101 protein-coding genes and 1 tRNA gene (1 of these 102 cut by a window edge) are annotated in these 115343 nt (G+C 27.9%); 51 read left to right on the top strand and 51 right to left on the bottom strand.

All coding sequences use genetic code 11. The features are described 5' to 3' along the window. A protein-coding gene (locus tag R4I97_RS03895; RefSeq protein WP_335783781.1) for a TolC family protein crosses the window boundary here: on the bottom strand, positions 1 to 484 show its 5' portion. Its footprint begins 875 nt before the window's first position; the window shows 484 of its 1359 coding nt (coding positions 1-484); its start codon is at positions 482 to 484; the stop codon falls past the left edge of the window. Between the two features lie 454 nt (positions 485 to 938). On the opposite strand from R4I97_RS03895, the gene R4I97_RS03900 reads away from it, so the two are divergent. The 4 genes from R4I97_RS03900 to R4I97_RS03915 all read left to right on the top strand — a co-directional run bounded on the left by R4I97_RS03900 (position 939) and on the right by R4I97_RS03915 (position 3529). Further along, entirely contained in the window at positions 939 to 1457 is a 519-nt protein-coding gene (locus R4I97_RS03900) for a PepSY-like domain-containing protein (RefSeq protein ID WP_335783782.1), read from the top strand. 40 nt (positions 1458 to 1497) lie between these two features. Then, positions 1498 to 1749, top strand: coding sequence for a PepSY-like domain-containing protein (locus tag R4I97_RS03905; protein ID WP_335783783.1), 252 nt, complete (start codon positions 1498 to 1500; stop codon positions 1747 to 1749). Between the two features lie 29 nt (positions 1750 to 1778). Next, positions 1779 to 2030, top strand: coding sequence for a PepSY-like domain-containing protein (locus R4I97_RS03910; RefSeq protein WP_297285686.1), 252 nt, complete (start codon positions 1779 to 1781; stop codon positions 2028 to 2030). 188 nt (positions 2031 to 2218) lie between these two features. Next, positions 2219 to 3529 carry an NCS2 family permease gene (locus R4I97_RS03915; protein WP_335783784.1) on the top strand — a complete coding sequence of 437 codons (1311 nt, stop codon included), beginning with the start codon at positions 2219 to 2221 and terminating at the stop codon, positions 3527 to 3529. Positions 3530 to 3961: 432 nt separating this feature from the next. On the opposite strand, the gene R4I97_RS03920 is transcribed toward R4I97_RS03915, so the two are convergent. From R4I97_RS03920 to R4I97_RS03945, 6 genes are all read right to left on the bottom strand, one after another. Further along, on the bottom strand, positions 3962 to 4924 hold the full coding sequence (locus R4I97_RS03920; protein ID WP_335783785.1) for an acetylxylan esterase: 963 nt from the start codon (positions 4922 to 4924) through the stop codon (positions 3962 to 3964). Between the two features lie 15 nt (positions 4925 to 4939). Then, positions 4940 to 5734 (bottom strand): hypothetical protein, encoded by a 795-nt coding sequence (locus R4I97_RS03925; RefSeq protein WP_335783786.1) that lies wholly within the window; start codon positions 5732 to 5734, stop codon positions 4940 to 4942. Positions 5735 to 5814: 80 nt separating this feature from the next. Continuing rightward, positions 5815 to 7593 carry a beta-galactosidase family protein gene (locus R4I97_RS03930; protein ID WP_335783787.1) on the bottom strand — a complete coding sequence of 593 codons (1779 nt, stop codon included), beginning with the start codon at positions 7591 to 7593 and terminating at the stop codon, positions 5815 to 5817. Between the two features lie 35 nt (positions 7594 to 7628). Beyond that, positions 7629 to 8057 carry a hypothetical protein gene (locus R4I97_RS03935; RefSeq protein ID WP_335783788.1) on the bottom strand — a complete coding sequence of 143 codons (429 nt, stop codon included), beginning with the start codon at positions 8055 to 8057 and terminating at the stop codon, positions 7629 to 7631. A 463-nt stretch (positions 8058 to 8520) separates the two neighbouring features. Further along, a complete protein-coding gene (gene map, locus R4I97_RS03940; RefSeq protein ID WP_335783789.1) occupies positions 8521 to 9312 on the bottom strand; it encodes a type I methionyl aminopeptidase in 792 nt (263 codons plus the stop codon). A gap of 22 nt (positions 9313 to 9334) precedes the next feature. Then, complete coding sequence (locus R4I97_RS03945) at positions 9335 to 9772, bottom strand: polymer-forming cytoskeletal protein (RefSeq protein ID WP_335783790.1); 438 nt, start codon at positions 9770 to 9772, stop codon at positions 9335 to 9337. A 294-nt stretch (positions 9773 to 10066) separates the two neighbouring features. On the opposite strand from R4I97_RS03945, the gene R4I97_RS03950 reads away from it, so the two are divergent. The 16 genes from R4I97_RS03950 to R4I97_RS04025 all read left to right on the top strand — a co-directional run bounded on the left by R4I97_RS03950 (position 10067) and on the right by R4I97_RS04025 (position 32853). Further along, on the top strand, positions 10067 to 11902 hold the full coding sequence (locus R4I97_RS03950; RefSeq protein ID WP_335783791.1) for an MATE family efflux transporter: 1836 nt from the start codon (positions 10067 to 10069) through the stop codon (positions 11900 to 11902). Beyond that, positions 11895 to 12608 (top strand): 2-C-methyl-D-erythritol 4-phosphate cytidylyltransferase, encoded by a 714-nt coding sequence (gene ispD / locus R4I97_RS03955; RefSeq protein ID WP_335783792.1) that lies wholly within the window; start codon positions 11895 to 11897, stop codon positions 12606 to 12608. The genes R4I97_RS03950 and ispD overlap by 8 nt, the downstream gene beginning before the upstream one ends. Positions 12609 to 12749: 141 nt before the next feature. Continuing rightward, positions 12750 to 17195: a hypothetical protein gene (locus tag R4I97_RS03960; RefSeq protein WP_335783793.1), complete on the top strand. Its 4446-nt coding sequence runs from the start codon at positions 12750 to 12752 to the stop codon at positions 17193 to 17195. Continuing rightward, positions 17195 to 19813, top strand: a complete 2619-nt coding sequence (bamA, locus tag R4I97_RS03965; RefSeq protein WP_420535682.1) for an outer membrane protein assembly factor BamA — start codon at positions 17195 to 17197, stop codon at positions 19811 to 19813. The genes R4I97_RS03960 and bamA overlap by 1 nt, the downstream gene beginning before the upstream one ends. A 91-nt stretch (positions 19814 to 19904) precedes the next feature. Beyond that, positions 19905 to 20330 (top strand): OmpH family outer membrane protein, encoded by a 426-nt coding sequence (locus R4I97_RS03970; protein ID WP_335783794.1) that lies wholly within the window; start codon positions 19905 to 19907, stop codon positions 20328 to 20330. A 361-nt stretch (positions 20331 to 20691) separates the two neighbouring features. Continuing rightward, entirely contained in the window at positions 20692 to 21750 is a 1059-nt protein-coding gene (locus R4I97_RS03975; protein ID WP_335783795.1) for a pseudouridine synthase, read from the top strand. Between the two features lie 222 nt (positions 21751 to 21972). Next, positions 21973 to 23064 (top strand): leucine-rich repeat domain-containing protein, encoded by a 1092-nt coding sequence (locus R4I97_RS03980; RefSeq protein ID WP_335783796.1) that lies wholly within the window; start codon positions 21973 to 21975, stop codon positions 23062 to 23064. Between the two features lie 164 nt (positions 23065 to 23228). Continuing rightward, positions 23229 to 24920: a phospho-sugar mutase gene (locus R4I97_RS03985; RefSeq protein WP_335783797.1), complete on the top strand. Its 1692-nt coding sequence runs from the start codon at positions 23229 to 23231 to the stop codon at positions 24918 to 24920. Between the two features lie 213 nt (positions 24921 to 25133). After that, entirely contained in the window at positions 25134 to 25850 is a 717-nt protein-coding gene (locus R4I97_RS03990) for a DUF4241 domain-containing protein (protein WP_335783798.1), read from the top strand. A gap of 67 nt (positions 25851 to 25917) precedes the next feature. Then, on the top strand, positions 25918 to 27435 hold the full coding sequence (locus R4I97_RS03995; RefSeq protein WP_335783799.1) for a DUF5312 family protein: 1518 nt from the start codon (positions 25918 to 25920) through the stop codon (positions 27433 to 27435). A gap of 26 nt (positions 27436 to 27461) precedes the next feature. Then, a complete protein-coding gene (locus R4I97_RS04000) occupies positions 27462 to 28454 on the top strand; it encodes a lysylphosphatidylglycerol synthase transmembrane domain-containing protein (RefSeq protein WP_335783800.1) in 993 nt (330 codons plus the stop codon). Positions 28455 to 28841: 387 nt separating this feature from the next. Further along, positions 28842 to 29168 (top strand): hypothetical protein, encoded by a 327-nt coding sequence (locus tag R4I97_RS04005; protein ID WP_335783801.1) that lies wholly within the window; start codon positions 28842 to 28844, stop codon positions 29166 to 29168. 188 nt (positions 29169 to 29356) lie between these two features. Next, entirely contained in the window at positions 29357 to 30526 is a 1170-nt protein-coding gene (locus tag R4I97_RS04010; protein WP_335783802.1) for an iron-containing alcohol dehydrogenase, read from the top strand. 217 nt (positions 30527 to 30743) lie between these two features. Next, positions 30744 to 31127 (top strand): DNA primase, encoded by a 384-nt coding sequence (locus tag R4I97_RS04015; protein ID WP_335783803.1) that lies wholly within the window; start codon positions 30744 to 30746, stop codon positions 31125 to 31127. A 63-nt stretch (positions 31128 to 31190) separates the two neighbouring features. Beyond that, positions 31191 to 31676 carry a hypothetical protein gene (locus tag R4I97_RS04020; protein WP_335783804.1) on the top strand — a complete coding sequence of 162 codons (486 nt, stop codon included), beginning with the start codon at positions 31191 to 31193 and terminating at the stop codon, positions 31674 to 31676. Then, positions 31669 to 32853, top strand: coding sequence for a bifunctional ornithine acetyltransferase/N-acetylglutamate synthase (locus tag R4I97_RS04025; RefSeq protein WP_335783805.1), 1185 nt, complete (start codon positions 31669 to 31671; stop codon positions 32851 to 32853). The genes R4I97_RS04020 and R4I97_RS04025 overlap by 8 nt, the downstream gene beginning before the upstream one ends. On the opposite strand, the gene R4I97_RS04030 is transcribed toward R4I97_RS04025, so the two are convergent. From R4I97_RS04030 to R4I97_RS04050, 5 genes are all read right to left on the bottom strand, one after another. Continuing rightward, positions 32850 to 35189 carry a transglycosylase domain-containing protein gene (locus R4I97_RS04030; protein WP_335783806.1) on the bottom strand — a complete coding sequence of 780 codons (2340 nt, stop codon included), beginning with the start codon at positions 35187 to 35189 and terminating at the stop codon, positions 32850 to 32852. The two genes, R4I97_RS04025 and R4I97_RS04030, sit on opposite strands and share 4 nt — an antisense overlap. A 205-nt stretch (positions 35190 to 35394) precedes the next feature. Then, positions 35395 to 35865 (bottom strand): PTS sugar transporter subunit IIA, encoded by a 471-nt coding sequence (locus R4I97_RS04035; RefSeq protein ID WP_335783807.1) that lies wholly within the window; start codon positions 35863 to 35865, stop codon positions 35395 to 35397. A 20-nt stretch (positions 35866 to 35885) separates the two neighbouring features. Beyond that, on the bottom strand, positions 35886 to 36833 hold the full coding sequence (locus tag R4I97_RS04040) for a transketolase family protein (RefSeq protein WP_335783808.1): 948 nt from the start codon (positions 36831 to 36833) through the stop codon (positions 35886 to 35888). A gap of 21 nt (positions 36834 to 36854) precedes the next feature. After that, positions 36855 to 37661: a transketolase gene (locus R4I97_RS04045; RefSeq protein WP_335783809.1), complete on the bottom strand. Its 807-nt coding sequence runs from the start codon at positions 37659 to 37661 to the stop codon at positions 36855 to 36857. Positions 37662 to 37850: 189 nt separating this feature from the next. After that, positions 37851 to 39485: a Na+/H+ antiporter NhaC family protein gene (locus R4I97_RS04050; RefSeq protein WP_335783810.1), complete on the bottom strand. Its 1635-nt coding sequence runs from the start codon at positions 39483 to 39485 to the stop codon at positions 37851 to 37853. 327 nt (positions 39486 to 39812) lie between these two features. Between R4I97_RS04050 and R4I97_RS04055 the strand changes: the two genes are divergently transcribed. Continuing rightward, on the top strand, positions 39813 to 41099 hold the full coding sequence (locus tag R4I97_RS04055; RefSeq protein WP_335783811.1) for a hypothetical protein: 1287 nt from the start codon (positions 39813 to 39815) through the stop codon (positions 41097 to 41099). A 74-nt stretch (positions 41100 to 41173) separates the two neighbouring features. Here the strand turns inward: R4I97_RS04055 and R4I97_RS04060 are convergent, their stop codons facing one another. From R4I97_RS04060 to R4I97_RS04070, 3 genes are all read right to left on the bottom strand, one after another. Continuing rightward, positions 41174 to 42703: an aryl-sulfate sulfotransferase gene (locus R4I97_RS04060; RefSeq protein WP_335783812.1), complete on the bottom strand. Its 1530-nt coding sequence runs from the start codon at positions 42701 to 42703 to the stop codon at positions 41174 to 41176. A 414-nt stretch (positions 42704 to 43117) separates the two neighbouring features. After that, positions 43118 to 44101: an AAA family ATPase gene (locus R4I97_RS04065; protein ID WP_147732040.1), complete on the bottom strand. Its 984-nt coding sequence runs from the start codon at positions 44099 to 44101 to the stop codon at positions 43118 to 43120. 11 nt (positions 44102 to 44112) lie between these two features. After that, the gene (locus tag R4I97_RS04070; RefSeq protein ID WP_335783813.1) at positions 44113 to 44610 is read right to left on the bottom strand and encodes a BatD family protein; all 498 of its coding nucleotides are present in this window, start codon (positions 44608 to 44610) and stop codon (positions 44113 to 44115) included. A 124-nt stretch (positions 44611 to 44734) separates the two neighbouring features. Between R4I97_RS04070 and fsa the strand changes: the two genes are divergently transcribed. Together fsa and R4I97_RS04080 are read left to right on the top strand one after the other, a co-directional pair. After that, complete coding sequence (gene fsa / locus R4I97_RS04075; protein ID WP_335783814.1) at positions 44735 to 45388, top strand: fructose-6-phosphate aldolase; 654 nt, start codon at positions 44735 to 44737, stop codon at positions 45386 to 45388. Between the two features lie 67 nt (positions 45389 to 45455). Further along, positions 45456 to 45869 (top strand): hypothetical protein, encoded by a 414-nt coding sequence (locus tag R4I97_RS04080; RefSeq protein ID WP_335783815.1) that lies wholly within the window; start codon positions 45456 to 45458, stop codon positions 45867 to 45869. Between the two features lie 245 nt (positions 45870 to 46114). On the opposite strand, the gene rsmG is transcribed toward R4I97_RS04080, so the two are convergent. The 3 genes from rsmG to R4I97_RS04095 are packed head-to-tail and all read right to left on the bottom strand — an operon-like array spanning position 46115 to position 49430. Next, the gene (rsmG, locus tag R4I97_RS04085) at positions 46115 to 46744 is read right to left on the bottom strand and encodes a 16S rRNA (guanine(527)-N(7))-methyltransferase RsmG (protein ID WP_335783816.1); all 630 of its coding nucleotides are present in this window, start codon (positions 46742 to 46744) and stop codon (positions 46115 to 46117) included. Between the two features lies 1 nt (position 46745). Further along, positions 46746 to 47468, bottom strand: coding sequence for a hypothetical protein (locus R4I97_RS04090; RefSeq protein ID WP_335783817.1), 723 nt, complete (start codon positions 47466 to 47468; stop codon positions 46746 to 46748). 27 nt (positions 47469 to 47495) lie between these two features. Then, entirely contained in the window at positions 47496 to 49430 is a 1935-nt protein-coding gene (locus R4I97_RS04095) for a hypothetical protein (RefSeq protein ID WP_335783818.1), read from the bottom strand. A 217-nt stretch (positions 49431 to 49647) separates the two neighbouring features. Here R4I97_RS04095 and R4I97_RS04100 point away from each other — a divergent pair, with 217 nt between their 5' ends. Both R4I97_RS04100 and R4I97_RS04105 read left to right on the top strand, forming a co-directional pair. Next, positions 49648 to 51222, top strand: a complete 1575-nt coding sequence (locus R4I97_RS04100; protein ID WP_335783819.1) for an AAA family ATPase — start codon at positions 49648 to 49650, stop codon at positions 51220 to 51222. Continuing rightward, positions 51206 to 52603: a VWA domain-containing protein gene (locus tag R4I97_RS04105; RefSeq protein WP_335783820.1), complete on the top strand. Its 1398-nt coding sequence runs from the start codon at positions 51206 to 51208 to the stop codon at positions 52601 to 52603. Before R4I97_RS04100 ends, R4I97_RS04105 begins: the two co-directional genes overlap by 17 nt. A 189-nt stretch (positions 52604 to 52792) precedes the next feature. Here the strand turns inward: R4I97_RS04105 and R4I97_RS04110 are convergent, their stop codons facing one another. Then, a complete protein-coding gene (locus R4I97_RS04110) occupies positions 52793 to 54382 on the bottom strand; it encodes an arginine--tRNA ligase (RefSeq protein WP_335783821.1) in 1590 nt (529 codons plus the stop codon). 315 nt (positions 54383 to 54697) lie between these two features. On the opposite strand from R4I97_RS04110, the gene R4I97_RS04115 reads away from it, so the two are divergent. The 5 genes from R4I97_RS04115 to R4I97_RS04135 all read left to right on the top strand — a co-directional run bounded on the left by R4I97_RS04115 (position 54698) and on the right by R4I97_RS04135 (position 58416). After that, complete coding sequence (locus R4I97_RS04115; protein ID WP_335783822.1) at positions 54698 to 55105, top strand: nitrous oxide-stimulated promoter family protein; 408 nt, start codon at positions 54698 to 54700, stop codon at positions 55103 to 55105. Then, on the top strand, positions 55102 to 55464 hold the full coding sequence (locus R4I97_RS04120) for a YbaN family protein (protein WP_335783823.1): 363 nt from the start codon (positions 55102 to 55104) through the stop codon (positions 55462 to 55464). Before R4I97_RS04115 ends, R4I97_RS04120 begins: the two co-directional genes overlap by 4 nt. Positions 55465 to 55535: 71 nt before the next feature. Next, positions 55536 to 56135 carry a hypothetical protein gene (locus tag R4I97_RS04125; RefSeq protein WP_335783824.1) on the top strand — a complete coding sequence of 200 codons (600 nt, stop codon included), beginning with the start codon at positions 55536 to 55538 and terminating at the stop codon, positions 56133 to 56135. A 216-nt stretch (positions 56136 to 56351) separates the two neighbouring features. Then, positions 56352 to 57587, top strand: coding sequence for a hypothetical protein (locus R4I97_RS04130; protein WP_335783825.1), 1236 nt, complete (start codon positions 56352 to 56354; stop codon positions 57585 to 57587). 58 nt (positions 57588 to 57645) lie between these two features. Then, complete coding sequence (locus tag R4I97_RS04135; RefSeq protein WP_335783826.1) at positions 57646 to 58416, top strand: hypothetical protein; 771 nt, start codon at positions 57646 to 57648, stop codon at positions 58414 to 58416. On the opposite strand, the gene R4I97_RS04140 is transcribed toward R4I97_RS04135, so the two are convergent. Next, positions 58413 to 59324: a DUF4340 domain-containing protein gene (locus R4I97_RS04140; protein ID WP_335783827.1), complete on the bottom strand. Its 912-nt coding sequence runs from the start codon at positions 59322 to 59324 to the stop codon at positions 58413 to 58415. The two genes, R4I97_RS04135 and R4I97_RS04140, sit on opposite strands and share 4 nt — an antisense overlap. Positions 59325 to 59513: 189 nt before the next feature. On the opposite strand from R4I97_RS04140, the gene purH reads away from it, so the two are divergent. Then, complete coding sequence (purH, locus tag R4I97_RS04145) at positions 59514 to 61043, top strand: bifunctional phosphoribosylaminoimidazolecarboxamide formyltransferase/IMP cyclohydrolase (RefSeq protein ID WP_335783828.1); 1530 nt, start codon at positions 59514 to 59516, stop codon at positions 61041 to 61043. Between the two features lie 113 nt (positions 61044 to 61156). Next, a complete protein-coding gene (ahpC, locus tag R4I97_RS04150) occupies positions 61157 to 61720 on the top strand; it encodes an alkyl hydroperoxide reductase subunit C (RefSeq protein WP_295295880.1) in 564 nt (187 codons plus the stop codon). 76 nt (positions 61721 to 61796) lie between these two features. On the opposite strand, the gene fabD is transcribed toward ahpC, so the two are convergent. The 6 genes from fabD to R4I97_RS04180 all read right to left on the bottom strand — a co-directional run bounded on the left by fabD (position 61797) and on the right by R4I97_RS04180 (position 66789). After that, positions 61797 to 62705 (bottom strand): ACP S-malonyltransferase, encoded by a 909-nt coding sequence (gene fabD / locus R4I97_RS04155; RefSeq protein WP_335783829.1) that lies wholly within the window; start codon positions 62703 to 62705, stop codon positions 61797 to 61799. A 342-nt stretch (positions 62706 to 63047) separates the two neighbouring features. After that, the gene (locus R4I97_RS04160) at positions 63048 to 63776 is read right to left on the bottom strand and encodes an amino acid ABC transporter ATP-binding protein (protein ID WP_335765369.1); all 729 of its coding nucleotides are present in this window, start codon (positions 63774 to 63776) and stop codon (positions 63048 to 63050) included. Beyond that, the gene (locus R4I97_RS04165) at positions 63769 to 64482 is read right to left on the bottom strand and encodes an amino acid ABC transporter permease (RefSeq protein ID WP_335783830.1); all 714 of its coding nucleotides are present in this window, start codon (positions 64480 to 64482) and stop codon (positions 63769 to 63771) included. The genes R4I97_RS04160 and R4I97_RS04165 overlap by 8 nt, the downstream gene beginning before the upstream one ends. A 41-nt stretch (positions 64483 to 64523) precedes the next feature. Beyond that, positions 64524 to 65258: a basic amino acid ABC transporter substrate-binding protein gene (locus R4I97_RS04170; RefSeq protein ID WP_335783831.1), complete on the bottom strand. Its 735-nt coding sequence runs from the start codon at positions 65256 to 65258 to the stop codon at positions 64524 to 64526. Positions 65259 to 65284: 26 nt separating this feature from the next. Continuing rightward, the gene (locus tag R4I97_RS04175) at positions 65285 to 66022 is read right to left on the bottom strand and encodes a basic amino acid ABC transporter substrate-binding protein (protein ID WP_335783832.1); all 738 of its coding nucleotides are present in this window, start codon (positions 66020 to 66022) and stop codon (positions 65285 to 65287) included. A 227-nt stretch (positions 66023 to 66249) separates the two neighbouring features. Next, the gene (locus tag R4I97_RS04180) at positions 66250 to 66789 is read right to left on the bottom strand and encodes a hypothetical protein (RefSeq protein WP_335783833.1); all 540 of its coding nucleotides are present in this window, start codon (positions 66787 to 66789) and stop codon (positions 66250 to 66252) included. Between the two features lie 188 nt (positions 66790 to 66977). On the opposite strand from R4I97_RS04180, the gene R4I97_RS04185 reads away from it, so the two are divergent. Further along, a complete protein-coding gene (locus R4I97_RS04185) occupies positions 66978 to 67472 on the top strand; it encodes a hypothetical protein (protein WP_335783834.1) in 495 nt (164 codons plus the stop codon). A gap of 123 nt (positions 67473 to 67595) precedes the next feature. Here R4I97_RS04185 and R4I97_RS04190 read toward each other — a convergent pair whose 3' ends face one another. Together R4I97_RS04190 and R4I97_RS04195 are read right to left on the bottom strand one after the other, a co-directional pair. Continuing rightward, on the bottom strand, positions 67596 to 68972 hold the full coding sequence (locus R4I97_RS04190) for an MFS transporter (protein ID WP_335783835.1): 1377 nt from the start codon (positions 68970 to 68972) through the stop codon (positions 67596 to 67598). 44 nt (positions 68973 to 69016) lie between these two features. Next, positions 69017 to 70672, bottom strand: coding sequence for an alpha-glucosidase (locus R4I97_RS04195; protein WP_335783836.1), 1656 nt, complete (start codon positions 70670 to 70672; stop codon positions 69017 to 69019). Positions 70673 to 71026: 354 nt separating this feature from the next. Between R4I97_RS04195 and R4I97_RS04200 the strand changes: the two genes are divergently transcribed. Continuing rightward, the gene (locus R4I97_RS04200; protein ID WP_335783837.1) at positions 71027 to 72550 is read left to right on the top strand and encodes a YifB family Mg chelatase-like AAA ATPase; all 1524 of its coding nucleotides are present in this window, start codon (positions 71027 to 71029) and stop codon (positions 72548 to 72550) included. A 154-nt stretch (positions 72551 to 72704) separates the two neighbouring features. Here the strand turns inward: R4I97_RS04200 and R4I97_RS04205 are convergent, their stop codons facing one another. The 8 genes from R4I97_RS04205 to R4I97_RS04240 all read right to left on the bottom strand — a co-directional run bounded on the left by R4I97_RS04205 (position 72705) and on the right by R4I97_RS04240 (position 78702). Then, the gene (locus R4I97_RS04205; protein WP_335783838.1) at positions 72705 to 73277 is read right to left on the bottom strand and encodes a hypothetical protein; all 573 of its coding nucleotides are present in this window, start codon (positions 73275 to 73277) and stop codon (positions 72705 to 72707) included. A gap of 128 nt (positions 73278 to 73405) precedes the next feature. After that, positions 73406 to 73900 (bottom strand): bacteriohemerythrin, encoded by a 495-nt coding sequence (locus tag R4I97_RS04210; protein ID WP_335783839.1) that lies wholly within the window; start codon positions 73898 to 73900, stop codon positions 73406 to 73408. 24 nt (positions 73901 to 73924) lie between these two features. After that, positions 73925 to 75286, bottom strand: a complete 1362-nt coding sequence (gene hslU / locus R4I97_RS04215; RefSeq protein ID WP_335783840.1) for an ATP-dependent protease ATPase subunit HslU — start codon at positions 75284 to 75286, stop codon at positions 73925 to 73927. 3 nt (positions 75287 to 75289) lie between these two features. Further along, positions 75290 to 75820, bottom strand: a complete 531-nt coding sequence (hslV, locus tag R4I97_RS04220; RefSeq protein WP_295297391.1) for an ATP-dependent protease subunit HslV — start codon at positions 75818 to 75820, stop codon at positions 75290 to 75292. Between the two features lie 362 nt (positions 75821 to 76182). Next, entirely contained in the window at positions 76183 to 76692 is a 510-nt protein-coding gene (gene rimM, locus R4I97_RS04225; protein WP_335783841.1) for a ribosome maturation factor RimM, read from the bottom strand. Further along, positions 76689 to 76931 carry a KH domain-containing protein gene (locus R4I97_RS04230; RefSeq protein WP_014489041.1) on the bottom strand — a complete coding sequence of 81 codons (243 nt, stop codon included), beginning with the start codon at positions 76929 to 76931 and terminating at the stop codon, positions 76689 to 76691. Before R4I97_RS04230 ends, rimM begins: the two co-directional genes overlap by 4 nt. A 27-nt stretch (positions 76932 to 76958) precedes the next feature. Further along, entirely contained in the window at positions 76959 to 77324 is a 366-nt protein-coding gene (gene rpsP / locus R4I97_RS04235; RefSeq protein ID WP_335783842.1) for a 30S ribosomal protein S16, read from the bottom strand. Between the two features lie 22 nt (positions 77325 to 77346). After that, positions 77347 to 78702, bottom strand: coding sequence for a signal recognition particle protein (locus R4I97_RS04240; protein ID WP_335783843.1), 1356 nt, complete (start codon positions 78700 to 78702; stop codon positions 77347 to 77349). A gap of 230 nt (positions 78703 to 78932) precedes the next feature. Between R4I97_RS04240 and R4I97_RS04245 the strand changes: the two genes are divergently transcribed. From R4I97_RS04245 to R4I97_RS04255, 3 genes are all read left to right on the top strand, one after another. Continuing rightward, positions 78933 to 79412 carry a hypothetical protein gene (locus R4I97_RS04245; RefSeq protein WP_335783844.1) on the top strand — a complete coding sequence of 160 codons (480 nt, stop codon included), beginning with the start codon at positions 78933 to 78935 and terminating at the stop codon, positions 79410 to 79412. Between the two features lie 270 nt (positions 79413 to 79682). Next, positions 79683 to 81239: a hypothetical protein gene (locus tag R4I97_RS04250; RefSeq protein ID WP_335783845.1), complete on the top strand. Its 1557-nt coding sequence runs from the start codon at positions 79683 to 79685 to the stop codon at positions 81237 to 81239. Positions 81240 to 81250: 11 nt separating this feature from the next. Then, entirely contained in the window at positions 81251 to 82807 is a 1557-nt protein-coding gene (locus tag R4I97_RS04255; RefSeq protein WP_335783846.1) for an NAD-dependent epimerase/dehydratase family protein, read from the top strand. On the opposite strand, the gene R4I97_RS04260 is transcribed toward R4I97_RS04255, so the two are convergent. Further along, entirely contained in the window at positions 82804 to 83424 is a 621-nt protein-coding gene (locus R4I97_RS04260) for a hypothetical protein (RefSeq protein WP_335783847.1), read from the bottom strand. The two genes, R4I97_RS04255 and R4I97_RS04260, sit on opposite strands and share 4 nt — an antisense overlap. 202 nt (positions 83425 to 83626) lie before the next feature. Between R4I97_RS04260 and R4I97_RS04265 the strand changes: the two genes are divergently transcribed. The 3 genes from R4I97_RS04265 to rseP all read left to right on the top strand — a co-directional run bounded on the left by R4I97_RS04265 (position 83627) and on the right by rseP (position 86821). Next, entirely contained in the window at positions 83627 to 84649 is a 1023-nt protein-coding gene (locus R4I97_RS04265) for a diguanylate cyclase domain-containing protein (protein ID WP_335783848.1), read from the top strand. 23 nt (positions 84650 to 84672) lie between these two features. Continuing rightward, entirely contained in the window at positions 84673 to 85263 is a 591-nt protein-coding gene (locus R4I97_RS04270; protein WP_335783849.1) for an L-threonylcarbamoyladenylate synthase, read from the top strand. Between the two features lie 181 nt (positions 85264 to 85444). Continuing rightward, the gene (rseP, locus tag R4I97_RS04275; protein ID WP_335783850.1) at positions 85445 to 86821 is read left to right on the top strand and encodes an RIP metalloprotease RseP; all 1377 of its coding nucleotides are present in this window, start codon (positions 85445 to 85447) and stop codon (positions 86819 to 86821) included. Between the two features lie 429 nt (positions 86822 to 87250). Here the strand turns inward: rseP and R4I97_RS04280 are convergent, their stop codons facing one another. From R4I97_RS04280 to R4I97_RS04290, 3 genes are all read right to left on the bottom strand, one after another. Next, complete coding sequence (locus tag R4I97_RS04280) at positions 87251 to 88573, bottom strand: PTS sugar transporter subunit IIC (protein WP_335783851.1); 1323 nt, start codon at positions 88571 to 88573, stop codon at positions 87251 to 87253. Between the two features lie 18 nt (positions 88574 to 88591). Further along, entirely contained in the window at positions 88592 to 89923 is a 1332-nt protein-coding gene (locus R4I97_RS04285) for a PTS sugar transporter subunit IIC (protein WP_335783852.1), read from the bottom strand. A 104-nt stretch (positions 89924 to 90027) separates the two neighbouring features. Next, positions 90028 to 91371, bottom strand: a complete 1344-nt coding sequence (locus R4I97_RS04290; RefSeq protein WP_335783853.1) for a PTS sugar transporter subunit IIC — start codon at positions 91369 to 91371, stop codon at positions 90028 to 90030. Positions 91372 to 91571: 200 nt separating this feature from the next. Here R4I97_RS04290 and R4I97_RS04295 point away from each other — a divergent pair, with 200 nt between their 5' ends. Beyond that, a complete protein-coding gene (locus R4I97_RS04295; RefSeq protein ID WP_335783854.1) occupies positions 91572 to 92999 on the top strand; it encodes a 6-phospho-beta-glucosidase in 1428 nt (475 codons plus the stop codon). A gap of 108 nt (positions 93000 to 93107) precedes the next feature. On the opposite strand, the gene R4I97_RS04300 is transcribed toward R4I97_RS04295, so the two are convergent. Beyond that, positions 93108 to 94394 (bottom strand): dicarboxylate/amino acid:cation symporter, encoded by a 1287-nt coding sequence (locus R4I97_RS04300; RefSeq protein ID WP_335783855.1) that lies wholly within the window; start codon positions 94392 to 94394, stop codon positions 93108 to 93110. A 238-nt stretch (positions 94395 to 94632) separates the two neighbouring features. Between R4I97_RS04300 and R4I97_RS04305 the strand changes: the two genes are divergently transcribed. Continuing rightward, positions 94633 to 95526 (top strand): LysR family transcriptional regulator, encoded by an 894-nt coding sequence (locus R4I97_RS04305; RefSeq protein ID WP_335783856.1) that lies wholly within the window; start codon positions 94633 to 94635, stop codon positions 95524 to 95526. 519 nt (positions 95527 to 96045) lie between these two features. Here R4I97_RS04305 and R4I97_RS04310 read toward each other — a convergent pair. After that, the gene (locus tag R4I97_RS04310) at positions 96046 to 97137 is read right to left on the bottom strand and encodes an alpha/beta hydrolase (RefSeq protein ID WP_335783857.1); all 1092 of its coding nucleotides are present in this window, start codon (positions 97135 to 97137) and stop codon (positions 96046 to 96048) included. 23 nt (positions 97138 to 97160) lie between these two features. Then, on the bottom strand, positions 97161 to 97727 hold the full coding sequence (locus R4I97_RS04315) for a DapH/DapD/GlmU-related protein (RefSeq protein WP_335783858.1): 567 nt from the start codon (positions 97725 to 97727) through the stop codon (positions 97161 to 97163). 229 nt (positions 97728 to 97956) lie between these two features. Here R4I97_RS04315 and R4I97_RS04320 point away from each other — a divergent pair, with 229 nt between their 5' ends. From R4I97_RS04320 to R4I97_RS04335, 4 genes are all read left to right on the top strand, one after another. Further along, positions 97957 to 99312 carry a PhoH family protein gene (locus tag R4I97_RS04320; RefSeq protein WP_335783859.1) on the top strand — a complete coding sequence of 452 codons (1356 nt, stop codon included), beginning with the start codon at positions 97957 to 97959 and terminating at the stop codon, positions 99310 to 99312. 723 nt (positions 99313 to 100035) lie between these two features. Next, complete coding sequence (locus tag R4I97_RS04325; RefSeq protein WP_335783860.1) at positions 100036 to 100455, top strand: nucleotidyltransferase substrate binding protein; 420 nt, start codon at positions 100036 to 100038, stop codon at positions 100453 to 100455. Then, positions 100455 to 100748 (top strand): nucleotidyltransferase domain-containing protein, encoded by a 294-nt coding sequence (locus tag R4I97_RS04330; RefSeq protein ID WP_335783861.1) that lies wholly within the window; start codon positions 100455 to 100457, stop codon positions 100746 to 100748. Before R4I97_RS04325 ends, R4I97_RS04330 begins: the two co-directional genes overlap by 1 nt. A 56-nt stretch (positions 100749 to 100804) precedes the next feature. Beyond that, a complete protein-coding gene (locus R4I97_RS04335) occupies positions 100805 to 101044 on the top strand; it encodes a hypothetical protein (protein ID WP_335783862.1) in 240 nt (79 codons plus the stop codon). A gap of 456 nt (positions 101045 to 101500) precedes the next feature. Here R4I97_RS04335 and aroD read toward each other — a convergent pair whose 3' ends face one another. From aroD to R4I97_RS04350, 3 genes are read right to left on the bottom strand one after another with little or no spacing between them, the layout of a single operon-like run. Continuing rightward, positions 101501 to 102232 (bottom strand): type I 3-dehydroquinate dehydratase, encoded by a 732-nt coding sequence (aroD, locus tag R4I97_RS04340; RefSeq protein WP_335783863.1) that lies wholly within the window; start codon positions 102230 to 102232, stop codon positions 101501 to 101503. A 19-nt stretch (positions 102233 to 102251) separates the two neighbouring features. Then, entirely contained in the window at positions 102252 to 103103 is an 852-nt protein-coding gene (gene aroE / locus R4I97_RS04345) for a shikimate dehydrogenase (RefSeq protein WP_335783864.1), read from the bottom strand. Between the two features lie 7 nt (positions 103104 to 103110). Beyond that, positions 103111 to 104571, bottom strand: coding sequence for a nucleoside-diphosphate sugar epimerase/dehydratase (locus tag R4I97_RS04350; RefSeq protein WP_335783865.1), 1461 nt, complete (start codon positions 104569 to 104571; stop codon positions 103111 to 103113). Between the two features lie 284 nt (positions 104572 to 104855). Here R4I97_RS04350 and R4I97_RS04355 point away from each other — a divergent pair, with 284 nt between their 5' ends. Both R4I97_RS04355 and R4I97_RS04360 read left to right on the top strand, forming a co-directional pair. Then, positions 104856 to 105470, top strand: a complete 615-nt coding sequence (locus R4I97_RS04355) for an HAD family phosphatase (protein WP_335783866.1) — start codon at positions 104856 to 104858, stop codon at positions 105468 to 105470. Further along, positions 105457 to 107226, top strand: coding sequence for a HAMP domain-containing sensor histidine kinase (locus R4I97_RS04360; protein WP_335783867.1), 1770 nt, complete (start codon positions 105457 to 105459; stop codon positions 107224 to 107226). The genes R4I97_RS04355 and R4I97_RS04360 overlap by 14 nt, the downstream gene beginning before the upstream one ends. On the opposite strand, the gene R4I97_RS04365 is transcribed toward R4I97_RS04360, so the two are convergent. Together R4I97_RS04365 and R4I97_RS04370 are read right to left on the bottom strand one after the other, a co-directional pair. Then, positions 107223 to 107588, bottom strand: a complete 366-nt coding sequence (locus tag R4I97_RS04365) for a response regulator (protein ID WP_335783868.1) — start codon at positions 107586 to 107588, stop codon at positions 107223 to 107225. The two genes, R4I97_RS04360 and R4I97_RS04365, sit on opposite strands and share 4 nt — an antisense overlap. Positions 107589 to 107617: 29 nt before the next feature. Next, positions 107618 to 107701: transfer RNA gene (locus R4I97_RS04370), tRNA-Leu, on the bottom strand. 227 nt (positions 107702 to 107928) lie between these two features. Between R4I97_RS04370 and R4I97_RS04375 the strand changes: the two genes are divergently transcribed. Both R4I97_RS04375 and R4I97_RS04380 read left to right on the top strand, forming a co-directional pair. Beyond that, entirely contained in the window at positions 107929 to 109416 is a 1488-nt protein-coding gene (locus tag R4I97_RS04375; protein ID WP_335783869.1) for a sodium-dependent transporter, read from the top strand. Between the two features lie 16 nt (positions 109417 to 109432). Beyond that, complete coding sequence (locus R4I97_RS04380; RefSeq protein ID WP_014932180.1) at positions 109433 to 109528, top strand: MetS family NSS transporter small subunit; 96 nt, start codon at positions 109433 to 109435, stop codon at positions 109526 to 109528. A 68-nt stretch (positions 109529 to 109596) separates the two neighbouring features. Here R4I97_RS04380 and R4I97_RS04385 read toward each other — a convergent pair whose 3' ends face one another. The 3 genes from R4I97_RS04385 to R4I97_RS04395 all read right to left on the bottom strand — a co-directional run bounded on the left by R4I97_RS04385 (position 109597) and on the right by R4I97_RS04395 (position 113359). Beyond that, positions 109597 to 112113 (bottom strand): tetratricopeptide repeat protein, encoded by a 2517-nt coding sequence (locus R4I97_RS04385; protein ID WP_335783870.1) that lies wholly within the window; start codon positions 112111 to 112113, stop codon positions 109597 to 109599. A 41-nt stretch (positions 112114 to 112154) separates the two neighbouring features. After that, on the bottom strand, positions 112155 to 112529 hold the full coding sequence (locus R4I97_RS04390) for an ATP-binding protein (protein ID WP_335783871.1): 375 nt from the start codon (positions 112527 to 112529) through the stop codon (positions 112155 to 112157). A gap of 95 nt (positions 112530 to 112624) precedes the next feature. Further along, positions 112625 to 113359, bottom strand: a complete 735-nt coding sequence (locus tag R4I97_RS04395) for a serine/threonine protein phosphatase (RefSeq protein ID WP_335783872.1) — start codon at positions 113357 to 113359, stop codon at positions 112625 to 112627. Positions 113360 to 113592: 233 nt separating this feature from the next. Between R4I97_RS04395 and R4I97_RS04400 the strand changes: the two genes are divergently transcribed. Then, positions 113593 to 115182: a glycoside hydrolase family 57 protein gene (locus R4I97_RS04400; RefSeq protein ID WP_335783873.1), complete on the top strand. Its 1590-nt coding sequence runs from the start codon at positions 113593 to 113595 to the stop codon at positions 115180 to 115182. Positions 115183 to 115343: the final 161 nt, after the last annotated feature.

The following is a 115343-nucleotide window of genomic DNA, read 5'->3' on the forward strand; positions in this document are numbered from 1 at the left end:
TTTCTTGCGCTACAAATGTATTGTAAAAATTTAATTGCGTGTTTATTGCTACATTTTTTCTCTCGTCGAAATATGTTTCTTTCATCATTCGCAAGTTTATTTCTCTTGCTTTATCAGTATTCCAGTTTCTAAATCCTGTGAAGAGTGTTTTTGATAATGTTGCTTGTGCACTCCAAGTATCTGCACTTGAGTATATACCTGTGTTAAAATTGCTGTATTGGTATTCTTTTGGCTCTGATAAATTAAGTCCGCCGCTAACTGTTAATGAAGGTAAAAATAAATCAGAAAATGAAGCATCTTTTTGAGTTTGAGCTATTCGTACATCATATTCTGCTTGCTTTAATGTTTTATCATTTTCAACGGCTAAATCTAATGCCTGTTCTAAATTTATGCTTATCTTAGAGTTTGTAGAGTTTTCATTACTCTGTGAATATAAAGAAATATTGAATAGTATAATCAATATAAAAACAAAACTATTTTTCACAATACCGCTCCTAAGAAAGTCTACATCGTAAATTTAATAAAAATTTATTTTTTTACTAATAAATTATAAACTTCAAATAAAAAATATCAAGTTCTAATTTTACAATATATTTAATTAGACGAATAAATAATTAAAAAAGTTCCCATAGTTTAACGTTTATAATGCTTAATTAAATTTATAATTATATAGGTATATAAAAAATAATTATTTATATATTTATACAAAGATGGTAAATAATTTTTACTTTTTTGCTATAAAAAATATTAATTTGATATCTAATTTTACCTTAAATTTACAAATAATTATTGTTTTTTGATAAAATCATAGTAAAACAGCAAAAAAACTGCAAAATATATATATTTTTTGTAAAAAAATAGTAAAAAAATTTGACAAAACTCTTGGCTTATACTATAATTATAATTGTAAAGATAATTTACTTAGTAAGGAGATAAAAATGAAAAAGTTATTAAAAGTTATTTTTATTATATCAATCTTTTCAAGTTTGCTATTAGCACAAAATAATAATTCAGCAGATACTAATACACTAAATCAAAATGATACTGCAATTTATAATCCCTATATGCAAACACCAGACAGTAATGTTCAATATGGATATGGAGTGCCATTATCATCTTTGCCTAAAAACACTCAAGATTTTATAGCTAAACATTTCAAAAATGTAGAAGTAAGCTATATAGAGAGAGATTGGGAGGATATAGAAGTATATTTAGCTAATGGAACACAGATTGACTTTTTCCCTAATGGTGAATGGAAAGAAGTAAAAAGTTATGGAAATATGCCTACTACAATATTGCCTGCTAATGTTTTAGCTACTGTTAATAAAACTTATCCTCAGGCTGCTATTATAAAAATAGAAAAGCAATTCACTATATATGAAGTTAAATTAAACAATATGATGGAGCTTTATATAGATAGTAACGGCAGTCTATTAGGACAGCAATTTGATGATTGATGATTAAATATATAAAAAATAAAATAAAAAGGAGTAAATAATGAAAAAAATAATTTGTTTATTAATAGCTTTAAGTATAATAGGTTCTTCAGCTTTGTTTGCTGATTGGTATGTACCTCTTAATCAAGTTCCTCAGGCAGTATTAGCTACAGCAAGAGCAACTTATCCTCAGGCAGAAATTTGGGCAGTAGAGATGGAGCATTACAATGTTTATAAAGTAAAAATGAATAATATGATGGAACTTTATATTGACAAAGGTGGTAATTTATTAGGTCAAGAGTTTGACGATTAATATTAAAAAATTAAAATAAAGGAGTAAATATGAAAAAAATAATTTGTTTATTAATAGCTTTAAGTATAATAGGTTCTTCAGCTTTATTTGCTGATTGGTATGTACCTCTTAATCAAGTTCCTCAGGCAGTATTGGCAACAGCAAGAGCAACTTATCCTCAAGCAGAGATTTGGGCAGTAGAAATGGAAAATTATAATGTTTATAAAGTAAAAATGAATAATATGATGGAACTTTATATTGACAAAGCAGGTAATTTGTTAGGTCAGGAATTTGATGACTGATAAAAAAGATATATAGATAAAAAACAATAGATAAAAAATAGTTATTCCTTATTATTGGAGAAGAGGCTTGAAAATATTTTTAGGTCTCTTCTTTTTATTTGCATAATATTATTAAAATATTCTATTGCAATAATAACTAAAAATATATATATTGTTTCTTTATCATAAAATTATTATAAGGATTATTTATGGAAAAGTTTTTTAGATTAAAGGAAAACGGTACTAATGTAAAAAGCGAAATCATAGCTGGTATTACTACATTTATGACTATGGCTTATATATTGGCTGTAAACCCTAGTGTGCTTAGTGCCACTGGTATGGATAAGGGGGCTGTATTTACAGCTACAGTAGTATCTTCTATAGTTGCTACTTTAATTATGGGACTCTTGGCTAATTTACCTTTTGCTTTGGCTCCGGGTATGGGGCTTAATGCTTTTTTTGCTTATACTGTTGTACTTGGTATGGGCTATAGCTGGCAAACTGCTTTAACTGCTGTTTTTATAGAAGGTATTATATTTTTAGTTTTAACTATTTTCAATGTAAGAGAAGCTATTGTAAACAGTATACCTCTTAATATGAAAAGAGCTATTTCTGTTGGTATAGGTTTATTTATTGCATTTATTGGTCTTCAAAACTCTAAAATTATAATCAATAATGATGCAACATTAATTTCATTAGGAGATATTACTTCAGGCTCTCCATTACTTGCTATAATAGGTTTATTAATAACATCTTTACTTCTTGCATACAATGTAAAAGGAGCTATATTAATTGGTATATTATTAACAACATTAATAGGAATACCTATGGGAATTACTCAGCTTTCACCTTATGCAAGTTTTGCTCCTCCTTCTTTAGAGCCTGTAGCTTTTAAATTGGACTTTGCTAATATTTTTCACCCTAATATGTTTATAGTATTATTTACTTTTCTTTTTGTAGATATGTTTGATACAGTTGGCACATTGGTGGGTGTTTGTACTAAGGCTAATATGCTTACTAAAGGCGGAGAAGTTCCTCGCTGTAAACAGGCTTTGTTTGCAGATGCTGTTGGAACTATATTTGGTGCTTGTATGGGTACTTCTACTGTTACTACTTATGTTGAGAGTGCTTCTGGTGTTGCTGAGGGCGGAAAGACTGGGCTTACTGCTGTTGTAGTTGCTATATTGTTTACTATATCATTGTTCCTATCACATATATTCTTATCAATCCCTAGTGCTGCCACTGCTCCTGCTCTTATAATAGTTGGTTTGTTTATGATGACTCCTATATTAGAAATTAACCTTACAGATTATACAGAAGCTATACCTTCTTTTGTTTGTATTATATTTATGCCTTTCGCTTATAGTATTGCTGAGGGTATCACTTTTGGTATATTGGCTTTCACTTTATTAAAATTATTAACAGGAAGAACAAAAGAGATTACATTATTTACTTGGATATTGTCTGCTCTTTTATTAATAAAGATTTTAATGCCTGTTATTTCTAAGATGTTATCATAAAATATATTATTAATTTAAATAAAAAGCCTTGAATTAATTTTCAGGGCTTTTATTTTTTAACGGATTAATAAATGAATTTTTATCAACTTTTTCCCGCCTTACGCGGTGCGGACTTCGTCAAAGTTGCAAAAAGTGCAAGTGTTTTAGTTTTATAAATGTCATATATTTATATATAAGGAATATGTATTAAATATATAATGTAATACCTAAATCTGAGCTAAAAAATGCAGCCTTTTTGGTTCTTTGTGGCGACAAAAGAACTGGGGGTGCGTACCCTAAGGGCACGCTTCGCAGGGGGCTAGCCCCCGATAACAATAAAAAAATAAAAACTAAATTTTGACAAACTTAAAAATTTTCATCTTAATTATAAATAATATATTTGTAAAATAAAAACTGATAAAAGTTATTTGTTTTTAGTATATTTTAAAAATATTATAATCTGCTCAAAAAATCTAACTTCTTTTCTGTATGATAATTATCTCCTCCATCATGACCATTAAAAGTATAAACTTCAATAGATTTATCTCCAGCATAATTATTGTATGCGGCAAATACTGTAGAAGGAGGCACTATTATATCCATAAGCCCTACAGAAAACAATGCTTTTGCTTTAGCTCTTTTAGCAAAAAATACTCCGTCAAAATATGAAAGCGTATTAAAAACAATATCTTCTTTATCTCTATTTGTTTTGCAGTATCTTGCTATTTCATTATATGGTAAAGTATCTGTAATTGTAGAAGCTCTTTTATAATCGCATAAAAAAGGAACATCTGCCATCATAGCTTCTATTTTTATATTTGAAAGCTCACTCAAAGCACAAGCAGCTAATGCTATCCCTCCGCCTTGGCTGCCTCCATTTATAACAATTTTGTCTGTTAGTGTATGTTCTTTGGACGCTTCTATGGCTTTTAGAGCATCTATAAAAACTCTTCTATAATAATAGTCATTTTTATCTAATATGCCCTTTGTGAGAAAACCATCAGCATGCACGCCATAACCTTCAGGGTCAATTGTTGAAGCTCCATTTCCAGACTCAGCTCCTTGTCCTCTTGTCTCCATTACAAATACACTATAGCCTGCAGATGGAAAAACTATATGATTAATAGGCAAATCTTTTCCAGTACCATAACCTAAATAATGAACTATACAAGTTAACTTGCTGCTGTTTTTTGGTGCTATATACCAGCCGTTTATAGTATGCTTTTTGTAACCTAAAAAACTTACTTCATAAACATCAAAAAATTTTAAATGCGTTTGTATTAAATTATATTTTGCTTCCGGTTTATGATTATTTTCTTTTATAGTGCTAAGCCAAAAACTATCAAAATCGCTTGGTTCTTCAGAGCTTCCTTTATATTTATAAAGTTCATCTATAGATAAATCAAAAAAAGCCATTATTATTTCCTATTTTTAATATATTTTTTTAGGTATTTTCACATTTTTAAGCTGTTCTAATCTGTTTATAATAATTTTTTCAACTTCAAAATTGGAAGGCTCTTCATTTTCAAAACTATATCCGCTTGCAAGCATAAGAGTCTCTTTCTCTTGTACATAATTACGCATCTTTCTATAAATTATAGATATTCTAAATAAAGATAATTTTTGTCTGTAGCCATTTAAATATGATTGTCTATAATAATCAATTGCTGAAGTTCTTCTGTTTCTTGCATCATAATGCTCTGCTAATTTAAAATAGATTCTTCCCTTTTCCACTTTATTATAGCTTCTTTCAGCCATATTAATAATTTCTTGTTCTGTTTGGGCATAATTAGTTTGGTCTATAAGCTTTTCATATATATCAAGCAAATTAAAATAAGCATCATATTTATATGAAGGTATAGTTAAGTTATTTGCATATTGTATTGATTTTTTATATTCTTCTACGGCCAAACGGTATGTAGCAATTCCTCCTTGTTCTGCAGGGCTTCCAGCTTCACTTTCATATATAACACCCAAAAAATAATGAGCATCAGCATTCTCTGGATAATATAATAGAGTTTTATTCATAACAAATAAAGCATAAGAAGTATTGCCTTCATTTATAGCTCTTTTAGCCTCTCCTATATAAACCCAAGCAGGCTGTAATTTTCCGTTAAAAGAAGACATAAAAAAGTTAGTATCTATTCTTAAACTTGTAGTAGCTGTATTTGTTTGAGAATATAAAGATAAACAAAAAAATAAAAATATAAATACAAAATGTTTCATAGATATTTCACTGCAAATAATAGTTTTATAAATTAAAATTCTTATTATTTAATATCGGTATAATAAATTTTTACCTTATATTATTTTTTTACTTCTTTATAAGTAGGTTTATCTTTAAGTGCTAAGCTATCAGATAATATATTTTCTGTTTCAAATACTATAATTTCATTTAAACCAGTTTTTAAAAGAGGAGCAGGTATATATAAATAACATGCAGGTCCTTCACTCCAATACCTTCCTAAATTAAACCCATTTATAAATGCTACGCCTTTTCCAAGTTTAGAACAATCAAGGAAAGTATCGGCTGCTTCTTTAACCTCAAATTCATAACGGTAGAATGAAGGAGTATTTTCTATCCATTCAGAGCTGAAATCTACATCTTTTATATTATCAAGTGGTAATGCATATTGCTCCCATCCTGTTTCAAAATGTATATCAGCCATAACTCCTATACGAATGCCCTTAACTTGACTGCATTCCTGAAGTTTATAACCGTAATTAACACGTCCTACATTTTCAACCAATAATTCTAATATGTTATCTCCATTATTAAAATGCATTTCAATAGGCTCTATAAGCTCATCTTGATATTTTACGCCTTTATATTCGCCATTCAAATAAAAATGAACTCTGTCTGAAGCACCTACTGCTCGCACATTTATATTATTATCAAAGCCTTTTACTGTAGTTCTATAGAGCATATAACCATATCCGCTTCCTGCTTTTTCCATAGTGATAGGGGCATCGCTTTTCTGACATTTTGATATTTTATCTATAACTGAAAATAATGAGGTTTTATCTTTAAGTTTTGCCTCTCCAAAATCTGCTCTCTTATGGTCTCTTGGCTCAAAAGTTTTTATTTCAGGAAATAATTCATTAATAAGTTTTTGAAGTTTATAAAATTTTTCTGTAGGCTCGCCCCATTCTGTAAGAACAGCATCATAATCATAAGATGTAATTTGAGGGAAATCAGTATAACCTGTTACAGAAGTACCATTATAAAAGCCAAAATTTGTTCCGCCTATAAACATATATAAATTTATACTGCCTCTTTTTAAAATCTCTTTTACTTCCATTATAAAATCATCAGCATCTCTTTTTATTATAGGTTCTTTCCATAAATTAAACCAACCGTCCCAAAACTCCATACACATTAATGGATTTTTTATACCTTTTCTTTCAAAGAATTTTTCTGTTGCATCAAAACTTTCTTTAGCCTGAGAACCAAAATTAACAGTAGCTAATATTCCATCATCTGCCAATGTTCCAGCTTCTAAAACAGCATCCCAAGCACCATCTGATGTAAATAAAGGCACTTCTGCACCATGTTTTTGCATAAGATTTTTTAAAGCTCTAAGATAGCCTTTATCATTACCAAATGAACCATACTCATTTTCAATCTGCATCATAATTACAGGACCGTTTCTTGTAATTTGTAAATCTGCAATCTGCTTAAATAATTCTTTATAGTAAGCATCAACTTTACTTAAAAATAATTCTGTATTAGTACGAACTTTTATATTATCATATCTTAAAAGCCATGCAGGAAGTCCTCCAAATTCCCACTCAGCACATATATAAGGAGTAGGTCTTAATATGACCAATAAATCCATTTTCTGAGCAAGCTTAATAAAAGCTGCTATATCCTTATTTCCAGAAAAGTCAAAAACTCCTTCATCTATTTCGTGTATATTCCAAGGTATATATGTTTCAACAGTATTAAATCCAGCCGCCTTTAAATTATATAAACAATCTTCCCAATATTCTTTTACAAATCTAAAATAATGAATAGCACCAGATAAAATCTTTACAGGTTTTCCATCTAATATGAATTCTTCTTTAACTTCAAAAATGCTCATTTTAATACTCCTCTTTTAATTTTTGTATATATAATTTATTTATTATCACTTGTATTAGAATCTAAATCCATACATAATATTGCTTCTTTTCCTGCCTTCATAATCTCATGTATTTCATCTAAATTATTTACATCAATGTCTTTAAATAAGGCATCTATAATAATAGCAAGATTCATACCTGAAATAACTTTAACTCTGCTTTTTAAATTATGTTTTTGCAAAATACCCTCAATTTGATTATAAGGAGCACCTCCATTAAGATCAGCAAATATAATGCCTTTTTTGTTTTCGTCTGAAAGCCAATTGGTTATACATTCTTCTAAATTTTTAGAAAATATATCTATTCCATCTTCTTCTGTAAGTTCTAATATTTTAAGCTCTTGAGACTCTTCTCCAATTATCATCTTCATTGCAGATTTCATGCCTGAAGCAATGCCTTTGTGAGAAACTAATAATATTTCCATAATAATTATTACTCCTTTATTATGAATTTTAAAGCAAATATTGATTTTAAATGATTAAAAATAATTTTATTTGAAAGTACTTGAAAACTTACAATGCGGACTAATAAAAAATAATATTTTAATTTTAACAAATTAATCATTTTTTCTATCAATTTAATGATAACATAAAGTACAAAAATGGCAAGATATTTACAAAAAATGTTATGAAAATTAAATTAAAACAAGATTAAAATATAATTATTAAATATAATTATTAAATATTTATATATTTCTATATAATATAAAAGTATTATATAAATGAACTATTTAAAAAAATATTTATTTACGTTTTTTAATAAATATTATTTATATGATATAAGTTATTTTTTTTGGGATATTTTTTTAAATACATATTTACACCGCATAAAAAATATAGTTTATGCGATATAAAATATTTTTTAATATATTTTATTATTTTGTAAATTTAAGAAAAATATTTTTTTACTATTTCATCATCTTCCAAGGCAGTAAGTATCTCTACTCCATCTTCTTTAACAGCAACAGTATGTTCATAATGAGCAGATAAAGAACCGTCTCTTGTAACAACAGTCCAATCATCATCTTCAATATATATAGCATGATGTCCCATATTAACCATAGGTTCTATTGCTATTACCATATTAGTTTTAAGTACAGGACCAAAACCTTTTTTACCTCTGTTAGGCACAGCAGGCTCTTCATGCAAATTAGCCCCAACCCCATGACCGTTAAACTCTCTCACTAAAGAATACCCTGCATCTTCTGCAGTTTTTTGTATGGCATAAGAAACATCTCCCAAATGAACACCGTCTCTTATTTGTTTTATTCCATTAAAAAACGATTCCATAGTTGTATCTACAAGTCTTGAAGCCTCTTCAGATACATTTCCGACCTTAAAAGTAAATGCTCTGTCTGAATGATATCCTTTATAATAAACACCTATATCAAGACCTATTATATCGCCGTCTTTTAATATTCTTTTTTTACTTGGTATTCCATGTATTATTTCTTCATTTATAGAAGCACATATTGAAGCAGGAAAAGGCGGATTGCCGTAACCCTTAAAAGAAGGCTTTGCATTTTGCTTTCTTATATAATCATACACAAACTTATCAAGCTCTTTTGTAGATATGCCAGGCTCAACAAGTTTAGAAACTTCTTTAAATACATTTGCTAATATATGTCCGCTTTCACGCATCAAATTTATTTCTGATTGTGTTTTTATTTTAATAGCCATTTTTAATGCTTTCCTTTATTTATCAATTTGATTGATTCTCTGTATTATTTGGATTCTCAAAAGTATTTTCTGCCTCAACCTTATCACTAAAAGAATCTTCTACTATCTTTGTAATATTCTTTTTCTGTCCGCCTGTAATAGTCATTTCTCCCTGTATAACAGCACCCTCTCCGACATCTATCTTAGGAGCTTCTATATTTCCTAAAACTCTTCCTGTTTCTATTAATACTACTTCATTTGAAGCTGATATATTGCCTATTAAAGTACCAGCTATTGTTATGCTGTCTGTAATAATAGTGCTTGTCTTTACCTTGCCGTTAGTACCTATTATTAAATGCCCGTCTATTTTTAAGTCTCCTTCAAATTTGCCGTCTATTTGAAATGAGCCTTTTACTATATAAGTTCCTTTGAAATATGAACCTTCCCCTATTATACTATTAATCATCTCTCTTTTTGACATAATAATCACACTCCAAATTTATACTTCATTTTGATTTTATAAGTATAAAACTAAAATGTCAAGTTTATAGATTTTCAATAACTTATATATTTTAACCATTATTTAATAAAATAATTTTTTATATATAATTAAATTATGAAAACCAAAGTTTTATCAATACGATAATTTTATGTGAATACAAAAAAATATAAATTATAAAAAATAATTAATTAAAAATATCTTTAAAAGTTTTTTATTATTGTTATAATATTCTGAAGTGATTCAAATTATTATACAGCAATTAGAAGGAAATATATGGTCAATTTTTTTAAAAGCCAGTCTACAGAGGCAAGAAGAGATTTAATACTTCATGGTTCTATAACAAATACGTTAATAATGCTTTCTATTCCAACTCTTATGATGGGTTTGGTGCAATCAATGATGCCTCTTATGGATGGGCTTTTTTTGAATAATGTTACAGGTACAATTATAGCGAGCAGTGTAAACTTTTCAGAGCCTATTATTAATATGATGACTGCTTTATCGCAAGGTTTGGGTGTTGCCGCTATGGCGATAGTTGGGCAATATAATGGTATCGGAGACTTTAAAAATGCTAAAAGAATTTCAACACAGATAGTTGTTGCCGGTGTATTATTTGGTATAGCCATGGGGCCGACTTTATATGTTGTAAGCATACTTGTTTCTATGAATTTACAGCCGGGTGTTAAAGAGAATGTTTTTCAATATTTATCATTATATAGTTTTGTTATGCCTATGACTTTCATGGCTGCTATATATAATGGTCTTAAAAATGCAAGCGGTAAACCAGAGGCTACTTTTATAAGAATGGTTTTACTCCTTATATTAAAAATTATATTTAATTTTATTTATGTTTATTTCTTGCATCTTAAAATTGTTGGAAGTGTATTATCTTCTTTTTCCACTTATGCTATAGTTAGCGTTTGGATGTATTATGATTTATTTATAAAAGAAAGCGATGACAAATTAAGTCTTAAAGATTTCAAGTTTGATTTTTCTATATTAAAGGAACTTATGATTATAGGGGTTCCTTCTATGCTTACTACTTTTCTAAGCAATTTAGGTTTTTTCCTAATAAATAGCGAAGTAGAAAAATATGGGCCTGCTATATTAAATGGGCAGGGTATAGCTAACAATATAACAGCTGTTTGTTATAATTTGCCTGCTGCTTTCGGTTCTGCAGTTACAACTATGGTAAGTATGAACATTGGGGCTAAATACGCTGATAAGGCTAGAAAGTCTTGCTACATGGGTATATTGATGAGCGCTATTACAGCTATTTTACTTATGGTTATTATAATACCATTGTCTCCGCATATTACTATACTTTTTACAAGGGAAGTAGAGGATTTATATGTGGCTAATAGGTCTTTGCCTATATATGCTTTATCGGTTTTGGGTTTTGGTGTTACTATGGTTGTGCAGGGTGCTTTGATTGGGCTTGGAAGAACGAGGATACCGCTTCTAATCAGCATACTTAGAATATGGCTTCTTAGATATATTTTTATTTTAATTACTTCAAGGTATATTCAATACTGGGCAGTATTTTGGGGTAACTTATTCTCTAACACAATGTCTGGTGTTATAGCCCTTGCTATTTTATCAAGAGTGCCTTGGGTATCTGTTATTAATATGCAGACGCAAAATATATTCATGCTTAGAGCAAAATTATTTGTAGATGAACTTGGTGCAAAGTTTTTCCCTAAAAATATTGGAAAAAGAAAAGATTATTCATTAAAATTGAAGAATAAAATTAAAAATATTACGGACCCTATCAAATTATCAAAGTTTGAAAAAAGAGAAGAAGAAAAATTAAAAAGAATGGAAGAGCGTGAAGAGAGAATAAGAGAGAGAGAAGAAAAGAGGGCAAAAGAGGTTGCTGAGTGGAAAAGGCAGATTGAAGAGATAAAACAAAATAGAGAGAAAATGAATGAGGAACATAGAAGATATAATGAGGATAGAAAAAAAGAAAAAGAAGCTAAAAGACAGCAAATATCAGAAAATGTGAGATTAAGAAGAGAGGCAAGGCATAAACTTAGAGAAGAGAGAAAAATTGAAAAAGAAAAACAAATTGAAGAGAGAAAAAATTTAAAGAATAAGAAAAATGAATAATTATAATACTTTAATTTTACTTATAGCAGGACAATCAAAAAGATTTGGCGGAAAAATAAAAAAGCAATTTATTAAAGTTGATAATAAGCCTATATTCATACATACTTTAATTAATGTTTTAAAGTTTAAATTTGATAATATTGTTTTAGTAAGTTCAAAATATGAGATAAATAATATAAAAAAGTATATAGAAAAAGAAGATGCTATAAAAGATAATATTAAAAAAATTATGCATTATATAGAAGGCGGAAGCGAGAGGGTTTATTCTGTTTATAATGCTATTAAATATTTAAATGAAAATAATATAAAAACTGATTATGTGTTTATTCATGATGGAGTAAGACCATTAGTAACAAAAAAAGAAATATTAAGCCTTTATAATTATGTATTAAAAAATGATGCTGCTATACTTGCTTCTAAAGTAACAGATACTATAAAAAAAGTTGATGATAATAAAAATATTAAAGAGACAATAGATAGAACATATTTATATAGAGCTGCTACTCCTCAGGCATTCAATTTTAATAAATACTTGGAAGCTATCAGTAAATATATGAATGCTAAAAATAAAAAATTAGCAACAGATGATGCGGAAATATATAGTAAATATTCAGGGAAAGTTGGTATTATAGAATGCTCTTCAAATAATATAAAAATAACAAATAAAGAAGATTTATCTATTTTTAAAAAACTAAAAGGCATATAATTTTGTATATTTAATATATATATGCTTTTTGTATTGTAATAAGATATATTTTAATAAGTATATATCCGAAAATTTTATATAACAATTTTTATTGAAATAGGTTATTATATTAGTTGCTTATAGGCTTATGGAGGTATATGAGTGCGTAGTAAAAAGCACTCACGTTTTAAACTTTATTTAGCTACTACCTTGATAGCTTTCTTAATACCTAGTTTGTTTAGCATTTCTTTTGTATTTTCAAATAAACAGAAGTATTTAGATAATATTATATCTTATGTAAATAAAGTATCTCCTATTAATATTTATATAGAGGATATAAGCTTATCATTTAGGTTAGAAATTATTCTTGATAATGTAAAACTTTATTCTAAAGGTAATGATAAGGAATTTCTTAGTATGGAAAGAGCTCTTTTGAGTTTTAACCCACTAAGGCTTTTTATAAAGAAAGATATATTTTATATGCTTAGTGATGTTGATGTTACTAAGGGTGATTTTTATCCTGAGTTTTTGGATACATCTATTTTTCAGTCGAATAGTAATGCAGATACAGATTACAAAGAGATTATAAAAAATATAACAGATATATTATTAGATAAAAGTATTCTTGTAAGAGATTTTAATACAAAAATAGAAGATAAGGATGGAAATATATCTCAGGTTTCTATAACATCTCTTAATGGAAACTTTAGGTCATACAAATATTTTCTTACTTATAATTTAAATCTTCCGGACGAGACTATATTAAATTTTTCTACAGAAGTTAATCCTGATTTATCTTTTTTAACATGTATAATAAGTGCTAAAGACAGCGAAAGAGATTTATTTAAATACGATATAAATGCTACAAATAATAATGATTTTTTAGAATTAAATTTAAAAAATACAGAAAAAGATGATCTATTAAATATTAATTATAACTATAATAATAAAAAACTTAATTTCAAACTTTTAGATGCCAATATAGATAAAAATACAGTTTATAAGTTTGTGAGCATAGCATTAGATACCCCTATAATATACAATGCTATAAAGCCTAATGATGATAACATAAAAATGATTAGTAATGCTATTGACCGTTTTGATTATGTGAATATTAATGCTTATGGTAATTATGAGATTGATAAAGACATATATATAGATTTTGATATTAGAGCAAAAGACGAATTATTTAATTTATATGCTGATGCAAAAATTACTAATAATAATTTAATATTATCTAATGTTAATATCAATGCTTTAGACGGCAATATAGTATTGAGCGGCATAGTTCCTTTGAATGATCCTGTTTCCAGTGTATTGAGTTTGAATGTTAATGACTTATCTGCTGGTGCTAATAGGCTATCTGCTGCTTTATCATTAAAACCTATAAAAGTTAATGATGAAGAGTTGTCTTCCAGTTTTATAATATCAGAATTGTCTTATGAAAATGCCTTAAAATATCCATTAACATGGGTTGTAAGGTACATGAAAAAAGAAAAATATATAAAAATGAATTTAAGCGGAAATAAATATATAGACCCTTTTAATGTTGATATATCATTAGATAATACTAAAGCTGTATTGGTAGAGGCTGATGGTATTATACCGCAAGAATTATTTGTTGTATTTTTGGGCGGCAATCCTATTGATAATTTATCTTCTCTAAATGTTAAATATAGTTTAAGCAATGCTTCGTATACAGATGGAAAGGGAAATGTTCATGTATTAAATGTGTCTTCTAGAAAGATTTATACAGAGGAATATTTAATTAGAGTAGGGGCTTTAGCTTACAGTAATAAAATAGAGATTAACGATATATTTTATAGGCTTTCAGAAGGCGGCGGTATTAATGCTAATGCTGTTATAGAATACGATAAGAATTTCAACATAAAAGCTAATGGAAGCGTAAAGACACCTATTGGTGATTATAATTTAAATGGCTTCACACTTACAGCTACTAATGGAAGCAGGATATTATATGCTTCTACAGAGCATTCGGAAATAGTTGCTAATGGCTTTATTGCAACCAATGGAGATTTTGAATTAAATATAGCAACACCTAATGAATTAAAAGTTAATGATATATCTTTTAATGCAGATGTATCTATAGACAATTACAGAAATAAGCCAATATATTTATATGGGGACATTAAATTTAATAAAAACATATCCCCTATTGTTGCATTAAATACTCAATTTGAACTTTCTAATACAAGCATAGTATTTACAAACATAGTAGTTGATTATGGCGACAATAGAGTGTTTGGCGAGGGTGTACTTTCTTCTTCTGATGGGGTTAATAAGTTTACGGCTTTACTTAAAGACCCTAATAATAATGGAATGATAGCTTTAGATACATCTATTAACCAAAATAATTTATTTGGAAATCTTACTATATCCGATTTGCCTTTTAACCTTGATATGGCTGGCGGAATGTATGGCATAATTACTGCTAATGCAACTGTAATAGGGCTTCTCAATGACCCTGTTATATATTTAGACAAGTTTAATATAAAAGATTTTGAAATTCTAGGAGACAGGTATGATGTTTCTTTAACAGGCTATTATAAAACAGATGAAGTAGAGATAAAAAATGTACTTATGAGCAAAACTGGTTCTATTGGTATTGTAAAGTCGAGAACATTTAAAAAAACAGGTGAGCAATTAAAAATACCTTATGCATATTTTTCAAAAGATTTGCATAATATGACTATAGAAGTTGATAAATTATTTTATTTGAGTACTTATTCCGGCACCATTGATTATAATATGCGCTCTTTAGCAGATGGAAGCAAAGAGTTTAGACTACAGACAACACCTATAACAATTAATAAAAGAAAGCTTCCTGAGTTTGGTACTATAATACGATATAATAATGATTATATTACATTTGAAAACAATAAAAGTCATGGTATATATGGAAGCATTTCTAATAAAGATGGAGTTAGTGCAACTTCGTTAAGATATGTTTATGATAATTATGATATTCTTAATATTGATGGTACTATAAAAGATACAGGTAAAGAGCAAGTAGATTTGCTTCTTACATCCGATAGGCTTAATGTTGAGATATTTGAGATATTTAATGTATTATTTACAGAGATACAGTCATCGCCTACTAATTTTATGGTTGATAATAAGCCTTATACTTTATATGCCAAGGTTCACGGACCTAAAGACGATATTGCAATTAATGGAAGATTTTTAGGTCATGGCAAGAAAGTAAAAATAGCATATTTCTCTGATATATTTGACAGTACAGTTGTAGATTTTAATTTTGACGGCAATATGTTTAATGTAAACAATCTTACATTTACTTATAAGGGTAAGAAAAATTTATCTATTACAGGGGAAGCCGAAATATTTAAAAATAATATAAATTATATGGCTTTTGATTTACTTTCATCAGACGAGCAATTAGGACTTTTAAATGGTTCATTAGACCTTAATATTGTAAAAATAAAGGGACCTTTACACGTAGATTTACAAGTTGGCGGAAATATAGCAGAGCCGAGAATAGGCGGAACATTAACTCTTATGAAAAGTGATGTTCAATTATCTATTAACCCTCAAAATACATATAAAGAGCATGTTTATGGTATGGCTAGTAAGATTTATTGGGATTTTGTTATAGAAGCTTGGCAGCAAGTTAGAGTTGCGCATAATTTGGTTGGCGATGTTTATCTTGAAGACGGCTCTAAAATGAGTGTATACAGCACATTGAGAGACGGATTAGAGTTAGAGGGTACTATTAATTTTGATAGGGGAAGCATTTATTATTTACAGAATGTATATCAAGTAGAAAATGGTACTTTAACATTCCCAGATGTTAATAGTTATGACCCTATAATAGAAGCAACTGCTTTCACATATAAAAAATATTATCCGGCAAATGTCAGTGTTTCTGCAGATTCTTTGGAATATCAAAATGCAGGTGAAAGCGTTACACTTTATATGGAAATGAATGCCCGAGTTTCTCAATTATTGACAGACAGCACAGGCGGCATATCTCCTGTAAGATTCTACACTATCCCTTCGCTTGGACAGTATCAGGTTAATCAATTAGCTGGAATACCTCAGGGTACTTTTGGTAATAGAGAAAATCAAGTTTATGCCGAAAATTTCAACAGTATAAACTCTGCTAACAATATGAATAATGCCCAACTACAGCAGCTTACTATGAATTATAGTGATTTGATATTGAGAAGTACGGTTTTAAGACCAGTAGAGCGTTGGGTAAGGCAGTTTTTGGGTATAGATTATATTAACTTAAGCCCTACGGTGGTGAATAACTTATTGTTTGTTACAAATAACAATAATCTTAGTGCTTCTTCTGTTTGGGATAATACGAGCGTAGGTATAGGTAAATATATTTCTAAATATCTATATTTGAAATATGATGTTACTTATAGAGTTAATGATGCTTCAAGGCCGAGCGAATTAGGAAGACCGGTTGATGCTTACTATTTTGACCATCAATTTGGCTTTGAAGTGTCTTTACTAAAAAATTATAGACTTGCAAATTTTGTATTTGAGTATAAAATAAACCCTTTCAATATAAAAGGAACAGGTCAAGACTTTAATATAGTTACACGGTGGAGATTTTAGTGAAATTTAGAATAAATCTTATTATTATTATTGTTATTACTCTTTTTGCTGCCTTTTTATTTTTGAAGGCGGCTGAAAGTGATTTTGAAAATTTACAAACTTCACAAAATATTGCAGTCTATGAAGGTCTTACTATTAAAGACATAATAGTTACAGGGGAAGTAAGGCTTAGCGAGGAGCAAGTAAAAAATAATTTCCCTATTAAAAAAGGAAGTAAATTTTCTAGAACAGAAGTTAATAATGCTATAAAAAGTCTATTTAACACAGAATCTTTCGACAGAGTTGCTATAGATGTTACAAGAGAAGATGACGGCATTATACTTAATATAGTAGTGGCAGAGAGATTTATTATTAAAGATATTATATATAACGGAAATAAGCGTTTAAGCAGAACAGCATTAAATGATGCCATAAAACCTATAATGCGTGTGGGAGACCCTTATATACCTCAGAAGTTAAATGATGCTGTTAATGCTATTATCACTAACTATCAAGATAAAGGATATTTAAAGGCTTATGTTGAGCCAAAGGTTACTGAAGATAAAGCAGCTTCTGATGTTGTAATAGAGATGAATATTGTAGAGGGTAATGAGGTTAAGGTATCGAGCATTCGTTTTCACGGAAACACCCACTTTTCTCCTAATGAATTAAAAAGACAGATGTCTACAAAGGAAAATGGTTTCTTATCTTTGGGTAAGTTTAATGAGTTTAAGTTTGAAGAGGATAAGTCTAAAATAGTAAAGTATTATGCTGATAGAGGTTATTACAAGGCTAAAGTAAATAATGTTCGATATACTTATCAATGGAGAGACCCTCAGGTAAAAAATGAGCAGGATTTGATTATAGATATTTACATCACAGAAGGTGATAAATACTATTTTGGAGATATTGGATTTAAGGGTAATTTTGTTATACCTTCAGATGTTATACAGGCGGATATAAAATCTAAGAAGGGCGCTTTGTATAATTATACTTATCACATGGCTGATTATCAGGGTATACAAAATAAATATTCTGAGAAGGGTTATATATTTAGACAAGTTATTCCTGTTATATCGGTTAATGAAGAAAACAAGATAGTTAATATAATGTATGATATAGTTGAAAACGATAAGGCGCATATAGAAAACATCACAATAGCAGGAAACACTAAAACTAAAGATTTTGTTATACAAAGATATATTGATATAAAACCTGGTGAGGTATTTAACTCTGCTAAAATACAGCGTGTACAAGAGAGATTATATAATACGCAATTCTTTGACAATATTAATATTAATGTAAAGCCTGGGTCTGCTGAAGGACTTATGGAGCTTGGTCTTAATGTTACTGATGGTAAGTCTGCTATGGTATCTGGAGGAGGCGGTTTTTCTACTGGTTCTGGATTTAAAGTTTTTGCTTCTATTAGAGAAAACAACTTTTTAGGAAGAGGCTTGCAATTAGGTTTAAGCGGTGAGTTTGGTCAGACTCAAAAGAGAATAGCAGTTAATTTTGCAGAGCCTTATTTGCTTAATTTGCCTATATATTTGGGATTTGATTTATCTTACTTTAATGAAAGTGTTAATACAGGATATCAAATAGGAAGTGACCAGTTTGGGCTTCCTAAATACTCTTATTATACAAGACATGGTTTTGAAGGTATTGCGAGGGTTGGTTATTATTTCTTTGACTATTACTCAACTTTCTTAACATTTGACACCATTGTACAGCAGTATCAGCAGTGGTATGATCAAGGTGCAACAGCTGAAACCCCAAATTATGTTTTGAATGATATTAAAAAATATTTAGTTCATAGAATAGACAAAAAAGACGGAAGTTTCCAAAGATGGCAAAGTGATTGGTTTACTACTTTTATAGTATCTTATTCACTTCTTAGAGACAGCAGAAATGATTATCTTAACCCTACAAGGGGAAGTTTCTTAAGAGGTACAGTGGATTTCTACTTTAACCATACACAATTAATGAGATTAAATGCTACAGGTTTCTTAGCTGTGCCTGCTACTAAATGGCTTTCATTTGCATTCTATGGTGAGATTGGTCAAATTATAGCCATTCCTGGACTTCCTATTCAGAATGATGCTGATGTGCTTTATTATCTTAACCCATTTGAAGATGTTAGAGGTTGGGATACTTCTAAATATACTATATTTAAATATAATAGAGGTTTAAGCACTTATGATTTGCCTAATGAAAATGGTCAAAAAGATTCTTGGAGTTATGGTAGAGCTAAAGTGAGGTTCTTTGCAGAGCTTCGTATACCTATTATACCAAAAACTTTAGGATTTGTTGGTTTTCTTGATGCAGGTCAGTTATGGCTTCCTTATTCTACAGGTCTTAATTCTTATGGAGATGCTTATGATTATCCTTCTCAGTTTATGGATATTAAGGATATATTTGACCCTTCACAGTATATGTATTCTGTAGGTTTTGGTTTGAGACTTACTATACCAATATTTAATATTAGATTCTATTTTGCTAAGAGGTTTGTTTACAATAAAGATGATGTTGGTTTTGGTAAAGGATTTCAGGATTTTGAGGGCGATACTTATTCTCCTCTTGGTAAGTGGCTTGGCAGAGGCTGGGGAATTGCATTTACAATGAACCACCCATTCTATTAAAATTATATATTGCTATTTTGCAGTTTTTATTATAATTTTTATTATATTTATAAATAATTTGTCAGTAAAATATAAAAGGAGAAAATAAATTATGAAAAAATATTATATTTTTGGCTTAATGTTTTTATCTTTTTTAGTTATATCTGTAATAAGTCCGAGAGTTTTTACACAATCATATAGGCTTACTAAGGTTGGTTATGTTGATTTAGATAGAGTTGTAAAAGAGGTTACGAAAGATGAAGTTTTTGTTGAGAATTTAAAATTAAAAATGGAAGAGCAAAATAATAGAGATTTAGCAGAAACTAATAATACAGAAATAAATACTAATCCGAGAGATAATTCTTTGAGAGGTCAAGTTAAAAGACAGGTTGCTTCATCACTTCTTGGTATAGTAAAAAAAGAAGGTTATACTTTAATACTTGAGAGAACTGAATATGCTATTCTTTATGCAGATAGGAATTTTGATATTACAGATGCTGTTATTAAGGATGTGAAAGAATCTGTTATGAAAAAATAATTATTAATAAATAGTATAATTCATTTAAAAATACATACTATTGACAAATAATAAAAAAGACTTTATATTAATAATACTCTGCTTGGTACGTGAAGCGATGACATTCTTGCACCAGTATAATTTAATGCTAAAGGGATCTGGATTGAAGCATCAATGATAGGCTCGCCATTATCGCGATATGGTATAGAGAAATCAAGGTCATGTTTCTGGGGAACCCACCTGACTATAAAGTTAGGTGCATTTATGTCGCATACGGCTATAGCGGAGCTTTTTTATATATTATGTGTTATAAATTATTAATTATATTCGCTATTATTAATCAAATAAAAAACCCAAATACATACAAAATTAGAGAGTAACAATGGATAATAAAACAAATAAAGAAAATACTAGACTTGTTAAAGTTATATTAGAATCTGGTTTTGCAAGCAGAAGAAATTGCGAGAAAGCTATAATGTCTGGAAGGGTGAGAGTAAACAATCAGGTGATATTAGACCCTGCTTATAGAGTTAAAGAAACAGACAGTGTTTCAATAGATAGAAATATTATAGAAAGACAAACTAAAAGGTATATGGCTTTATATAAGCCTTTGGGGGTTGTGAGCACTACTAAATATTTACCTGGCAGAAGGATAATTACAGAGTTTTTTAAGGGTATAAAAGAGAGGCTTTTTTATGCTGGAAGACTTGACTCTGAATCTCGGGGGATTATGATTATTACAAATGACGGTGAGTTTGCTAATATTATAACACACCCGTCTTATGAAATATTAAAAGTTTATGATGTTACAGTTAATGGAAAAATAGATTCTGAAGCTCTATTAAAAGCAAGCGGCGGCATTACAATAAAAAATGTTACATATTCCCCTTTTAAGTTTAAAATTCTCTCTAAAGGAAGAGTGCAAAGTAAGATTCGCCTTACTATAAACGAAGGTAAAAACAGAGAGATAAGAAAGATATTCGATTATTTGGGTTATAAGGTTATTGATTTGGAGAGAATATCTGTAGGGTGTGTGAGCAAATATGATGATGTATCTGGTACTTTAGAGGCTGGACATATTAGAGATTTAACAAAAAAAGAGATAGAGTTTTTCTTTAAGCAAAAAGATAAAAAGCTCAAAGAGATAGAGTCTTTATTTTCTAATAACACACTTGAAACAGATGAAGAGTTTAACGAAGAAGATTTTCTAAAAGATAGTGAAAAAGAAGTAAAAAAAGAAGAGAAAAAACAGCATGATAAATCTAAATGGGCTAAGGCTAAACCTAAGAAAAAAAGATTAGCGCCTAAAAAATCTACTATTAAAAAAATTAGTGCTAAAAAAATTGCTGCTTCTAAAGAAAAAAAATTAAAAACGGTAAAAAAATCTGTTAAAAAGTCATTAAAAAAGAATACAAAATCTTTAAATAAGAAAAGTAAATAATTAGCCCTATAATATTATTATAGGGCTATCACTTTATTAATATATTAAAATCATAGAAGTATATACATATTCTTAACGTTAATAATACACTATAGAACAAAAAAAATCAATAAAAATAATGTGTTTTTTATCTTATTTTTGTTATATTTTTTATAAAATATTTATATAAATTTGATTACTAATTTACATTTTATAGGTTTTATATATAAACGGGAGTTTTATATGTTAAAGAGGGCATTATTTTTATTTATAATATTTATTTTTATCATATCTTGCAGAAGAGCTGTAACGCGTCCTACTTTAGATTCATTGGGAACTCCGCCTACTGAACCTGATTTTCCTACCATAGATGAAAATACAGAAGGAGATTATATCGTAAAAGCAGATGATACTGAAGAGGAAATAGCAAATAAAATTCAAAAATATTATGAACAATATCAGCAATATGCAGTTATCTTGGAAGATACAGAAGAGAATATAAAGGCAAATGGTACTATAGAAAAAATTAATACAGTTATAAATAATGATATTTATTCTCAAGGCGTATCATTAAATTTACTTCTCACAGATATTACTGAAATAAAAGAAAATGCTTTTAAAGGTAACGTAAATTTGATATCAATAGAATTTCCTGATACTTTGACTACTATTGGTAATTATGCTTTTAATAATTGTAAGAATTTAATAAAAATTAATTTTCCTTCTGCATTAATAGATATAGGAAAAGGTGCATTTTTAAGTTGTAAAAGTTTAGAAGAAGTTAATTTGAAAGATACAAAAATAAATATATTATCTACTCAAATTTTTAGTGATTGTTCTAAATTAAGTGCAGTTACACTTCCTGATATATTATCAGGAATAGAAAATAGTGCTTTTGCTTATTGCTATTCTTTAAAAGAAATTAATTTTCCTGAATCATTAACAACGATAAATGTTTTTGCTTTTACCGGATGTAGTTTTGTAAAACTAGTATTTAATAATGGATTGACATCTATAAATTCTATGGCATTTTATAACTGTTCATCTTTGACTCAAATAAGTTTTCCTTCTACATTAACAAAGATTGATAGTTGGGCTTTTAGTGGTTGCGGTAATCTAAATGATATAGAATATAATGGTGATAATCCAAATATACAAGCTGTTAATATATTTAAATCTTATGCTGGTTCTACAGAAACTACACCAAAACAATTATATTTACCTAATGTAGAAGCGCCAAATGAATCTTCTCAAGACCCAAATCCTTGGGAAAATTTCTTAGATTATGATTGGGTTAATAAAATACAATATAAAACTAATATGCCTAATAATTAAAAAATATTTTGCTAAATAGGATAATAGAGAACTTATAATATTTATAGGTTCTCTTTTTTATATAAATAATATTAGACATTTTACTTGATTATATGGTTTTTATATAATATACTTTAAACATATAATATAAAAATTAGAAAAACAATTTAGAGGTGTAATAACTTATGGAAAAAAATGTACAAGATAGAATTAATTCTTGGCTTAACGGCTCTTATGATGAAGAGACAAAAAAAGAGATTAAGGCATTATTAGATTCTGGCAATGAAAAAGAATTAACAGATGCTTTTTATAGAGATTTAGAGTTTGGTACTGGCGGACTTAGAGGAATAATGGGTGTTGGTACTAACAGAATGAATAAATATACTGTTGGTGTTGCCACTCAGGGTTTAGCTAATTATATACTTAAACAAGGCGGAAGTAATTATAAAGTTGCTATAGGGTATGATTCAAGAAATAATTCTGATGTATTTTCTAAAGCTGCTGCTGAGATACTTTCTTCAAATGGTATAAGCGTTTATTTATACGATGATATTCACCCTATTTCACTTCTTTCTTATGCTGTTAGAAGTTTAGGCTGTATTGCTGGAATTGTTGTTACTGCAAGCCATAACCCTAAAGAATATAATGGCTATAAAGTTTATTGGACTGACGGTGCTCAAGTTATTCCTCCTCATGATAAAAATATAATAGAAGAAGTATTGAAAGTGAAGCCTGAAGAAGTAAAAATGGGAGATGCTTCAAAAGTTACACTTATAGGAAAAGATATTGAAGATAAATATATGAATGATTTAATGGGCTATTTAGTTAATCCTGATATCATAAAAAAACATCATGATATAAAGATAGTTTATACACCTATTCATGGTTCTGGTTATAAAATGGTTCCTATGGCTTTAAGAAAGGCAGGATTTACTAATTTAACAACTTTAGAAGGTGCTCAGCCTCCTAATGGAAACTTCCCTACTGTTGAATCACCTAACCCAGAAAACCCAGAAGCTTTACAAATCGCTGTTAATAAGGCTAAAGAGATTGGTGCTGAACTTGTTATGGGTACTGACCCTGACTGCGACAGAATGGGCTGTGCTTTGCTTACTAAAGACGGTTCTTATATGTATCTTACTGGTAATCAAATAGGCTCTATTATTTCTTATTATCTTATTACAAATAAAAAGAATGTTAAAGACCCTTATATAGTAAAAACTATAGTTACTACCGAACTTGCAAGAGCTATTGCTGATGCTAATAATGTTAAGCTTTATGATGTACTTACTGGTTTCAAATGGATTGCTGATATTATAGAAAGAACAAAAGACGGCACATATTTATTTGGTTTTGAAGAAAGTTTCGGATATTGTATTAACTCTAATGTACGCGATAAAGACGGTGTTAGTTCTTGTTTGATGCTTGCTGAAGTGCTTGCTTATTGTAAAGACAATAACATGACATTAGCTGATTATTTAGAGAGCATTTATGAAAAATATGGATACTTCTACGAAGAGACTATATCTATCACTAAAAAAGGTGCTGACGGTGCTAAGGCTATAGCTGATTTAATGACTTATTATAGAAACAATTTACCTAAAGAGATTTCTGGTGTTGAGGTTGTAAGCATAAGCGATTATGAGAAAAAAGAAGTTTACGACAATAGCGGCAAAAAAATAAATGACATTACTCTTCCAAAATCTAATGTGCTTCAATACATACTTTCTGATAAAACAAAAATTACTATTAGGCCTTCTGGTACTGAACCAAAAATAAAATTCTATTTTGAAGTTTGTGTAAAAGAAAGCAAAGATAAGAGACTCGCAGTTGCTAAAGAAAAAGTAGCTAATTTTAAAAAATTTATTAAAGAATAATATTTTACAATTAAATATGAAAGCCCTCATTAATTTTAAATGGGGGCTTTTTTATATTACGTTAAAAATATAATTCATATAGCTCTATTAGGTATATTATAATTAAATTTGTTGACTTTTTTACTTATTACTATAAAATAATATTGAACTATATTTTAATGTACCTACCAAATCCATTTATTTTATATAGGATTATTTTTTATAGAGGATAATATGCAAGTTTCTAAAGAGTGGCTTGAAAAATATTCTAAAATAAAATATATGCTAAAAGCACAAGATAATTTAGAAGAAGCATTTACAAAAAAAGAAATAAATAATTCAAAATTAGAAATTTTAGATTTAGGTGAAGTTAATATAGAAAGCGGAAAAATTATTGCATGTGATCCTTTAGCTTATTTAGATGAAGAATCTTTATCCTTTATACAAGAGGTTAAACCAAATAAATATAAAGTGTTTGCTGGTGTTTTAGAAGATGAGGAGAGATATGCAATCGTAAAGCTTCAAATATCTGACAAAATGCCTAAGTATTATGATTTGGCATTAACAGGGGTAGAAGAATTAGATGATGTAGAAGATGGAGATTTTTTTGGGTTTCCAGTTGATGCTGGTATGGCTTGTATATGCGATTATAATGCTCTTAATGATTTTATAAAATTTGAAAATAAATTAATAGAATCAAATGGAGATGATTATAATAGGTATGATGATTTATTTGCGAAGCTTTTAGAAGACAATGCTAAAAAATATCCTAAATATCAAAGTGAATATGGTGATTGGCTTAATTTTAACATACCAGATAGTAAATATAATATAGTTTTATTTCAAAGCGGATACGGTGATGGATTTTATCCTGCATATTTTGGCTTTGATGATAAAGACGAAATTTGTGCTTTATACATTATATTTATAGATTTATTTGCTGAGGATTAATGATTTTGTAAAATTTAAAACCTTATATAAATATTTTATTAAAAAAATATTGGGAGTATATAGAGTAATGAATGTTTTGGATTATATAAAATACAATTTTTTTAATATAAGAACTCCAAGCTTAGTTGAAAAGGTTCGTTTACAGGAATATGCTAATAGAATATCAGGAAGTAAATATCATTTTGTAGATTTGAAAACAGGTGCTTTAACAGATACGCTTGCTAAGTTTATTTTTGATATGTATAAGGTAATCGGTCCCTTATTGTATCCTTTAAAAGAAGAATTTATCATTAAAGATGGTAAACAATTTTCATACTATCTTATAGAAGTATCTTTTAATGAAGAGATGAAAAATCTATATCTCACGCTTAACAAGGAATATATGACAGAAAAACTTAATAGCGGAGAAAAAGTTAATAATGTATTTAATGATGTAAAAAATAATTTTAGTAAGTTTAAAAAATTTATTAGCAGCGATAATGGTCGGGAAATAAATTTGACATTTAATTTGCTTAAAGATTTTGCTGCTATATCAAATTTTGACTTCTTTTTATTTTTAAGAGCTTTTTGTCCTTCTTTTGTAGATGGAGCATATAATTCTAATCCTACGTTTAAAAGTACATCAAATATTCAGGTTGTAGACGATTTAATAAGATTAGATGAAGCTGTAAAGAGTATAGTAATAAGAAAAGAATTAGCAAGTGCTTTGAAAATTTTTCAAAAGTACAGCGGTATGCCGGAGATAGATGAAAATAATTTAAAATCATTCTTAGCAAGAGTGAAATATTTACAAACACCAAATTTATTAAGTGATATCATCATTTATCTATTAAAAGATTTTACATATAAGTCTCCTACAAACTCATCTAATGTGAATATTTTTGTGAACTATATTACAGACTGCACAAATAATTTGAAAAAAGATATGAATGAGATAGTATCTGAAATAAAATTTAATAAAATTACTACAATGAGAGAAAAGACTTTCAGCGGAATTGAAATAATGAAGATGAGCAATATTAATGATGATAAAAATGAACTTTTAGAAAAATATGAATGTAATACTTTTACTTGCGTAGAGCCGTTAGAGTATATAAAAACTTTTGTTGTAGAGATATTTGATATAAAATATAAGGCTCCTTTAAATGATATGTTTTTGGGTGTAGATTTCGCTAATAAAGAAAGAAATTCTATGGGACTTGATGCATTTTATACTTTAAATGATTCTAATACAGAGATTGTTAATTTTGATGCTCAATTAAGTCCTGAATCTGAAAATTTTAAAAGATTTAAAGGATGGACTATTACGAAAAATAAAGCCTTAACAAGCAGAGATTTAATTGAAGCTATGGTTAAAAAATTAGATGAAGAGGGAAATAAAATCATTATTAATGCTTATAATTCTGTATTAGATTTAACAAGCATAGTAAAAAATGTTATAGAAGACTATGATAACGGAACTAAAAATGAGATTCTTAATGCTAATAAAATACCTACTTTAGAAAGATTTAATTTAAAAATAGCAAAAGAAATGCTTGATGATTTTGAAAATTTTATATCCCTATTAAAAAACTTTGTAAGGTAATAGATATTATTTAGAGAGCAAGCATTATGTATAAAAAATATAAAACAGCTATTAATATTAGTATTGGTATAATCATAAGTATTATTTGTCTATATTTCGCTTTTAGAGGAATTGATATAAAGGGTTCTATTGAAGTAGTAAAAAATATTAATATAGCATACTTTATCATATCTTTAATACTTAGTGTAGCTATAATTGCATTGCGTGGTTTAAGGTGGGAATGTTTTATACCTTTAAATAAGCCTATTAAGAAGAGAACTGTTGTAATGGCTGCTTATATTGGATATATGGCTAATAATATACTTCCTGCTAAACTTGGAGAGGTGGCACGTGCTTATATACTTGGTGTTAAAGAAGATGTTAGTAAATCTGCTTTAATTGCTTCAGTTGTTACAGAGAGATTATTTGACGTTATTATTGGGGGTGTTATACTCACTATTTCTGTGGCATTTATTCCAAATCTTCCAAAAACTATAACTTATGCTGCAATTGCTTTATTTGTTGTATCTATTGCTGGTTTTTTGGTGTTAATGTTTTTAGTGTGGCAGAAAGAGTTTGCTCATAAGGTTTTTTATAAAGTTTTTGGTATACTTCCTCAAAAAATCGGCTCTAAGCTAATAGAGTTCTCTTGCAATTTTATAGATGGTATAGGTTTTAAAAATGATGCTAAACATATATTTTTAATATTTTTATATACGATTCTCTATCTTATAGGACAAATACTTACTATAAGCTTTCTTTTGGAGGCTTTTAATATAAAATCTTCTCCAATTATAGCTTTATTTATATTTGCTATAGGAGGTTTCGGTTTTGCTGTACCTTCGGCTCCTTCTGGAATAGGTCCTTTTGAATGGGCTATTATTTTTGGGCTTTCTTTAATAGGTGTAGAAAAAACTATAGCAGCTCCTTATGCTTTGGTTTATCATATAATGGGTATCGTACCTATTACAGTAGTTGGATTTATATTCCTATTTATTATGGGTATTAACTTAAAAGAAGCTACCGCACAAAAAGAATAATTTGTAAGAATTAATATAAATATAGTGTGTATTTTTATGATTATAATATTGTGTAATATCATATTTTGTTGTTTATATACGGTGAAGATAATTTTAAATTTAAAAAGTTATATATAATTTATTGATATTGTTTTGTATTTTATATATAATGTGTAAATCATGATATAAAAAGAATTGGAAAAATTTAATTTAAATAAAATTGTATTTTAATAATTTTATATATTGATGGATTTGCATGCTTTTTAGGTGATTATCCAATTATTGTTATATATAAACCAGAATCAGAAAAGTATTATAGGAGAATATTTTTTACTATAGCACATGAAATATATCATTTAATATATATATACAGAGAATGAAAAAGATGCTGATATTTTTGCAAGTGCTATGCTTGTTACAAAAAATGATATATTTTCTATTTTAAAAGAATTTGATGATGATATTTTAAAAAGCTCTGATGTGGTAAAGATATCAATATTTTTGAGAAATCTTAAGGATTTGAAGGAATCAATATTTGAAAGATTATATATAAAATTAAATGTTTCTATGAGAGCTATTTTAAAATCTTTAATAAATCATAAATTTATAATTGGTACAGAAAAAGATAATGAATATCTTATAGATGATCTTACGTTTAAATTAAATAGTAAGAAAATTTTTGTTAATCAAATAAATATTTTATCAACAAAAGAATTTTTAAATAAATCAAATTAGGAGATATATTAATTTATCATCATAATTTTTTTAATTATTATATATTTTTTATAAATTATTATATTTTCAAAAAAAATTTACATTAGAAATATATATAGAAATGTGTATATTCAATAATAATAATATTGACAGTTTATTTATAAATGTTATAATTTGGTACAATAAAAATACATTTTAGGAGATTAAAAATGTCAAGATTTACAATTCCTAGAGATTTATACTATGGCGATAATGCTATGGAAGAATTAAAAAACTTAAAAGGCTACAAAAAAGCTATAATCGTTACAGGCGGTTCATCTATGAAAAGAGGTGGATTCCTTGATAAATGCGAAAAGATATTAAAAGAAACTGGTTTAGAAGTTAAAATATTTGACGGTGTTGAGCCAGACCCTTCTATAGAAACAGTTTATAAAGGTGCTGAGGCTATGAGAGAATTCCAACCTGATGTAATAGTTGCATTAGGAGGCGGTTCTGCACTTGATGCTGCTAAAGCTATGTGGGTTTTCTATGAATATCCTGAGAAAAAATTCGATGATATTAAAACTCCTTTTACTATGCCTAAACTTAGACAAAAAGCTATATTTGCAGCTATACCTTCTACAAGCGGTACAGCTTCAGAAGTTACTGCTTTCTCAGTTATAACTGATTATTCTACTAACATCAAATATCCATTAGCAGACTTTGAAATTACTCCAGACATTGCTATACTTGATTATTCAATACCTATGACAATGCCAGAAACTGTTTCTGCTGATACTGGTATGGATGCTTTAACTCACTCTATAGAAGCTTATGTTGCAGGACTTAGAACTGACATAACAGATGCTTTAGCTATGAAAGCAATTGATATGATTGTTCATAACATAGAAAAAGCAGTTAAAGGCGATAAAGAAGGAAGAGCAAAACTACATGTTGCTCAATGTTTAGCTGGTATGGCTTTCTCTAATGCTTTACTTGGTATAGTACATAGTTTAGCTCATAAAACAGGTGCTGAGTTCCATATAACACACGGCAGATGTAATGCTATACTTCTTCCTTATGTTATAGAGTACAATTCAAAAGTTTGTGCTAATAGATTTGCTGATATAGCTAAAATGCTTAAACTTTCTGGAAATACTGATGCAGAACTTACAGCTGCTTTAGTAAATAAAGTTAAAGAATTAAATGTTAAATTAGGCATTAAACAAACTTATAAAGACAACGGCGTAACAGAAGACCATTTCAAACAAAAATGTGATGATATAGCTAAAAATGCAGTTGCTGACCCTTGTACAGGTTCTAACCCAAGAGAGACTGATGTTGCTAATATGAAAAAAGTATTAGAAGCAGCTTATTATGGAAATGCTGTTAACTTTTAATTAATATATTTTAATCATAGTTTTTCCCCGAGTATTATTATTATATAATGCTTGGGGTTTTTATATGATTAAAAATATGTATTGTAAATATTATTTTGAAAATAAAATAATAATATAAAAAACTTTATATAGAATTATATGCAATTTATAAAAAAGACTTGACAAAAAAAAGTATTGTATTATGATAGCCTTAAAATTACGATAAAATGGAGTAAATATGGAAAAATTAGAATATCTTAGTTTTTTTAATATTATAGAAATGTTAAATGGATATTTTGCTAAATTCGATGATGATTTCGATGATGATGATTATGATGATTATGACGATGAAGAAGAAGATTATGATGATGAAGACGAGTACGATGATGATGATGATTTCGATGATGACTTTGATGATGATTTCGATGATGAATATGAAGAAGATGACGAGGATTTAGATGATGAATATTATGAAGATGATGAAGATGAGTATGATGATGAGTATGATGATGATTTAGATTTTGATGATGACTTCGATGATGATTTTGATGATGACTTTGATGATGATGATTTCGATGATGATGAAGACTATGATGAAGATGATTATGATGATGAAGATTAATAAATATAAGTAAGCAATATTAATATAATAAGTATTAATATTGCTTATAGTATAGGTTTTTGAATGGCTGAAAAAAATAATAATAAATTTAAAAATTATAATAATTTTTATAATAAGAAGAAAAAAGATAACTCTTATAATAATAGAAAAAAAAATAATCATAATCAATATAGAAATAAAAAAACTATAGAGGAATATGAAAAAATATATCTTAGCAATAAGATGAAAGACAAATCAGAAAAAGCAATATGTCCTATATGTAATGAACCTATATATATACCAGAGGAAGCTATAACACATAATGCTACAAATAAACTTGCACATTTTGAATGTATATTAAAAGAAATCAAAAATAACAATGAAGAAGAGATGGAAGAAAATGATAAAATAGTTTATTTAGGTTCTGGTACTTTCGGCATCATACAAGAGCGCAAAAATTCTAAGGGTACTAAACTCTTTGTAAGAAAGAGAATAAACTACGAAAACAGAAAAGTAAAAAAAATAGAAGACGATTCAGATCCTGAAGAGGAGGATTTATTTAATGTATGATATGCCTAAGGGATTTTCCTCTGCGGCAATAAAAGCAGGACTAAAAAACAATGATTATGATCTTGCTATAATAAAAAGTGAATTGCCAAGTACGGTATCGGCATTATATACGCAAAACAAATTGCAGGCTGCTCCTATACAATTTTCTAAAAATAATGATAAAAACAAAATTGAATTATTAATAGTGAATAGTAAGTCTGCTAATTCTCTCACTGGTAAAAAAGGCTATCAAGATGTTTTGGATATAGCTAAACATTCCAGCAGTGTTTTTAAATGCAAAAAAGATAATATAATGATGGCATCAACTGGAATAATAGGTATTCCATTAGAAGCAGAAAAAATAAAAAATGCCATTAGTAATGCTAAACTAAATATTGGATTTGATGAAAACATTATAAAGGCTATTCAAACCAGAGATAGAATAGATAAAGTATATAAAACCCAATTACAAATAGAAGATAAAACAGCAAACTTTTTGGCAATAGCAAAAGGAAGTTCAATAGTTCACCCTAATATGGCTACTGTATTACTATTTATATTTACAGATTTGAATGTAGAAAAAAAGAGTTTGAACAAAGCATTTAAATATGCAGTAGAACATACATTAAACAGAATATCAATAGACGGAGAAACATCAACTAATGATATGGCCTTGATAATGGCTAATGGGGCATTAGAAAATAAAGCCATCAATGAAAAAAATAAAAAACTATTTTTAGAATTACAGCAAAAATTAGAAGAGATATGCGCTGTTATATCTAAGATGATACTATTAGACGGCGAAGGAATGAGCAAAACAATTATGGTATCTGTAAAAAAAGCAAAGACTCAAAAGGATGCCTTGGAAATAGCAAGCAAAATATCAAAGTCTAATCTTGTGAAAATTTTATTTATTTCAAATGAAATAGATTACCGTAAGCTGTTATCAACTATAGGGAATATGAATGTTAATATAGATAAAATGTCAATAACAGTAGATAATATTAATATTTATAAAAACGGAAAAATAAATGAAAATCAAAATGAATTAAAAATATTAAATAATAGTTTAAATAAAGATAAAAATGAACATCATATTATATTAGATTGCGGATATAATACAAAATTTGAAGATTACTATTATTTTACAGATATAACTCAGGAATATATATCAATACATTCAAGTTATAATATTTAACTTCTTATATTACCAACAGTAGGGTCATATATTACTTCTTCTGGAAGAGTATAAATATTATTATTCTCTGTATTATTAGATTTTTCATTTGTATAATCATTATTTTCATCTAATGGAGCATAATAATATTCTTCTTCTTCTTCTTCCATATTAGTTAAATCATTATTATTATTTCTTCTAGTACCGCTTCTTATATGGTCAATATTACATTGAGTACTAAGGTCAATATTTCCTCCAACAGTAAGAGGAGTAGTATTAATACAAGTATGATTCCTAGGAAGTCCTGAATCCTGACAAATCTCCACAATAAATACATCTTCCGGCACTTTCCAATGAAACTCTCTTTTATCTAAAGGAGTAATAGCATCTAAATATTGAAATGTAGCCAAAGCAGTAGTAGCTCCTCCTGTAACATTATTAGGAAGAACATCGTTTCTATCGCTTCCAATCCAAGCAACAGTTACAATCTCATCATTATAAGCTACAAACCAGTTATCTCTATGTTCGCTTGTAGTACCTGTTTTAGCAGAATATGAAGGACTTTGAAAACCATAAGTATTAGCGCTTCTATATGCTGTGCCTCCTGGTGCTATTACTTTTTGGAGAGTAGAGTTTAAAAAATAATATGATGCTTGTGAGGTTGAACTAATTTTTTTGGGTGTTCTGTCGGCAAGAGCAGTTACGCTTAATTCATTACCGTCTATATCTATTACTTTATCTACTATATAGTTATTATATCTTACACCATTATTAGCAAGCCCTCCATAAGCAGTAGCCAAATCTAAAGGGCTCATCTCTATAGTACCCAAACCTATAGATAATGCATTTGGTATATAGGCATCATTTCCAAAAAACTCTCTTGCATGATCAATAAAATAAGTAAGACCAATATCATTTAATAATTTCACTGCAACTGTGTTAATAGATTTTGTTAAAGCAGTTTCCAAAGTAATTTCTCCCATATATCTCCTATTGAAGTTCCTTGGAGAATATGCAGGTTTTCCAGGTCCTTGAGGATAACTGTAATTTGTATCAATCATAGTAGAAAAAGGCTGAGCACCTCCTTCAAATGCATACAAATATATAAAAGGCTTTATTACGCTTCCTATTTGTCTTTTTGCCTGAACTGCCCTATTAAACTGATTTTGCAATGTGTATCCGTCCCCACCTATCATTACAAGTATACCGCCTGTTTTAGGGTCTATAGAAACCATTGCACCTTGATAGCTTCTGTTGGAAGTAGATGCTTGAAGATTTCTTATTTTTTCTTTCATTACAGCATCTGCTACTCTGTAATATCTTTCATTGATTGTTGTGTATATTTTAAGCCCAGATAATGCAAGTTCATCTTTGTTAAAATAGTTTAATAATTCTTGTCTTACATATTCATTAGCATAGGGTGTTCTATTTACAGTCATTTTCCACTGAGCACCTTTTACTTGTTTGCTAATATTTGTGTATTTTTGGTCAAATAGTTCTAATTCTGCCTTTTTAGTTTCTTCATCTATAATTTTATTTTTTACTAACCTTGAAAGTATTTGGTCAACTTTTTTTCTGCTGTTGTCAGGATTATTTACTATAGAATAATATGTAGGGTTAGGCAGCATACCAACCATTATGGCAAATTCTAATAATCTGCATTGCCTTAAAGGTTTCTGAAAATAATAATTAGCAGCAGCCTCAAAACCATAATTCCCATCACCCAAGTAAACAGTATTAAAATACATCGCAAGTATTTCTTTTTTTGTATATTTAGCCTCTATCTCTCTTGCAGCAAACATTTCAAACAATTTTCTCTCTATTGTTCTTTCGCTTTTTGTAAATAACAATTTAGCTAATTGCTGTGTGAGAGTTGAACCTCCGCCTACTATTTTCCTTGTTAAAATAGTTTGTATTGCTAAATATGCAGACCTAAAATAATTTATACCCTTATGTGAATAAAATTTCTGGTCTTCCATTAAAAGAAGTGTTTTTTCTAAAAGAGGGTTAATATCATCAACATTTACAACCTCATAAGCAGGAGGCATATATTCGCCTATTAGTATGTTATTTTTATCATAAATCTTTGTAGGAGGAGAATCACCGAAAGGGTTTAGGGGGTTAAAATATCTTATTCTCTTTTCATTTCCTCTTATTACTATTATATTATAGTATTCCTCAAGCATAGCCATACTTTGATCTCTCTTAGATACCCAATCTTTATATATATTTCCTACATAAAGACTAAGTATTATACCTCCAGTAGCTGAAATCAAAAGTATAATAATAAATGCACTTATTAGAAATTTTTTAAGTTTTGATTTTTTCTTTTTTACAGTTTTATCTTTAGTAACCATTATACACCAATTAACATAATATTTTTTAATATAATACTATGATATAATTAACTTTGCAAGTTAATATACATCAATTTTTTGTATCTTATAAAAAACAAATCTTTAATAAATATAGTAAAAAATAAAAAAAGCATAATAATTATTATTATCATGCTCTTTTTTATATTATATATTTTATAATAAATTATAGATTATTATAAATATATTAATTAGATTTTTTATTTACAATATAATTGATAACCTCTTTTTTAGAGTTCATATTTTTTAATTCACTAGCAACAACCCCATCTTCTTCGCTTCCAAATATCTCTAATATATCAGATATAATATCTATATGTGAATCATTATCAACAGCAGCAAGCCCTATTAAACAATAAATGGGATTATTAAAATGATTCTCAAAATTAACTCCATTTTTTACTACAAGCAAAGATATACCAGTTTTAAAAACATTAAAATCTCTTTTAGCATGAGGCATAGCTAAATGTTTACCTATAATATAGTAAAAATCAAACTCTTTTGCACAATCTATAGCATTTTGTATATATTCTCTGCTAATATATTCTTTTTCTAATAAAGGCTTAAAACATTCTTCAACTGCTTCCTGCCAACTATTAATATTATCAATAACATTAACAGAATCAAGCTCTTTAAGCATATCTGCCAAGCCATACATAAAAGATAATATCCTTTAATTTATTTTATTACTTCTTTTACCTTGCTTAAAACATTTTCACCAGATACGCCATATTTTGCTTTTAATTCTGTAGATTTTCCAGACTCAGTGAAAGAATCTTTACATCCTACTATTTTTAAAGGAGCAACATCTTTATGCTCAGCAAGCACCTCAGCTACAGCACTTCCCAAGCCACCTATAACACTGTGATTCTCTAAAGTAACAACGCATTTAACTTTCTTAGCATTTTCTATAATATTTTTAGTATCTAAAGGCTTTAGAGAACGAACATGTATTAAACGATAAGTAATATTGTTTTTCTCTAATAAATTAACAGCATCCACTGCCTGTTCAAAAGAAGAACCATCAAAAAATAAAGCAACATCATCACCTGTTTTAGCTATTTCTTTATTTGTAATATCAAAATTAGCCTCTTCAGGAGTATTATAAATAATAGGTACAGCCTCTCTTGCCACTCTTACATAATAAAGACCTTTATTGTTAAGAGCATAACTAATAGCAGATTTAACATCATTTTCATCAAGAGGAAGAAGTACATTCATATTTGGCACACAACGCATTAAAGCCATATCCTGTGTAGCCTGATGGCTTGCTCCGTCCGGACCAGCATCTAAACCTGGGTGAGTAGCTATTATTTTTAGATTAGCTTTAGTGTAGGCAGCTTGTCTAATTTGAGTCCACACTGTACCGCTTGCAAATATAGCAAAATTAACATATACAGGATACATTCCTTCTAACGCTAAACCGGTAGCAGCACTTAAAGAACTTTGCTCTCCAATACCCAATTCCCAATAATTCTTTGGAAAAGTTTTACTTACATCAAAAGAAGATGTTGAAGTACCTAAATCATTATCTATTACTATTATTTTATTATTTTTTTCTATTAAACTAGTTAAATGTTTTCCTATTATTGCTCTAGGAGCTGAAGTTTTTTCTATGTTTATCATAAATCTTATTCCCCTTTTTTATTACATATCTAAATCTTTTTTTGCTTGCTCAAAATCTTTATCATTTATAGTTAAAGAATGGCAATTAGGGTTATTTTCCAAGAAAGAAACACCTTTACCTTTTACTGTCTTCATTATAATAGCAACAGGTTTTCCGCTTAATGTATCTAATTTGTCTAATGCTTCAACAACATCTTTCATATTGTTTCCGTCTTTTACGGTTATCACATTCCAATTAAAACTTTTAAACTTATCTTCCAAAGAGCCTAAATTAATAACTTCATTAACAGGGTCATGAGAAGATAGTCCATTATTATCTATAATTGCAACTAAATTATCCAATTTAAAATGAGCAGCCTGCTGAACAGTTTCCCAAATCTGCCCCTCATGAAGCTCAGCATCACCGCATAAAGCAAATATTTTATTAGCATTATTATTAAACTTTCTTGCATAAGCCATACCCATAGCAACCGCTAAACCCTGACCTAAAAGACCAGTATTCATCTCTGTTTCTGGTATTTTATTAACATCTGGGTGACCTTGAAGATGACTGTTAATATGCTTTAATGTCTTTAACTCTTCCATAGGTATAATTCCAAGATTAGCTAATATAGCATATTGCATAACAACAACATGTCCCTTAGATAATACAAAACGAGATCTACCGCTGTCTTTCAAATTAATATATTTGTCGTATACAGCAACAGCCATATCCATAGCAGATAAAGATCCGCCTACATGTGCTACCCCTTTTGAATCATAAACCATTTGAAGAAGTGTTTGTCTGCATTTCTTAGCTTTTTTTTCTAATTCTTCTATAGAACTCATTAAAAAATCCTCCAATTTAATATTAAAATTGAATTATTAAAATTAAATAATTAACTTATATTTCAAAATTTAATTATATAGATTTGTAAGAAAAAATTCAATATGATATGTATTTTTATATAATAAAAGAATCCCTTAATAATATATATATATCAAGGGATTCTAAAAATTTTTAATATTTTAAAATAGTTACTTTTTTACTTCATTAGCCATTTTCTTTTCATAAAATTTTGGTGCTAATATTGCCATTATACACATTATTACAAATCCTGTTAATAAAGCCAAGAAAGGATTTAAAGTAATACCGCCAACTATAACACCTATAAATGAAGCAATAGCTACCAAACTTGCATAAGGAAGCTGTGTGCTAACATGCTCAAGTAAAGGACAGTTGCTTCCAGTAGAAGAAAGTATTGTAGTGTCAGATATAGGAGAGCAATGGTCTCCAAATACAGCACCAGACACCAAAGAACCTACACTAATAAGAAGTACATTCAAAAGCTGTTCTCCTGTATAACCATTAGCATTAGCAAGACCTGTAGCAATAGGTATTACTATAGGGATAAGTATAGCAAAAGTACCCCAGCTTGTTCCGGTAGAGAAAGCTATAACACAGCCAAGCAAATAACCAATAGCAGGAAGTATCCAAAGAGGGAAACCGCCGCCTTTAACAACTTCTGATAGGAAAGAAGCTAAACCTAAACCTCCATCTTCTGGCGATGATTTTATAACATTACCAATAGTCCAAGCCAAAGCCAACACCACCAAAGCAGGCACCATAGATTTTATACCTTCCATTATAGCATTTCCAGCAGAACGAACATTTAAAAGTTTTCTAGCAACATAATAAATATACATTATCATAAGCGAAATAACAGCTCCATAAAATAAAGCCTTAGAAGCATCTGTTTGTATAAAAGCATTTGTAACAGTAGTGCTATTGAAAGCTTGTGATAAAGTTTCTATACCGTCAGAACCAATTAACCCCATATACGTAGTAATTGGAAACATTGCTATACAAGCTAATATTAATACTACTATCGCTATAACCATATCATACCATTTAGCACTGTCTCCCGAAATACTCTCTAAATTACCAGGACAAGCACCGTATAAATCTTCATTAAATAGTTTTCCATTAGCAGCATCATCTTCACTTCTTTTCATAGGACCAAAATCTTTAAAAAATAAAGAAATTAATACTACAAAAGCCAAAGCTAAAAGCGGATAAACCGAATATGGTATCATCTTTATAAAGAAGATAAACTCACTCATATTCAAAGATTCAAACCCCTCAGAATCTCTAATATAGCTCATCACAGTTACAACCCAAGTAGATATAGGTGCAAGTATACAAACAGGAGCAGCAGTAGAATCTAATATATAAGCAAGTTTAGCCCTAGAAATCTTTTTTTCGTCGAAAGCAGGACGCATTACAGTACCCACAGAAAGACTGTTAAAATAATCGTCTATAAATATAATAAGTCCAAAAAACCAAGTAAATATTAATACACTCTTTTTAGTTTTAAGGTATTTACTAGCCCATAAACCAAAAGCCTTAGTAGCACCTGTTTTTGAAAGCATGCTGACAAACGCACCAAGCAAAGCACAAAATAAAAGTATTCTCACATTCCAAGAATCCCCAGTCATAGCAGCAACTTTATCTGTAAATATAGTAATAGCAGTAAATATGTTGCCATGTGCAAGTATTAAAGTACCAGAAAGTATACCAACCGTTAAAGAGATTATTACCTCTTTTGTAAGAAGGGCAAGTATTATAGCCAAAAGAGGCGGTATAATACCAAATAAACCGTAATGTTCCATTTTTAAGCAGCTCCTATTTTTTATGTATTATATTCAAATAAAAAAGCCCCCTATATTTAAGGGAGCTTTTAAATTGCTAAACTACAAATAATGAATAAATAATTTAACACTCCCAAACGATAAGAGGTTTATTATGTTTCTTAAATTTATTCATTATTTTCCTACTTTCTTTTTATAGTAATTGATTCTACTACAAAATATTAACTTTGTCAATACAAAATAATATAATAATCAATACTTTTGCATAAAACAACTACAAAATGTATATTGATATATTAGTAAAAAATGTTATTATATATGATATTATAATATGTATATATAATTTTTATGAATATTGAGTTTTTACTTAGTGCTAAATTTAATAGGGCTCTTCCTACAAAAGACAGACTATTTAAATCAATAGTATCATCTCTAAACGAAGTAAATATTAACCCTCTTGTCATGCTTTCAGAATATTCTATCTTAGATGAAGAGAAATCAAGTACATTAATATACTCTTTTCATCCATCTGCTGACCCTGTGTATTTTGAATATAAAGAAGGTACATTATATGTAACTATTAACAGCGGAATTTTTGGTGCTGGGTATCATAGATTTATTATTTCTGTATTAGGCAGAATTTCGACAAGATTAGATATTGTATTTGAAGAAGATAAAACATATAAAGACCATAGCGGATATTTTAAAGAAAAAAAATTTGATAAATTAAAAAATTTTTTTGTTTTAGCATTAAATGAATATTCAGAGAGTTTGCTTGCTAATGAAGAGTTTAAAGACTTTATGATATCTATGCCTTATGATTACCCTATGATAGAAAAAGAATATTATGCACTTTCTCCTTTGGGATATTGGGGAAAATCTTGGTTTAATAATTTAGTTAATGCTCCTTTAGAAGATAAATATAATTTTGCAAGAGAGTTTTTTATTTGGAATGATGAAGAGATTAATGCTGACTTTTGGTTTAAGAGTTTAAATAGTATTATATGGCTTTATTTCCCTTTTAGAGAGATTATAGATGACAAAGAGAGAGATGTATATAAAAAAATAATTTACTGTTTTCAAGAGGCATACAAAAAAGATAAAACACTGCCATATCCTTGGAAGATACTTTCTGATATAGCATACTATCTTGACGATGATAATTTAGCTAAATTTATAGAAGCCAATAAACAAAATAATATTCAAATGGTTAATACTGATATTGGATTTAGAAAAGAATATGCAAGATACTCTATAGCAGGCGGATTTAATATTTCTCTTCCTATGAGCTTTAATGTTCATAGAGATGATAAGACTTTGGTAGAATTCAAAAATATACATACATACATTGCTATACAGGTATATTCTTTTGCAAACGAAGAGACTGATGCTATAATGGAATATGTTATAAAACAAATGGACGTTGCAAAAGAAGAAAAAGGCGACCTTACAGATATAAAAATAAAAGGTATAAAATCTGCTGTATACAAAAAATCTATAGACAATGATGATTATGTATTTACTGTAGTAGCAGTTTCAAAAAAGCTGGCACTTCTTGCATGGTTTACATATAACGGCAAAGAGAATGAAGAATTATGCATAGAGGCAATAAAATCTATAAGTATAGATAATTAATTCTTTAGACTAGAGTATTTCAATTATATTTCTAAAAAATTAATAACCTAAAAATTTCAAATATATATCAATAATCAATTCTTTATGTTAGCGTCTTCAAAGTACTCTCTTCCATCTTCGTAATATAAAGGCAATTTGTCTGCTCTGTAATATAACTCCGACTTTGGCATATCAAACTTAGCTTTAAATAAAATTTCTTTGGTTTGTTTATCTACTTCTAATACAGTTCTTATAGTACCATAAGTTAAAAGCAAATTATTTCCTTTAATGTCAGCATCTGAAGTAATTCTCGAATAAAGCGAAGCATCTCTAAACTCATCTGTTTTGATTGCAGTATAAGAACCATGCTCTCCTGTAATATTATATTCTACATATCTTGAGCCTTTAGAGTTTCTGTTTGCATCTCCCTGATTATCAAGCATGCCTAAGTTTCCATTTTCTAAAAGTATTAATGCATGCTGATTTTTTGGTCCGTCTGTAAGTGCATCTCCTTTTACTCTGTATGCATCCAATGAAGGCAAATCTCCTAAATTATCTTTATAAGGAATCTGACCATAAGCGTTTCCTGTTCTTGTATTTAAAGTTCCATCTGCAAACCACCATATAAGTTTCCAGTCGCTGTAGTCAATTGCAAATACTCCTAAATTCCTTGAAGAGATATAAAGTATATCAGTGTCTTTATCATAAACAAGCGAATTAGCATGAAACCAGTCTATAGATTTCTGCTTGCCGTTTTCATCTGTAAATATATTATTTTCATCAAATACTATCCTATTTAATATTCTTATTTCATTTTTATCATTATTAGGAAGCACTATATCTCTTATAATAGAAGCAAAAGCCATTTTCCTTACTATATTTCCAGAAAAGTCAATCTCTGTAATCTCATCATCTCCGCCCCATTTACTTGCAGATAAATAAATATAATTATCATCTTTTTTTATTGTGTCATGATGAGAATTGCTCGGATATTTTACAAGCTCCTTTCCAAGCATATTATAAATTTTTCCTTCATACATAGGATATATTAAAAACTTATTGCCCTCTATAGCGATTTTTGAAGCGGTAACTCCTTTAATAAAATATCTCACATAACCATTTTTTGATATACCTATAGTAGCAGTAGGGTACCAGCCATTAAAATACTGAATAAAATATAACTCAGGATTATTGCCGTCGTCGTTTGTAAGTTTATTAACTTCTACAGTATATTTTGAATCAATGTACACATCATCATGATAAATCTTTTTTATATAATGATTTTCTATGATTTCTCTTCCTGCATCATTTATAATAATTGTATTTGTAGCTTCTGGGAAAAGACCATGTATTTCAAACTCTTTGCCGTAATTAGCAGGATAGGTGTGAATTATATCAGGTTCATTGTATAGCCCTTTGACAGTTACAGTTATTGGGTAATTGTTTGTATTGCTTATAACATAAGAAGCAGATAATGGAGCTATATCATAAGGGTTTAATATTATAGTGCCTAATGGTGTGAGTTTATTAGGGTCAATAGTATTTTCTTCCAACTCCTTTTCATTTGCACTACAGTTTACTATAAATAAAAAAGTAAATAAAAAGGTTAATAGAATGTTTTTCATAATCAGCACCTAAATATAATATATATACTAAAAAATTTTTTATTTTCTAATAACTTAAATTTTAAATATTTGCAGGGCTTTGCCCCCTGCGAAGCGTGCCCGTAGGGTAGCACCCCACTTCTTTTGGCGACCGAAGGAAGTACCTATAGGTATGACCCAAAGAAGCAAAAAGACTGCATTCTTATACCTTTATATATGTATTATATTTATTCAATACCTATACAAATGTATAAAATTAAAATACTTGCACTTTTTCGTTCTTTGACGAAGTCCACACCGCGACCGAAGGAAGTACCTTTAGGTGTGTAACTGCGGGAAAAAGAACAATAAAAAATTACTAACTTAAAATTTTTAAATATATATTTTAATTTTTAAAAATTATATTAAATATGCTTACAACTTCTTGTACAACTTTTAAGGCACATTGATGTTTGAAAGAAGCTCTTCTATAATCATATCGCTGCTCACATTCTCAGCTTGTGCCTCGTAACTTACACTAATTCTATGTCTTAAAACCTCATAAGCAACTGCCCTAATATCTTCCGGTATTACAAAGCCTCTGCCGTTCATCATAGCATTAGCCTTAGCTGCCTTTGTAAGATATATACCAGCCCTCGGAGAAGCACCATAATCAATATACTCCTCTTTAAGCTTATATTCTATTGGGTTTCTTGTAGCATCTATTATATTAACTATATAGTCTAATAATTTATCTTCTATATATATCTGTTTAGCTAATATTCTTAATTTGTTTATTGTTTCTATTGTTGTAATAGGTTTTACTTCCTCTGGCTTTGAAGAAGACATATTTTTTATTATAGTTTTCTCTTCGCTTTTTAGAGGATATTTAACAATTACCTTTAGCATAAACCTATCAACTTGTGCCTCTGGCAAAGGATAAGTACCTTCTTGTTCTATTGGGTTTTGAGTAGCTAATACTAAAAATACTTCTGGAAGTTTATAGGTTTTATCACCTATTGTAACCTGATGTTCTTCCATAGCCTCAAGCAAAGCAGATTGCACTTTAGCAGGCGAACGGTTTATCTCGTCTGCAAGTATAATGTTTGAAAATATTGGTCCTTGCTTTGGTAAAAAAACAGAATTTTTAATATCGTATATCTCTGTACCAATAATATCTGCAGGAAGCAAATCCGGTGTAAACTGTATTCTTTTAAAAGTTGCATCTATTGTAGAAGCTAAAGTTTTTACTGTAAGTGTTTTTGCAAGTCCCGGTACTCCTTCAAGCAACACGTGACCATCACATATTATGCCAAGCAAAAGCTTATCTATCATATTCTCTTGCCCAACTATCACTTTTTTAATCTCATCTTTTACTGCATTCACAACATCTAATGCTGCATTGGCTGCTTCTGAAATAGCCTGTAAATCCTTAGTCATAAACTCTCCATTTAATTTTTATGCTGTTTTTTTATAAATTTATATAATAAGTATACTATAAGAACTATAAGTACCCATTGCCCAATCATTATAATTAAAAAAGAATTGCCGAACACTCTAATATTATATTCACTCAAAGGCTCTTCATTGGGTATTAAATTATTTCCCCTCTCAAGTTCATAATAACGAGCCTCTAATTCTGGTATTTTTAATTTGCCTTTATTAATTGGCTTTAATGTGTATATTATTTTGTATATAGTTTTTATATCAGAGTTTTCTTTGTCTATAGTTTCGCTTTCTATTCTTTTGTTTATTATCTCAAAATCGCTTATAGAGTTTTCATCTAACCCTTCAGCCTTAAAACTATTAGCATCTCCTGTAAAAGTTAAAGTATATTTTATATTCTGCCACTTATATATACTCTTTCTATTAACTTTACCTTCAACAGAAACCATAGAAAAAACTGCACTATTAATAATCATTACAAGCAAAATAATATAATATCTCATAGCTTTTTAGATTATAATAAAACGCAAAAAAGTCAACCTAATTAAATAGATTATATAATAAATTGAAATTAAATAAAATTAAATATATAATTAATAAATAAAATATATTTATAGGAGTATTATAATGAAATTTTTTATAGATACAGCTAATGTTGATGAGATTAGAAAAGCTAATGATATGGGAGTTATATGCGGAGTTACTACAAACCCATCATTAATAGCAAAAGAGGGAAGAGATTTTAAAAAAACAATAGAAGAAATTACTACAATAGTTGATGGACCTATTTCTGGAGAGGTAAAAGCCACTACCGTAAAAGCAGAAGACATGATAGCTGAAGCAAGAGAGATAGCTAAAATACATAAAAATATGGTAGTAAAAATCCCTATGACTGTAGAAGGTTTAAAAGCTGTAAAAGTATTATCTAAAGAAGGAATTAAAACTAATGTTACTTTAATATTTTCTGCTAATCAGGCATTACTTGCGGCAAGAGCAGGTGCAACTTATGTTTCTCCTTTTATAGGAAGACTTGACGACATATCTACTGACGGACTTGAACTTATTAGAACAATATCTGATATTTTTGCTACACATGCAATAGAAACAGAAATAATTTCAGCAAGTGTTCGCCATCCTATACATGTTACAGAATGTGCTTTGGCTGGTGCTGATATTGCTACAGTGCCTTATAGTGTAATTGAACAAATGACTAAACACCCTCTTACTGACCAAGGTATAGAAAAATTCAAAAAAGATTATGAAGCTGTTTTTGGTAAATAATTTATAATTAATATTTACATTAGCTTTGCATTAATAAAAATGTAAAGCTAATTTTTTATTATAGTCGATGAAAAATAATATTAAAAAAAATATAAAAAAACTTGTTAGCCTAATACCATTATTTATAATTATCATACTGATATTATGGTACAAAACACCAATCAACGGTATAAATTGCTACCCTCAAAGCGTAGAAAAAATTACTGTAGAATATCAAAATAAAATATTAAACATCACAAATACAAACGATATAGACTTTATTATAAAAAGTTTAAATAGCATATCTCTAAATAAAACAATACCAATTATTAAAGCAAATACTAACAGCTATAAAATAAATATAATAAGCACAAACAAAAATATACCAAATGATATTATAATATATTCAAAAGACACAGCCTCAATTGGATATTTCTATTATACAGATAAAAACACAATGCTCCCTTATGATTATATAAAGAATATATTTTCTAATAAATAAAAGATATTTTTTAAGTTTTTTATTTGCAGGGCTTTGCCCCCTGCGAAGCGTGCCCGTAGGGTAGCACCCCACTTCTTTTGGTGACCCAAAGAAGCAAAAGGACTGCATTTAATGAACTATAGCTTTTTATGTATACGAAAACATAGAGATATTATTTTATATATTCCAAATATAAAGCTAAAAACGCTCGCACTTTTTGGTTCTTTTTGCTGCGGGAAAAAGAACAAGAAAAAAATCAATATAAACTATTTGTCTCTTATTATCACTAAATGTCTTTCTTTTTCCTTCGAAGCTAACTTCACTATATTAACTTCATATTTATGTATATCGTTAATCTCTTTAAGCTCTTCTTCTATTGTTTGAAGTTTTCCCTTATATGCTATTAGTGAAGCATTTTTAGTTTTTATTTTTTTAAATATTCTAATAAGAGTTTTTATATCAGAAAATGCCCTTGATGTAATAGTCTCATATTTCTCTTTTAATTCATATACATTTTTTGATATAACATTTACATTAGTGAGATGCAATTTCTCTTTAGCTAAAATTAAAAAATCTGATTTTTTATTTTTAGACTCGCATAGTGTAAACTTTTTATCATTATACATTATAGCAAGCGGAATAGAAGGCAAACCCGCTCCGCTTCCAACATCTATAATATTATCATAATCTCTAAATACATCTAAAGCTAAAAGCGAGTCAAGAATATGCTCATCTAAAAATGTCTGAATATCTTTAGCTCCTGTTATATTTATATTTTTATTATAATCCATAGCTAAAGATGCATAATCTATTATCTTTCTTTTTTTTACATCATTATCATCATCTTTAAATAAAGATAATTTATCTAATTCAATACACAAATCATCATAAATCATATTACCAGCCTAATTTTTTAGCTGCATTTTTGGCATTATTGCCAGCAGAAACATTCGTAACATTATAGCGAATCTCTCTTTTATCGGTTTTACTCTTCATAATAAATTCTTTAGGGTATGGTATATTATTAACTGTAGTATAAGAACCCAATTCAACATTAACAACATTATCCATAAATGAAGTAGAAAAACTTCTTACACGGAAAGTGGAAGCAGAAAAAACTATAGTATCAACTCTGTCGTTGTAGCCAATTTTTAAAGTATGCCAATTCTTACCTAATGTGATATTGCTGCTTATTATTTTTTTATTTAAATCTATAAACTTATAATCTAATATATCTGCATAAAGCTTTGGAAAACGCATAATAGGAGCTTCTAATGCAAATGTATTAAAGTTTCTTTTGATAGTCTCACCAGAATCTTGCGTGTATAATGTAAGTTCATTGTTAATAACTTTAGCATCCATTATAACACCGCCTAAAAGTCCGTCTAATGCTGTCATATATTTATTATTATTTTCATTTTTATAATAATTAACTATCATAGGCATTTGGTCTAAATCATCTCCGCTGTAAAAAGCTCCGCCAGATGAATAAATAGAAGTAAATGGAGATTTTGAAAACTTATCAAAAGCCTCTTTCATCACTTCCTGTTCATTTTGAGCAAATAATGTGCCTACAAAAAATATAAATAAAAATATATAAAGCACTCTTTTTTTTATCATTATTTCTAACCTCTCTTATTTTGTTTTTTATTTATTGTTTTCTATTGATGATATTCTCTCTTCTATTTTCTTTGAATCAAAACTACTATCTTTATAAATAGAAGAGATTGATTTTCTATAATATTTTAATGCACTATCAAAATCTTTTTTAGCATAATAAACATCTGCTAAATGTGAATAAATTTCAGCCTTAGATGTTTCATCTGCATAAAATGCTGCCTTTAATAACAATTTTAAAGACTCATCATAATTGCCTTTTAAATAATATCCAAAGCCTAAAGTATCTATATAATGAGGAGATTTAGGTTCTATTTTTACAGCATCTTTAGCAAGTGATATTCCTTTATCTACATCAATATTTAAATATATCAAAGCCCAAGCTAAACTATTTAAACCTTCAGCAGAATCTTTATTTATAGAATATTTAAAATTAGCATATTCCATAATAGAGTTAGTATTAGAAACAGAAAGTGCTGTAACATAAGGTATATTTAATCTATAATCATTAGTATTAAGATTTTTATTCTTCTTGAAAAACTCTAAATCTTTATTTAAAAAGTTATTAGCATTATCAAAGTCATTATTTAAATAATATACATAAGATTTCAAATAACTATAATAATCTTTTTGTTTTTCAAACTTTTCAATATTTTTTATAGCAAAATCATATTCGCCTATATCTGCAGAAGTCATAACCAAAGATACTAATTCATTTTCTGCTATATTGCCTTTCTTTAATGAAGCATATTTATAAAGCATTTCTTTTGCAGCTTCTTTATTATTTTGCTCTTTAAACTTCAAAGCAGCTTGTAAATATAGTGTATATAGTTTTTCATTTTTGCTGTCATAATTAATAATATTTTCTATATGTTTAGGCAAAGCGTCTATATTGCCAAGCATTAAATAAAAACTAATAATATCCATCTCTGCTTTTATTTTTTCTTCTTTGCTTCCTATTTCATTTACAAGCTTATAGTATGTTTGAATTATATCTAAATCTATTTTGGCTCTGTCTATATCTGTTTCTATGATATTTAAAGCATTGCTGTATCCATTATTTTTAGCTTCTATAATAACAGATAATACTTGCGGAATATTAACACTATTATTTATTTGTGCAAATAATTCTTCATTATATTTATCTGCCATAAAACTTAAATAAGCACTTAAAACAGAGGCATTATTATTTTCTAAACTTTTACTATACGCTTCATCATAGTTTTCTAATGCCTGATAGCTTTTTATTACAGCAAATGCCGCTTCTTGCTTATCTCTATCTGATAGAGAATTATAATTAACTCTGTTTAGTCTATCTATAGCATTTTGAAATCTGCTTAAATAAAAATTGCACATTCCATAATAAAAATTATAATACTGCAAATAATTTTTACTTGCTGGTTTTGAAGTATTTACCTTATCAAAATAATAAACAGCATTTTGAAACTCTCTCTCATTAAAATTAATAAACCCTAATAATATTAAAGTGTCATTATAATTTCTGTCTATCTCATACGCATTTTCAAGATAATACTTTGCTTTTTTTAAATCTCCTACAAAAAATATGTTTCTCTCAGCCGCCTTAATTAATATATCTATATTTTGAGGATTGTTTAATACAAGAAAGTCATATATCTTTATACTCTCCTCAATTTCTCCTAAAGCCTCATGAGTTTCAGCAAGAGAAATATATATATCATCATCTTGTATATATTTTAAAACCTCTTTTAATATAACTTTAGCATTTTCTAAATTATTAATTGCCTCTTGATTGCGAACTCCGCTTGCTAATGCTTTTTCTTTATAGTATAGAGCAAAACTATATGCTGCCCTTGCTTCTTCTTCATTTCTAATATATCCATCTTCGCTGTAGCTATTTGTAGAAGAATAATCATTGCTTAAAGAAGTTTGTGCATTAAGAAGATTCAACCCAATTATAAATATTAGTAATATATATTTATACATATTTACCCCGCATAGGCTTATTAAATTTATTTATTAATTATTATATATTCGTCAATTATATAAAAAATCATAAGATAACTATTTTTGTAAAATGATTTATTTAACTTTTTTATTAATTATATCAAAAAAACATATAAAAGTAAATTAAGCATTACTAAATATAATTACTTTAAATAATAATATAGCTATGATATACTTAAACAAGTGAGAGAGTTTTATGAAAAATACTGATATATCTAAAAAAATAGAAAATATTATAAAATTACTTTCTAATGGGCTTTATGAGAGAGAAAATATTGTAGCATTAACTCTATTAAGTGCAATAGCAGGAAAACCAATATTTTTATATGGACCTCCAGGAACGGCAAAAAGCTTTATAGCAAAAAGAATATCTTATGCATTTAAAGATTCAAAATACTTTGGATATTTGATGCAAAGATTCAGCACTCCAGAAGACATATTCGGACCTATTAGTTTGGAAGAATTAAAAAACGATAGATATATAAGAAAAATTGAAGGTTATTTGCCAGATGCTGACTTTGCTTTTTTAGATGAAATTTGGAAAAGTAGTCCCGCTATACTAAACACACTTCTTACTATAATAAACGAAAGAATATTTAAAAATGGTGTAAATGAAATAAAAGTGCCATTAAAAGCATTAATCTCGGCAAGCAATGAAACTCCTCCGGAAGGTCAAGGTCTTGAAGCATTGTATGATAGATTTATAATGCGTTTAAATATAAAAAATATAAAAAACAAAGATAACTTTGAAAAGATACTTCAAAACACAGAACTATCTTCTTTTGTAGATATAGATGATAACTTAAAAATATCAACAGATGAATGGATGCAAATTAGAAAGAATGCTAATAATATTAAACTTTCAAAAACTGTTATTGATATTATTCATTATATAAAACTTTCTATAGATAAGTTTAATGAAGAGAATATTAATATATATGTATCAGACAGAAGATGGCAGCATATAGCATATTTATTGAAACTCTCGGCTTATTTAAGCGGTAAAGAAGAAGTTGATATTTATGATTGCTTTATTATTTATAATTGTTTATGGAGCGTAGAAGAGCATATTGAAGCTGTAAAAAAAATTACTGAAAACGCCATTAAACGATATTATAATTTTAATGATTTAATAGATGAATGGAAAAACAATTTTGAAAATATAAAAACAAATATTGACAATGAATGTTTTTACTTAGAGAAAGTTTATGATACAGAAAATATTGATGATAGGCATTATATAGCAAAAAGCTTTGATATTGTTATGGACGAATATAATAATAAAGCTGAAACTATTATTTACATACCAATAAAACAATTACAGAAAAACGGATATTTTTATCCATTAGACATTAGCAGAAATCAAACAAAAAAGTTTAGATGCAATTTTTTGGGAAGCGATAAATGCGTTGTTGAAATAAACTCTGCCGTAAAAACAAATGGTTTATTATCAAACAGACTTTCAAAAAATTATGAAGCATTGTTTGAGTTTGAGGCTGAATATCATATTAAAAGATTAAATCCTAAAAAAATAGAAAAAGAGAAAAAAGAGAAATATATTAATATTCTAAATGACTTATTATTAGAGATTGATAATATTATTTCCAAAATTAAAAACAATTTTGAAATATCAAGAAATATATTTATGTCTGATGAAGAGTTTAATTTTTTTAGAGATATATTTGATGATTATATAGATAACCTTGAAAGCGAAAAATTAAATGCTGAAAAGTTAAAAAGCGAAATAGAAAACCATGAAACAATCTATTAATAATAATTCTTATAAAGAAGAAATAAAAAAAACAGAGAAAATGGCAAGGGGAGTTTTTTACAGCTCATTTAATAAAGATGAAAGAATAGAAAAAGAATTAGAAACCAAAATTGAAAAATGGAAAAAAGATTTAAATGATTATATATCTAGCAATAATCCATATATAGAAAATAAAAGAGAATTAGAAATAGCAAAAAAAGAATTAGAGAAAAAAGATATTAGCAAAAAAGATATAATAAATAATTTGAATATGTTTAACTCACTTGATGTAGACACAAAATTTTGGCTTGATAAATTAGAAAACAATAATTTAAACGCCATAAAGAAAAATATAATATCAAATTGGAATGAAGTTTACAATAAAAAAAATAATGAATGGACTATAAACACTATTAAAGAAAAAAGATATAAGTTTATTAATGATATAGAATCTTGGATTAAATTATTAAAAAGATTAAGATATATGTCTAATATACTTAGAATAAAAACTGCTGTGTTATGGGATTTTAGAGTTGGTGAATTAAAAGAAGAGGATATTTCTTTATTAGAGAGATGGGTTAAGTTTATAGACAATATTGATAAAAATAATTATATAGACAAAATAGCAGACTCTATAGGAAAAAAAATAGATATAGAAAAAATAACCAAAAACATAGAATTAAAAAATAATTATTCATATACAAACAAAAAGATTGATTCTAAAGATGAGATATCGGGCATTTATTTTTCTAAAGACATAGAAAACATTATTCCAGAGGAGCTTTCACTTCTTTGCAATGAGGAAGCAGAAAAATTGTTTAAACTAAAATATATAGAAAACAGAATTATGTGCTTTGATAAAAGTTATTATGCATTTGATGAATTAGATAAAAACAAAACCGCATCAGGCTATAAAGACGGCAAAGGAGATATGATTATATGCATAGACACAAGCGGCTCTATGAAAGGAGTAAACGAATATATTGCTAAATCTATAATGTTTAAAATATTGATGAGGGCTGTAGCAGAAAATAGAAATGCTTATCTTATTAACTTCAGCACAGAAATATACACATATAAATTTAATAAAAATAGCGGCGTAGATGAACTTATAAAATTCTTAAAACTTAGCTACTACGGAGGCTCTGATATATACAAGGCTCTCTATGAAGCAAACAGGATAATGAAAAATTATAATAATAATGATGTGCTTGTGATATCAGATTTTATAATGGAAGACATGCCTCAATATTTGGTTGATATATGTTTAAAACAGAGAAAAGAGGGAAACAATTTTTTTGCTGTGTCTATAGGCAAGTTTCCTTTTGGTTATTCTTATAAAAAAGTTTTTAATAGGCATTGGATTTTTGATATAGGAAACGGTATAAAAGAGATTTATTAATTTTTTAAATATTTCTAATTGCATGTATTGATATAATATTATAGTTGAGTTTATTTTTTGAGTTTGCATTCTGTATTAAAAAAGATTTAATAATTAAATATTTTTATAATAAATGCTGCAAAAAAGTCAATTTTTCTTTATATGCTTTAAAAAAATTGTATGCTCTTTTAATATATTTTTTAATTGCTTTTAATTATTATCATACATTCTTTCTATTTTTGTGATGCCTATAATATCAAAACATATACCAAGAATCTTTTTAACAGCTCTTATTAAAGTAAGTCTTTCCTGTCTTATGTCATCATTTTCTTCTAATACAATATTGTCATAATAAAACTTATGCAAAGCAGAAGCAACATCATAAGTATAATTTAATAAAGTATAAACCTCTAAAGACTTAGCAGATTCATAAATCTCATCAGGGAATCTTAATATCATCTTAGCAAGTTTCAAAGTGCTTTCATTAGATATTTTATTGATATCAAATTTTTTATTATAATCATACTTCATATTTTTCTCTTCTAACTTGAAGAAAATATTGCAAACTCTCGCATAAGCATATTGAACATAATAAACAGGGTTATCATTATCTTTCTTTTTTGCAAGCTCCAAGTCAAAATCTAATGAACTAGAATAGGAACGCATAAGAAGAAAATATCTTGTAGGGTCAACACCAATCTCATCAATAACCTCTTCAAGGCTAATCATGTCCCCAGTTCTCTTGCTCATTCTCACAAGCTCATTTCCTCTGTATAAGCGAACCAACTGCCCAAGTATAACTTTTAAATCAGCAGTATCATCGCTCACAGCTCTCACGGCAGCAGTAATCCTAGGCACATAACCATGATGGTCAGCACCCAATATATCTATTAAATATTTATATCCTCTGTCTATTTTGTTTTTGTGATATGTAATGTCTGGTGCAAAATAAGTGTATGAACCATTACTTTTTTTTACAACTCTGTCTTTATCATCTCCGTATTTAGTGCTTCTAAACCATGTAGCATTATCCTCTTCAAATAAAAGCCCTTTTTCATTTAAATAATCTATAGTCTTTTCTAATTCCCCGCCCTCTCTTATCTTGAGTTCAGAAGCATAATTGTCCATATATGTGCGAAATCTCTCTAATAGCTTTCTTTGCTGTTCTAATATTATATCTTTCGGCACGCCTTCCATTTTAGCAATATCTTTAATATAAGCACCATGATATCCATCTTCAGGAATCTCTCTTCCTTCTTTTACAGCATTAACACTCTCATTAAGCTTTGTTATCTGCTCTCCCGCATCATTAACATAAAACTCTTGATACACATCATGACCAACATATTTAAGTATATTTGATAAAGCACTTCCAATAGCAGCCCATCTTCCATGACCAATATGAAGAGGGCCTGTGGGGTTAGCACTTACGTACTCAACTAATATTTTTTTCTTATCTTCTGCAGAGTTCTTGCCGTAATCATCATCTTCTAATAATTTGTTTACGCATTCATTTATATAATCTTTTGATAATGTTAAATTTATAAACCCAGGTCTTGCAACTTCAACATTGTCAAAATATTTTTTATCTATTAATTTTGCAATATCATTAGCTATATCAAAAGGATTTTTTTTAAGAAGTTTGGCAAGCCTCATAGCTACAGGTGAAGCATAGTCTCCAAACTTCTCATCTACAGTGTATCCTATATCTATATAAGAATCTATGTTCTCTATGTTTGTGTCTTTTAAATAATTGCATAAAGCTTCTTTTATTATATCTGATACTATTCTTTTAAGCATACCCTCTCCACAAAAAATATTTAGAAAATAGCTTTTATAGTATATCAAAGTTTACAACTTCTGCAAGTATATATTTTAATGTATTTAAATAATTATATATTGTTAATATTTGTAGTATAATATTGACATTTTTCTAAAAAATGTTAGAATACACTAACAATATTTAAATGTTAGTTAATAGTCCATACAAACTAAATATTAATTATGAAATTGTTTATATAATAACTATTTTGAACTTTTATTAAAATATTGATTTTTGGGAATAGTATATTGGGTATCTAAAAAAGGTGCCCAATATGTAAAAAGTTTTATAAAATGCAATGTAAAAACCCAAATGGCAAATTATATAAAAAAATAGAAAATGAAAAGAAAGTAATGTTTTATATGATTAATCTTTACTGCAAACATCATCATAAAGATTATCAAAAAATTTGCTGTAAAACATTTGGAAGTAAACCTCTATGCAAAGAGTGCGAAGAAATATACAATTACTCAATAGAGAGAACAAATAATTGCAGATTTATAAAAACAAAAACTTTCTGCAGTGCCTGCCCAAAACAATGTTATAAAAGAAATATCAAAAACAAAGTAAAACAAATTATGTCTTTTTCTGGAAAAATAATGCTAATCTATCACCCTATAATAGCATTAAAACATGTCTTTGTTATGATTAAGCATAATTTTATAAAAAGTAAAAAATTAGATTTTAAAGGCATTATATGAAAACATTATTAATAATTTTAGGCTTTATATGCGTGGCTATAGGAGCTGTAGGAATAGTTGTTCCGATACTTCCTACAACACCATTTTTATTATTAGCATCATTCTTTTTTGCTAAGGGTTCTAAAAAGTTTCATGATTGGTTTATGTCTACAAAACTATACAAAAAACATTTAGAGAGTTTTGTTAATTCAAGGGCTATGACATTAAAATCTAAATTAACAATACTTCTTCCTGTTAGCTGTATGCTTATAGCGGCATTTATATTTGTTAATAATTTGCATGCAAGAATATTATTAGTTGTATTATTTATAGGCAAATATCTATACTTCTTCACGCAAATAAAAACAATAAAAGAATAAGCAATATAAATAAAAATAACTTTTAAATACATACACAAAAATATTTCAATTTTGTTTAGGAGAAATAATTTATGGTAAAATATACACTTGTAATAAATATGATATTTTTATCATTATTTTGTAATAAATTATACTCACAAGAAGATGAAAAAAAAGGTTTTCAGTCTGTGCTTGATAACAGATTTTTTTCTATAGGTTTATTCAGCAGTGCAGATTCAATAAAAACATCTGTTAATATAGAATTTGGTTTTAAGTTAATGAAGTACAGTCATTTTCAGATAAAAAGTTATACTTCTGTTGTAGGCTCAAAAATATACGATGACAATCCGCAAATGTATCAATTAGGCATTATGCAAAAGTTTATATTTGGAGAAGATGATGAATATAAAGGAGCTATAAGCATATCAAGATACGGTTTTGCTTTTGGAAGTTTTGGATTTTTATCTTTTGATGCTGATAAAAGCGGAAAGTTTTTATTTAGTGAGCCTTACTATTTTGAAGTTGGCGGTGGGGCAGGTTTTAATATAAATGTAAGTAAACATGTAGGTATAATCTTAGAGTTTGGCGGCGGACTTCATTTGGTGTTAAATGGCAAAGAGTTAGGATATCCATCAAAAATTAATAAGGCAGGATTCGGCAGAATGAGCATTGGTGCGAGATATTATTTTTAATGTGTAATATTGAATTGCTGTTTATAAAAACAATTTTTTATAATAGATTTAATTATAATTAAACAATTGATTTTTACCATTACATTATAAAAATACCTAAAACACAATTATTTTATATACATAAAAAAGTTTCTAAAAGAAGTTTTTATTTAAAGCATTTTTGTTTTTAAACGACAATAAAAAAGATAGACTAAATTAATAATTGGCGTAGAATAAATGAAAAAAATAATTATAATACTTTTTATTGCTATTAATTCACTATTTGCTAATAATTTTAAGGTGATATCAAGACAGGGTGAAGCCTCTGTTATCGTTAATAAAGAGCATTCTGATATAGATATAAAAAAAAGTTTTCCTGATGATTATTTTTCTATATCTACAAAAGAATCTTCATATATGGTTATAGATAATGGAGAGAAATCTATAATATTAATGCCTGAATCTAAATTAACATTTAAAGATAATAAATTTACTCTTGATTTTGGATATATATATGTAAAAAGCAAACATAATGATGAAGTAAAAATCACTATAAATAAAGATAATAAATCATACAGTTTTAAAGGAAAATCATTTGCTATAATTTCTTATGACAATAATCTTACAATATTAAGTCATAATAATGCTGTGAGAATAGAGTTAGTTGAGTCATTAGGTATATCATATTATTTAGAGCCTTTCAATAAAACATTAATAAACTCTTCTATGAATGGTCCTTATAATATTAATGAAAATGAGAGAAGTTTATTAGAAAATGTTTCAAGACAATTAGAAATAGAGATGAATGACCATTTAAACGAAGGAATAGAGAGATATAATTTTACCATATTAGAAGGCAGTAAAAATGAAACTACAATATATAGGATAGTTCACCCAAAAAAAGGACCTAATGTATTTTTAATAGTTCCGCATGGCAGCGAGAGAGTTGGTACTGATGTGGCAATAGAAAGACTTAACATGCCTATAAAAAGAGGAAGTTTAACTGTAGTACCGATAGCAGTTCCTGAGGCTTATAGACTCAATACTCGTGCAATAGAAGGACAAGATATTAATAACAGATTTTTTGACAAGAAGATTAATAGAACTGATACAGATAAATTAGCACAAAAATATATGGATATGCTTGATGAATATAATATAGATGTTGTACTTACGCTTCATGAGGGGAATGGTTTTAAAGAGTTTTTTGGAGATTCCATTATATATGACAGCAGAAAATTAGATGATAATGTAAAAAAGGTGCTTGATAATATAAACTCAAGAATAGAGCCTATGAGATTTAAGTTCAAACAAATGTATTATCCAATGCCTACAACTATAACCTATTATGCAGCAGAAAAGGGAATAGAAGCTTATGGTATAGAGCTCACACGTAATTTGGACTACGACAAAAAAAGAATAATAATGCATACCATATTAAGTGAATTTTTTAAAATATATGGTTTAGAATAAAAATTGTATTTAATTTTTTATAATATATAATGAAGTATTATTTTATTTAAGGATTATTATGCTCTCATTAAGAAAAGCATTAGAAAAAAAAGATTTTGAATTAGTTGATTTATTTACTTTATCATTTTCACTTTTTAGACATAATTTTGTTAATTTTTTGTTAGTTGGTTTTCTATGTGCAATGCCTACGATAATTACAACTATATATTTTCCGCCTGCGATGTTTGACCCTGCAAAGATGCAAACTCCTAAAGATATTATTGATTGGTTTCAAAATGAGGTTAATGAAGGATTTTATATTAATTTGTTTTTATCTTGGTTTTTGGATATTATTTCAACGGCCGCTATTGCATTGTTAGTAGAAGGTTTAGTTTACGATAAAATTAGAACAGCTTCTTATGCAATAGTTAAAACCTTTCAAATGATAATTCCAATATTGATAACTTCTATTATCACAATAATTATATATTTCTTTGGACTTTCTTTTTTTATATTTCCTGGAATAGTGCTCATGATTTTATTTATGTTCACTACAAATATATGTGCTTTGAGGCATACTTGGGGTATAGATGCGATTAAATATTCTTTTTCTTTGGTAAAGCCTAAGTTTTTTAAATCTTTATCTATACTTGCTTTTATAGTGTTGTTTCAAAATGCATTTATAATTACTTTTCCATCTGCTCCAATAGATACAAGAGAAGGAGTATTATATTATTTTTTGTCTATGATAATACTATATTTTTTTGATACTTATTTTAAAATATTGATATCATTATATTTCTTAAATAGAGATTTTGTTACTAATGCAACATTAGACGATGATATTTAATTTTTTATTATATCATTTATTTTTTCTTCTAAGTTTTGAAAATTAGATTCTAACAAATAATATCTATTATTATCATTTACTAATTCTATCTCATAATTATTTGATTTAGAATATATATTATAATTTACAGTTTTGCCATCTGATAGATATATCTCTATGTTATATAATAAGTTAGATTTTTGAATATCATCTTTTATAAGTCCGTCTGCTTCAAGGTTGGCAATAGAATATAAAGAACTATATATATCATTTTGATTGGCATTTTGACTATTCCAAGTTTTTGTCCAATTAGTAGAATCAGTTTTTTCTATAGTGTATGAATTGTTATTATATGATATACTTATTTTATTTATGTCATCAATTTTTACAGATGATATAGTTTTATTTATTAAGTCATCTTCAGTTTTATCAAATATATCTTTGGGGTTAATTGGTATATTTCCAATCAAATAAACATTTTTATCATTATTAATTTGTGCATATACTAAGTTTCCAAAATTAGCCTTCATACCAAATCTTATATTTCTAACTTCTTTAGATGAAGAATCTTTTGCTTTTACAATTAAAGCTTCATTATCTGTGAGGCTGTATTTATCTAATATTTCACTATTTCCTCTGGATAATAACTCTACAGGCTGTATATTATTAAATGCATTTGTTATAGCTTCTACTGCATTAACATTAGCATTATATTTATCATTTACTATCCATTTGTCATCGTTAAATTTTAATGTAATAGTTTCATTGCTGTTTCTTGTAATAGAGATTTCGCTTAATTGAGTATTTATAGCTTTAAATTGAGGCAGAGAATAGCCTTTATTTTTTAATGTAATTGTGAGTATTAAAATTATTGTTAGAACTACTACTATAGAAGAGAGTATTATATATTTCTTTTGAATATTCGCCATCAAATTATTCTCCATAATTTTATTTGTAATTAAAAAATTATTATATAGAAATAAAAAAAATTGTAAAGTATTAACGAATGTAATATTATGTACAACAATATCAAACATATATAATCATTACTCTTTACAATAGCACTATTTATATTATAATGTTTTCATTAAAAACTATATTTTTTATGGAGATTGTTTATGATTAAGAGAGCATTGATATCTGTATTTTATAAAGACGGAATATTAGATTTTGCTAAATTTCTAACTTCTAAGAATGTGGAAATTGTTTCTACAGGCGGAACTTATAAATATTTGAAAGAAAATAATATACCTGTAATAGAGGTTGCTGAAGTTACAGGAGCTAAAGAGATGCTTGATGGAAGAGTAAAAACTTTAGACCCTAAAATACATGGAGCAATACTTGCTATAAGAGATAACCCTGCTCATATGGAAACTATTAAAGAGAGGGGAATTACTCCTATTGATATGGTTATAGTTAATCTTTATCCTTTCTTTGAAAAGGTACAAGATGATAATTTGAAATTTGAAGAAAAGATTGAATTTATAGATATAGGCGGACCTACTATGCTTCGTTCTGCTGCTAAGTCTTTCAAAGATGTTGTAGTTATAAGCGATGTTAAAGATTATGATTTAGTAAAAAGTGAAATGGAAAAAGGCGAAGTTAGTTTTGAAACAAAAAAATATTTAGCTTCTAAAGTATTTAATTTGACTTCTGCTTATGATGCTGCAGTGTCAGAGTTTATGTTTAATTCTTTAGAAAATAAAGAAGGCAAAAAACTTAATTATTTGAATATGTCTTATGCATTAAAAGAAGAATTAAGATATGGAGAAAATCCTCATCAAGGAGCAAGCTATTATGTTTCTACTACAGATAAAGGCTCTATGAAAGATTATGAACAGTTAAACGGAAAAGAACTTTCATTTAACAATATTAGAGATATGGATATAGCTCTAAAAATAGTATTAGAATTTGATGAAGCTAAAAAAGAGTATGCATGCTCTGCTATAAAACACTCTACTCCTTGCGGTGCTGCTTTAGGTTCTAATGTATTAGAGGCTTATAATAGAACTTATGAATGCGATCCTACTTCCATATTCGGCGGAATAGTAGCTTTCAACAGCACAGTAGATGAAGCAACAGCAAAAGAACTTATTAAAATATTCTTAGAAATTGTTATAGCTAAAGATTTTACTATAGAAGCTTTAGAAGTATTAAAAACTAAAAAGAATTTAAGGGTTATAAAATACAAAACTAATACTAACGATAAAATCAATCTTGTTAAAGTAGACGGAGGATTACTTGTACAAGATGAAGATACCACTTTAATAGAAGATTATAAGGTTGTAACAGAAAAAAAGCCTACAGAAGAAGAGATGAAAAACTTAATATTTGGTATGAAGGTTGTAAAATATGCTAAATCAAATGCTATAGTTGTTATAAAAGACTTTATGGCTAAAGGTATAGGAAGCGGACAAACTAACAGGATTTGGGCTTGTGAAGATGCTTTAGAGAGAGCAGGAGATGGGGTTGTGATGGCATCAGATGCTTTCTTCCCATTTAGAGATGTAGTGGACGCTTGTGCTAAATACAATATTAAAGCTATAATTCAGCCCGGCGGCTCAATGAGAGACCAAGAATCAATTGATGCTTGTAACGAACATGGTATTGCTATGGTGTTTACTGGTATAAGACATTTTAAGCATTAAAAAATACATATTTTTTAGTAATTTTTACTAATTTGTACAGTTTTTTACTTGACAAAATTTATTATTTATTGTATTGTTAGAGCATACAAACAAAAAATAAAAGGAGTTTTATAATGAGTTTAATCAATAAAAAACTTATAGATTTCAAGGTTGATGCTTATCAAAATGGAGAGTTTAAAGAGGTTACTACAAAAGATGTATTAGGTAAATGGAGTGTATTTTTCTTCTATCCTGCAGACTTTACTTTTGTATGTCCTACAGAATTAGAAGATTTAGGTACTGTTTATGATGAACTTAAAAAAATTAATTGTGAAGTTTACTCAGTATCTGCAGATACACATTTTGTACACAAGGCTTGGGCTGATGCTTCAGCAACTATTAAAAACTTAAAATATACTATGCTTGGAGACCCAACAGGATTATTAGGAAGATTCTTTGAAGTATTTGTAGAAGAAGCTGGACAAGATTTACGCGGAAGCTTTATTGTTAATCCTGAAGGTTTAATTAAAGCTTATGAAGTACATGATATGGGAATTGGTAGAGATGCTAATGAATTAGTTCGTAAAGTACAAGCTGCTCAATATGTAGCTGAACATGGCGGTGAAGTTTGTCCTGCTAAATGGAAACCAGGTGCTAAAACTTTAAAACCAGGAATTGATTTGGTTGGAAAAATCTGATAATTTAAACCTTTAAAATATAGTAAAAAGGAGGCTAAAAAGCCTCCTTTTTTATAACAAATTATTTTTTTTAGTTTTATTGTACTGAGTTTAGAGAATCGTTATCAAATACGCAGATAGCCTCTATTTCTGGAGCTATTTTTTTAGACATACCAACTAAAACCTTACCAGGTCCGCATTCATATATTTTATTAACGCCTTTGCTTTGAAGATTAATCATACTATCATACCATCTTACAGTTGAGAACATTTGTTTGTAAAGGTTATCTTTTATATTATCGAAACTATGCACATCTGCCGTAACATTAGATAAAACCTTATTACCGCTATTATTAAATTGAACATTATCCAAGAATTTTTTAAGTTCATCAGCGGCAGGCTTCATAAAAGGTGAGTGGAAAGCACCAGAAACTTTTAAAGGCATAACCCTCTTAGCGCCAGCTTCTTGAAGTTTAGGAGTAACAGCTTCTATGGCGCTAAGTAAACCTGATATAACAATTTGGTCTTTTAAGTTATAGTTAGCAGCAACTACCTCTTTGCTTTCAGGCATGCATTTAGAAACAGTGTCATAATCCAAACCAAGTACAGCAGCCATACCATAAGGAGCATCGGCACCAGCTTTTGCCATAAGAAGTCCTCTTGTTCTTGCAATCTTTACAGCATCCTCAAAAGAGATATATCCAGCAGCAGAAAGGGCTGTAATTTCTCCTAAACTGTGACCTGCAAAATAATCTCCTTTTATTCCTTTAGCTTTTAAAGCTTCATAAACAGCCATACCAACTGTAACCAACGCAGGCTGAGTATTTTCTGTTTTCTTTAAATCTTCCTCACTTCCTTCAAAACATAATGCCTTAATATCTACATCATCTAATATATTAGCAGCTTTATCAAATATAGCCTTAGACTCTGCTACATTGTCGTATAAAGATTTACCCATTCCAACTGTTTGAGAGCCTTGTCCCGGAAATAAAAATGCTATTGACATAAGTATTATTCTCCTTTATTAAAATTTATTTAAACTTTGTATATTCAAAAATATTAATATTTATTAATATTTATAAATTATTTAATTATATTCCAAATATTAACAATAAATTAAACTTTTATCAAGTGAGTTTTTTATTATAAGTAATATAGATTGAAAATATTAAATTAGTTATAAGATTTTTTTTTACAATACTAAAAATATTGATTAGTTTATTTATAGAAATTTATACTAAAGAAATGATTTTTAATATAAATTTTATATTTGCATTTTTACATATAATTTAGCAATGAGTTTTTAAATACAAATTTGCAAATATAAAAAGTTTAGTGAATATAAAACCTATTTGTTTAAAACCTTATATAAAAACTCTTTAGTTCTGCTGTGTTTAGGATTATTAAAAAACTCTTCAGGTGTTTCATCTTCGAGTATAATGCCGTCATTCATAAACAGTATTCTGCTTGCAACATTTTTAGCAAAACCCATCTCATGAGTAACTATAAGCATAGTCATACCCTCTTTAGCCAAATCTATCATAACGTCCAAAACTTCTTTAATCATCTCAGGGTCTAATGCAGAAGTAGGCTCATCAAATAGCATAACCTCAGGCTCCATAGCTAAAGCCCTTGCAATAGCAATTCTCTGTTTTTGCCCTCCTGAAAGTTTATTGGGGTAGGTGTCTTTTTTTTCAACAAGTCCAACTTTTTGTAATAACTCAAGTGCTTTAGTTTCTGCTTGTTCTTTAGTGTAGCCTTTTAATTTCATAGGTGCTAAGATAATGTTTTCCATTACTGTTTTATGAGGAAATAAATTAAAATGCTGAAATACCATTCCAACCTTTTCTCTTATCTTATTTATATCAGTTTTTTTGTCTAATATATTTTCACCGTCTATAAATATCTTTCCATTAGTAGGCTCTTCAAGTCTGTTTATGCATCTTAAAAAAGTAGATTTACCGCTTCCAGAAGGACCAATAATTGCAATAATCTCACCCTTCTCAACATTAACATCTATTCCTTTTAACACTTCTAATTGATTAAACTTTTTATGTAAATTTTCTACTTTAATCACTTTCTTTAAGCCCCTTCTCTACCTTTCTCATAAACACCGCAAAGATAGAAGTTAATATCAAATATATTATACCCACAGCGATAAGAGGCTCAACCCCCCTATAAGTTTGACTAGTAATAATATTAGCAGAACGAAGCAAATCAACCCCCCCTATAAAACCAACAATAGAAGTCTCTTTGATAAGAGTAATAAACTCGCTCACCAAAGCAGGAAGTATCTTTTTGATAGCCTGCGGTATAATAATCTCTTTCATAGAAAGAGCATAATTAAGCCCCAAAGCCCTCGAAGCCTCCATCTGACCTTTATCAAGCCCTTCAATACCAGCCCTTATAATCTCAGCAACATAAGCAGCAGAGTTAATACCAAAAGCTATAGCAGAGATAATCAGTATAGGCGTATTTCTTAAAGCCCCCACAAATACAACATTCGCCCAAATCATAAGCTGCACAACCGCAGGTGTACCCCTTATTAAATTAACATATCCAAACGCTAATTTTGATATAGGATTAAATGTCTCAAACCCTTTAATATTTTTTAAAGGATAAATATGTGACAATTGCATCAGAGCAATAAATATACCAAGAACTATACCAATAAGTGTAGCAAATAAAGTAGTTCCTATAGAAAATAAAAGCCCCTTAACCATATACATATATCTATGGTTAGCTATAAATACTTCTTTAAGCAACTCTAAATATTCTGTCATCTGCTTTCCTTAAATTATCTCTGTGTTTTACCATTCAAATATTAAAAATATTTTTTTACAAGCTCATCATATTTGCCGTTTTCTTTCAAAGTATCCAAAGCCTTGTTTACATCTTCCAAAAGCTTAGTATCTTCTTTTCTAAAACCAATACAAAGCTCTTGTATAGATAAATCTGTTTTAATAGCTTTAAGACCTTCATTGTTCTTTATATAACCAACAGCTATAGGATAATCCATTATAGCAGCATCTATTTTACCGCTTTGTAATGCCACTACAGTATCTGCTGTTCTGTTAAATCTCTCTATTTTATCAACTTTTTTACTCTCTGTTAAAGCAACATCGCCTACATATCCTAAAACAACACCCACTGTATAAGTATTGTTTAAGCTGTCAAAGTTAGTGATAGAGTTGTTATCTTCTTTTACAATGATAGCTTGCTGAGATTCAAAATAAGGCTTAGAAAAATTAATAACTTTCTTTCTTGACTCTGTAGCTGTAATACCAGCTATTAGTATATCTATAGTTTTAGCCTCTAAAGCAGGTATAAGTCCGTCAAAAGTCATATCTTTTATTTCTATTTTCTTTCCTATTATCTTTGATATCTCATTTATAAGCTCAACATCAAAACCAACAACATTACCATTCTCATCTAAATATTCAAAAGGAGGATATTCAGCATTAGTACCAACATATAAAACATCTTTTTCCTCTTTCTTAGAACATGATAATACTATAAGCAAAGAAACTAACAGAAGAATTTTTAATATATTTTTCATTAATTATTATCTCCCACTAAATGTTTTTATTTACTCTCAAAATATTTTTCTATAAGCATGTCGTAAGTGCCGTTTTCTTTTATAGTATTTAAAGCATCATTAACTTTTTTAAGTAATTCTGTATCTTCTTTTCTCATAGCAATAGCATATTCTTCATTTTGAGAATCTGTAATAACTAATTTTAAATCATCATTTTGATTAAAATATTGTTTAGCAGGTTCATAATCTAAAACTACAGCATCTACTTTTTTGCTTTTTAAAGCTAATATAGCCTCTGATGTAGCACCATATTTCTGAGCATTTACATTAGACATTTCGCTTACAATCAAATCCCCTGTAAAACCTAACACAACACCAACATTTTTGCCTTGTAAACTATCAAAGCTATAAATATCTTTATTATCACTATGAACTAATATAGATTGTTGGGTGTTATAATAAGGGTCTGTAAAATTAACAAACTTCTTTCTCTCTTCATCTGCAGTCATACCCGCAATAATTATATCTATCTTTTTTGATTGTAAAGCAGGAAGAAGTCCGTCAAAGGCCATGTCTACAACTTCAATATCTTGCTTCATAATTTTAGCTATTTCATTGATTAAATCTATATCAAAACCAACAATATTGTCCCCATCTCTATATTCAAAAGGTTCAAATTCAGCATTAGTGCCTACATAAAGTTTATTTTCTTTTTGAGAACAGCTCATAAAAGCAATTAAAGATATTAAAAGTATTGATGTAATAATTATTATTTTTTTAAACATTTTTTATCTCCTAAAGTTTTTTTACATGTATTAAAGATACATAATATTAACATATATTTTTTATTAATAAAATGTGTTTTTTGATTATAATAATAGATATGCAAATAGGCTTAACGCCTGATTAATACTTGAAAGAAAGAGAGTATTTTTATATCAGAAAAATAGTTAATCATAAAATAACTCCGTAATTTAGAATCAATTATAATACAGCAAATAAAAAAGTCAAGTTATTTTAAAATACGAGATTTATATTTATCAAACAGAGTATTAGAAAAATCTGTATATTCTATTGCATCTTTAATGCCTTTTAAATTTACATTATATATATTTTTTGATTCTCTGTATGGTTTTATTGTCATAGTGCTGTGATTAATTAAATCTTGAAAAAAGTTAATAATCTCCTCTTCTTGAACTATACCAAATGAAGGGGAAACCGTATAAAGTATATCAAAATTATTTTTTTCTGAGCGAACTATTGGTTCTATTTCTGTTATTTGTTTATTGTCAAAATAATATGATATTACATCATCATCATTATTAATTTTATCATTATACCAAGTAATTGTGATGTTTAATTGTTCTTGTCTTGAAGCTATATATACTTCTAGCTTTTTATCAAGATTTAAAGACATTGTAACTGTTTTTTTATCTGTGCCGTCATATACAATGGTTTTTACCTTCCAATTATCATATTGCTTTGATGTAGCGATAGGGTATAGATTTAAAGCAAATAAAAATAATATAATCAACGTAATATTTTTTGTCATAATTTTTTATCCCAAAAATTAAAGTATACTATAATATACGAAATAAATTAAAAATAGTTTAACATATTATTTAATTATTATAGATAATAAATTTGCAACACTATTTATATATTTTTTTTATATTATATTAGATATTTACATATAGAATATTATTTTAGTAAAAGAGAATATATAAAAGGATAATATAAATGAGCAAAAAACTATTATTAATTATTGTGATAGTAACAATATTACTATTAAGCTGCAGCAATAAAAAAACAACAGGAGTAGAATACAGCTCTGCCTCATCATCTAATGAAACAAATACTAATGAAACTAATACAGAAATAAATAACAATAAAGAAGATATTATAAAACATAAAGGCACTTGGAATGGAAAACTAAAATCTGCTAACACTCTTGAATATTTAACTTGGAAATTTGTAATAAAAACAGATGCTTCTATAGATGTGTATATATCAGGCTCTGCTTATCCAGAACCTGTATTATCTTTTGAGAAAATCATTATACAAAAAGAAAACACTTTAGAGTTCACTGTAATTGATGATTATAATACTTCTTATAAAACTACAGCAACTTTTAATGATGATAATGTTACAGCTGATGTTGTTGTTGAAGTTAGTTTTACAGATGAAGAAAATCAAGCCCCTGCATATTATAGAGGTACTATGGTAAAAGAATAAATAAGAAATTAGATAAATATTTAAGTTTATAAAAATATAATAATTTTATTCTTGATAAAGCTTGATATTTAAATTATTTTTAAAGGCAGCAAATATTTTTATTTACTGCCTTTTTATCATTGATTAATTTTGTTCTATACTTTTTCTTTTATTCAATTCATCTAATATTTGTAAATATTTTTTCTCAGTTAAAGGATAGAAAGAAATAATTATAATAGAAGCTATGCATAATATAAAAGGAACGCCGCCTCTTAAGAATGCTATTCCATCTAAAGCAAATTGTGTTTGCTGTAAATCATTTGCTTTATATCCTACAAATGCTAATATTTGACCTGATATTAGTCCTGCTAAAGCCATACCCATTTTCTGTCCGAAACTATACATTGAGTATATTAGTCCTTCGGCTCTAAAACCAACTTTATACTCTGCATATTCTATTGTGTCTGGAAGCATAGACCAGCCTAAAGACCAAGTATATGAATTGAATATTCCTGAAATAACTATTATTACAAAATATAAAGGTATAGAATTTAAAGTTTTATAATTTATAAAAAATAATAGATTTAATAATCCAAACATGCTTAATGTAATTATTCCAGCCTTCTTTTTACCAAATAATTTTGTAACATAAGGGACAGTGAACATTCCTATAGCAGTAGATAAAGTTGTTAATGTCATAGCAGGAGTGATTAAATCTGCCCTTTGAACATTGTATTTGAAGAAATATATGTTAACACCAGCTATAACAAAACCGCATATTAATATAAGCATAAACACAATAGTAATTATTATCAAAGGAGGATTTAATAATATACTGCTGAACTCTTCTTTTAGAGAATGTTTCTTTTCTTCTTTTTTATTATTATCGATGTATACTCTTTCTTTTGTAGAGAAGAAACATATAGCAAACAATATTATAGAAACAACTCCCATAATAGCTGTAGTATATCTGTATCCTACAGTTTCATTTCCTTTACCAAATATATCTACTAAGTTCCAAACTTGTGCTACCACAACACCGCTTAATACAGCAAATATCATTCTCACAGTTGTTATTTTAGTTCTCTCTTCAGAATCATTACTCATAGCTGAAGTTAAAGCAGAATAAGGTAAATTTACCAAAGTATATGACATACCTAATCCTATATAAGTAATATAAGCATAAATTAATTTACCGCCTAAACTCATATTAGTAGGAACTACATAGCATAAAAAAGCAAATATAGCTAAAAATACAGAACCAAATAATATGTAAGGTCTAAACTTACCAAAACGTGTATTAGTCTTATCAACTATCATTCCCATAATAGGGTCATTAATGGCATCCCAAATCCTTGCCACTAAAAATAAAGTTGCAACAGAAGCAGCTGTAAGCCCTGCTATATCTGTATAATAGTACATTAGGTATGATGTAGCTGTTGAAAAAATTAAGTTGCAGGCTAAATCTCCAAAACCATAGCCTATCTTTTCTCCCAAACCAACTTTCATATTTGTATTCATAATATTATTCCTTATTATTAAATTTATATATATATTATTTTATATTACTTAGAGAAAAAAATTATTGATTCATAAGCTCTCAATTCTATTTCTGAACCATTAATTTTATTTTCTTTATAATTTGATAATATAATATTTTTTATATTATAGTTTAAGTTTATTTTTGCATTATCTTTAGAGAAATTATTTATCACTATTAATTGCTTGTCTTCATAATTTCTCTCATAAGCATATATATATTCATTATCAAATTTTATCTCTTTATAATCACCATAAACAATTATTTTATTATTTTTTCTTATATTAATTAATTCTTTATAATAATAAAAAATTGAATCTTTATCTTCTAATGCTTTTTTTACATTTATTTCTTTATAGTTAGGATTAACATTTATCCAAGGCTTATGCTTTGAAAATCCTGCAAACTCATCATCATTCCATTGCATAGGAGTTCTTGCATTATCACGGCTTGATATTCTAACACTGTCAAATATTTTTTTTATTTCTTCTTTATTATTAATATCTTTTGTTAATTTATAATACATGCTTTTGGTATCAACATCATTATAATCTTCAATATCATCAAAATATGCATTTGTCATTCCTATTTCTTCACCTTGATAAACAAAAGGAGTACCAGGAACTGTATGTATAATAGAAGCAAGCATCTTAGCAGATTCTACTCTATACTCTTTATCATTTCCATATAATGATACTTGCCTAGGTTTATCATGATTGCTTAAAAACTGAGCCCACCATCCGTCATCTTTTAAAGCTTCATACCATTCTTCTATTCTTTTTTTAAACATAGGTACATTCCAAGTATCAATTTCTATTTGAGGAAGAATGAAAGGTATTATCATATCAAATTCTTTTCTGCTTTGAAGTACATAATCCCTTGCAGTTTGAGGAGTGATGCATCCTATTTCACCAACAGTAGGAATACCATATTTACTAAATAATCTAATATTCATTTCATTTATAAATTTATGAGTGCCTGGAAGATTTGCTGTGATTTCAGCATCCATAACATATCCATCTTTATGAGTGACTGGTTTTGTGGAATCTGGAAAACCTTCCGGCTTTTCAAGATAGCTTATAGCGTCTATTCTAAATCCGTCAGTACCTCTTTTTATCCACCATTCTATCATAGAAAATATTTCTTCTTTTAATTTATCGCATTTCCAGTTTAAATCAGGCTGTTTTCTATGGAATAAATGCAAGTAGTATTGCTGTCTTTCTTCGCACCATTGCCAAGCACTTCCAGTAAAAAATGATTCCCAATTATTAGGTTCTTTTCCATTTTTTTTATCAGCCCATATATAATAATCACTTTTATCATTATCTCTTGATTTCTTTGATTCTATAAACCATTTATGTTCATCAGATGAATGATTGACTACTAAATCCATAATTACTTTGATATTTCTTTTTCTGCATTCTTCTACAATTTTATCAAAATCTTCCATTGTTCCAAATTCTTTCATAATGCTTTGATAATCAGATATATCATAACCGTTATCAGCATTAGGAGAACTGTATATTGGAGAAAACCATATTGCAGTTATACCTAATTCATGTAAATAATCTAATTTTTCTAATACTCCTTTTAAATCGCCTATACCATCTCCATTGGAGTCTTTAAAACTTCTTGGATAAATTTGATATATTACGGCTTCCCTAAACCATTCTTTAGACATAGAACATCCTTATCAATTTATTCATTTTTTTATATTTTGAAGTTGATCAAAATCAAACGTTTATAAGTATAGTAAAAAAAATAATATCAATCAAGTTTTTATTTATAAATATTTCATATTTTTAAAAAATTATTTATCTAATATGTTATATATTAGTAATTTAATAATATTTTTTTATTTATATTTGATAAATATATGCATATAATTAATTTTTTATGAACAATATAATAATGCAGTTCATTATAAATAGTTAAATTTATATAAAAAATTATTATAAAATTAAAAAATCATAAGCTTAAATATAAAAAAATTTTGTTTAACTATATGCATAAAAATTAATTGGGGTAATATTTTATGCATACTAAAATATATTCAGAAGCTCTCTACGGTATAGAAGGCATACCAATAACTATAGAAGTAAATATATCCGAAGGTTTGCCAAAGTTTGATGTGGTAGGGCTTCCAGACCAAGCGGTTAATGAGGCAAAGGAAAGAGTAATTGCAGCAATAAACAACAGTGACAGATTTTTCCCGCCTAAGAGAATAACTATAAATTTAGCTCCAGCGGATATAAAAAAAACAGGAAGCATGTATGATTTAGCTTTTGCTTTGGGAATACTTTCATCAAGTGCTCAGTTGTTTTTTTCTGATTTTATGAATAACACTATCATACTTGGTGAATTAGCATTAGACGGAAGTGTTAGAGAAGTAAAGGGAATATTTTCAATGCTTTTGAATGCCAAGGAGTTAGGAATAAAAAATGCTATTATACCTTTTAACAATATGGAAGAAGCTAACATTATTGAAGGACTTAATTTATATCCTGTAAAAACACTCAAAGAAGCAATGGATGTTTCTGAAGGTAAAAAAGAAGCTATAATATCCAAAGGTAATTTTAATTTCACATCAGACAATAATGAAGCGGTAGATTTTTCTGAAGTAAAGGGGCAGGAATATGCAAAGCGTGCTGCTATGATAGCTGCTGCTGGAGGGCACAATTTTATAATGATAGGCTCACCCGGATGCGGAAAAACTCTAATAGCAAAAAGAATACCTACAATACTTCCTCCGCTAACTTTTGAAGAGGCTATTGAAGTAACGAAAATATATTCTTCTTATGGGCTATTATCAAAAAATATGCCAATAGTAAAAAAACGCCCTTTTAGAATACCTCATCATACTTCTTCTCATGTGAGTTTAGTAGGAGGAGGGAGAAATATAAAAGCTGGTGAAATCACTTTGGCTCATAATGGAGTATTGTTTCTTGATGAGTTTGTAGAGTTTCAAAGTTCCGCACTTCAAACTTTAAGAGAGCCTATGGAAGAGAAAACGATTACAATAAGCAGAGCTAACGGGAGCATTTCTTTTCCTGCTAATTTTACTTTGGTTGCTGCTATGAACCCTTGTCCTTGCGGTTATTATGGTGACGAAAAACATATATGCCGATGTTCTGAAAATGAAAGAAAAAAATATATTGCAAAATTATCAGGTCCTATACTTGATAGAATAGATATATCAATAGAAGTACGCGGTATAGATTATGATAAAATGATTTCAAAAGCTGATGGAGAGACATCTTCTTCTATGCGTAAAATAGTTGATGAGGCAAGAAAAATACAAGAAAAACGCTTTAGAGAAAATGGACTTAAAATATTTTCAAACTCATCTATGGGTATAAGAGATATTGAAAAGTTTTGTATATTAGACAGTAAAGCTAAAAACATATTAAATATGGCTATGCAAAAATTTTCAATGAGTGCAAGAAGCTATAATAAAATATTAAAAGTATCAAGAACTATAGCAGATATAGAAAATAAAGAAGTAATAGAAACATCTCATATAACAGAAGCTTTGCAGTATAGATTTAATTTTAATTAAAAATCAGCTTAATAAAATTTTGAGTTTAAAATATGATTAAAAAAGTAGTTTATAATTAATAAATCTATTAACAAAATATCATTATTTAAATAAAAAGGTTCCATATAGAAATTATATGAAACCTTTTTAATTAATACATACAAATTTTAGTTTATTATGATGCCCATTTAGCTTTAGTAATAAATACAATTAATAAATCTTTATCAAATAATTTCTCTATTTCCTTATTAGGAATATAACCATTTTTTGCTTTTACATTAAATATTATACGTAAAGGACGTGTACTATCAGGATCCCCCCATACTGTAGTAATATCTTCTGGAAAATATATACCTATTTCGTCTAATTTTGGAGCTACTTCTTTTTTTAATTTTCTAATTAAGGCATTTACTGAAGCCTTTCCCTCTTTAGATGATGTTAATTTAGCAACATTGTTAACATATTGATAATCATACAATTTTTCAGCATCTACATTATAAAGCTCATCAAGATTTGTAATTTGAGAAAAATCCCAAGTTTCTCCTCCAACCTCAAATTTATCTAAAGATTTTAAAACATTTAAAATTTGCTCTTTAGTTATTGGAGTAGAATTATCTTCTTTAATTTTGTATGTAGTGTTGGAAAGAGTTTCTTCCTTTTCAGTAGATGTTACTTTATTACTACAAGAGATTGTAAATAGAGTTAATAAAGATATTGATAAAAATAGTTTAAATAATTTCCTGCTCATAAATATAGATATTCCTTAAATTGATTATAATTTATATTAATTTCGTATGTGAAATATATAACTAAAAAAAATATAATTTGTTAAAAAATATTTGAGATATTTAACATTATTAGTAGACAAAAAAATAATTATATATTGTTTTTTTTCAAATAAGCTATTACTTCTTCTACAAAGATTTTATCTCTAAAAGCAATATGTTCTAACAGCCAATCTTTTAAATATTTCAAAAACTTATTAGCAACAAAAGGCTGACCCTCTTCATATTTTCTAATTTGATTAACCAATTCCATACAGAAATTCTTATGCATAGCTTTATGATTTTCAGCATCAGAATAATTGATTAAATCCATAATCTTTTCTTCTGTTTTGAAATGGTACTGTGTATAATCAATACATTTTTTTACAGCCTTAATAAAAGCACCATTAGAATCATTAGCATTATTAATAGTACTTAAATAAAGTTCATTAATAATATTAACAAGTTCCTTATGCTGATTATCTATAATCTTATGCTTAGTTTCATATATAGGTCGCCACTTAATAAATAAATTACTCTCATTTAAAGCAACATCTATATCTTCAATATTAAGTTGGCTTAAATCAGCTTTTTCCATATCATTCATAATATCCTCCTAATTATTAAATAATTATAATATATATCTGCTAATATCCCTATTTTCTTCTATGTCTTTTACAGCATCTTTAACATTATCGGAAGTTATTTTTATAAATTCTCCGCTATGTTCATCTGCACTGAAAGAAATTTCTTCGAATACTTTTTCCATAATAGTATAAAGTCTTCTAGCGCCAATATTTTCAACATTAGTATTAATATTATAAGCCAAATCAGCTATTTTTTCTAAAGCCTCATCTTCAAACTCTATTGTAACTCCCTCAGTTTTAAGTAATTCCTGATATTGTTTAGTAATAGCATTCTTAGGATTAACAAGTATATCTTTAAAATCCTCTTTAGATAAAGCTTTTAATTCTACTCTAATAGGAAATCTTCCCTGCAATTCAGGTATTAAATCAGAAGGCTTATTAATATGAAAAGCACCAGCCGCTATAAAAAGTATGTGGTCGGTTTTTATAGGACCATATTTAGTATTAACAGTTGTCCCTTCAACTATAGGAAGCAAATCCCTCTGCACACCATGACGGGCAACATCAGCACTGTCTGTTTTGTTTCCGCTTGCTATCTTATCTATTTCATCTAAAAATATTATCCCCATATTCTCAGCCAAAGATAAAGCATCAGCAGTAACTTTCTCCATATCTATTAAACTTTCAGATGCTTCATTTATAAGATATTTCTTAGCCTCTTTTACTCTTAATTTTTTATTTTTTTTATTTTGAGGCATAATGCTTCCAACCATAGACTGAATCATGTCATTCTCTTCAAATCCCATTCCAGGTATTATGCCAAACATTCTGCCCTGATTAGATGATATTTTTATTTCAACATAGCTGTCATCAAAATCCCCATTAGCTATGCGTTTTTTTATTTGCTCTTTGGCATTATTTTTTTTCTCAGCCTCTTCAGCAGATATTATTTCATTATCTTCTTTTTTAACAGATGGAAGTAAAAGTTTAGCAAGTTTATCCAAAGCAATATCAGTAGCCTCTTTTTCAACCTCTTTCATCATAGAAGTTTTTAGCTCAAATATAGCTGCATTCACCAAATCCCTCACCATACTCTCAACATCTCTTCCCACATATCCAACTTCAGTATATTTAGTAGCTTCTACTTTTATAAAAGGAGCATTAACTAACTTAGCAAGCCTCCTCGCAATCTCAGTCTTACCAACTCCAGTAGGTCCTATCAAAATAATATTCTTAGGAGCAACTTCATCTTTTAACTCCTCAGGTAAATGACGTCTTCTATATCTATTTCTTAAAGCTATAGCCACAGAACGTTTAGCCTCAGTTTGACCTATTATATATTGGTCTAAAGCTTCAACAATTCTTCTTGGTGTAAGCTCACTTTCTAATTTCGCATCAAATGACATAATTTATTCTATTACCTCCAAAGAAATATTACTATTGGTATATATACATATTTGTGAAGCAATTTCTAAAGACTTTCTTGCTATTTCTTTAGCAGAAAGATTAGTATTCTCACTCAAAGCCATAGCAGCTGCCTTAGCATATTGTCCTCCGCTTCCAATAGCAAGTATATTATTTTCACTCTCTATCACATCGCCATTACCAGATAGAAGAAGCATTTTTTCTTTGCTAGCTACTATAATAAGCGCCTGTAAATTCCTAAGCATCTTATCAGTTCTCCACTCACGCGCAAGCTCCACAGCAGCACGCGTTAAATCTCCTGAAAACTCTTGAAGCCTCTTTTCAAACTTTTCAAACAAAGTAAAAGCATCGGCAGTAGAACCAGCAAAACCTGATATTACCTTACCCCCGTATAGTTTTCTTAATTTAACAGCATTAGGCTTCATCACTGTCTCGCCTAAAGTAACCTGACCGTCTCCAGCTATAGCAGTAACCCCATCTCTGCATACCGCACATATAGTAGTGCCTTTAAACATATACTATCCTTTTTTTAAATTCTATATATATTTTAATATATATTCTATTCTAATGCAAATTTTTTGTAATAATCTAACAATGATTAGTTAATACTTGTATTATAAATATACTCAAAGAAATAATTTTGTCAATTTATGTATTTTTGTAAATGTGTTATTTTTGTTAAAGTAGATATATTGAGTTTTTAAGTATATATCACCAAAGAATTATATTTAGTAATATGAGTATTTTTATTCAACTTTTTTGTTGTTCTTTTTCCCGCAGCAAAAAGAACCAAAAAGTGCAAGTACTATAGCTTTATATGTTTGAAATATCTATAAAGTAATAAATGTATATTTGTGTAAAAATTAAAATAAAAAATTCACTCTTCATCAACTATAGGTTTATCTATAATCTCTATAAACTTATTAACTTTATCAATTTTTCCGAAATAAGCCCCAACGAACGGTATAGAAATCTCTTGTTTACTATTTTCTAAAGAAATAACAAAAACATAATTGGAAGGCAAAGAATATAAATCCACTACTTTACCATAAAGCTTACCATCAGAATCTATTACATTATAGCCTATAATTTCAGCTTCATAAAAACTATCATCGTCTAAAGAAGGTAGATTCTCATAGTCAATATAAATATCCTTGCCTATTAAGGTTTTAGCATCATCAATATTATTTATTTCATCTAATTTGAAAACAAAAGCTTTATTTTTTTTCTTGATGTTTGTTATTTTATATTCTTGATTGTCTATATATATGTGTGTGTTGTTGTTTAAAACAGGAAGAGAGGTAAAATAACTTTTATCAAGAAAAGTACATTCTACCTCTCCATTTAAGCCATGCACACTAGTGATAGTTGAATAAAAAATTTTCAATTGTCAATAATCTCAAGCATAACACGTTTACCGCTTTTCATAGAAGCAGCAAAAAGAATAGTTCGTAAAGCATGAGCTATACGACCTCTTTTACCTATTATCTTACCTATGTCGCTTTGATTAACCTTTAGTTCGAGAATAGTACTTTTTTCACCTTCAATCACTTTAACACTAACCCCATCAGGCTCATCAACTAGCTTTTTAGCTAAGTACTCAATAAGCTCTTTTTCTTCCGTCATAGCACACTCCTTTTATTATAATATATATTAAGCCTCAGTGTTACTTTCTTCTGTTGTTACCTCTGGCTTAGCTTGTGTACGATTCTTACGTCTCTTTTCAGGATTTTTTAATGCTCTTTTTTGTTTCCTGTCAAGCGGTGCTCCTTTATCTTTTTCCATTAATCCTTCTTTTACGAGAATACTCTTAACTGCATAAGTAGGCTGTGCACCATTAGAGAGCCATTTCTTTATGTTCTCTAAATCTAATTTGTATAGAACATCTTTAGCCTTAGGATTAAACCAGCCCAACTCCTCTATAAAACGACCATCACGCGGAAAACGAGAATCTGTTGCCACTACACGATAATGAGGTTCATGTTTGCGACCTATACGTTTTAATCTTAATTTTACCACCTTTCTTTCCTCCAAATTATTATTACATTAATTTATTTAAATCTTCTATAGACATACCTATGCCCTCTAGGGATTTTGCCAATTTATTCATCTTTTTAGTACTTCCCATCATATTCTTCATCATTATAAATTGCTTTATTAGCTGATTTACATCATAAATACTTTGACCGCTTCCATTAGCTATACGCATCTTTCTTGAATTGTTCAAAGGGAACAAAGCAAGGCGTTCTTTTTTAGTCATTGATTGTATGATGGCTTTATATTTTACAAACTTCTGCTCTTCTCTGCTTATTAATTCATTATCCACATTAGCCATTCCTGGTATCATAGAAGTCATTTTAGATATACCGCCCATTTTTGTTGTAGCATCTATCTGTTTCAAAAAGTCATTATAATCAAAATTGTTTTCTATAACTTTTTGAAGCATTTCTTGAGCTTCTTTCTCACTTATAGCAGCACGAGCTTTCTCAACAAGTTTTACTATATCACCCATTCCAAGTATTTGACCTGCAACTCTTTTTGCATCAAATACATCTATATCTTCGAGATGCTCACCAGTACCTATGAATTTAACTGAAGAACCTGTTGCATAACGAAGTGATAAAGCAGCACCGCCTCTAACACCAGAATCGAACTTAGTAAGTATTACACCATTTATGCCAATATTGCTTTGAAAGCTCTTAGCAACATCAAATACACTCTGACCTGCTGTAGAATCCACAACAAGTAATTTTTCTGTAACATCAACAGAATTAACAACTCTTCTAAGTTCAAGCATCATATCTTCATCTATCTCTAAACGACCAGCAGTATCTACAATAATCATATTGTACTGCTCTTTTTTAGCGATAGACATAGCTCTTTTTAATATTTTATAAGGCTTTTTCTCTTTTGTATCTATATGACAAGGAACACCAACCTCTTTAGCCAATACAGCTAATTGCTCCATAGCGGCAGGTCTGTGCACGTCAAGACCAACAAGGAAAACTCTTCTTTTATCTTTATAATATTTAGCTAATTTAGCAGAAGTAGTAGTTTTACCTGAACCTTGCAAACCGAATAAAAGTGTAACGGTTGTTTTTTCTACTGGTTCTAATTTAAGACCGCTTTCACCTTCGCCTATCATAGAGACCAATGTATCATGTACATCGGCTATGAATTGATTAGCAGGGTCTACGTTTTCTAATTTTTCTTTGCCTATAGCTCTTCTTTTTGCTTCTTCTAAGAATTTATCGGCTGCTTCTAAAGATACATCTGCTGATAGTAAAGCTTCTTTAATGCCTATAAGGGTATCTTCTATATCTTTTTCAGATAAGACTTTTTTATCGCGTAATTTGGAGAATACGTTAGATATAGATTTTGTTAAATTATCAAACATTTAAAAACACCAATAAATCAATAATCCGTGCTTGACTATTCTAAATTAAAAACATAAAAAAGTCAATGATTTTTAGATAAATTCATATAAACTGCTATTGCTTGGAATATTTTTTTTATTTTTCATAAATATTATCTAACATATTAAACAATTTTTGTGTAAAAATGAAAATTATATGTATATTATATATATAAAAAATTAAATAAAAAAGTCGATACTGATGCTATATTATGAAAAATATATTACAACTAACTCTTTTTTTAATGATAATTATCAGCTGTAAACTCCAAAATATTACAGGAACAGGCGTAAATAAAAAATTTGTAGGAACTTGGATAGGAACTATAGAGGAAAATAATGCAGACTATCCCAGCGTGCCAATACCGCAGCAAGTGCAAGATGATACAGAAGAAACAACAGGTAAAAGAGAAATAATTGTAACTATTAATGAAGATGGTTCAATCATTATAGATAATGATTCTATACCTTCATCAAGCATATATGAAGATATAAAAAATAATATATATTATTATACAATATCCTATATTATCACAGCTAAAGAAGCAAATTCTACTACTATATTTAATTATATGATTATATTCGAAGATAATACAACCGCTACAATAGAAGGTGTAACCATAATTACATTAGATGAAAAACAGCAAAGGATAAAAGTCCCTCAAACTGCATTAAATAAGCAAACAAATTAGTTTATATAAATTATATAACAATACAAAATAATTTTTGTTAAAATTATATTGTAATTTATTAATTGAATTATTTTACTATAACTTTTTAAAAAAAATTCATTATATATGATGCTGTAGTACATATAAAACATTTACCAAAAAACTTTATAAAAAAAAATCCGAAATTAATATTATTAAATGAAAATTTATCTTCATATCAATTTACATTTATGAAAATTTTGTTATAATTTAGTGTGAAAATTTATGCAAACAAATTAGTTAGGAAAAAAAATGAATAATAGAATATTTATAATATTTGGAATAATTATATTTTCTTTTTCAAATCTATTTTCTCAAAACCTCTATACAACTAAAGATATAATATTTAATTTAGATAACTCAGCTGTAAAAAGAGCAACAGCCGGTCAAATATTTTCGTATTCTGATAAACTAATGGCTAAAGATATATTTGATTTAGATAGAACTTTATTTTCAGGAATGTATGCCCCTAGTTTTAAAAACGGAATGCAAAATACAGCTCAATTATACTTCGGTATACCAATAAAAGATAATGAAATGTATTTTGGTATAGGCGGAGCTTTTTCAATAGACTCTCAATCTATGGAATATAATAGAGAATATATACCTGTAGCTAATAGAGTAATACTTGGTAAAGAAAAAAACTTGGATACTTCTTTTGCATTTAGACCAGTTTTTAAAATTAATGATATGATATCTATACATTATTTATTAGCTAAATCTGGAGGATATTATATTAATCAGGGATATACTTATTATCATCAAACTAATGCTAATAATTATGCTAATCTTACAAATAATATTACAAACTCTCAATGGTATAATGAAATAGCTGTTGCAATTAATTTTGATAATGATATGAAATTAAATTTACCTATAGCTGTAGCAGTAAATAATTACTCGCAGAATTATATAACAAATAATAGCGTAAAAGATATATTAAATGACCAATATATAAATACATCAACAAATTCTTTTGATAATTCTGTGAGATTATTATTCTATCCAGAGTTTATGATGCCTTTAGTAGCAGGACCTTTGCAAAAATTAACTTTTAATCTTGGATTGGAATTTGACCTTTATAAAGATAATCAAAATAGTTTTGTTTTAAACTCAACAAACATATCTCCTAATGAAATAGATAAAGTAATAAACGGAAGTTTAGCTAAAAGCAATCAAACTTATAATCTTAATATGAGTGTTGATATTAGTGCTGCGCCTACTTTGGAATGGAATATAATAGACAGAGTGATAAAATTGACAACTGAGCCTAGAATAGGTTTAAGACTAGACATAACTAATTTGGGTACAACTTATGTAATGTCTAATACTTATGATAATGTTAATAATACAATAGATGAAGGTAATTTAATAGCAACAGGCGATATTCTTCATAATGCAATGACTATTAAACCATATTTAGAAATACCGGTTGGTACTACAATAAAGCCTTTAGAGTGGTTTGAAATTCGAGGCGGAATAAAATATGGATTAGATATGAATATATATTCTTTATACAGAGAAACAGCTCAAAAAGAAGTTATAGAAACTCTTGAGATAGATTTTGTATCAAAATTAGGACTTTATGCTGGTCTTGGATTTTCTTGGAAAGACAGATTATTCTTTGATTTATTCTTAGATTTAGCTGTAACAAGCAAAGAAGAATCTATATGGGTTAATGGTGTAGGACTTCAATTATCTTACGCATTTACTAAATTTGATTATTTACAAAGGGAAGATCCGCCTATATATTCATATACAAATGGCGATATGAATACTACTACTACTAACACTAATGATTTATTATAATAAGAGGATTAATGAAATATACAATTAGTTTAACTGGCGCTACTGGCAATATGGGGCTTGAAACATTAAGGCAATTAATGGAGATAGAAGATATTGAACTTGTAAAAGTGCTTGTAAGAAAAGAAAGCAAAAAAGCAGGTGAAAAATTTAAAAAAGAGTATGGTAAAAGAGTAGAAATAGTTACAGGTTATTTATATAATAAAGAAGACTGCGAGAAGCTAATAAAAGACAGCCATTATGTGCTTAATCTTGCAGCAGTTATTCCTCCAAACTCAGACAAATATCCCAAACTTGCCCATCTTACAAATTTTATAGGTGTTAAAAATATTGTTGATATATTAGAAGAAATGCCTAAAGATAAATGTCCTAAACTTGTTCATATATCAACGGTTGCTCTTTATGGTAATAGAAACGAAAAACACCCTTGGGGAAGAGTGGGAGACCCATTGCTTATAAGTCCTTATGATGCTTATTCTTTTTCTAAGCTAAAAGGAGAAAGATATGTTCTTGATTCATCATTAGAAAATAGGGCTATAATAAGACAAACTGCTATGCTTCATAATAGAATGCTTACTGATAATATGAGCGATGGACTAATGTTTCATACTTGTTATAATGCACCGCTTGAATGGGCTACTGCAAGAGACAGCGGGCTTTTAATGAAAAGAATAATTGAAGAAGATATAAAAGGCAATTTAGATGATTATTTTTGGAAGGGTTGTTTTAATTTAGGAAGCAAGGCAGAAAATAGGCTTATTGGTTATGATACATTTAATGACGGATTCAAACTAATTGGAGGCTCTACCAAAAAATACATGAAGCCTAATTGGAATGCCATAAGAAATTTTCATGGCCTTTGGTATTATGACGGAAAAAAGCTTGAAGAATTATTTTCATATCAAAAAGAGTCTGTTACTGATTATTGGAATGAAATAGGTCGTACTCATTGGTATTATGCTTTAGGTAAAATAGTGCCCCCTTCTTTAATATCATTTTTTGCTATACAGAGACTTTTGTCTCACCCTAATTCACCAACATATTGGCGTAAAAATAATGAAGACGGAAAAATAATTGCATATTTTGGAAGTTTAGAAAACTTTGATAATTTGCCTAAAAAGTGGGAATATTTTAATTTGCTTTTTGAAAATAAAGATTCTGAAGGAAATTATATAGATTATAAGGCTTTGCTTGATATAAAAAATGCTAAGCTTCTTAATCATGGTTATGATGAAACTAAAAAAGATAGTGAAATAGATTTGGAAGACCTTAAAAAAGCTGCAGAGTTTAGAGGCGGTAAACTTTTAAGCAATAGTATGACTAAAGGAGATTTATACACAAAGTTAAAATGGTCTTGTGCTGAGGGTCATGAATTTGAGGCTTCTCCATTTACCGTTATAAAAGCAGGTCATTGGTGTGAAGAATGTATGCCAGACTACACTTGGAACTTTGATATACTTGCTAAGAAAAATCCTTACTTCGCTCAAGTTTGGTATGATTCGCATGATGAAGATGAAAATATGGTCTATTATTTTGATGAAAATTTTAAGGCTCATTACAAAAAAGTTTAATATAAATTATAGAGATAATTAGTGTAAACATACATATCATTAGAGTTTTCTATTATAACAAATTCAACTCTTCTATTTTTCTGAGCGTCTCCATAATCTATTAAGTTTTGCAATCCTATGGATTTAATTTTATCATTATCATTTACTAATAAATCTTCTACTGCCAATGAGCGCAAATATGATAAATCAAATTCATTATTATATCTATCATACAAATATAATATATTATTTGTAGGACTTAAATTGTACACAGTATTTTTATTCATATATCTAACTTCGCTGGAATCAATATGACCTTCTATGTATATATTAATGATATTTGTAGATTTTAATATTAAAGATAAATAATCTAAAGTTTCGGCATATTTATTTGTATTTACAATACTGCTGTTAGAATCAAAAAATATAGGTTCTTTTAATATTAACAGTTTTCCTCTTTCAGTATTTTGAACATAATAGACATTATTATTAGATATCACATTATTTGTAATATTTACATGTTGTCCATTATTTGTATAATTTATATTATTTAAATTTTTATCATCAGAAGCGTTTGATATAATAACGGCACTTTGGCAGCCTATAAAGAATAAAGATAGTAATATAAAAACTCTCATTATTATATAATTAATTTTATCTACTTATTATTTTAAACTCTATTTAAATATCGGATAATTATTTATAAAATCTAATGTTCATATAATTTTTTCTAAAGTTGTATGCTATATTTTAAGTATGCAATTTGAATATTTTTATTTAAAATATTTTGTTTTATTTACGATATTAAAACATATATATAAAATTAGTAAAGTATTATTTATGAATGAAAATATTTTAGTCATAGAACATAGAGCAGAGCTATTAGAAAAAATAGTTGATATATTAAAAGAAAGGCATTATAACCCAATATCAACAAAATCACGTTCGCAAGCTATTAATATATCTAATGAAACATCTCTTGACTTAATCATTATTGATGCTGATATAGGAGATTCTCAAGGGCTTCAGCTTTTAGATACTTTTAAAAGCCAAGAAAATACTAAGGGAATACCTGTAATATTATTAAGCACCCCGTATAAAAAAATAGAGTTTATAGAAGAGGCTATATCCTTAGACATTGATGGTCTTATATTTACTCCTTTTGATGAAATGGAGTTTATAGTTAATGTACATAATGCAATGAAAGAAAAGAAAATGTATATAGAACATCAAAAAACTCTGAAGCAAATAGATTATCTGCAAAATGCACTAAATAATATGACGGAAACTTCAAATAAAAATTACCAGTCTTATAAAGAATCACAAAAAAAATATGAAGAGATACTAAATATTGATTTGGAAACAGGCTTTTATAATAAAAAAGAATTTTTAATTCAATTTAAAAAATTACTCGCAGAAACTGTAAGACATGAGGAAACTATAATATTAGCTTCTTTTTCAATAGATGGAATAGATGACATTATATCAGAATTTGGTATAATGGCAGGAGAAGAAATAATATTACAATTTTCTAAAGTATTAATTAATGCCACCAGAGAAGAAGATATCATAGCCAGGTATGATACAAATTTATTTATAGTTGCATTCAAGAGAATGGATATAAGGCTATATGAAGAAAAAATAGAACAAATAAAAGAATTAGTTAATAAAAATGAAATTATGTATAATGAAATAGTTATAAAATATACTGTATCTGCTGGAATAGCATATACTGCATACAAAGAAAACTATCATTTTGATAATCTTGATAAGGAAATAGCTCCTTCGCTTCTTGCTTTACATAATGCAAAGAGAAGAGGCTTTGCTAAAGTGTATATTCACCCTACTGTTATTAGAAGATAATTAATAATAATGAGGATACTTATATGGTAATTGAACTTGATAAAACAAATGCTGATAGTGTAGAATATGCTGTAGAAGAGGCGGCTAAAGTTATAAATAACGGCGGTGTTGTGATATCTCCAACTGATACTGTTTATGGAATGTTAGCTGATGCTTTTAATGTTGATGCTATTAATAGAATATATTCAATAAAAGAGAGAGAAAGAGAAAAACCTTTGCTTATACTTCTAAAAGATTCTAAATTTATTGATATATTATGTGAAGGAAATATACCTGATATAGTAAAAGCAAAAATACCGGGTGAACTTACTTTTATTATGCCACTAAAAAAAATTATAAAAAAAGATTTTCTATATCTAAAAGATACAGTAGCTATTAGAATACCTAAAGATGATTATATGAAAAAACTTTTGCAATTAACTCCTCCTTTAGTAGCACCCTCAGCTAATCCTACTGGTTATGGTGTTATATATGACGGGAATAAACTCGTGGAGCTTTATAAAGATAAAGTAGACCTTATAGTTAATTGCGGTACTATTGAAAAAAAACTCCCTTCAACTTTATATGATTGCATTAATAATAAAGTGCTTCGTCAGGGAAGCGTTTATTTATAATATAAAATATGAATTTATATAAAAAATAAATTTATATAATCCCCCTATTGAAATATATTAAAAATAATATATCATTTTTCAAATTTAAAAAATATTAAAATATTAGTCTTGAAATATATTTTTAAATAATATATATTAATTAGTAATTATTCTCAATAAGAACTTTTAAGGAGGTCAAAAATTGAGTTGGATAGGTGCTATTATATTATTAAGTGTACTTGTATTTGTACATGAAATGGGACATTTACTTGCTGGTTTAGCTGTTGGAATAAAGGCAGAAGCTTTTTCAATAGGATTTGGACCTATAATATTTAGAAAAACTATAAAAGGAATAGATTTTAGATTATCAATAATACCATTTGGAGGATACTGTAAGTTTAAGGGAGAGATGTCAGAAGATGGAAAAGTAGAAGATGATGATTTTATAAGTATGTCTCCTTTAAAGAGAATTATAGTATATTTTGCAGGTCCGTTTTTTAACTATTTATTTGCTTTTTTACTTCTTGTTATATTAGTATCAATACCTTCTACAGTGGATTTATATTCTCCAACTATAAGCGTATTTAAAGATGCTAAATATATGCATGCAAAATCTGGAAATACATTAGCTTATGAATATGGAATGAGAAGCGGAGATACTATTACAGCGGTAAATGGAGTTAAAGTTAATTATGACAACGATGTATTAAAACTTATAAATGAAGAAGCTATACAAAAAAATGCAAATAATATTAACTTTACATTAAATAGAAAATCTAAAGAAAGCGGAAATATAGAAACAGTAAATGTATCTATACCATCTGTAGAAATATTAAAGGCATTAAGCGGCGAGAAGGCATTAGGTTTTTATTTTGGCGGTGATTTGATTATAAAAAATGTAGTTAGAGATTCTGCTGCGGAAGAAGCTGGACTTCAAGCTGGAGATAGAATATTAGCTGTAAATGATATAAAAGCAGATAATATAGCAGATTTCAGACCTCTTATAATGGATAATGCTTTAAATAAAATTACAATTACTGTTTTAAGAGATGGAGAAGAGATAACAAGAGAAGCCATGCCGAAACCTGTTGAATCAAAAAATGGTACTTATGGAAGTTTAGGTATAGAGTTTATGAGTACTCCTATAAAAGTTGAAAAAATAGAAGGCACAGCTTTTCCAAAATCTATACCTGAGGCTTTTAAAGAAACTGGAAAATATATTGTTTCTTATGTAAATGGATTAAAGCTTTTATTTACAGGTAAGTTGTCAGTAAGAGAAAATTTGGGCGGGCCTGTAAGAATAATACAGCTTTCTTCTCAGGTAATATCTGTTAGTGTTGATAGAATTAGAACTATATTATCTTTTACTGCTACAATAAGTTTGATACTATTTTTAATGAATCTTCTTCCTCTTCCTGTTGTAGATGGTGGTATGATAGTATTTTCTTTTATAGAGCTTATAATGAGAAGACCTATAGATAGAAAAGTGCTTACAAAAATACAAGCTTTTGGGGCAGCATTTTTAATAACGCTTGCTATATTTATAACAATAAACGACATCACTCAAATATTTAAATAAATGAAGGTTTTAATATAAATAAAAGAGACTCTAAAAAATTAGGGTCTCTTTTTTTATTATTAAAGAATTATAAAGCTTAAGAAATTTATATAAAATTAAGAAGTAATGTAAAATATTTATAAGCTTGCTCAATGATAAATATCTATTTATTTTAATACTTACATTAAAAATCTGTATATAATTTTACTAAAATATTAACATAAAATTTTTATAAAACTTAAAAATATATAAAATTATTCGGATAATCTATTAAAAAACAGCAAATAAATATACTTGCAATTATGAAATGCTTGTAATATAAAAAAATTCTTTAATACAATTAATATATTTATTTGCTGCTATCTTTGACATTATTGGAAGAAACTTGTTTTCCATAAAGTTATTAAATTTTTCCTTCATAATATTAAATTTCCTTAGAAAATTATATTTTTAATTATTTTCCATCTCTTTTTCATAAATAGTTAAAAAAGGCTTGTAAATAAAATAATCCAATACTATTAATCCAATGATTAATAATGGTGCTACAAAATTCAAATTAGTAGATATAAAAGCACCCAGAAAAGAAGGTGTGGTCCAAGGAACTAATGCTACTATTCTAGATACTAAATTAAACTGCAAAAATAAATAACTTATAATAACATTTACTATAGGAGTAAGTACAAAAGGAATCAAGAAAATAGGGTTCATTACTATAGGAGTACCGAATATTATAGGTTCATTTATATTAAATATACCGGGTATAATAGATAATTTACCCATAGATTTTAGATGTGCATTTTTGCTCATAATCATAGCTATACATAAACCTAAAGTAGCACCAGAACCGCCTATATATACATAATTACTCATAAAATCTCCTGCAAATACAGTGGGTATACTTTCTCCTGCCGCAAGTGCCGCCTGATTTAAAGCTATATTTGTAAAAGCTATAGGCTGCAATACAACATTAGCTATGCTTGAACCATGTATACCGCAGAACCATAATATATGCACGAAAAATATTACCAAAATTAAATATATTAAACTATCAGATTTACTTAATATAGGCTGAAGTATGCTCATTATTAGCTCTGGTGTCATAATATTCATAGTTTTTTGTATTATTACATTTGCAGATTGAAATATTAAAGATATAACAGCCACAGGTATTAGAATCTCAAAAGATTTAGCTATAGCAGGAGGTACAGAATCTGGGAGTTTTATAGTTATTTTTTTTGTTATTAAAAATCTGGATATTTCAACCGAAAGTATTGCCGCTATAATAGCCACAAAAAGCCCTTTAGCGTCCATATATCTTGCATCTAGTACCGTTACATTTGTATTTTCAGAAACATAAAGCAAAGCACTTGCCGCACTTGTTACAGTAACAGCCAATGATTTAGCAGATAATAAAAGAAAAGCATATAATGCAAGAAAACCATTTGTTAATTGGTCAAACTGATAATATCCTGCCAAAGAATACCCAATTCCAAAAGCTACAAATATAGATAATATTCCCATACTTACATTAAAAATTTGTATATAATCAGCAGAAAATGCTTTAGCAAAATCTTCATAAGGTTTGAAATACATAAAATTATTTGGGTCAGAAAATGGCAAATTAAATATAAGAAGTGCAAATGAACCAACTATAATAAACGGCGTTGCTACTAAAAAACCATCTTTAATACAGTTAAGATATCTGTTTGTAGCTATTTTGTTCATTATAGGAAGGAATTTATTTTCCATAAATGTATTAAATTTTTCTTTCATAAGTTTTCTCCTAACTAATTATGTTTTATTTATTTTTAATTTTTTTATATGAATATTCAAAAATGGTTTATATATTAGATAATCTATTACAAACAAACAAATAATAAGAATAGGGGCTTTTATATTAAAATTAGTAGATACAAATGAGTTTAAAATAGACGGAGTAGGCCAAGGTACAGCAGCAACTATCTTAGTTATTATATTTAATTTAAAAGCAAAATATGTAATTACAGCATTAATAATTGGAGTCATAATAAATGGAATAAAGAAAGTATTATTCATAACAATAGGAGTGCCGAATAATATAGGTTCATTAATATTAAATATTCCAGGGACTATGCTTGTTTTTCCTATCGATTTTATTTCTGGATTTTTACACATAAGCATAGCTATGCATAAACCTAAAGTAGCTCCTGCACCTCCTATATATATAAATCCATTCATAAACTCACCTGCAAAAATTCTATTTAAATTTTCCCCGTTAATAATAGCATATTGATTAATACTTAAATTAATTAATACAGCAGGGTTTATTATAACACTTCCTACATTAGAGCCATGTATACTGCCGCAGAACCATAATATATGAACTAATAACAATATAAAAATTATTAGTATTAAACTATCTGAAATTGCTGTTAAATATTCAAAAAGTTTTAGGAAATAACTTGCGATAGTATTATTAAAATATTTTTCTGTAATTACATTAATAAGAATACATAATACAGAAACTATAAAAAATGGGATTATTGTTTCTACAGTTTTTGCTATAGCACTTGGTATTATTTCTGGGAATCTAATATTTATTTTTACTACTAATCTGTATATTTCAACGCATACTATAGCACAAACTATTGCGAGTATTATTCCTTTAGCATTTAAATATCTTGCATCAATAACATTTATTTGTAATTGTTTTTTTAAGTCTAATAATTCTGATGCTACATTAATTGCTGATATTGATAAAGTTTTTGCTGATAACAATATAAATGCATATACTGACAAAAAAGAGTTTGCTAATTTACCCAAATTATAATGTTCTGCAAGAGCGTATGCTGTAGAATATGATAAAAATATAGATACAATTCCTATACTTGAATTGAATATTGCTATATAATATTTATGAAAATACTGGGTAAAATCTTGATATTGCTTTATATATAAAGTACTATCAGGATTTGAAAATGGTAAATTAAAAATTAGTATAAATATGGAGCATGTTATAATAAGCGGAGAGAGCGCATAAAAGCCTAAATTAATAGAATTGATATATTTATTTGATGCAAATTTTGACATGATTGGTGCTAATTTATTTTCTATAAATGCATTAATTTTTTCATTATTACTCATTTTCATTACCCTTTTTATATGATTATAAAATTATTTATAGACTTATATAAAAAAACATTGTTAATGATTATTTTTTGCATCATTAACAATGTTTTATAATTTCTTCAGTTTTCAGCTATTTCTTTTTTTTCTAATTCTTTTATATACATATTTAAAAATGGTTTATATATAAAATAATCCAGTACTACCAATCCTAACACCAAAACAGGTGCTAAGAAATTTAAATTGGTTGCTATGAATGCAGCTAATGGCGAAGGAGTTGTCCAAGGAACAAGTGCAACTATTCTTGAAATAATATTAAGCTCCATTAATATATATGATATTACTGCATTTATTATCGGAGTTAATACAAAAGGTATAGCAAATAAAGGGTTCATTACTATAGGTATACCAAATATTATAGGTTCATTAATATTAAAAATACCAGGAACAATTGCTAATTTTCCAATAGCTTTTACTTGAGCATTTTTAGACATAAGCATAGCTATACATAGACCTAAAGTAGCTCCAGAACCTCCAGTATATGCAAAGAATGCCATCCATTCTCCAGCAAATATTTTAGGTATTTGTTCGCCTGCAGTAAGAGCAGCTTGGTTTAATGATAAGTTTAGTGAAGTAGTAAGCCCCATTATAGGACCAACAATATTTGGACCATGTATACCGCAAAACCATAAAACGTGAATTAATAGTAAGAATATAATTATAGCAGGCAAACCATCTGCCATATTAAGAAGCGGCTGAATGAAAGTTAATAATAAATCTGGTATCATTACATGTAACTTGTTTTGTATTATGATATTTACTATCTGAAATAATATAGATATAACAGCTACAGGTATTAAAATTTCAAAAGATTTAGCTATAGCCGGAGGAACAGAATCAGGCAGTTTTATCATAAGATTTTTATTTATTAAGAATCTTGATATTTCTACTGTTAATAAACCGCATATAATTGCTATGAACAATCCTTTAGCATCTAAATATCTTGCATCCAATATGGCAATATTTGTGTTTTCTGCAACATGTAATAATGAAGCAGCACTTCCTATCATAGTAGCGGTTATAGATTTAGCGGATAGTAGTAAAAATGCATATAAAGAGACAAAACCTGATGTAGGTTTATCCATATTATAATGACCTGCAAATGAATAGCCTATACCAAAGGCCCCAAATAAAGCCATCATTCCCATGGTACAATTATATATTTGTATAAACTCTGTTTGAAATCTTTTTACAAAAATGCTATAAGGTTCAAAATATAGGAAATTATTAGGGTCTTGAAGCGGTAAATTAAAAAGCAGCAAAACAAATGAACCTACTATAATAAAAGGAGTCGTGAATACAAAACCATCTTTAATAGCAACTAAGTATTTATTTGAGGCTATTTGCACCATTTTTGGCAGAAATTTATTTTCCATAAAATCTGCGGCTTTTTCTTTGAAAGTCATAAAAAATCTCCTTATACCAATAAATTTTCTTAAAATAATATTATTGTTACTATAAGGAACCAGTATAGAAATAATTTTAAAGCAAGTCAATTAAACTCTTATTAATTAATTACCAGATTAATGTGGAAAAAATCTTGTTTGAGTTTTTATCTTTTTCATATTATTTTTATATTAGTTTTTAACAAATTAAGGAGTCGTTTATGCCATTTAAAAAAGGTTTTTTATGGGGGGGAGCTACCGCAGCAAACCAGTGTGAAGGCGGATTTGATAAGGGCGGAAGAGGTTTGGCTAATGTTGATGTTGCTCCTCATGGTAAGGATAGAACTGCTGTTATTAGCGGTAAAATGAAAATGTTTGATTTTGATAAGGAGCATTATTATCCTTCAAAAGATGCTATTGAGATGTATACTCATTATAAAGAAGATATAAAATTATTTGCTGAGATGGGATTTAGTGTTTATCGTATGTCTATTGCTTGGAGCAGAATATTCCCTAAAGGTGATGAAGATAAACCTAATGAAGAAGGTTTAAAATTTTATGAAGATGTATTTAAAGAGTGCTTAAAATACAATATAAAGCCTTTAGTTACTATTACACATTTTGATTGTCCTATGCATTTAATTACAAAATATGGCGGTTGGAAAAATAGAATAATGATAAAATTCTATGAAAATCTTTGTAACGCTATATTTAATAGATATAAAGGTTTAGTTGAATATTGGCTTACATTCAATGAAATAAATATGATTTTGCATTTACCTTTTATGGGAGCCGGACTTTATTTTGAAGATGGTGAAAATGAAGAAGAAGTAAAATATCAAGCGGCGCATCATGAATTGGTGGCAAGTGCATTGGCTACAAAAATAGCTCATGAGGTAGACCCAAACAATAAAGTAGGCTGTATGCTTGCTGCTGGTACTTGCTATCCTTATTCTTCTAGACCTGAAGATGTATTAGCTGCTCAGCAGAAAAATAATGAATCATATTTCTTTGTTGATGTGCAGTCAAGAGGAAAATATCCTAATTATGCTTTGAAAAAATTTGAAAGAGAAAAATTAAATATTAAAATGGAAAAAGAAGATTTAGAGTTGTTAGCTAAATATACTGTTGATTTTATTTCTTTCTCTTATTATACAACAAGATGTGTTACTGTGGATAAAACTGTACATGTAGAAACAAAAGATGCTTTAGAAAAAGATATTAAAAACCCAGCATTAAAACAAACCGAATGGGGATGGACTGTTGATCCGCTTGGAATAAGAGTTACTTTAAATGATATTTATGACAGATATCAAAAACCTATGTTTATAGTAGAAAATGGACTCGGTGCACATGACAAGCCTGATGAAAATGGTTATGTAGAAGATGATTACAGAATAGATTATTTAAGAGAGCATATCAAAAATATGAAAGATGCTGTTGAAATTGATGGTGTTGATTTGATAGGGTACACTACTTGGGGACCTATTGATTTAGTTTCTGCTGGTACTGGCGAAATGTCTAAGAGATATGGTTTTATATATGTAGACAGAGATGATTTTGGTAATGGTACTTTAAAAAGAAGCAAGAAAAAATCATTCTACTGGTATAAAAAAGTTATAGATAGTAATGGGGAAAATTTAGAATAGAGGTATTTTTTATTTTATTGTTAAGGCTTTTAGTGATTTCTCCGCTAAAAGCCTTTATTTTTATTAACTAAATTTATTAACAATGTTAATTATGTAAAATATTTAATTTTACCACTTACTCATATCCATTTGTTTAGTAAGTTTAGCAACCACTGCAGTTCCGCATAAATCTCCAGATATGTTAAGAGCAGTTCTTCCCATATCAAGTATAGCATCTATTCCGAGTATCATACCGTAAGCAGCAGCAACATTTACATTAGAATTAATATCAAGCCCAATAGAATTAAGCACCATAAGAAGCATAATAGAACCAGCTCCAGGAACACCAGCGGTACCAACAGCAGCAAGCACAGATACTATTACAACAGTTAACTGAGCATTAAAATCTAATGGATTACCAGTAGCATTTGAGATAAATATAGCACATATACCTAAATATATAGCAGTACCATTCATATTGATAGTAGCACCAAGAGGTAAAGTAAAACTATAGATACCCTGATTAATACCCATTTTCTCATCGGCTACTTTCATAGATATAGGTAATGTACCTCCGGAAGAGCGTGTAACAAATGCAGTGAATAATGGTTCAAAAATCTTTACCAAGAATTTCTTAGGGTTAATTCCAAATATAAGATTTATTAAACTATAAACAATTACAAGCTGAATAGCAAAAGCAATATATATAGTATATGTAACTTTTAATAATGATTTAAAAGATTCAGGACCATTTTTAGCAAATACTGTAAATATTAAAGCTAAAACTCCTATAGGAGCATAAAACATAATCCAACCAACTATTTTTATTATAATATGTGTACAGCCGTCAAAAAACTTATAAACAATGTCAGCACTATTTTTTGTACTTTCATTATCCCTGCAAAATGCCAAGGAAATACCAAAGAATATAGAGAAAAATATTGTAGGAAGAACATCGCCGTCATTTTTAGCAAAAGATGAAAAAGGGTTCGTTGGTATTGTTGAAAGCAAAGTATCTATAAAATTAGGTTTTACAAACTCTTTTGTAGTAACCATAGCCATATTTAAATCTAAATCCAACCCCGGTTTTAATAAATTACCAACGGCAAGTCCAAAAACAGAAGATATTACAGAAGTGATAATATAAAAAATAAGTATGACGATACCAACTATACCAAGATGTTTTGGCGATATGCTTGAAACTCCGCTTATTAAAGTAAAAATAATCACAGGCATTACTATCATTTTTAACAGCCTTATAAAAATATTACCTATAGGGTCTGATATCGAAATTAATGTTTTTAATGTTTCATCGGAAGCATAAGAAGAAGCAAGCATTCCAAGTATGGCACCAATAATTAAACTAATGAGTATCATAATGAGTAACTTGCTTTTTAAATCTTTTATTATAGACATGTTTATAATCCTCAAAATAATTTGTAAAAATATATTATGTAATAATATAAAAATCAAGTTTTTAATAAAAAACACTTGTTTTAAAAGTTTTATTTATTATTAAAAAATTATACTAAAATATAACTATTTGTATACTAATCAGATTATTGACTAATATTAATATATTTGTAGAATATAAGAAGTTATAGTTTGTGATGTTTGATACTTAAAAAGCATAATTATATTTTTAGGATATTATATGGAAATTAGGGGATTAAAATATTTTTTAATAACTGTGAGGGAAGGTAATATTACAAAAGCTGCAAAATATCTTAATCTCACCCAGCCGAATTTATCAAGACAGATAAATATACTTGAAAGAGATATTGGGCATAAACTTTTTGAAAGAAGGCATAGTAATATAGAGCTTACTCCTGAAGGAATTTTATTAAAAAAAAGAGCAGAAGAAATAATAAATATGATAGAAAAAACCAGAGCGGAGTTTAATTTTACTGATGAGGTTATAGCGGGGGATATATTCATTGGTGCGGGGGAGAGCTGGGCTATGAGTTTACTTGCTTCAGTTATGAAAGATGTGCAAAATGATTATCCTCATATAAAATATAATATTTACAGCGGAAATTTTCAGGACATTACAGAGAAGCTTGATAAAGGGCTACTCGATTTTGGTTTATTAATTGACCCTGCTGATTTATCTAAATATGATTATTTAAAAATGCCTGCAAAAGATACTTGGGGATTAATTATGAGAAAAGATTCTCATCTTTTAAATAAAAAAAATATAACAAAAAAAGATTTATTAAATATTCCTTTAATAATTTCAAGACAGGTAATGGAAACTGAAATGCTTGATAATGATTTTTCAAGGTGGTTTGCTGATACTTTTGATAAGCTAAATATAGTTGCCACTTACAATTTAATTTACAATGCATTAATTATGGTTCAGGAAGGCATGGGGTATGCTTTATGTTTAGACAAGTTAATAGACAATATGGAGCATCAAAATATTTGTTTTTTACCTTTAAAGCCGAAATTAGAATCTGGTATTAATATTGTATGGAAAAAGAATCAAGAGTTTTCAAGGGCGTCAAAAATATTTCTTGATAGGATTAGAAATAAATTTAATTCATAACGCACGGTAAACAAATCATAAAATATAAATGCATTTTTATTTTCTCAAACAGCTATGAAATTAAAAATATTTAATCGTGCGGTAATTCAATAACAAATTTAAAAAACACTTGGGTGGGTGCTAATAAATTCTAATTAAAATAAAAAATATAAATTAAGTTTTAATACAAAGTAAAGATTATAAAATCTTGAGGGAGGGGAGAGAAAATAAAATTTTTTAACTTTATTTACGCTTGCCCGCCCTTTATGATTTATTGTTTGAATAGTTAATTTTATTTTTTAGTTCTTTAATAGTCGAAACTGTTAATATAACGCCCGCCCAAGTTTTATTTAGGTTTAGAATCATCACACCGCACGGTGAGTAAAATTATAAAAAATATATTAATTAATAATTATAATATGTATTATAAATTAAAGTCTGTTTACCGTGCGTTATTTGCTCATAATTACAAATAAAAAATCCAAGCATTATAAAATAATACTTGGATTAAAGAGAAAATTAGTTATAAAGGTCTATTAATTATTTTAGATTTTCAGTAAAGAACTGTGATAATTTTTCAAAAGGAATTTTCTTCATATTGTCATATAAATCAACATGGTCAGCATCTTCTATTATTAAAATCTCTTTTGGCTCTAACGCTTCTTTATAAATATCTTCAGAGTAGTATCTTGAATGAGCTCTATCACCTGCTATTAAAAGTATAGGAGTAGGAGAAACATCTTTAATATTAGCCATCAAAGGGAAATTCCAAAAAGATACAGGCATTGTTGCAGTCCAAGAAGTAACAAAGTTTATAGCACGAGGGTGATAAGCTCTTTTAGCATAATAGTTGTAGAAAGCAGCAAATACAGGGTCAGCATTTTCAGGAAGCTCTTCTGGTACAACCATTGCAGAAGCTTGTATATTATTATTTGCATCAAAAGTAGGTTCATGATTTCCTAATGCATAGGTTTTACTTTCAGCATCTTTCCAACGCTGTTCGCTTAAATATTCTCTTATTTTTCTTCTTTGCTCAGGAGTGTAATAATCTTGATGTCCTTTGCTCATATCTCTTGACATATCATACATTGAAGCAGTTGCTACAGCCTTTATTCTAGTGTCAGTTCCAGCTGCAGTGATAGCCATACCAGAAAGTCCGCAAATACCTATTGCACCAATGCGGTTTCTGTCTACATAATCAAGTAAACCTAAATAATCTACAGCAGCACTATAATCTTCAGTAAATATATCAGGTGAAGAAGTGTTTCTTACATCGCCCCCACTCTCACCTGTAAAAGATGGGTCAAATGCTAAAGCAACAAAACCATAAGTAGCCATCTCCTGAGCATATAATCCTGAAGCTTGTTCTTTAACTGCTCCAAATGGTCCAGATACAACTATCGCAGGATTTTTTTGATTGGTATAATTTTCTGGCAAATATAAATCTCCTGCTATTTCTATACCATAACGATTTTTAAATCTTACTTTTTTCATTTCTATATTTGTATAAATTTTAAAAACTCTTGTATCCATATCATCTCCTCCTTTATTTTGATTATTCTGTGATTGGTTATTGTTACAAGATATTAAAAAAGTTAGAAGTAAATATATTGATAATATTATTTTTTTCATTTAACGCTCCTTAATTTTATTTATTATAACTTTTTTATAATTTTAGCAGGCACTCCTCCAACTATTACATTAGAAGGTACATCTTTATTAACCAAAGCACCAGCAGCTATTATTGAATTGTCTCCTATAGTAACTCCTCCAAGTATATTAGCCCCAGAGCCTATCCAAACATTATTACCTATAACTACTTTTGACGGATATGTTGTGCTTCTATGCTCTAAATCAAAACCATGATTTAAAGTTGATATAGTAACATTCATTCCAAGAAATACATTGTCTCCTATAGTTATTCCGCCTCTATCTTGAAATGAGCAGCCGCAGTTAAAAAATACATTTTTTCCTATCTTTATATTTCTTCCGAAGTCGCTGTAAAATGGAGGAAAGCACATAAAACTTTCATCTATATTTTCGCCTGTTAGCTTTTCAAATAATTTTCTTACCTCATCTGGAGTGTGATAACTATTATTAATTTCCATACATATTTTTATTGCATTTTGTGCACATTCATGCAAAAATGGTGAAAGCTCTTTATCAATGCTCGATACAGGATTTCCTTCTTTGCAGTATTTTATAAACTCTTCGATATTCATTTGTTATTCCTTATTTTTATTAATTGACTTTATTTTATAAAGAAAATGTATTATATCAAATATTTATGTGTTATATCTTTTTATGCCTAAAAGGCATACTAGTGATACTAAACTTTAATATTCATTTAACTTAAATGAATTTGCTTTTTTATCTCTTTTGTATAATACTTATTATATAGCGTTTATTATATTCAAATATAATAAATTATCTTAAAAATAAGGATTTGCGATGATAGAAAATTTTATACCTAATAAAAAAGTATTTGTGTTTGATACAAATGTTATATTGCATGATTTTAAATCAATATTCTCTTTTGAAGAAACTAATATTGTTATACCTATTACAGTGTTGGAAGAGGTTGATAAGTTCAAAAAAGGAAGCGATACAATTAATTTTAATGCGAGAGAGTTTATAAGAGAGCTTGATGCTATAGTTGAAAAAAATGAAAAAACTGAAGGGGTGAAAGACATATTCAAAAAGGGTGCTTTGCTTGATAATAAAAGTAAGGTGTTTGTTGATGTTAATAACGAAGAGAAAGAAGATTTTAAAAAGATATTTGCAGGAAACATACCTGATCATAAAATACTATCTTGTGCTTATAATTTGAAATCTGAAAATTATAGAGTAGTTCTCATTACAAAAGATATTAATATGAGAATGAAGGCAAGAAGTTTAGGTATAGATACTCAGGATTATAACACTGATAAAATTGATAAATTATCTTCACTATTTACAGGTATAGAAAGTATTTCTGGGGACAATGCACGCGTTTATATAAAAGAGCTTAAAGATAATAAACAAATAGGAGTTAAAGAAGAGAATTCAATTTATCCTAATACATATTTTTGCTATAGAGTAAATGAAGAAGATGAAGCAGTAATAGGTAAATATAAAGATGATACTAATACAATAGTTTATGTTGATAGTAATATTAATGCTTATGGAATAAAACCAAGAAATGAAGAGCAGGCAATGGCTTTAGATGTTTTACTTGATAATGATATACCTTTAGTTACAATAATGGGTAAAGCTGGTACTGGTAAAACACTTTTGGCTCTTGCTGCTGCTTTAGAAAAAAGAAGAGAATATAGGCAAATACTTTTAGCTCGTCCAATAGTTGCACTTTCTAATAAAGATTTAGGTTTTTTGCCTGGAGATGTTAATAGTAAATTAGACCCTTATATGCAGCCTTTATTTGACAACCTTTCAGTAATACAGCATATTCACTCTGATGATAGCGATGAAAGCAAGAACATTAAAAAGATGCTTGAAAATGAAAAGATAGTAATTTCACCACTCGCATATATTAGAGGAAGAAGCTTAAATAGAATATATTTTATAGTAGATGAAGCACAAAACCTAACTCCCCATGAAATAAAAACTATTATAACAAGAGCAGGCGAAGGAACAAAAATAGTTTTCACTGGGGACATTCACCAGATAGATACTCCTTATTTGGATGAAAGAAACAATGGACTTACTTATTTGATAGACAGAACCAAAGGAGAAGTTTTAAGCGGCACTGTAACACTTGAGAAAGGAGAGCGTTCAAAACTTGCCGAGCTTGCTGCGAACGTATTATGAAATTATTGAATAGTAAAGCATAAAGAGTGAAGCCAACCCTTTATGCTTTTTGTTTTTAATTGATATAAAATATTTTTAATTCCATAAATTATATATAAATTATATTTTTATAAATTAGTACTTTTGCAACTTTGACGAAGTCCGCACCGCGACTGAAAGGAGTGCCTGTGGGTGCGACTGAAAGGAGTCCTTCATGGCAACTGTAGGAAGTACCTTTAGGTATGGGTGCGAGCTGCGGGAAAGGTTGATAAAAATTATATATTGTTGCTTATTATTTTTTACAAGTTGCTGCGGTAAAAAGAACAACAAAAAAGTTGATATAAAATTATTGTTTTAATATACATTAAAAAATTTTGAGTGTATCAAAATTTAGTTTTTATGTTTTTTTATTCTCGGGGACTATCCCCTTGCGAAGCGTACCCGTAGGGTAGAACCACCACTTCTTTTACGACCGTAGGAAGTGCCTTCGGTATTGGTATAAAAGAAACAAAAGAACTGCATTTAATAAAATCTTGTCTTTTATGCATAGATGAAAATATAGATATTATTTAAGATTTACATATCCTAAAACCATAAAGCTAAAACATTTGTACTTTTTGGTTCTTTGACGAAGTCCGCACCGCGAAGGCTGGAAAAGTTGATAAAAAATAATATAATAAAAATAAAACTTGATAAATATTATCTAAATTATATAATTCAATTAAAAATTGTTGGAAATATTTTATGGAAGAAAATATTCGCTGGAAACAGAGATTTAATCATTTTGAAAAAGCTTTTAATTTGCTAAAAAATGTTTTTGAAGATAGAAAAATAGAAGAATTATCATTATTAGAAAAAGAAGGTGTTGTTCAGAGATTTGAATATACTTATGAATTGGCTTGGAAAACTTTGAAAGATTATTTGGAATATAATGGAAGTTTAAACAATGTAGATATATCTCCAAGAAACATTTTTAAAGAAGCTTACTTAGCAAATATTATTAAAAATGAAGATGTATTTATAGATATGATGTTAAGTCGCAATTTGCTTTCTCATACTTATGATTTTGTTAAGTTTGAAGAGATTTTTAAAAGAATAGAAAATGATTATTTAAAAGTATTAAATGAATTATATAATTTCTTTTTGGAGAGGATAAACTCTTAATGCTTGATGAAAAAATATTAAAAGAAATTAAAAATATTTGCTCTAAGTATGTAAATATAGAAAAAGTTATACTGTTTGGCTCGAGGGCAATAGACAAAGAAAAATATAATTCTGATATAGATTTGGCCGTAGTGGGAGAGTTTGACTTTTTATTTTGCGGGAGATTAAAAGAAGAGTTTGAAAACATACCAACACTTTTAAAATTTGATGTTGTTGATTATAATAATATTACTAATCAAAAATTAATAAACGATATAAACAAATACGGCAAAGTTATTTATAGTAAATCATAAAATGATGAGAAAGGCTTGGTAAAAACTGCTTTACATATATAAATAATGGAGAAAAAATGAATAAAACTATTGAGGCATTTAAAGACGATATACATAGCTCTTTAAAACTTAGAGAGAAAATTCTATTAAATATAAAGTCAAAAACAGAAAAAGAAATGATTTTAAATCAAGTTGAACTATATTTTAATTTTGAAAAAGAGAATATTGAATTGGTCTATTTTGTTTTAGATAGTGATTATCCTAATGTAATTATTAATTTTAGGGAATTAAAAGATATTATCAATAATATGAGGTAATATATAAAAGTTTTGTATAATAAATATTTTTAATTTCATAAATTAAATTATATTTTTATAAATTAGCACTTTTACAACTTTGACGAAGTCCGCACCGCGACTGAAAGGAGTGCATGTGGATGCGACCGAAGGAAGTGCCTGTGGGTGCGAGCTGCGGAAAAAGAACAATAAAAAAATTAATAAAATATAATTACTTTAATATATATTAAAAAATTTAAAGCCTATCAAAATATTTTTTAGTTTTTTTATTTGTGGTGGCTTTGCCCCCACGCCCCCAGTTCTTTTATTGGTATAAAAGAACCAAAAGAACTGTATTTTTATTATAAATTTTATAATTTAATTGTACATTAAAAAGCACTCCCCCGCACAACTAAGAAGTTATAATTAAACCATAATATTACCGTGCGGCAAGGTGGTACAGCTCGTACGCGGGAAAAAGAACAATAAAAAATTTAATTAACTTTTATAAATGCTGTCTATCATATATTTTAATTTTGTTGCTTCTATTTGTCCTGGTGCTGATGCTCTTTTAGCTGAAGCAAATGTAATTGCAGAATAAAATAGTCTTGTTATAACGCCCTCTTCTCCCATGGATATTGCTATAAGCGGTATATTATTTATTTCATTGTGAAGCTCTAATATTGTTAATACATCTTTTTGTTTTTTGGGAGTGTAGGCCACTTTTGCTATATCCGCTTTTAATTTTATCATTTTCTTTATTCTATGAATTATTTCTATTTTGTTTGGAGTTTTACTAAAATCATGATTAGAGAGTATTGTTTTTATATTTCCTTCTTTTGATAGTTTTATTAATTCTTTTATATCGTTTTCTTTTAGAGTTAATAATTCTATATCTATAATAGAAAATAATTTTTTATCTATGATAGTTTTATAAATATTAATCATACAGTCATAAGTATCAGATTTTATATTTAAATTTCCGCCTTCTTTAACACTTCTTAAAGTAAATATTATAGGTTTTGTTGTACATTTTTTTATCTCTTTGGAAATCTCTTCTATATTGTTGTCGCTATCTTCATAAAAGTCTGCACGCCATTCTATTAAATCTATTGGAAGTTTATCTATCTCTTTTATATATTTTATAACATCCTTTTTATGTTTTTCTATAACAGGAATACATATTTTAGGAATACCATCGCCAATATTAACATTTTTTATTTTAATCATAATAACTCCACGAATAGTTTTAATTAAATATGATGTTTTTTATATAATCTACAGGCATTTGTTTTGAAGTCCACAGCTCAAAAGCTAATGCTCCCTGATATAAAAGCATACCCATTCCATTAATTATTTTACAATTTTCTTTTTCTGCTATTTGTAATAATTTTGTTTTTGCTGGGCTATATATACAATCGGCAACAATTAAATCATCTCTAAAAAATGTTTTATCTTCTATAATTGAAGCATCGTCTTTCATACCAACACTTGTAGCATTAATTAATAATTTGCTTTTATCTATTTGTTTTTTTAATTCTTTTTTATTATCTAAAGTATAAAGCTCTATTTTGCAATCAGTTTCATCTTGAATATTATCTATTATCTTTTTTTGCTCAGTCCAATTATTATCTCTTTTAAAAACAGATATTTCTTTTACACCATAAAGAGCAAACTCTGTAATTATAGAAATAGAAGCTCCTCCAATGCCAAGTATTGTAACATCACTATTTTTTATATTAATATTTTCTTCTTCAAGAGACTTTATAAAACCTTTTCCGTCTGTAGAGTGTCCTGTTAAAACTCCATTATCATTAACTATAGTGTTTACGCTTTGAGAGAGTCTTGCAGATTCTGAAATATTATCCAAATATTGTATAACTTCTTTTTTATTCGGCATAGATAAATTAACGCCTCTTATATTAAGAGTTTTTATAGAGTTTACGGCTTCTTTCAAATTATTTTTATCTACTTCAAAAGCTAAATATACATAATCTAATGATAGTTTTTCAAAAGATTTATTATGCATGATTGGGGATAAACTGTGTCTGCAAGGTGAAGCAAAAAGTGCTGTTAATGTTGTTTTTGCTGTTATATTCATTTTTTAATTATCCTGTGTATTCTTCTATATATCTTTTCATCAGTAATTTTATTGTATCTTTATCGGCATCGAGTGAAGCTATATCGAATGCATCAATCATTATTTTTCGTTCTTCTGGTGTTAAGCATTGTACTGGGTCTTTAGCTATAAATAATTTTTTGTATTGTGAAGGTATTAGAGTTTCATCGTCCATGAGAATCTCTTCATACAACTTTTCACCTTCTCTTATTCCTGTAAATATTATAGGGATATCTTTTTCTGTAAGACCGTACATCTTAAGCATATTTTTTGCCAAATCTAATATCTTTACAGGTTTACCCATATCCAAAGTAAATATAACTCCATCATTAAGTGTACAAGCTTTTATTACTAACCTTGCTGCTTCTCTTATGGACATAAAAAATCTAACCATTTCTGGGTGCGTAACTGTTAGAGGTTTTCCTTCTCTAATCTGTCTTTCAAAAACTGGTATTACACTTCCGCTACTTCCTAATACATTGCCGAATCTTGTTATTTTAAATTTAGTATTATTTTGTTCATGCGATAGGGACATTATCATTCTTTCGCATATTCTTTTGCTTGCCCCCATAAGTGATGTCGGACGAACGGCTTTATCTGTTGATATAAATATAAAGTTTTTAATATTATTTTTGATTGCTAATGTAGCTATATTTTCTGTTGCGAGTATGTTGTTTTTAATTGCTTCTTCAGGGTATTCTTCCATAAACGGCAAATGCTTATGTGCTGCTGCATGAAATATTATATCTGGATTTTCTTGTTTTAATATTTTATCTACTTTTACATAATCTCTAACATTAGATATAATATATTTAAACTTATGTTTGTTTTTTTCATTTTTTCTATCATTCAAAGACATTATAAGACTATGTATAGCACCTTCAGAATTATCTAAAGCCATTACTTTTTTTACAGGAAGTGTTACTAATTGTCTTACAAGTTCGCTTCCAATAGAGCCTCCTCCCCCTGTAACTAGTATCGTTTTATCTTTATAATAATCCGATATCTCTTTTTCATCAAAACCAATCTCTTCCCTTCCAAGTAAATCTGATGGTTCTATGTTTCTAATGTCTTTAATAGAAGCATTTCCTTTTATAATCTCAAAAAAGCAAGGGAGTATTTTATATTTGATTCCTGTAGGATATATTATATCTAATATTTCAAGAAGTTCTTTTTGTTTAAGTGTAGGTATTGCTATAATAATTTCTTCTATTTCTATATTTTTGTTTTTATATTTATTTATAATTTTTTCTATATCTTTAACTTTGCCTTCAACTTTTATAGTATGATTATTAATATTAATTTCTTTTTTATTTTCATCATCATCTAAAAAGCAAAGTATATTATATTCATTACTATCATCAGATGCTAATATTTCAGAAGCAAGAGTCTCTCCTGCATTTCCAGCTCCAATAATAACAATATTTTTTTTACCCATTAAATATCCCAAAGTTATTATTTTTAATAATTAATTATAGTATAAATTTTGTATTATACAAGTTTTTTAATTTATTTACCGCACGGTGAAAAACTTTATGTTTGTAATAGAAATAGTATTTTTAGTTTGTTTATATTTTTGTATCTATTTAGCGTGCGTAATGTTTATTCAATATTTAATTTATATTTTATATACTTGATTGCTTATGAAATATTATAATTTATAGCTTCAAAAACTTGACAAATACAACTATAAAAATATAATGAGTATACTATATTATATTGTAAGGATATATAATGATAAAAAATATTATATCAGATATAGGAAATGTTTTATTTAAATTTGATATAGTTGATTTTCTATATAAACATACTGATAAAGTAGATGATGTAAATGAGTTTTTAGATAATACTATAAGAGATAAAAATTGGAGTTTAATGGATAAAGGTGATTTGTCATTTAATGATGCTAAAAACTATTTTTTAAATGCTTGCCCAAAATATAAATTTGTTTTAAAACAAATATTTGATTCTTATTTATATGATGTGTTATCTATGCATCATAATATAGAAATATTAAAAGAATATAAATTAAAAGGTTATAACATATATTATTTATCTAATATGCCAGTTGAAACTTTTAATGCTATAAAGAAAAAAACAGACTTTTTTGATAATACATGTTCTGGCGGTATAATATCAGCTGATGTAAAAATTATTAAACCAACTAAAGCAATATATGAACTATTGCTCAAAAGATATAAACTAAATATAAAAGAATGTCTTTTTATAGATGATAATTTGGATAATGTTGTATCTGCTGAACAAATGGGAATAAAATCTATACATCTAAAGAATATAGACGATTTATCTTTAGAATTAAAAAATATAGAGTATTATGAAAATAATTAAAGATTTTTTTGTGAAAATTAAAAGCCGTTACGGCGGTTTGTATTTATTAATAGTTTCAATATTTATATTATTAGATTTAATTGCTTCTCTCTATATAAGCAGTTTTGTATATGAGCCTAATACTACTGATTTAATATATATGTTCTTTACTCTTTTTTTGCCTTCATCAAGTATTATAATTGGTATAGTAACTATAGTTAAATTTGTATTAGAAGCCCTCAAAAAAAAAGAAGGCTCTCATCTGAAACTTGCTATAGTATCAATAATGGCCTTTATGACAGTTATCACGAGTTTGGTTATTAGTAAGATGTCATATTATATAATAGAATCTAATCTAAATTTATTTACTGATAATAGTATTAATGAATCTTTATCATATATAATAGAAGTTTCTAATGATGATATAGTTAATAAACAAAATAGTATATTAAATAGTATATCAAATTCTTATGACAATTATTTAAATAATATAGATTTATCTGATACGGCAAAAATAAGTAATGTAATATATAAAGATAATATTTTCACTAATATAATTTTTGTTTCTAATTCATATTATGGGTATAGTACTATCTTATTTAATTCTCAAGACTATGTACCTCTTGATATTAATTATAGATTTTCTTTAGATAAGATTACATTTGCTAATAGTGAATATAATGGGCTTTTTTATATTAACGCTATAGTTCCTCTCAGAGATGTAAATCATTATGCTATTATTTTTGATAGTATGCCTAGTAATTATATCAATGTTAGAAATAATGCATTGAAAGCTTTTAGAATATATAATTCAATTAATATGTTTATAGGTGAGTTCTCGATAGTGTTAAAACTTCTATATATATTTATCTTAGGAATATCTACTTTTATATCTATTATTTTTGGTATAATATTTTCCCGCTTTATAACAAGACCTATAAGTTTACTTCTTAATGCTACTAATTCTATTATTAACTCTGATTTTGATGTTGATATGAAGTTTTATGGGGTTCATGATCTTAGAAACCTAATTTATAGATTTAATGTTATGGCCAGAGCTTTAAAATATCATAGAGATAAAGAAAAAATAAGAGTATCGTTAGAAACTTGGAAAGAAGCTGCTATTAAAGTAGCACATGAAATAAAAAATCCTCTTATGCCTATTATGATGAATGCTGAATTAATAGAAAAGAGGTTAAAAAGTGAAATGTCTGATAATGATTTGGAAAAGATAAAGAAATCTATCAACATCATTATCAAAAATTCAAATAGTATTTTATCTTTAGTGAAATCATTTTCAGAGTTTTCTTTTAATATTAAACTCTCTACCGAAAAAGAGTCTATCAATGGCGTTCTTATAGAGGTATTTGAATCTTTTAAAAATATTCCTAATGTTAAGTGTAAGACATCATTTTCTAAGATAGATTGTTTTATTAATATGGATAGAGATAAACTTATCATTGCTTTTAGAAATTTAATAAAAAATGCGATAGAGGCTATGGAGAATAATAGTAAAGAGTCTTTTATATATTTATCTAGTTATCATGAAGTTTTGGATTTCCAGGAATTTTTTACGGTTAGTATTACAGATACAGGAAATGGTATAAACGAGAATGATTTAAAAAGGATTTTTGAACCATATTTTACCTCTAAAGATAAAGGTACTGGTATAGGTCTTTCTATAGTGGAAAAGATTATTAATGAGCATAATGGTAGAATAGATGTTGATTCAATAATAGGTGAAGGTACTACATTTTTTGTTAGATTTAGAAATTAAAGTTCTTCTTTACTGAAATATTGTACTATTTTATTTATATTAGAACTATTATCAATATATTTTATATCAAGTTTCTTAGCTTCTTCTTTTATATTTTGATCTATGTTTTCTGATATAAAAAATATTTGAAAGTTTGATTGATTATTTGCTTTTTTTAATTCAGTAATAAATTCTATAACATTAATCCATACTAAATTAGGATTAAATATTAATATTTCTATATTATATTTATAGATTTTACTCATAAGTTCGTATAAATTTTCTGCGGTTAATACTTTAATTGAAGAGCTTTCAAGCAAAGCTTTAATTTTATTTAGGCTAATACCATCATCATCTACTAGTATAACAGTATTTTCTTTCATAAATAATCCGAAGAATTAAGTATTATATTTACCGAGAGAGGGAATCGAACCCTCACTGAGTTGCCCCAATCAGATTTTGAGTCTGACGTGTCTACCAATTTCACCATCTCGGCTTAAAAAACAGTTATATTATAGTATATGTTTATATAAAAATCAAGCATATTTTTTACATAAATAAATATACATGTTTGCACGTGTATATTTATGTGATAAACAACACAATATTGCCTTATTTATATGAGTTTAATATTTAAAAAAATTCTACAACAAGTATTGCTATTTATAAAAAAATTGTTTATTATAATAAATTTTATATTAAAAAAGATTAAAGGAGTCGATTATGAGTCATCAACACAGAGGGCAGTGGGGTACTCGTGCAGGATTTATATTAGCTGCTATAGGTTCTGCTGTTGGTTTGGGTAATATATGGCGTTTCCCATATATGGTAGCATCTAATGGCGGCGGAGCTTTTATGATAGTATTCCTAATTGCTATGCTTACTGCTGGTATACCTATTATGATATTGGAATTTTCTATAGGACATAAAACACATAGAAGTGCACCTGGAGCTTTAAAATTCCTTAATTCAAAATGGGAATGGTTAGGTTGGCTTCAAGTGTTTACTTGTTTTGCTATAGTTATTTATTATTCTGTTATTATAGCTTGGTCATTATCTTATGGACTATTTTCCCTTCAAGGGTTAAAATGGGGAACTGATACTGTTGGTTTCTTTACTGGGGAGTATCTAAAATTAGAAAGCGGTTTTTCTCTTGGAAATTTTAATTTGAGTGTAGCTATTCCTTTAATTATTGTTTGGGTGATAATATTTGCTTCTGTTATAGGCGGCGTTAAAGATGGTATAGAAAAAGCTAATAAAATTTTTATGCCTTTGCTTGCTATACTTGTAGTAATCATACTTATTAGAGGTATTACTTTACCTGGTGCTTTGGCAGGACTTGATTATATGTTTAAGCCTGATTTCTCTAAATTGCTTAATCCTCAAGTATGGATTGCTGCTTATGGTCAGGTATTTTATAGTATGTCTGTTGCTTTTGGTATAATGATTACATATTCTAGTTATTTGCCTGATGATTCTGATATAGCTAATAATGCATTTATGACTGGTTTTGCTGATACTAGCTTTAGTTTATTTGCTGGTTTAACTGTGTTTAGCATAATGGGTTATATGGCTTATTCTCAGGGTAAAGAAGTTGCTGAGGTTGCTGGAAATGGCGGTATAGGTTTGGCTTTCATGGTATTTCCTGAGGCTATTAATGCTTTACCTGGTTTAAATGGAATATTTGGTTTAGTATTTTTCTTAGTGCTTTCTTTTGCAGGACTTACTTCTGCTATATCACTTGCTGAGGTTGTTATATCTTCTTTTATAGATAAGTTCCATTTCAACAGAAAAAAAGTTGCTGTTATAGTAATATTAATACAGGGCTTAATTTCTATGGTTTATGCTACAGGAAGCGGTTTGAACATACTTGATATAGTAGATGCTTTCCTCAACAATTATAACATAGTAGTAAGCGGTCTTATAGAGATAGTATTAGTTGCTTGGGTATATAAATTGGGCGATTTCAAAGAGCTTATTAATAAAGTAAGTGAGTTTAGAGTTGGATTATGGTGGGATTTCTGTTTGAAGTTTTTAACTCCAATATTCTTAGCTATAATGTTGGCTTTAAAACTTATAAACGATTTCCAAAAACCTTATGGAAACTATCCTCAAGCTGCTTTAATAATATTAGGTTGGTCTATGCCTGTATTGGCTTTTATAGTTGGTATTATACTTGCCAAACTTAAAGACAGAACTTTAAATAGTTAATAGGAGGTATTGATATATGAGTCCAGATTCTGCAATATTTATGGCACTTAGCCTTATAGTAATATGGGGCGGCTTTATCTTTTTTGTAAGCATAGGTGCTAGAAAAAAATAAAAATAAATGATTAAAAATAATAGGGGGAGACAAAATCCCCCTTTTTTTTATTAACAAACAAAAAATTATTATCTTAGTGGTGCTTCAGATATACTTACTTTTATATCATCTAATTTATTCATTTCTGTATTTTTTGTATGAAGTACTTTTCTTATATATTCTGCAACTGCTTCATTGTTTTCTACTTTAGAGCCTATTATTATTTCTTTTATATAATTAGTCCTTTCATCAAAAAGCGGCATATAATCAATATAGAGTTTCTTCTTATCATTATCAATTAATATTTCATCAGATTTATAATCATTTGTTACAAGCATTCTAAGTTCCTGCTCTTCAAAGAAAGCTTCATGTTTTATTATGTATTTTATATTTTCAAACAAATAGCTGTATAATTGATTTTTTATATTTTTATAATTTTCATTTCCTTCTATTTCTTTTTTAATTTCTTTTGTATAATAAAATATTTTTGCAAATGCATATTTAATCAAATCTTCTTTTTTATCATCCTCTTTTAATTCTATATTATCAACTAAATCATTTAAATCAATAATATTGCTTGCATATTTGGACTTTTCTTTATTGTAAACAAGCTGATTTTCTTTTTCATTATAATAAAGTACCCAATATAGATTTCTTTTTTGTATTAATGGTATTTCTATATTATCATTGATATCCTTAATGGTTGTGTTTTCATCAATTTTTATACTAGTTATTAATTCATTAGTCATTTCATAATTTATTTTTTTTTCATGTTCATAAGAATAAGGAGGTGTATATGAATTATTAAAATATTTATTATCTAAAACTAAGCATATTCCTGTAGCTTCTTTATTTTCTTTTTTACCATAAAGCCTAAACATTGTAAGAGAATCTTTATTTCTTGAATATGATGTTTGTAATGTTAAAGCTTTTTCATCATTTTCTATTTTTATATCTATATTATTTTTATTTAAAATTCTTTCTAAAATTTTTCCTTCTTTAGGGTCATTAGCCGTTGTTATATTATTTATTCTTATATTTCCACTTTCTTTTTTAGCTATTTTTTCTTTTTTGGTATCCAATAATAAATTGAGAATATCTAAAGAAGTGTAATGTGATATTTCTATTTTATCATTTTCTTTTTCAATATCAAAAGTTAAAATTTTAAGTAAAAAATATTCATATAGTAAGAGATATTTTATATTTTTTTTAAGTTCATTATCAAAATTTTTGCTTTCGTTAAAACTAGAAATTAAATTTGTTATTGACTCATTTTTCCATAAATTATTATTATTAATATCAGTTAATAATATAAATAATTTATCTATATTATAATATTTTTCTAATGATTGAAATATTAATATTATATATGGTATATTTAAATGTTTTTTATCTAAATATATAAAATTATTTATATCACTTATCGCTTTCTTATATTCACCTAAATTCATTCTAGATATAAATCTTAAGTAGTACCAATATTTATTATTATTTAATTTTATAGCCTTATTAATATAAGTTATAGAGTCACTATATTTTTTTAAATTAATTTGAATAACAACTATTGATAAATATGCATATTCATTTTTATTATTTAATTCTATAACTTTATTATAATCATTTATAGCTTCTTCATACATTTCTAAATTGAATTTAGAAAGTCCTCTATTAAAGTAGGCATTACTATCATTTGCATCTAATTCTATAACTTTATTAAAATCATCTATAGATTCCTCATATCTTTTTAAATTTGATTTTAATACTCCTATATGAAGGTATGAACTTTTATCATTTGGATCTAATTTTACAGCTTTATTAAAATCATTTATAGCTTCTTCATACATTCTTAAATTTGATTTTGATAGTCCTCTATTAAAATATGCATTATTATCATTTGGATCTAATTCTATAACTCTATTATAGTCATCTATGGCTTCTTTATACATTCCTAAGTTTGATTTTGCAAAACCTCTACCAATGTAGGCCATTCTATTATTTGAATTTAATTCTATAACTCTATTATAGTCATCTATGGCTTCTTTATACATTCTTAAATTTGATTTTGCAAAACCTCTACTAATGTAGGCCATTTCATTATTTGAATTTAATTCTATAACTCTATTATAGTCATCTATGGCTTCTTTATACATTCTTAAATTTGATTTTGATAGTCCTCTATTAAAATATGCATTATTATCATTTGGATCTAATTCTACAGCTTTATTAAAATCATTTATAGCTTCTTTATACATTCTTAAATTTGATTTTGATAGCCCTCTATTAAAGTATGCACTTTTGTTATTTGGATTTAATTCTATAGTTTTATTAAAATCTTTTAATGATTCTTTATATATTTGTAAATATGCTTTTGAAAGGCCTCTATTAAAATATGCTTTTTCATTATTTGGATTTATTTCTGTTACTTTATTATAGTTTTCTATGGCTGCATTATAATCTTCTAATTCAAAATAACAGCTTGCTTTTAGAAAATATGCATCTTCGTCCTTATCATCTTTTTCAATTATTTCATCGCATAGCTTTATTGCTTCTTCAATATGTTTTTCTTCTATTAGATTTAGTATTTTATTTTTTAGTTCTTCGGTCATAATACTATTAAAAAATTATTTTATAGTTGGTTTAATTATTCCTAACTTATATACTTGTTCATTACTATTTTTCGGCCGTAGTCTTCAAAGTGAAAACTGTCTGTGTAGAGTGATATTAAAAGTATACCGCGTCCGTTTTTGCGGTACACGTCATCATTATCTATTTTGATAGCTTTGTAATTAAATCCGCTGCCCTCATCTTCTATGGTAATTTCAAGCATATTCTGTTTTATACTAAATGATATATTTACATTTTTATTATAATCATTATTGTTGCCGTGAACTATAGCATTAGTTAAAGCTTCTTCAAAGGCTATTTGCATGGCATCAGCGTCTTTTATATCATGTGCACGTAAATACTGAATAAAGATTTCAGATATGTTTGGTATTAATCTTTTATTACTTGGTATTTTCATAGTCAGCATATTATTATATGTAGTATTTTCTATACGTTATAAATAAAGTATAGTTAAATAATATGCATTGTCAAGAGATTTTTACATATAAATTATTAAATAGTATAAAGATTTTTTAATCCAAATGCTGTTATATTGTCATTGCTGTTAATGGCTTTTAATTTGTTTATAGCCTCTTCTGTGGATAAACTCATTATATTGTAAACACCATCTTCTAATGAGCTGTAATTAGATGCTATAGCCTCACACATAGAATTAGTAGCAATAAAATAGTTTTGACTTTTGTTTCTTCTTGAGCCTTCTATTGTAATGTAGTGTCCGCCGCCGGCACAAGCACAGTTTTCAAGAGCATATCCATTAACATGGTCTCTTGTTATTTGAGCAGCCTTATTTTTGTCTATGCAAAACACTTTGGCGTCCCCCGCATGAAACACAAATACACCAGCAAACTTATGATATAATACACCTGCAATAGAAGCACCAGCCATGGATTTTTGAACATCATCAGCAGATTCTCTGGCAGCATTAACTTCTAATTTGATAAAGTTATGCATTATCCAGTTTATCACTTCTTGCTCTCCAACAAGTTCTACTAAATCCAAAAAGTTCTCATTAAAAACATCTATAGCAAGCTTTGAAGCAAAAGTATCTCCCAAACCATCAGCAATTAATGATATACAAGTGCCTTCCATAGAGTTTATAAAATGACTGTAATTGTTTTGTTCATTTATTATTAACGGTCTTCCAAGTATTGCTTCGCTATTAAAAAGTATAGTGTCAGTATTTGTTTTGTTATTGTTAGATTTATTTGTAAAAGAGAAAATATCCATATTATTTTAAATTCCTTAGTTTTTTAATTTATATTTTATAGGTAAAAATATTTTTTTCAAGTTTATTAATATAATAGATTTAAAAGTTGTATTTTTTAAAAAAATCATTATTTTATAAATAGTTATTTTATATGAAAATTTGATGTTTTTAATATAATTATAGTCTTGATTTTAAGATTATAATTTTATATAATATTATTATAGAAAAAATAAAAGAAATTAAGGAATGTTTTATGTCAAAAGGCTATTTAGCTTTAGTGCTTCATGCTCATCTCCCTTATGTCAGACACCCTGAGCATGAGGATTTTTTAGAGGAAGAATGGTTGTATGAGGCTATCACAGAAACATATATACCTCTTCTTGACGCTTATGATAGAATGGTTAATGATGGAATAAATTTCAAAATCACTATGAGCGTAACGCCTCCTCTTATGAATATGCTTGCAAACGAGCTTCTTCAAAATAGATACGTTAATTACATAGAAAAATTAATAAGATTGGCAGAGATGGAGGTTGAAAGAACTTCATTAGACCCTAATTTTCATCATACTGCTGAATTTTATAGAGATAAGTTCAGAAAGATAAGAGATATATTTGTTTATAAGTATAATAAGAATATATTAAATGGTTTTAGGTATTTCTTGGAAAGAGGAAATTTAGAGATAATCACTTGCGGAGCTACGCATGGATTTTTCCCATTTATGCAGGAATATCCTAAGGCAATAGAAGCACAGTTAAAAATGGCTGTAAAAACTCATGAGAAGCATTTAGGAAGAAAACCTACAGGCATATGGCTTGGAGAATGCGGATTTTTCCCAGGACTTGAAAAACATCTTGCAAACAACGGAATTAAATATTTCTTTGTTGATACGCATGGTATAATGTATGCCGACAGAGTGCCAAAATATGGAGTTTATGCTCCTTTATATTGTTCTAGAGAGAGCAGAGTTGCCGCTTTCGGACGAGATATTGAGAGTTCAAGAAGTGTTTGGAGTGCTGAAGTTGGATACCCTGGCGACCCAAGATACAGAGAGTTTTATAGAGACATTGGATATGATTTGCCTTTTGAATATATAAAAGAGTTTATACAAAGCAATGGTCTTAGAAAAAATACAGGTATAAAATATTATAGAATTACTGGTAAAGACTGTGCTAAAGAGCCTTATAATCCAGAATGGGCTATGGAAGCTGCAGGAGAGCATTCAGGTAATTTTATGTTTAACAGAGAAAAGCAAATAGAGTATTTAGCTTCAGTGATGGACGACAGACCTCCTATAGTAGTATCTCCTTATGATGCTGAATTATTCGGACACTGGTGGTATGAAGGCCCTATGTTTATAGAGTTTTTAATGAGAAAGATTCATCATGACCAAAATACTATAGAAACAATTACACCAAAAGAATATTTGGAAAGACACCCAGTAAACCAAATATCTATGCCTTCAATGTCAAGTTGGGGAGCTAATGGATACGGTGAAGTTTGGCTTAACGGCACTAATGGCTGGATTTACAGACATTTACACAAGGCTGCAGAACGTATGATAGAGCTTGCTCATGATTATTATAATGAAACAGGTCTTTATGAGAGAGCATTGAATCAGGCTGCACGTGAATTGTTATTGGCACAAAGCAGTGACTGGGCTTTCATTATGCATACAGGTACTATGGTTGATTATGCTGTTAATACTACAAAACTATATGTGAAGAGATTTACTGACCTTTATTATGCTATAAAAAATAGGGATTTAAATGAAGAGTGGCTCAGTAAATTAGAATGGCGTGATGATATATTCCCAGAGATGGATTTTAGAATATACAGTTAATAAAATTATCTATAGAAAATTATGGAAGGGAGTGTTAATAAACATTCCCTTTTTAATTATGTTCTATAGAAAAAATATAACTAAAAAATTTTTAACTTTTTTATTTTCATTGTTTGCAGGGCTTTGCCCCACACTCCAGTTCTTTTGCCGATAGACACCAA

This window comes from Brachyspira pilosicoli, from assembly GCF_036997485.1.
Taxonomy (GTDB): Bacteria; Spirochaetota; Brachyspiria; order Brachyspirales; family Brachyspiraceae; genus Brachyspira; species Brachyspira pilosicoli_C.

Bases quoted from the DNA above. Each gene is read 5' to 3' on its own strand.
- R4I97_RS03900 (WP_335783782.1), top strand. From the start codon at position 939: ATGAAAAAGTTATTAAAAGTTATTTTTATTATATCAATCTTTTCAAGT.
- R4I97_RS03905 (WP_335783783.1), top strand. From the start codon at position 1,498: ATGAAAAAAATAATTTGTTTATTAATAGCTTTAAGTATAATAGGTTCT.
- R4I97_RS03910 (WP_297285686.1), top strand. From the start codon at position 1,779: ATGAAAAAAATAATTTGTTTATTAATAGCTTTAAGTATAATAGGTTCT.
- R4I97_RS03915 (WP_335783784.1), top strand. From the start codon at position 2,219: ATGGAAAAGTTTTTTAGATTAAAGGAAAACGGTACTAATGTAAAAAGC.
- R4I97_RS03920 (WP_335783785.1), bottom strand. From the start codon at position 4,924: ATGGCTTTTTTTGATTTATCTATAGATGAACTTTATAAATATAAAGGA.
- R4I97_RS03925 (WP_335783786.1), bottom strand. From the start codon at position 5,734: ATGAAACATTTTGTATTTATATTTTTATTTTTTTGTTTATCTTTATAT.
- R4I97_RS03930 (WP_335783787.1), bottom strand. From the start codon at position 7,593: ATGAGCATTTTTGAAGTTAAAGAAGAATTCATATTAGATGGAAAACCT.
- R4I97_RS03935 (WP_335783788.1), bottom strand. From the start codon at position 8,057: ATGGAAATATTATTAGTTTCTCACAAAGGCATTGCTTCAGGCATGAAA.
- map (WP_335783789.1), bottom strand. From the start codon at position 9,312: ATGGCTATTAAAATAAAAACACAATCAGAAATAAATTTGATGCGTGAA.
- R4I97_RS03945 (WP_335783790.1), bottom strand. From the start codon at position 9,772: ATGTCAAAAAGAGAGATGATTAATAGTATAATAGGGGAAGGTTCATAT.
- R4I97_RS03950 (WP_335783791.1), top strand. From the start codon at position 10,067: ATGGTCAATTTTTTTAAAAGCCAGTCTACAGAGGCAAGAAGAGATTTA.
- ispD (WP_335783792.1), top strand. From the start codon at position 11,895: ATGAATAATTATAATACTTTAATTTTACTTATAGCAGGACAATCAAAA.
- R4I97_RS03970 (WP_335783794.1), top strand. From the start codon at position 19,905: ATGAAAAAATATTATATTTTTGGCTTAATGTTTTTATCTTTTTTAGTT.
- R4I97_RS03975 (WP_335783795.1), top strand. From the start codon at position 20,692: ATGGATAATAAAACAAATAAAGAAAATACTAGACTTGTTAAAGTTATA.
- R4I97_RS03980 (WP_335783796.1), top strand. From the start codon at position 21,973: ATGTTAAAGAGGGCATTATTTTTATTTATAATATTTATTTTTATCATA.
- R4I97_RS03985 (WP_335783797.1), top strand. From the start codon at position 23,229: ATGGAAAAAAATGTACAAGATAGAATTAATTCTTGGCTTAACGGCTCT.
- R4I97_RS03990 (WP_335783798.1), top strand. From the start codon at position 25,134: ATGCAAGTTTCTAAAGAGTGGCTTGAAAAATATTCTAAAATAAAATAT.
- R4I97_RS03995 (WP_335783799.1), top strand. From the start codon at position 25,918: ATGAATGTTTTGGATTATATAAAATACAATTTTTTTAATATAAGAACT.
- R4I97_RS04000 (WP_335783800.1), top strand. From the start codon at position 27,462: ATGTATAAAAAATATAAAACAGCTATTAATATTAGTATTGGTATAATC.
- R4I97_RS04005 (WP_335783801.1), top strand. From the start codon at position 28,842: ATGCTTGTTACAAAAAATGATATATTTTCTATTTTAAAAGAATTTGAT.
- R4I97_RS04010 (WP_335783802.1), top strand. From the start codon at position 29,357: ATGTCAAGATTTACAATTCCTAGAGATTTATACTATGGCGATAATGCT.
- R4I97_RS04015 (WP_335783803.1), top strand. From the start codon at position 30,744: ATGGAAAAATTAGAATATCTTAGTTTTTTTAATATTATAGAAATGTTA.
- R4I97_RS04020 (WP_335783804.1), top strand. From the start codon at position 31,191: ATGGCTGAAAAAAATAATAATAAATTTAAAAATTATAATAATTTTTAT.
- R4I97_RS04025 (WP_335783805.1), top strand. From the start codon at position 31,669: ATGTATGATATGCCTAAGGGATTTTCCTCTGCGGCAATAAAAGCAGGA.
- R4I97_RS04030 (WP_335783806.1), bottom strand. From the start codon at position 35,189: ATGGTTACTAAAGATAAAACTGTAAAAAAGAAAAAATCAAAACTTAAA.
- R4I97_RS04035 (WP_335783807.1), bottom strand. From the start codon at position 35,865: ATGTATGGCTTGGCAGATATGCTTAAAGAGCTTGATTCTGTTAATGTT.
- R4I97_RS04040 (WP_335783808.1), bottom strand. From the start codon at position 36,833: ATGATAAACATAGAAAAAACTTCAGCTCCTAGAGCAATAATAGGAAAA.
- R4I97_RS04045 (WP_335783809.1), bottom strand. From the start codon at position 37,661: ATGAGTTCTATAGAAGAATTAGAAAAAAAAGCTAAGAAATGCAGACAA.
- R4I97_RS04050 (WP_335783810.1), bottom strand. From the start codon at position 39,485: ATGGAACATTACGGTTTATTTGGTATTATACCGCCTCTTTTGGCTATA.
- R4I97_RS04055 (WP_335783811.1), top strand. From the start codon at position 39,813: ATGAATATTGAGTTTTTACTTAGTGCTAAATTTAATAGGGCTCTTCCT.
- R4I97_RS04060 (WP_335783812.1), bottom strand. From the start codon at position 42,703: ATGAAAAACATTCTATTAACCTTTTTATTTACTTTTTTATTTATAGTA.
- R4I97_RS04065 (WP_147732040.1), bottom strand. From the start codon at position 44,101: ATGACTAAGGATTTACAGGCTATTTCAGAAGCAGCCAATGCAGCATTA.
- R4I97_RS04070 (WP_335783813.1), bottom strand. From the start codon at position 44,610: ATGAGATATTATATTATTTTGCTTGTAATGATTATTAATAGTGCAGTT.
- fsa (WP_335783814.1), top strand. From the start codon at position 44,735: ATGAAATTTTTTATAGATACAGCTAATGTTGATGAGATTAGAAAAGCT.
- R4I97_RS04080 (WP_335783815.1), top strand. From the start codon at position 45,456: ATGAAAAATAATATTAAAAAAAATATAAAAAAACTTGTTAGCCTAATA.
- rsmG (WP_335783816.1), bottom strand. From the start codon at position 46,744: ATGATTTATGATGATTTGTGTATTGAATTAGATAAATTATCTTTATTT.
- R4I97_RS04090 (WP_335783817.1), bottom strand. From the start codon at position 47,468: ATGATAAAAAAAAGAGTGCTTTATATATTTTTATTTATATTTTTTGTA.
- R4I97_RS04095 (WP_335783818.1), bottom strand. From the start codon at position 49,430: ATGTATAAATATATATTACTAATATTTATAATTGGGTTGAATCTTCTT.
- R4I97_RS04100 (WP_335783819.1), top strand. From the start codon at position 49,648: ATGAAAAATACTGATATATCTAAAAAAATAGAAAATATTATAAAATTA.
- R4I97_RS04105 (WP_335783820.1), top strand. From the start codon at position 51,206: ATGAAACAATCTATTAATAATAATTCTTATAAAGAAGAAATAAAAAAA.
- R4I97_RS04110 (WP_335783821.1), bottom strand. From the start codon at position 54,382: ATGCTTAAAAGAATAGTATCAGATATAATAAAAGAAGCTTTATGCAAT.
- R4I97_RS04115 (WP_335783822.1), top strand. From the start codon at position 54,698: ATGCAATGTAAAAACCCAAATGGCAAATTATATAAAAAAATAGAAAAT.
- R4I97_RS04120 (WP_335783823.1), top strand. From the start codon at position 55,102: ATGAAAACATTATTAATAATTTTAGGCTTTATATGCGTGGCTATAGGA.
- R4I97_RS04125 (WP_335783824.1), top strand. From the start codon at position 55,536: ATGGTAAAATATACACTTGTAATAAATATGATATTTTTATCATTATTT.
- R4I97_RS04130 (WP_335783825.1), top strand. From the start codon at position 56,352: ATGAAAAAAATAATTATAATACTTTTTATTGCTATTAATTCACTATTT.
- R4I97_RS04135 (WP_335783826.1), top strand. From the start codon at position 57,646: ATGCTCTCATTAAGAAAAGCATTAGAAAAAAAAGATTTTGAATTAGTT.
- R4I97_RS04140 (WP_335783827.1), bottom strand. From the start codon at position 59,324: ATGGCGAATATTCAAAAGAAATATATAATACTCTCTTCTATAGTAGTA.
- purH (WP_335783828.1), top strand. From the start codon at position 59,514: ATGATTAAGAGAGCATTGATATCTGTATTTTATAAAGACGGAATATTA.
- ahpC (WP_295295880.1), top strand. From the start codon at position 61,157: ATGAGTTTAATCAATAAAAAACTTATAGATTTCAAGGTTGATGCTTAT.
- fabD (WP_335783829.1), bottom strand. From the start codon at position 62,705: ATGTCAATAGCATTTTTATTTCCGGGACAAGGCTCTCAAACAGTTGGA.
- R4I97_RS04165 (WP_335783830.1), bottom strand. From the start codon at position 64,482: ATGACAGAATATTTAGAGTTGCTTAAAGAAGTATTTATAGCTAACCAT.
- R4I97_RS04170 (WP_335783831.1), bottom strand. From the start codon at position 65,258: ATGAAAAATATATTAAAAATTCTTCTGTTAGTTTCTTTGCTTATAGTA.
- R4I97_RS04175 (WP_335783832.1), bottom strand. From the start codon at position 66,022: ATGTTTAAAAAAATAATAATTATTACATCAATACTTTTAATATCTTTA.
- R4I97_RS04180 (WP_335783833.1), bottom strand. From the start codon at position 66,789: ATGACAAAAAATATTACGTTGATTATATTATTTTTATTTGCTTTAAAT.
- R4I97_RS04185 (WP_335783834.1), top strand. From the start codon at position 66,978: ATGAGCAAAAAACTATTATTAATTATTGTGATAGTAACAATATTACTA.
- R4I97_RS04190 (WP_335783835.1), bottom strand. From the start codon at position 68,972: ATGAATACAAATATGAAAGTTGGTTTGGGAGAAAAGATAGGCTATGGT.
- R4I97_RS04195 (WP_335783836.1), bottom strand. From the start codon at position 70,672: ATGTCTAAAGAATGGTTTAGGGAAGCCGTAATATATCAAATTTATCCA.
- R4I97_RS04200 (WP_335783837.1), top strand. From the start codon at position 71,027: ATGCATACTAAAATATATTCAGAAGCTCTCTACGGTATAGAAGGCATA.
- R4I97_RS04205 (WP_335783838.1), bottom strand. From the start codon at position 73,277: ATGAGCAGGAAATTATTTAAACTATTTTTATCAATATCTTTATTAACT.
- R4I97_RS04210 (WP_335783839.1), bottom strand. From the start codon at position 73,900: ATGAATGATATGGAAAAAGCTGATTTAAGCCAACTTAATATTGAAGAT.
- hslU (WP_335783840.1), bottom strand. From the start codon at position 75,286: ATGTCATTTGATGCGAAATTAGAAAGTGAGCTTACACCAAGAAGAATT.
- hslV (WP_295297391.1), bottom strand. From the start codon at position 75,820: ATGTTTAAAGGCACTACTATATGTGCGGTATGCAGAGATGGGGTTACT.
- R4I97_RS04230 (WP_014489041.1), bottom strand. From the start codon at position 76,931: ATGACGGAAGAAAAAGAGCTTATTGAGTACTTAGCTAAAAAGCTAGTT.
- R4I97_RS04240 (WP_335783843.1), bottom strand. From the start codon at position 78,702: ATGTTTGATAATTTAACAAAATCTATATCTAACGTATTCTCCAAATTA.
- R4I97_RS04245 (WP_335783844.1), top strand. From the start codon at position 78,933: ATGAAAAATATATTACAACTAACTCTTTTTTTAATGATAATTATCAGC.
- R4I97_RS04250 (WP_335783845.1), top strand. From the start codon at position 79,683: ATGAATAATAGAATATTTATAATATTTGGAATAATTATATTTTCTTTT.
- R4I97_RS04255 (WP_335783846.1), top strand. From the start codon at position 81,251: ATGAAATATACAATTAGTTTAACTGGCGCTACTGGCAATATGGGGCTT.
- R4I97_RS04260 (WP_335783847.1), bottom strand. From the start codon at position 83,424: ATGAGAGTTTTTATATTACTATCTTTATTCTTTATAGGCTGCCAAAGT.
- R4I97_RS04265 (WP_335783848.1), top strand. From the start codon at position 83,627: ATGAATGAAAATATTTTAGTCATAGAACATAGAGCAGAGCTATTAGAA.
- R4I97_RS04270 (WP_335783849.1), top strand. From the start codon at position 84,673: ATGGTAATTGAACTTGATAAAACAAATGCTGATAGTGTAGAATATGCT.
- R4I97_RS04280 (WP_335783851.1), bottom strand. From the start codon at position 88,573: ATGAAAGAAAAATTTAATACATTTATGGAAAATAAATTCCTTCCTATA.
- R4I97_RS04285 (WP_335783852.1), bottom strand. From the start codon at position 89,923: ATGAGTAATAATGAAAAAATTAATGCATTTATAGAAAATAAATTAGCA.
- R4I97_RS04290 (WP_335783853.1), bottom strand. From the start codon at position 91,371: ATGACTTTCAAAGAAAAAGCCGCAGATTTTATGGAAAATAAATTTCTG.
- R4I97_RS04295 (WP_335783854.1), top strand. From the start codon at position 91,572: ATGCCATTTAAAAAAGGTTTTTTATGGGGGGGAGCTACCGCAGCAAAC.
- R4I97_RS04300 (WP_335783855.1), bottom strand. From the start codon at position 94,394: ATGTCTATAATAAAAGATTTAAAAAGCAAGTTACTCATTATGATACTC.
- R4I97_RS04305 (WP_335783856.1), top strand. From the start codon at position 94,633: ATGGAAATTAGGGGATTAAAATATTTTTTAATAACTGTGAGGGAAGGT.
- R4I97_RS04310 (WP_335783857.1), bottom strand. From the start codon at position 97,137: ATGAAAAAAATAATATTATCAATATATTTACTTCTAACTTTTTTAATA.
- R4I97_RS04315 (WP_335783858.1), bottom strand. From the start codon at position 97,727: ATGAATATCGAAGAGTTTATAAAATACTGCAAAGAAGGAAATCCTGTA.
- R4I97_RS04320 (WP_335783859.1), top strand. From the start codon at position 97,957: ATGATAGAAAATTTTATACCTAATAAAAAAGTATTTGTGTTTGATACA.
- R4I97_RS04325 (WP_335783860.1), top strand. From the start codon at position 100,036: ATGGAAGAAAATATTCGCTGGAAACAGAGATTTAATCATTTTGAAAAA.
- R4I97_RS04330 (WP_335783861.1), top strand. From the start codon at position 100,455: ATGCTTGATGAAAAAATATTAAAAGAAATTAAAAATATTTGCTCTAAG.
- R4I97_RS04335 (WP_335783862.1), top strand. From the start codon at position 100,805: ATGAATAAAACTATTGAGGCATTTAAAGACGATATACATAGCTCTTTA.
- aroD (WP_335783863.1), bottom strand. From the start codon at position 102,232: ATGATTAAAATAAAAAATGTTAATATTGGCGATGGTATTCCTAAAATA.
- aroE (WP_335783864.1), bottom strand. From the start codon at position 103,103: ATGAATATAACAGCAAAAACAACATTAACAGCACTTTTTGCTTCACCT.
- R4I97_RS04355 (WP_335783866.1), top strand. From the start codon at position 104,856: ATGATAAAAAATATTATATCAGATATAGGAAATGTTTTATTTAAATTT.
- R4I97_RS04360 (WP_335783867.1), top strand. From the start codon at position 105,457: ATGAAAATAATTAAAGATTTTTTTGTGAAAATTAAAAGCCGTTACGGC.
- R4I97_RS04365 (WP_335783868.1), bottom strand. From the start codon at position 107,588: ATGAAAGAAAATACTGTTATACTAGTAGATGATGATGGTATTAGCCTA.
- R4I97_RS04375 (WP_335783869.1), top strand. From the start codon at position 107,929: ATGAGTCATCAACACAGAGGGCAGTGGGGTACTCGTGCAGGATTTATA.
- R4I97_RS04380 (WP_014932180.1), top strand. From the start codon at position 109,433: ATGAGTCCAGATTCTGCAATATTTATGGCACTTAGCCTTATAGTAATA.
- R4I97_RS04385 (WP_335783870.1), bottom strand. From the start codon at position 112,113: ATGACCGAAGAACTAAAAAATAAAATACTAAATCTAATAGAAGAAAAA.
- R4I97_RS04390 (WP_335783871.1), bottom strand. From the start codon at position 112,529: ATGAAAATACCAAGTAATAAAAGATTAATACCAAACATATCTGAAATC.
- R4I97_RS04395 (WP_335783872.1), bottom strand. From the start codon at position 113,359: ATGGATATTTTCTCTTTTACAAATAAATCTAACAATAACAAAACAAAT.
- R4I97_RS04400 (WP_335783873.1), top strand. From the start codon at position 113,593: ATGTCAAAAGGCTATTTAGCTTTAGTGCTTCATGCTCATCTCCCTTAT.